The 115,343-nt window shown below is 48.5% G+C and carries 92 protein-coding genes and 2 pseudogenes (1 of these 94 running past the window's edge); 51 read left to right on the top strand and 43 right to left on the bottom strand.

From position 1 onward, the window contains the following. Window positions 1-453: the 3' portion of an adenosine deaminase gene (locus tag ACO0KV_RS04995; protein WP_423040510.1), read on the top strand. 576 nt of this gene lie to the left of the window's left edge; the window shows 453 of its 1,029 coding nt (coding positions 577-1,029); the start codon falls outside the window, past its left edge; its stop codon occupies window positions 451-453. Here the strand turns inward: ACO0KV_RS04995 and ACO0KV_RS04990 are convergent. Then, window positions 439-567: a hypothetical protein gene (locus ACO0KV_RS04990; protein ID WP_423040508.1), complete on the bottom strand. Its 129-nt coding sequence runs from the start codon at window positions 565-567 to the stop codon at window positions 439-441. The two genes, ACO0KV_RS04995 and ACO0KV_RS04990, sit on opposite strands and share 15 nt — an antisense overlap. 127 nt (window positions 568-694) lie before the next feature. On the opposite strand from ACO0KV_RS04990, the gene ACO0KV_RS04985 reads away from it, so the two are divergent. Together ACO0KV_RS04985 and ACO0KV_RS04980 are read left to right on the top strand one after the other, a co-directional pair. Continuing rightward, window positions 695-1,072 (top strand): hypothetical protein, encoded by a 378-nt coding sequence (locus ACO0KV_RS04985; protein ID WP_423040506.1) that lies wholly within the window; start codon window positions 695-697, stop codon window positions 1,070-1,072. 42 nt (window positions 1,073-1,114) lie between these two features. Next, window positions 1,115-1,645 carry a DUF6985 domain-containing protein gene (locus ACO0KV_RS04980; protein ID WP_423040504.1) on the top strand — a complete coding sequence of 177 codons (531 nt, stop codon included), beginning with the start codon at window positions 1,115-1,117 and terminating at the stop codon, window positions 1,643-1,645. A 60-nt stretch (window positions 1,646-1,705) separates the two neighbouring features. Here ACO0KV_RS04980 and ACO0KV_RS04975 read toward each other — a convergent pair whose 3' ends face one another. The 4 genes from ACO0KV_RS04975 to ACO0KV_RS04960 form a co-directional block, all read right to left on the bottom strand. Then, window positions 1,706-2,791, bottom strand: a complete 1,086-nt coding sequence (locus ACO0KV_RS04975) for a porin (RefSeq protein ID WP_423040502.1) — start codon at window positions 2,789-2,791, stop codon at window positions 1,706-1,708. A gap of 155 nt (window positions 2,792-2,946) precedes the next feature. Beyond that, a complete protein-coding gene (uraD, locus tag ACO0KV_RS04970) occupies window positions 2,947-3,465 on the bottom strand; it encodes a 2-oxo-4-hydroxy-4-carboxy-5-ureidoimidazoline decarboxylase (protein WP_423040500.1) in 519 nt (172 codons plus the stop codon). After that, on the bottom strand, window positions 3,462-4,427 hold the full coding sequence (gene puuE / locus ACO0KV_RS04965; RefSeq protein WP_423040498.1) for an allantoinase PuuE: 966 nt from the start codon (window positions 4,425-4,427) through the stop codon (window positions 3,462-3,464). Before puuE ends, uraD begins: the two co-directional genes overlap by 4 nt. Before the next feature lie 65 nt (window positions 4,428-4,492). Then, entirely contained in the window at window positions 4,493-5,209 is a 717-nt protein-coding gene (locus ACO0KV_RS04960) for a GntR family transcriptional regulator (protein WP_423040532.1), read from the bottom strand. Window positions 5,210-5,470: 261 nt separating this feature from the next. On the opposite strand from ACO0KV_RS04960, the gene uraH reads away from it, so the two are divergent. From uraH to ACO0KV_RS04930, 6 genes are all read left to right on the top strand, one after another. Further along, window positions 5,471-5,824, top strand: a complete 354-nt coding sequence (gene uraH / locus ACO0KV_RS04955; protein ID WP_423040496.1) for a hydroxyisourate hydrolase — start codon at window positions 5,471-5,473, stop codon at window positions 5,822-5,824. 8 nt (window positions 5,825-5,832) lie between these two features. Further along, window positions 5,833-7,035: a urate hydroxylase PuuD gene (locus ACO0KV_RS04950; RefSeq protein WP_423040494.1), complete on the top strand. Its 1,203-nt coding sequence runs from the start codon at window positions 5,833-5,835 to the stop codon at window positions 7,033-7,035. 42 nt (window positions 7,036-7,077) lie between these two features. After that, window positions 7,078-8,088: an allantoicase gene (gene alc, locus ACO0KV_RS04945; RefSeq protein WP_423040492.1), complete on the top strand. Its 1,011-nt coding sequence runs from the start codon at window positions 7,078-7,080 to the stop codon at window positions 8,086-8,088. 22 nt (window positions 8,089-8,110) lie between these two features. After that, window positions 8,111-8,605 carry an ureidoglycolate lyase gene (locus ACO0KV_RS04940; RefSeq protein ID WP_423040490.1) on the top strand — a complete coding sequence of 165 codons (495 nt, stop codon included), beginning with the start codon at window positions 8,111-8,113 and terminating at the stop codon, window positions 8,603-8,605. Between the two features lie 786 nt (window positions 8,606-9,391). Next, entirely contained in the window at window positions 9,392-10,600 is a 1,209-nt protein-coding gene (locus tag ACO0KV_RS04935) for a M20 aminoacylase family protein (RefSeq protein WP_423040488.1), read from the top strand. Window positions 10,601-10,656: 56 nt separating this feature from the next. After that, window positions 10,657-11,241 (top strand): ATP-dependent Clp protease proteolytic subunit, encoded by a 585-nt coding sequence (locus ACO0KV_RS04930; RefSeq protein WP_423040486.1) that lies wholly within the window; start codon window positions 10,657-10,659, stop codon window positions 11,239-11,241. A 132-nt stretch (window positions 11,242-11,373) separates the two neighbouring features. On the opposite strand, the gene ACO0KV_RS04925 is transcribed toward ACO0KV_RS04930, so the two are convergent. The 4 genes from ACO0KV_RS04925 to ACO0KV_RS04910 form a co-directional block, all read right to left on the bottom strand. Next, window positions 11,374-13,113: a DUF2959 family protein gene (locus ACO0KV_RS04925; protein ID WP_423040484.1), complete on the bottom strand. Its 1,740-nt coding sequence runs from the start codon at window positions 13,111-13,113 to the stop codon at window positions 11,374-11,376. A gap of 79 nt (window positions 13,114-13,192) precedes the next feature. After that, on the bottom strand, window positions 13,193-14,797 hold the full coding sequence (locus ACO0KV_RS04920; RefSeq protein WP_423040482.1) for a methyl-accepting chemotaxis protein: 1,605 nt from the start codon (window positions 14,795-14,797) through the stop codon (window positions 13,193-13,195). Between the two features lie 311 nt (window positions 14,798-15,108). Continuing rightward, window positions 15,109-16,548 carry a metallophosphoesterase family protein gene (locus tag ACO0KV_RS04915; protein ID WP_423040480.1) on the bottom strand — a complete coding sequence of 480 codons (1,440 nt, stop codon included), beginning with the start codon at window positions 16,546-16,548 and terminating at the stop codon, window positions 15,109-15,111. Window positions 16,549-16,647: 99 nt separating this feature from the next. Further along, window positions 16,648-17,793, bottom strand: coding sequence for a serine hydrolase domain-containing protein (locus tag ACO0KV_RS04910; RefSeq protein WP_423040478.1), 1,146 nt, complete (start codon window positions 17,791-17,793; stop codon window positions 16,648-16,650). 162 nt (window positions 17,794-17,955) lie between these two features. Here ACO0KV_RS04910 and ACO0KV_RS04905 point away from each other — a divergent pair, with 162 nt between their 5' ends. The 5 genes from ACO0KV_RS04905 (at window position 17,956) to ACO0KV_RS04885 (ending at window position 24,270) form a co-directional block, all read left to right on the top strand. Then, window positions 17,956-19,224, top strand: a complete 1,269-nt coding sequence (locus tag ACO0KV_RS04905; protein WP_423040476.1) for a glycerate kinase type-2 family protein — start codon at window positions 17,956-17,958, stop codon at window positions 19,222-19,224. 266 nt (window positions 19,225-19,490) lie between these two features. Then, window positions 19,491-21,047: an ABC transporter ATP-binding protein gene (locus tag ACO0KV_RS04900; RefSeq protein WP_423040474.1), complete on the top strand. Its 1,557-nt coding sequence runs from the start codon at window positions 19,491-19,493 to the stop codon at window positions 21,045-21,047. Further along, window positions 21,013-22,107, top strand: coding sequence for an ABC transporter permease (locus ACO0KV_RS04895; RefSeq protein WP_423040472.1), 1,095 nt, complete (start codon window positions 21,013-21,015; stop codon window positions 22,105-22,107). The genes ACO0KV_RS04900 and ACO0KV_RS04895 overlap by 35 nt, the downstream gene beginning before the upstream one ends. A gap of 5 nt (window positions 22,108-22,112) precedes the next feature. Further along, complete coding sequence (locus ACO0KV_RS04890; RefSeq protein WP_423040470.1) at window positions 22,113-23,024, top strand: ABC transporter permease; 912 nt, start codon at window positions 22,113-22,115, stop codon at window positions 23,022-23,024. A 118-nt stretch (window positions 23,025-23,142) separates the two neighbouring features. Beyond that, window positions 23,143-24,270: a BMP family ABC transporter substrate-binding protein gene (locus tag ACO0KV_RS04885; RefSeq protein ID WP_423040468.1), complete on the top strand. Its 1,128-nt coding sequence runs from the start codon at window positions 23,143-23,145 to the stop codon at window positions 24,268-24,270. A 76-nt stretch (window positions 24,271-24,346) separates the two neighbouring features. Here the strand turns inward: ACO0KV_RS04885 and ACO0KV_RS04880 are convergent, their stop codons facing one another. The 3 genes from ACO0KV_RS04880 to ACO0KV_RS04870 form a co-directional block, all read right to left on the bottom strand. Next, the gene (locus ACO0KV_RS04880; RefSeq protein WP_423040466.1) at window positions 24,347-25,273 is read right to left on the bottom strand and encodes a LysR family transcriptional regulator; all 927 of its coding nucleotides are present in this window, start codon (window positions 25,271-25,273) and stop codon (window positions 24,347-24,349) included. Then, entirely contained in the window at window positions 25,270-26,061 is a 792-nt protein-coding gene (locus ACO0KV_RS04875; RefSeq protein WP_423040464.1) for a class II glutamine amidotransferase, read from the bottom strand. The genes ACO0KV_RS04880 and ACO0KV_RS04875 overlap by 4 nt, the downstream gene beginning before the upstream one ends. A 188-nt stretch (window positions 26,062-26,249) precedes the next feature. Beyond that, window positions 26,250-26,948 (bottom strand): ArsR/SmtB family transcription factor, encoded by a 699-nt coding sequence (locus ACO0KV_RS04870; protein WP_186912409.1) that lies wholly within the window; start codon window positions 26,946-26,948, stop codon window positions 26,250-26,252. Window positions 26,949-27,024: 76 nt separating this feature from the next. Between ACO0KV_RS04870 and ACO0KV_RS04865 the strand changes: the two genes are divergently transcribed. The 4 genes from ACO0KV_RS04865 (at window position 27,025) to ACO0KV_RS04850 (ending at window position 29,885) form a co-directional block, all read left to right on the top strand. Beyond that, on the top strand, window positions 27,025-28,185 hold the full coding sequence (locus ACO0KV_RS04865) for a cytochrome P450 (RefSeq protein WP_423040462.1): 1,161 nt from the start codon (window positions 27,025-27,027) through the stop codon (window positions 28,183-28,185). Beyond that, window positions 28,185-28,544 carry an antibiotic biosynthesis monooxygenase family protein gene (locus ACO0KV_RS04860; protein WP_423040460.1) on the top strand — a complete coding sequence of 120 codons (360 nt, stop codon included), beginning with the start codon at window positions 28,185-28,187 and terminating at the stop codon, window positions 28,542-28,544. Before ACO0KV_RS04865 ends, ACO0KV_RS04860 begins: the two co-directional genes overlap by 1 nt. A gap of 313 nt (window positions 28,545-28,857) precedes the next feature. Next, entirely contained in the window at window positions 28,858-29,160 is a 303-nt protein-coding gene (locus ACO0KV_RS04855) for a hypothetical protein (protein WP_423040458.1), read from the top strand. Between the two features lie 14 nt (window positions 29,161-29,174). Further along, the gene (locus tag ACO0KV_RS04850; RefSeq protein ID WP_423040456.1) at window positions 29,175-29,885 is read left to right on the top strand and encodes a hypothetical protein; all 711 of its coding nucleotides are present in this window, start codon (window positions 29,175-29,177) and stop codon (window positions 29,883-29,885) included. A 553-nt stretch (window positions 29,886-30,438) separates the two neighbouring features. On the opposite strand, the gene mnmE is transcribed toward ACO0KV_RS04850, so the two are convergent. From mnmE to rpmH, 5 genes are all read right to left on the bottom strand, one after another. After that, complete coding sequence (gene mnmE / locus ACO0KV_RS04845; protein ID WP_423040454.1) at window positions 30,439-31,845, bottom strand: tRNA uridine-5-carboxymethylaminomethyl(34) synthesis GTPase MnmE; 1,407 nt, start codon at window positions 31,843-31,845, stop codon at window positions 30,439-30,441. A gap of 190 nt (window positions 31,846-32,035) precedes the next feature. Next, entirely contained in the window at window positions 32,036-33,796 is a 1,761-nt protein-coding gene (gene yidC, locus ACO0KV_RS04840; protein ID WP_423040452.1) for a membrane protein insertase YidC, read from the bottom strand. Window positions 33,797-33,815: 19 nt separating this feature from the next. Continuing rightward, window positions 33,816-34,115, bottom strand: coding sequence for a membrane protein insertion efficiency factor YidD (gene yidD, locus ACO0KV_RS04835; RefSeq protein ID WP_423040450.1), 300 nt, complete (start codon window positions 34,113-34,115; stop codon window positions 33,816-33,818). A gap of 1 nt (window position 34,116) precedes the next feature. Beyond that, window positions 34,117-34,527 (bottom strand): ribonuclease P protein component, encoded by a 411-nt coding sequence (rnpA, locus tag ACO0KV_RS04830; protein WP_423040448.1) that lies wholly within the window; start codon window positions 34,525-34,527, stop codon window positions 34,117-34,119. A 40-nt stretch (window positions 34,528-34,567) separates the two neighbouring features. Beyond that, entirely contained in the window at window positions 34,568-34,702 is a 135-nt protein-coding gene (rpmH, locus tag ACO0KV_RS04825) for a 50S ribosomal protein L34 (protein ID WP_061535510.1), read from the bottom strand. Window positions 34,703-35,340: 638 nt separating this feature from the next. Between rpmH and dnaA the strand changes: the two genes are divergently transcribed. The 5 genes from dnaA (at window position 35,341) to ACO0KV_RS04800 (ending at window position 41,560) form a co-directional block, all read left to right on the top strand. After that, window positions 35,341-36,723, top strand: a complete 1,383-nt coding sequence (dnaA, locus tag ACO0KV_RS04820) for a chromosomal replication initiator protein DnaA (RefSeq protein ID WP_423040446.1) — start codon at window positions 35,341-35,343, stop codon at window positions 36,721-36,723. Window positions 36,724-36,921: 198 nt separating this feature from the next. Next, window positions 36,922-38,028: a DNA polymerase III subunit beta gene (gene dnaN / locus ACO0KV_RS04815; RefSeq protein WP_423040444.1), complete on the top strand. Its 1,107-nt coding sequence runs from the start codon at window positions 36,922-36,924 to the stop codon at window positions 38,026-38,028. Between the two features lie 226 nt (window positions 38,029-38,254). Beyond that, window positions 38,255-40,759, top strand: a complete 2,505-nt coding sequence (gene gyrB, locus ACO0KV_RS04810) for a DNA topoisomerase (ATP-hydrolyzing) subunit B (RefSeq protein ID WP_423040442.1) — start codon at window positions 38,255-38,257, stop codon at window positions 40,757-40,759. Between the two features lie 76 nt (window positions 40,760-40,835). Beyond that, the gene (locus ACO0KV_RS04805) at window positions 40,836-41,255 is read left to right on the top strand and encodes a nucleotidyltransferase substrate binding protein (protein WP_423040440.1); all 420 of its coding nucleotides are present in this window, start codon (window positions 40,836-40,838) and stop codon (window positions 41,253-41,255) included. After that, window positions 41,252-41,560 (top strand): nucleotidyltransferase family protein, encoded by a 309-nt coding sequence (locus ACO0KV_RS04800; RefSeq protein WP_423040438.1) that lies wholly within the window; start codon window positions 41,252-41,254, stop codon window positions 41,558-41,560. Before ACO0KV_RS04805 ends, ACO0KV_RS04800 begins: the two co-directional genes overlap by 4 nt. Window positions 41,561-41,609: 49 nt before the next feature. Here ACO0KV_RS04800 and ACO0KV_RS04795 read toward each other — a convergent pair whose 3' ends face one another. From ACO0KV_RS04795 to ACO0KV_RS04785, 3 genes are all read right to left on the bottom strand, one after another. Then, window positions 41,610-41,927 carry a hypothetical protein gene (locus ACO0KV_RS04795; protein WP_423040436.1) on the bottom strand — a complete coding sequence of 106 codons (318 nt, stop codon included), beginning with the start codon at window positions 41,925-41,927 and terminating at the stop codon, window positions 41,610-41,612. A 24-nt stretch (window positions 41,928-41,951) separates the two neighbouring features. After that, window positions 41,952-42,749, bottom strand: a complete 798-nt coding sequence (locus tag ACO0KV_RS04790; protein ID WP_423040434.1) for an HNH endonuclease — start codon at window positions 42,747-42,749, stop codon at window positions 41,952-41,954. A 673-nt stretch (window positions 42,750-43,422) separates the two neighbouring features. After that, the gene (locus ACO0KV_RS04785) at window positions 43,423-45,396 is read right to left on the bottom strand and encodes a methyl-accepting chemotaxis protein (RefSeq protein ID WP_423040432.1); all 1,974 of its coding nucleotides are present in this window, start codon (window positions 45,394-45,396) and stop codon (window positions 43,423-43,425) included. A 228-nt stretch (window positions 45,397-45,624) separates the two neighbouring features. Between ACO0KV_RS04785 and ACO0KV_RS04780 the strand changes: the two genes are divergently transcribed. Further along, on the top strand, window positions 45,625-46,092 hold the full coding sequence (locus tag ACO0KV_RS04780) for a hypothetical protein (protein WP_423040430.1): 468 nt from the start codon (window positions 45,625-45,627) through the stop codon (window positions 46,090-46,092). A gap of 21 nt (window positions 46,093-46,113) precedes the next feature. On the opposite strand, the gene ACO0KV_RS04775 is transcribed toward ACO0KV_RS04780, so the two are convergent. Further along, a complete protein-coding gene (locus tag ACO0KV_RS04775) occupies window positions 46,114-46,998 on the bottom strand; it encodes a helix-turn-helix domain-containing protein (protein ID WP_423040428.1) in 885 nt (294 codons plus the stop codon). Between the two features lie 145 nt (window positions 46,999-47,143). Between ACO0KV_RS04775 and ACO0KV_RS04770 the strand changes: the two genes are divergently transcribed. From ACO0KV_RS04770 to ACO0KV_RS04745, 6 genes are all read left to right on the top strand, one after another. After that, window positions 47,144-48,340, top strand: coding sequence for an alkane 1-monooxygenase (locus ACO0KV_RS04770; protein WP_423040426.1), 1,197 nt, complete (start codon window positions 47,144-47,146; stop codon window positions 48,338-48,340). Window positions 48,341-48,356: 16 nt separating this feature from the next. Then, window positions 48,357-48,578, top strand: a complete 222-nt coding sequence (locus ACO0KV_RS04765) for a rubredoxin (protein WP_423040424.1) — start codon at window positions 48,357-48,359, stop codon at window positions 48,576-48,578. Next, window positions 48,575-48,766 carry a rubredoxin gene (locus ACO0KV_RS04760; RefSeq protein ID WP_423040422.1) on the top strand — a complete coding sequence of 64 codons (192 nt, stop codon included), beginning with the start codon at window positions 48,575-48,577 and terminating at the stop codon, window positions 48,764-48,766. The genes ACO0KV_RS04765 and ACO0KV_RS04760 overlap by 4 nt, the downstream gene beginning before the upstream one ends. A gap of 143 nt (window positions 48,767-48,909) precedes the next feature. Then, window positions 48,910-49,698, top strand: coding sequence for a tRNA-uridine aminocarboxypropyltransferase (locus ACO0KV_RS04755; protein WP_423040420.1), 789 nt, complete (start codon window positions 48,910-48,912; stop codon window positions 49,696-49,698). 187 nt (window positions 49,699-49,885) lie between these two features. Then, the gene (locus tag ACO0KV_RS04750; protein WP_423040418.1) at window positions 49,886-50,497 is read left to right on the top strand and encodes a hypothetical protein; all 612 of its coding nucleotides are present in this window, start codon (window positions 49,886-49,888) and stop codon (window positions 50,495-50,497) included. 365 nt (window positions 50,498-50,862) lie between these two features. Continuing rightward, window positions 50,863-51,489, top strand: coding sequence for a M23 family metallopeptidase (locus ACO0KV_RS04745; protein ID WP_423040416.1), 627 nt, complete (start codon window positions 50,863-50,865; stop codon window positions 51,487-51,489). Window positions 51,490-51,598: 109 nt separating this feature from the next. On the opposite strand, the gene ACO0KV_RS04740 is transcribed toward ACO0KV_RS04745, so the two are convergent. The 3 genes from ACO0KV_RS04740 to ACO0KV_RS04730 form a co-directional block, all read right to left on the bottom strand. After that, window positions 51,599-52,006, bottom strand: coding sequence for a hypothetical protein (locus ACO0KV_RS04740; protein ID WP_423040414.1), 408 nt, complete (start codon window positions 52,004-52,006; stop codon window positions 51,599-51,601). 70 nt (window positions 52,007-52,076) lie between these two features. Then, window positions 52,077-52,496 carry a hypothetical protein gene (locus ACO0KV_RS04735; protein WP_423040412.1) on the bottom strand — a complete coding sequence of 140 codons (420 nt, stop codon included), beginning with the start codon at window positions 52,494-52,496 and terminating at the stop codon, window positions 52,077-52,079. 71 nt (window positions 52,497-52,567) lie between these two features. Next, a complete protein-coding gene (locus ACO0KV_RS04730; protein ID WP_423040410.1) occupies window positions 52,568-52,867 on the bottom strand; it encodes a hypothetical protein in 300 nt (99 codons plus the stop codon). A gap of 308 nt (window positions 52,868-53,175) precedes the next feature. On the opposite strand from ACO0KV_RS04730, the gene ACO0KV_RS04725 reads away from it, so the two are divergent. Together ACO0KV_RS04725 and ACO0KV_RS04720 are read left to right on the top strand one after the other, a co-directional pair. Further along, window positions 53,176-53,568 carry an MAPEG family protein gene (locus ACO0KV_RS04725; protein ID WP_423040408.1) on the top strand — a complete coding sequence of 131 codons (393 nt, stop codon included), beginning with the start codon at window positions 53,176-53,178 and terminating at the stop codon, window positions 53,566-53,568. A gap of 47 nt (window positions 53,569-53,615) precedes the next feature. Then, on the top strand, window positions 53,616-53,867 hold the full coding sequence (locus ACO0KV_RS04720; protein WP_423040406.1) for a hypothetical protein: 252 nt from the start codon (window positions 53,616-53,618) through the stop codon (window positions 53,865-53,867). A 16-nt stretch (window positions 53,868-53,883) separates the two neighbouring features. Here the strand turns inward: ACO0KV_RS04720 and ACO0KV_RS04715 are convergent, their stop codons facing one another. Next, complete coding sequence (locus ACO0KV_RS04715; RefSeq protein WP_423040404.1) at window positions 53,884-54,474, bottom strand: GNAT family N-acetyltransferase; 591 nt, start codon at window positions 54,472-54,474, stop codon at window positions 53,884-53,886. Between the two features lie 200 nt (window positions 54,475-54,674). Between ACO0KV_RS04715 and ACO0KV_RS04710 the strand changes: the two genes are divergently transcribed. The 3 genes from ACO0KV_RS04710 (at window position 54,675) to ACO0KV_RS04700 (ending at window position 59,849) form a co-directional block, all read left to right on the top strand. Continuing rightward, a complete protein-coding gene (locus tag ACO0KV_RS04710; RefSeq protein ID WP_423040402.1) occupies window positions 54,675-55,229 on the top strand; it encodes a low molecular weight protein-tyrosine-phosphatase in 555 nt (184 codons plus the stop codon). A 196-nt stretch (window positions 55,230-55,425) separates the two neighbouring features. Then, complete coding sequence (locus tag ACO0KV_RS04705; protein WP_423040400.1) at window positions 55,426-56,601, top strand: efflux RND transporter periplasmic adaptor subunit; 1,176 nt, start codon at window positions 55,426-55,428, stop codon at window positions 56,599-56,601. 2 nt (window positions 56,602-56,603) lie between these two features. Then, on the top strand, window positions 56,604-59,849 hold the full coding sequence (locus ACO0KV_RS04700; protein ID WP_423040398.1) for an efflux RND transporter permease subunit: 3,246 nt from the start codon (window positions 56,604-56,606) through the stop codon (window positions 59,847-59,849). A 104-nt stretch (window positions 59,850-59,953) separates the two neighbouring features. Here the strand turns inward: ACO0KV_RS04700 and ACO0KV_RS04695 are convergent, their stop codons facing one another. Both ACO0KV_RS04695 and ACO0KV_RS04690 read right to left on the bottom strand, forming a co-directional pair. Next, a complete protein-coding gene (locus ACO0KV_RS04695; protein ID WP_423040396.1) occupies window positions 59,954-60,955 on the bottom strand; it encodes an LLM class flavin-dependent oxidoreductase in 1,002 nt (333 codons plus the stop codon). A 165-nt stretch (window positions 60,956-61,120) separates the two neighbouring features. Further along, the gene (locus tag ACO0KV_RS04690; protein WP_423040394.1) at window positions 61,121-63,205 is read right to left on the bottom strand and encodes a M13 family metallopeptidase; all 2,085 of its coding nucleotides are present in this window, start codon (window positions 63,203-63,205) and stop codon (window positions 61,121-61,123) included. 528 nt (window positions 63,206-63,733) lie between these two features. Here ACO0KV_RS04690 and ACO0KV_RS04685 point away from each other — a divergent pair. The 4 genes from ACO0KV_RS04685 to ACO0KV_RS04670 all read left to right on the top strand — a co-directional run bounded on the left by ACO0KV_RS04685 (window position 63,734) and on the right by ACO0KV_RS04670 (window position 66,540). After that, complete coding sequence (locus ACO0KV_RS04685) at window positions 63,734-63,952, top strand: hypothetical protein (protein WP_423040392.1); 219 nt, start codon at window positions 63,734-63,736, stop codon at window positions 63,950-63,952. After that, on the top strand, window positions 63,949-65,460 hold the full coding sequence (locus tag ACO0KV_RS04680; protein WP_423040390.1) for a methyl-accepting chemotaxis protein: 1,512 nt from the start codon (window positions 63,949-63,951) through the stop codon (window positions 65,458-65,460). The genes ACO0KV_RS04685 and ACO0KV_RS04680 overlap by 4 nt, the downstream gene beginning before the upstream one ends. A 114-nt stretch (window positions 65,461-65,574) precedes the next feature. Beyond that, on the top strand, window positions 65,575-65,847 hold the full coding sequence (locus ACO0KV_RS04675) for a hypothetical protein (RefSeq protein WP_423040388.1): 273 nt from the start codon (window positions 65,575-65,577) through the stop codon (window positions 65,845-65,847). A 204-nt stretch (window positions 65,848-66,051) separates the two neighbouring features. After that, a complete protein-coding gene (locus tag ACO0KV_RS04670) occupies window positions 66,052-66,540 on the top strand; it encodes an arsinothricin resistance N-acetyltransferase ArsN1 family B (protein ID WP_423040386.1) in 489 nt (162 codons plus the stop codon). 138 nt (window positions 66,541-66,678) lie between these two features. On the opposite strand, the gene ACO0KV_RS04665 is transcribed toward ACO0KV_RS04670, so the two are convergent. After that, window positions 66,679-71,436: an NAD-glutamate dehydrogenase gene (locus tag ACO0KV_RS04665; protein WP_423040384.1), complete on the bottom strand. Its 4,758-nt coding sequence runs from the start codon at window positions 71,434-71,436 to the stop codon at window positions 66,679-66,681. A 437-nt stretch (window positions 71,437-71,873) separates the two neighbouring features. On the opposite strand from ACO0KV_RS04665, the gene ACO0KV_RS04660 reads away from it, so the two are divergent. From ACO0KV_RS04660 to ACO0KV_RS04650, 3 genes are read left to right on the top strand one after another with little or no spacing between them, the layout of a single operon-like run. Beyond that, on the top strand, window positions 71,874-74,720 hold the full coding sequence (locus tag ACO0KV_RS04660) for a type VI secretion system Vgr family protein (RefSeq protein WP_423040382.1): 2,847 nt from the start codon (window positions 71,874-71,876) through the stop codon (window positions 74,718-74,720). Next, entirely contained in the window at window positions 74,710-75,708 is a 999-nt protein-coding gene (locus ACO0KV_RS04655) for a DUF2515 family protein (protein WP_423040380.1), read from the top strand. The genes ACO0KV_RS04660 and ACO0KV_RS04655 overlap by 11 nt, the downstream gene beginning before the upstream one ends. 14 nt (window positions 75,709-75,722) lie before the next feature. Beyond that, window positions 75,723-76,820 (top strand): hypothetical protein, encoded by a 1,098-nt coding sequence (locus tag ACO0KV_RS04650; RefSeq protein ID WP_423040378.1) that lies wholly within the window; start codon window positions 75,723-75,725, stop codon window positions 76,818-76,820. Between the two features lie 303 nt (window positions 76,821-77,123). Here the strand turns inward: ACO0KV_RS04650 and ACO0KV_RS04645 are convergent, their stop codons facing one another. Continuing rightward, on the bottom strand, window positions 77,124-77,627 hold the full coding sequence (locus ACO0KV_RS04645; RefSeq protein ID WP_423040376.1) for a hypothetical protein: 504 nt from the start codon (window positions 77,625-77,627) through the stop codon (window positions 77,124-77,126). A gap of 343 nt (window positions 77,628-77,970) precedes the next feature. Here ACO0KV_RS04645 and ACO0KV_RS04640 point away from each other — a divergent pair, with 343 nt between their 5' ends. After that, window positions 77,971-78,885, top strand: a complete 915-nt coding sequence (locus ACO0KV_RS04640) for a foldase protein PrsA (RefSeq protein ID WP_423040374.1) — start codon at window positions 77,971-77,973, stop codon at window positions 78,883-78,885. 299 nt (window positions 78,886-79,184) lie between these two features. Then, window positions 79,185-81,362, top strand: coding sequence for a C1 family peptidase (locus tag ACO0KV_RS04635; RefSeq protein ID WP_423040372.1), 2,178 nt, complete (start codon window positions 79,185-79,187; stop codon window positions 81,360-81,362). Between the two features lie 98 nt (window positions 81,363-81,460). Here the strand turns inward: ACO0KV_RS04635 and ACO0KV_RS04630 are convergent, their stop codons facing one another. The 3 genes from ACO0KV_RS04630 to ACO0KV_RS04620 form a co-directional block, all read right to left on the bottom strand. Further along, window positions 81,461-83,830, bottom strand: coding sequence for a DEAD/DEAH box helicase (locus ACO0KV_RS04630; RefSeq protein ID WP_423040370.1), 2,370 nt, complete (start codon window positions 83,828-83,830; stop codon window positions 81,461-81,463). Between the two features lie 290 nt (window positions 83,831-84,120). Continuing rightward, window positions 84,121-84,888, bottom strand: a complete 768-nt coding sequence (locus ACO0KV_RS04625) for a substrate-binding periplasmic protein (RefSeq protein WP_423040368.1) — start codon at window positions 84,886-84,888, stop codon at window positions 84,121-84,123. A 103-nt stretch (window positions 84,889-84,991) separates the two neighbouring features. After that, on the bottom strand, window positions 84,992-85,939 hold the full coding sequence (locus ACO0KV_RS04620; RefSeq protein WP_423040366.1) for a 1-aminocyclopropane-1-carboxylate deaminase/D-cysteine desulfhydrase: 948 nt from the start codon (window positions 85,937-85,939) through the stop codon (window positions 84,992-84,994). An 81-nt stretch (window positions 85,940-86,020) separates the two neighbouring features. Between ACO0KV_RS04620 and ACO0KV_RS04615 the strand changes: the two genes are divergently transcribed. Beyond that, entirely contained in the window at window positions 86,021-86,695 is a 675-nt protein-coding gene (locus ACO0KV_RS04615; protein ID WP_423040364.1) for a GGDEF domain-containing protein, read from the top strand. An 88-nt stretch (window positions 86,696-86,783) separates the two neighbouring features. On the opposite strand, the gene ACO0KV_RS04610 is transcribed toward ACO0KV_RS04615, so the two are convergent. The 3 genes from ACO0KV_RS04610 to ACO0KV_RS04600 form a co-directional block, all read right to left on the bottom strand. Further along, window positions 86,784-87,650: a DMT family transporter gene (locus ACO0KV_RS04610; RefSeq protein ID WP_423040362.1), complete on the bottom strand. Its 867-nt coding sequence runs from the start codon at window positions 87,648-87,650 to the stop codon at window positions 86,784-86,786. Window positions 87,651-87,783: 133 nt separating this feature from the next. Further along, complete coding sequence (locus ACO0KV_RS04605; protein WP_423040360.1) at window positions 87,784-88,221, bottom strand: ANTAR domain-containing response regulator; 438 nt, start codon at window positions 88,219-88,221, stop codon at window positions 87,784-87,786. Window positions 88,222-88,354: 133 nt separating this feature from the next. After that, the gene (locus tag ACO0KV_RS04600) at window positions 88,355-90,859 is read right to left on the bottom strand and encodes a prolyl oligopeptidase family serine peptidase (RefSeq protein WP_423040358.1); all 2,505 of its coding nucleotides are present in this window, start codon (window positions 90,857-90,859) and stop codon (window positions 88,355-88,357) included. A 674-nt stretch (window positions 90,860-91,533) separates the two neighbouring features. Between ACO0KV_RS04600 and ACO0KV_RS04595 the strand changes: the two genes are divergently transcribed. Next, window positions 91,534-93,063, top strand: coding sequence for a peptide MFS transporter (locus ACO0KV_RS04595; protein ID WP_423040356.1), 1,530 nt, complete (start codon window positions 91,534-91,536; stop codon window positions 93,061-93,063). 130 nt (window positions 93,064-93,193) lie between these two features. On the opposite strand, the gene ACO0KV_RS04590 is transcribed toward ACO0KV_RS04595, so the two are convergent. From ACO0KV_RS04590 to ACO0KV_RS04575, 4 genes and pseudogenes are all read right to left on the bottom strand, one after another. Continuing rightward, complete coding sequence (locus ACO0KV_RS04590; RefSeq protein WP_423040354.1) at window positions 93,194-94,372, bottom strand: acetyl-CoA C-acetyltransferase; 1,179 nt, start codon at window positions 94,370-94,372, stop codon at window positions 93,194-93,196. Between the two features lie 218 nt (window positions 94,373-94,590). Then, on the bottom strand, window positions 94,591-95,151 hold the full coding sequence (locus ACO0KV_RS04585; RefSeq protein WP_423040352.1) for a phasin family protein: 561 nt from the start codon (window positions 95,149-95,151) through the stop codon (window positions 94,591-94,593). 208 nt (window positions 95,152-95,359) lie between these two features. Next, window positions 95,360-95,866, bottom strand: a pseudogene (locus ACO0KV_RS04580) (methylated-DNA--[protein]-cysteine S-methyltransferase). 28 nt (window positions 95,867-95,894) lie between these two features. Next, window positions 95,895-97,379, bottom strand: a complete 1,485-nt coding sequence (locus tag ACO0KV_RS04575) for an AlkA N-terminal domain-containing protein (RefSeq protein WP_423040350.1) — start codon at window positions 97,377-97,379, stop codon at window positions 95,895-95,897. 330 nt (window positions 97,380-97,709) lie between these two features. Between ACO0KV_RS04575 and ACO0KV_RS04570 the strand changes: the two genes are divergently transcribed. Beyond that, complete coding sequence (locus tag ACO0KV_RS04570) at window positions 97,710-99,872, top strand: M3 family metallopeptidase (protein ID WP_423040348.1); 2,163 nt, start codon at window positions 97,710-97,712, stop codon at window positions 99,870-99,872. A gap of 43 nt (window positions 99,873-99,915) precedes the next feature. Further along, window positions 99,916-100,476 carry a hypothetical protein gene (locus ACO0KV_RS04565; RefSeq protein WP_423040346.1) on the top strand — a complete coding sequence of 187 codons (561 nt, stop codon included), beginning with the start codon at window positions 99,916-99,918 and terminating at the stop codon, window positions 100,474-100,476. Here ACO0KV_RS04565 and ACO0KV_RS04560 read toward each other — a convergent pair. Next, window positions 100,432-102,204 (bottom strand): methyl-accepting chemotaxis protein, encoded by a 1,773-nt coding sequence (locus tag ACO0KV_RS04560; protein WP_423040344.1) that lies wholly within the window; start codon window positions 102,202-102,204, stop codon window positions 100,432-100,434. The genes ACO0KV_RS04565 and ACO0KV_RS04560 overlap by 45 nt on opposite strands. A 616-nt stretch (window positions 102,205-102,820) precedes the next feature. Between ACO0KV_RS04560 and xdhA the strand changes: the two genes are divergently transcribed. From xdhA to guaD, 3 genes are read left to right on the top strand one after another with little or no spacing between them, the layout of a single operon-like run. Next, the gene (xdhA, locus tag ACO0KV_RS04555; protein WP_423040342.1) at window positions 102,821-104,311 is read left to right on the top strand and encodes a xanthine dehydrogenase small subunit; all 1,491 of its coding nucleotides are present in this window, start codon (window positions 102,821-102,823) and stop codon (window positions 104,309-104,311) included. Continuing rightward, window positions 104,308-106,653, top strand: a complete 2,346-nt coding sequence (gene xdhB, locus ACO0KV_RS04550; protein WP_423040340.1) for a xanthine dehydrogenase molybdopterin binding subunit — start codon at window positions 104,308-104,310, stop codon at window positions 106,651-106,653. The genes xdhA and xdhB overlap by 4 nt, the downstream gene beginning before the upstream one ends. Window positions 106,654-106,657: 4 nt before the next feature. Then, window positions 106,658-107,953, top strand: coding sequence for a guanine deaminase (guaD, locus tag ACO0KV_RS04545; RefSeq protein WP_423040338.1), 1,296 nt, complete (start codon window positions 106,658-106,660; stop codon window positions 107,951-107,953). A 187-nt stretch (window positions 107,954-108,140) separates the two neighbouring features. On the opposite strand, the gene ACO0KV_RS04540 is transcribed toward guaD, so the two are convergent. The 3 genes and pseudogenes from ACO0KV_RS04540 to ACO0KV_RS04530 form a co-directional block, all read right to left on the bottom strand. Then, a complete protein-coding gene (locus tag ACO0KV_RS04540) occupies window positions 108,141-110,987 on the bottom strand; it encodes a TonB-dependent receptor (RefSeq protein WP_423040336.1) in 2,847 nt (948 codons plus the stop codon). Window positions 110,988-111,953: 966 nt separating this feature from the next. Further along, complete coding sequence (locus tag ACO0KV_RS04535; RefSeq protein ID WP_423040334.1) at window positions 111,954-114,659, bottom strand: TonB-dependent receptor; 2,706 nt, start codon at window positions 114,657-114,659, stop codon at window positions 111,954-111,956. 575 nt (window positions 114,660-115,234) lie between these two features. Beyond that, window positions 115,235-115,343: pseudogene (locus ACO0KV_RS04530) on the bottom strand (IS5/IS1182 family transposase); the annotation flags it as partial.

Raw genomic sequence — 115,343 nt, 5'->3', positions numbered from 1 at the left:
CAAGCAATGGGTTTCCATCTGGTGGCGCACGCAGGCGAAGAAGGACCGCCCGCCTACATCCACGGCGCACTCGACGTCTTACAAGTCGAGCGAATAGATCACGGTGTCCGCGCCGAAGAAGACGCAGCCTTGATGGAGCGTTTACAGCAAACACGCATGCCGCTGACTGTCTGCCCCTTATCGAATCTGAAGTTATGTGTCGTTAAAGATTTACGCGAACACAACATCGCTCGCATGTTACGCGACGGTCTCTGCGTCACCATTAATTCGGATGATCCGGCGTATTTTGGTGGCTACATGAACACCAATTTCATCGCCACAGCCGATGCATTGGACCTGAGTAAAGAAGAACTGGTACAACTCGCACGCAACAGCTTTGAAGCAGCATTTGTATCCGACGAGCAAAAGCAAGTCTGGTTCGATGAACTCGATCTCTATCTAAAAAACACCTGAGTAGTTGTGTGGCAGCTTTAGCATCGGTTTTGCTGTTTCCAATGCGTTGTTCGCTTGAGACAACGCATTGGCAGGTTGCACCCGCCCTACGACTTTACCGAGCAATAAGCTCATACAGAAACCAAAAATCCCCCTCAAAAAAATTGATAAAATACAACGCATTTCGCGTAGTAACAGATTCCACCCCGCGAACCCAAAGCCTCACCAAAGGCAACTCAACTTCATTAAAAAAAGGTTACTTGTGCCTCGAACCCGGATTATCCTTGCCGCCGTGACAGCAGTTGTGTATGTTGCTGCTGTGGTCGGCAACTCCCTGCTCAATCTTGCAGGTAACGCAAACCACCTGAGTATCAACATCAATTTCAACCAACCTACTCTCTGGCTGATCGCCCTCCTTGGTCTGCTGATCGCCTTTGGCCTGTTGGGCAGGTATGCGTGGGCGTGGTGGCTGGGAATGGCAGTGTGCGTGTTTCAGTTATATCGTCTGGTCAACCGTATGGTCAGCCACTATAGTTTGTCGCATTTGCCAGGCTTGCACGTCTTTTTGTTGTTTGGCTTATTGGTCATTTTTCTGCTGTTACTGATCTCACCCAAAGCAATGGCTTCGTGTCATCGCTAGCGATCCATCATTTATTCATTTCACTTATTTATTAGGACTGCTATGCACATCGCTCCGCTCGGACCACTTACAGAAGAGACAGAAAACGACTGGCTGATCAGCGCACCGGTTGCGATCCCGGCACTGAACGGTCATCAGTGTGAGTTTTTGATCGAAGGCTACCCTGACGACCCTCGTCAACAGGAGTTCAGTGACGCCATCACACATTTTCTGGAACTCGATCACGAAATTTTGCTTGGCGTTGAAGATGAGATTTTTGCTTATTACAAGGACTGTGTACAGTTCGCCAAAAGCGAAGGCAATGAACTAATTTCCATAGAGGCCGCGGATCAGGTCTGGAAGCATATCCAGTTTGGTGATGAGGTTCTGGTGTGCCGCCGTCAGAGTGGCGATCAGGGTGTGTATGTGTTACTGGAATGCGATTGCGACTGGAATGAACTGGAAGGTCTGCAAATCGTATTTAAAAATGGCCAGACTATTAACAAGCTCGGCCCGTTTGATGACTTTCTGAGCAATGCCGATGTCTACGGTGTTCCGGAACTGGAACGCGTCATTTACCAAAGCCGCGGCTAACTCTTAGTAAGCAAAATAAAATCCCCATCAGGCTCGATGGCAAACTGATGGGGATGTCAATCAGAACTTGTGACGGATACCAACAGCGACGCTGCTTGCACGATCGGCAGTGTTGATTTTGTCGCTCATCGCAACAGCATACACGTCAGTACGTTTGGACAAATCATAGTCGTAACCAGCGGAGAATGTGTCACGGCTCAGATCTGCACCAACTAGGCTGCCTGAACGTTTTGTATCCGCAAACGCCAACAACACGTTACCACCAGCCGCTGGCACTTTCGCGCCCAAGCTGTAGGTTTTGTCTGTCATTGCGGCACCAGTGCTGCTATCGTTTTTGCTGGATGAATACGTCGCAAACAACTTAGCAACGCTCAGATCATAGCTACCACCAACAAAGTAAGATTTTTGGTAGTTGATGGAAGCGTAGTTAATTGGTGTGCTGGTTGCATCAACGATCGCGCCTGGTGTTGGGTTCGCTACTTGTACCTGATGGTAGTAAGCAGTCAATGCCAGAGGACCATTGAAGTACAGCACGTTAGCGCCAACGTTATTGACACCAGTTTTACCAGCTTGCTCACCTGCTTGATAGTGGATGTTCGCTGTCAGGCCATTGAAGCTTGGTGTCGTATAGATGATTTCGTTGCTCCAGCCAGAGTCAGCAGCAGAAGAATTTACCCATGTACGTGCACCGAAATTACCGTTTGGTACCCAAGTATGCAAGACCAATGGTGAGAAGTTGAACGAATCGCCAAACGGATTAAAAATCACGACTGGCAAGAAGTTAGGGGACAAATTACGGCCCAGAGATACTTTACCGAAATCACCAGACAAGCCAACGTTGGCATCGCGGGAGAACAGCGTGTCGCCAAAAAAACGGCCAGACTGACCATTGTCTGCTTGCAAAAAGCTTGTCAAAGCGAAATCGACTTTCAAGCCGTTGCCGATGTCTTCAACGCCTTTAAAACCCAGCCATGACGTCGTCATACCACCACTATTGACGGAAAGTTTGCTGCCTGTGTCGCCACTGTATTTGATGGAACCAGCGGACACATCAACCAAACCTTGAACAGAGACGGTAGACTGCGCCAGCGCGCTCCCTGCCGCCAGCGTTGCCGCGACTGCGACGACCAGACTATTGAATTTCATTTTCATCATTCTTCCTTTATCTAGGTGGTAAAAAAATTCTGTCGCAGCAGCGCGCAACGCGCTTGGCAAATCTGGTTTTCTCTCTGGAATGGCGAAATTTATTCTGAGTCAGCATCGTTCCGGAAGCCAGACTAGGATCAGACCCAGGCTCAGCCTCAGGAGTTGATTAAGTCAGCAAGTCGAAAGCCGCCAATCCGTACAATTTGTTCTATGCATTCCTGCATTTCAGTGATGCGGTCTGCATGGAGCCGCTGCGTGAAGTGCCGGATAATACTTTGTCTGTTATGTCCTCGTACAGCAATGATGAAAGGAAAGCCAAATTTCTTATTATATTGATCATTTAAACGTTGTAATTCCGCGAATTCTTCGGGACTACACTGATTCAATCCCGCACCACGTTGTTCACGCGTTGACTCTGCTGTTAACTCTCCTCGGACTGCTGCTTTACCTGCCAGTTCCGGATGGGCGCGAATGAGCGTTACGCGTGCTTCTTCATCCGCCTCACGCACGGCTCGTGCCATCGCCGAATGCAAGTCATGGATACTCAAAAACGGCCGTTGTCCGACAACTGCCTGCGCCACCCATGGAGAATGCTCAAAAATACCGCCCAACACCTCGACAAACTCTGCTTCCGGCACAAGGTTTAATGTCGCTAACCGGTAGGTCATACTCATACTAATTCTCCTGTCTTTTTCACAGCAGAATACGGATGTGTTGCCATCCAGTGCTGCGCAATATCGATACGACGACAGATCCAGACCTTGTCATGCGATTGCACGTAATCCAGAAAGCGCTGCAAAGCTCTGAAACGGCCTGGTCTTCCTAGCAAACGGCAATGCATCCCTACCGATAACATCTTGGGGGCATTGTCGCCGTCAGGATCACCCTCGGCATACAGCACATCAAAACTATCTTTTAAATACGTAAAAAACTGCTCACCCGTATTGAAACCCTGTGGGGTAGCAAAACGCATATCATTACTATCCAAGGTGTACGGCACTACCAGATGTGGTTTCACCTCACCTGATTGCGTACTGACCTCGGTCCAGAATGGCAAATCATCGCCATAATAATCGGCGTCATACGCAAAGCCCCCATGCTCTACCACCAGTCGGCGCGTATTCGGTGAATCACGTCCGGTGTACCAGCCTAAGGGCGCACTCCCCGTCAGCTCACGCATGATCTGTACGGCTTGTTGCATATGCTCGCGCTCGATTGCCTGATCCAGATTCTGGTAATGAATCCAGCGCAGGCCGTGGCAAGCGATCTCATGACCAAGTTCTGAAAACGCCTTTGTCAGTTCAGGATGACGCTGCAAGGCCATCGCGACACCAAAAATCGTTAATGGTAAGTCGCGCTTTTCAAATTCACGCAAAATCCGCCACACCCCAGCGCGGGAGCCGTATTCATAAATCGATTCCATCGACATATGCCGCGCTTCATACGCTGCAGCGCCAACGATTTCGGATAAAAACTGCTCCGATGCTTTGTCGCCATGCAGAACACAGTTTTCACCGCCCTCTTCATAGTTCAATACAAATTGCACGGCAATCCGTGCCTGCTGTGGCCATTGTGCGTGTGGCACGTGGTGGCCATATCCAATCAGATCGCGCGGATAAGCTGAGATGATTGTCATTCGTCTTTATTCTCCATCAATGTCAGAACGTCGTTGCTGATACCGTCGGCATAAGCCGCTACCGATCAGCCACGTTGTCCGAGTACCGCTTTTAAATCAAAACTTTTTCCAACATTTTTTGGGGTACGACAAGCGCATTGATGCAAATGTTGTGCCATTTCATGCAGCGCCGATTTTTTATCGCGGCGCTCTAATGCTTCCAGTACTTTGAAGTGTTCATCAAACGAGCAAGGACGTGTACCTGGCACCTCGTTACTGGAGATCATTAAGGTCGTGCGAGACACTAACCGGCGCAGCATCTCGACCAATAAATCATTACCGCTCATTCTTGCCAACTCGATATGAAAATCTGCCGAAAGCCGGATCCATTGTGCACGGTCACCTTGCTGATACGCGTCACGTTCGCGCTCAACCATCTGACGCAGTCCAGCCAAGCCATCAACATCGGCTTGCACTAGCACTTTTTCTAATGCCAGCTCTTCGAGGTTCTGGCGCAGCTCAAACATATCCCGCGCCTCTTTTTCACCCGGGCTGGCAATAAATGCACCACGATTGGGCTCCAAGTCGACTAATCCATCGGCGCATAATTGATTTAACACCTTGCGTACCCCGTGGCGCGCCATGCTGTATATCTGGCTCAAAGATTGCTCAGTTAATTTTGTCCGTGCAGGCAAACGATGGTCCATGATGGCATCGTAGATGTCGCGGTACATGCGCTGTTCTTTTTCAGCGTTGTCGGCGGTGTCGAGGTCGTTAGAGTTGCTGCTATTCACAATGGTAATTGTCGATTTATTCACTGTTGTACTGCGAGGTAAGCACGTCAGGATAACGGAGTGACGCGTTTAATTTATCTCGTATTTAATCATAATTGTCGACAATATATAAATAGTAAGTGACTAAAATTTAAATTTCTGTTGCGAAAATAGTCTTAAAACTCTTTTTTAACAATGAGTTATAGAATTTTTGTTTGACACGCTGTTTTTAAACGACTTAAGATTGTCGACAATATTGCTTAATTATTTAAACAAAAACAGAGGAGTAGTATGGGACGTCTGACGACGCATGTACTCGACACAGCCCACGGCAAACCAGGGCAAGGGATACAGGTACGTCTGTACCGTACGGATGGCGGCCAACGGCAATTGGTCTGTGAACGCCTGACCAATGCAGATGGTCGCTGTGATCAGCCTTTATTGGAGGGAGACGCCTTCACTAGCGGCATTTATGAATTAGATTTTGATGTGGGCAGCTATTTTCAGGCACTCGGCATCCGTCTGACTGAACCTGCGTTTCTGAATATCGTCACTTTACGGTTTGGCGTCGCGGATGCCACCCAACATTATCACGTGCCCTTGGTCACAACGCCTTGGAGCTACTCAACCTATCGCGGTAGTTAGGAAGATTCATGGAAGCGTATTTATTCGATTGGGCCAATCTATTATTACGTTGGCTGCACGTGATTGTGGCGATTGCGTGGATAGGCTCGTCATTTTATTTTGTCTGGCTCGACAACCATTTAACGCCACCTACCGATGAACAACTGCGCCAGCAAGGAGTTGGCGGAGAATTATGGGCGGTACATGGCGGTGGATTTTATAATCCGCAAAAATATCTCGGAGCACCGCCGCGGTTACCAGAACATTTGCATTGGTTTTATTGGGAATCCTATAGTACCTGGTTGTCAGGCTTTAGCTTGTTCACCTTAGTCTATCTGTTCAATGCCCGCACTTACCTGATCGATCCCTCCGTTGCATCGTTGACGCCGACAATTGCCGTGGCAGCTGCTTTAGGTTTTCTGGCCCTGGGCTGGGTTGTCTATGACTTGATGTGTCGTTTGTTCGGCAAGAATGAACGATTGCTCTCTGCGTTGATTATCGGTTATGTGATTGCCGCTGCGTGGGGTGCTTGTCATTTATTCTCTGGACGCGCTGCATTTCTGATCATCGGCGCCATGATCGCCACGATCATGAGTGCAAACGTGTTTTTCTGGATCATTCCGGGACAACGCAAAGTGGTCGCCGCAATGAAAGCAGGACAACCAGTTGATCCTGTACATGGACAACGTGGCAAACAGCGTAGCGTACACAACACCTACTTCACGTTACCAGTCTTGTTTGCGATGCTCTCTAACCATTACAGTATGACCTACAGCGCCAGCAACAATTGGGTCGTCCTGGTGTTAATGATGGTCGCTGGCGTGCTAGTCAGACAGTTTTTTATTCTGCGCCATAAAGGGAAGACACAGCCTATTTACCCAGTACTGGCGCTTACCATTCTGGCTGGCGTGGCGGCATGGATTGCCCCGAAACCTGTCGCTACATCAGCGACGACGGGTACCATCAACCAGTTCGCTGAGGTACAGCACATTGTGCAAGCACGCTGTATCCAATGCCATTCATCGCATCCCAGCTTGATCGATAGCCCAGCGAAAGGATTGATGTTTGATCAGCCCGGCATGATTGAAGCAAAATCGCAGCTGATTTATCAGCAAGTGGTACAACAAAAAATGATGCCCTTGGGCAATCTGACGAATATCACAGACGAAGAACGCGCAGTCATTGCGCACTGGGTAGAAAGCGGTGCAGCACCAGCTCCCGTTCAACCGTAAATCTGTCAAAAAATATACCGACTCCTCTATTGAAAGCAGCTCATGGCAACGATTACTCTCGACCCCAATGCACCTGAATTTACCCGTCGCTACCCTAACCTTGCTGACCCGCGTTTAGGTGCAACAACCATGGCTTGCAGCGATGATTTTTTTGCTGAAATGGCGCGGATGCTCAATCCGGAACCAGCCGTATTTATTCCCGGAAAATACGATACCAACGGTAAATGGATGGATGGCTGGGAGTCCCGTCGCAAGCGCGTCAATGGCTATGACTGGTGCACACTCAAACTCGCGCGTGCTGGCGTGTTGAAAGGCGTTGATATTGATACCAGCCATTTCACAGGGAATTACCCACCTGCCGCATCACTAGAAGGCGCCTTTATCGCCAACGGTGAACCAGATGCGAACACGGTCTGGCAGGAAGTGCTGCCATCGGTCAATTTGCAGGGTAACAGCCATCATTATCATGAGATCACGCATCCTGGCGCGTTCACGCACTTACGCCTAAACATCTATCCAGACGGTGGCGTGGCACGTTTTCGGGCGTACGCGCAACCAGAAAACGACTGGGCCGCAGCAGACCGCACCAGCTTGTACGATTTAATTGCCATGGAAAACGGTGGCTATGTTGTTGCCACGAACAACCAACACTTCGGTCTGGCGTCCAACCTGCTTATGCCAGGTCGCGGCGTGAATATGGGCGATGGTTGGGAAACCCGTCGTCGACGCGAACCAGGAAACGATTGGTGCATTATCGCGCTGGCTCATCCTGGCATCGTCGAAAAAATTGAAGTCGATACCTGCCACTTTAAGGGCAACTTCCCAGACAGCTGCTCCATTCAAGCGGCTTCCATGGCAGGTGGCACTGACACCTCTCTGATCACGCAATCGATGTTCTGGCCAGTGTTGCTGCCGCAGCAAAAACTGCAAATGGATCATCAGCATTATTATCAGCAAGAAATCCAATCACTCGGCGCGATCACACATATCCGAGTGAACATCTTCCCTGACGGCGGTGTATCGCGTTTGCGTTTGCACAGCAGACTGGTATAAATTCATCCCCAGAAAGCGCATCATGCCTACCCTGACTATCCAACCCCTGACCCGAGAAGCCTTCGCCCCTTTTGGTGAAGTCATCATGCTTGAAGGCGCGCGTCGTTACTCCATCAATCAGGGAACGACCGAGCGCTTTCATGCATTGGCAACCGCCGATACTCACGCTCAGGATGGCAAAACTATCCTCAGCCTGTTTCGCGGGCAACCACGACACTTGCCATTGGCCATCACGGTCATGGAACGGCATCCGTTGGGCAGTCAGGCGTTTGTTCCCATCACCACCAACGCTGAAAATGACTATCTGGTCGTCGTCGCCCCACCCGGAGAGTTTGATCCGAGATTGATGCAAGCCTTTATTTGCAAGGGTTTCCAAGGAATCAATTACGCCCGAGGCGTCTGGCACCATCCGCTAATTGCGTTGCATCAGGTGAGTGATTTTGTTGTTATGGACAGAATGGGCGAAGGATTCAATTGCGACGAAGTAACGCTCGATGGAAGCTGGGTCGTTGGCTAGCAGGGAAACGGCGGGAAGTAAAAGGATGTACAGATAAAAAAATAGCCCGCTTGAGGCGGGCTTAAATCCAAACCCTTAGGAGGTATTGGAGGAGACAGGTGTAACTATATCGCAGCGCAACAAATACACCAACCACTATTTTTGCATATCAATCATTCACAAAACGAATATCTAATTTGCACATTCATTTCCACGCAGAAATGTTTGCATCACATGATCAAGTGCGCCATCGACATCAAATTCACGATCCCATTCTGCACATAAACTTAAAAAATTAATCAGACACCCTGATGAGTATTGGGGCTGGGACATTTTTTGTCATTTGACTGACTTGCATATTTTTTATTAACAGAAACAAAATAACAGGTCTGTGGATAATCAGCATGTCACGCGATCGCCGTAGGCAAAAAAAAACCCGCTACCTAACGGCTGCGGGTTAAATCCAAACCTTAGGAGGTGTTGGAGGAGACAGGTGTAACTATAGTGCAGCGCAACATAGCTGTCTGCTTTATTATTCGTATACCGCTCATCACCGCCATGTATAACTGTATTTTAGGCAAAATTTACGCTCGGCTCATGTTCTAGTCATCATCATTGGACAAAGCCTGACGAGGCACTACACAGTAAGACACAGAATCTGGTATCGTTCTTGATATGGTTCTTATTGACACTTCCATCGCACAAGCTGGTGATGTACCGTGATGGCTAACAAAATAAAATGTTGTGCAATGTTGTCGCGATTTCTAAAAAATTGGCTATTTACAACAGCACAATGCGGAGACTGCAATGCAACTGATTGACCCTATTATCGAATTTCAACATGAAATTCAACAAATTCGCCGTGATATTCACGCACATCCAGAACTTTGTTATGAAGAACACCGCACATCGGAAGTCGTTGCCAATAAACTGCAAGAATGGGGCATCACTGTCGTCAAAGGACTGGGTGTTACAGGCGTAGTGGGCATCATCAAAAATGGCACCAGCGAGCGAGCCATCGGCTTACGCGCCGATATGGATGCGTTACCGATGCAAGAGATTAACAGCTTTGCCCATACCTCCCGTCATGCCGGAAAAATGCATGCTTGTGGCCATGATGGTCATACTGCGATGCTTCTCGGTGCGGCGCACTATTTATCCCAGCATAAAATTTTCGATGGCACCGTCTACGTCATTTTTCAACCGGCTGAAGAAGGTGGTGGTGGCGCGAGAGCCATGATCAAGGATGGCTTATTTGAAAAATATCCCATGGAAGCTGTGTTTGGAATGCACAACTGGCCCGGCGCCGCCGTCGGCAGCTTTGGTGTCACACCGGGCCCGATGATGGCCTCATCAAATGAGTTTTATGTCACCGTCAAAGGCAAAGGTGCCCATGCCGCTCAACCGCATAAAGGCATTGACCCTGTGATGGCAGCGATTCAGATTGCACAAAGCTGGCAAACCATTGTCAGTCGTAACGCCAGCCCGTTGGAATCGGCCGTGTTATCCGTCACACAAATTCATGCTGGCAGCGCCACCAACGTCATTCCTGACGAGGCCCAGTTAATCGGTACCGTACGCACTTTCAGTACAGGGATGCTTGACATGATAGAGCAGCGCATGCGCAAGATCGCAGAGCACACGGCAGCAGCCTTTGATGCCGAGGTCGATTTTACGTTTAAACGCAACTATCCGCCGCTGATTAACCACGCCAAAGAAACCGCATTTGCAACGGAAGTCATGCGCTCTGTCGTGGGCGCGGACAAGGTCGATGCACAAGTTGAACCAACCATGGGCGCTGAAGATTTTGCGTTTATGCTGCAAGAAAAACCGGGGTGCTATGTCTTTATTGGTAACGGTGACGGCGAACATCGCGACATCGGTCATGGCCTTGGTCCCTGTAACCTGCATAACCCCAGCTATGACTTTAACGACGATTTGTTACCCATCGGCGCCACCTATTGGGTGCGGCTGGCAGAAACTTACTTGAAAAAAGCCGATACGGTAGCCATCTAAAGTGCACAGTACCTCGATTCTTTAACCACAACAACTTCATACAAAAAGCAAACTCTATGGCCGACGAAAAAGACAACGACAACATCGACGCAGCGCGTAGCCCTTTCTTGGAAGAGAAGGCATTCAAATCCCGCACGGTATTGGTGTTTGGCACGATCAACGACAAACTCGCGGCTGACGTCAGCAAGCGCCTAATCGCACTGGCTGCCGAATCCAAGGACCCTATCACTATCTTGGTATCGTCCCCTGGCGGCCATGTCGAGTCTGGCGATGTGATCCATGACATGATCAAATTCATCGATATTCCAGTCAATATGGTCGGCACTGGTTGGGTTGGTAGTGCCGCTGTGAGCGTTTTCTTGTCCGTTCCAAAAGAACGACGTGTTTGCTTGCCAAATACCCGCTTCCTGATCCATCAACCTAGCGGTGGCTGCGGCGGTCAAGCGACCGATATCGCGATTCAAGCACGTGAAATCGTCAAAGTGCGTGAACGCATCTCCGCCCTGATCGCACGTGAATCTGGCCAGACCCTCGAACGTGTCACGAATGATATCGATCGTGACTATTGGATGAGCGCCGAAGAAGCCAAAGAATATGGTCTGATCTCGCACACCATCGTCAAACAAAGCGAATTAAGCTGATTACACTGCCATCGTCGCCTATTGTTTGACATGAGAACACGCAGTACGCATGTCGCAGTGACAAAAAAGCAGCGGAAGAACACCTTCTCCCGCTGCTTTTTTTATGCTCACCAATAACGACGTGAGATCAAATCAAAACTCTTCCCAGTCGTCAGCAGTATTTGCTGTTGAAGCTCCATGACCTGCTTTTGAAGACTTGCTTTTTGAGGCTGGTTTCGGTAATGCTTTAGTCACCGATTGAGTACTCTTTGCTACAGTACCGGTCTTCGCGGCAGGCTTGACGAGAGGTCTTGACGGCGCTTGACGACTTTCAGTACTATGCGCTGCGTCAAGTTTAAACACACTCACTACTTCCGATAAATTTTGTGCCTGCTCCTGCAGGGATGTCGCAGCGGCCGCGGCTTGTTCCACCAACGCGGCGTTTTGCTGCGTGAGCGTGTCCATTTCTGTCACGGCATCGTTAATTTGTGAGATACCTGCACTTTGTTGCAGGCCTGCCGCGGTGATTTCGCTGATAATGTCGCTGACGCGTTTAACGCTCTCTACTACTTCACTCATCGTGCTACCCGCCTGATCGACCAAGCGCGAACCTTCAGATACTTTACTCACTGAGTCATTGATCAGCTCTTTGATTTCTTTCGCTGCACCAGCGGAACGCTGCGCTAGGTTACGCACTTCAGAGGCAACAACAGCAAAACCACGCCCCTGCTCACCCGCACGCGCCGCTTCCACCGCTGCATTCAAGGCCAGAATATTGGTTTGAAACGCGATGCCGTCAATGACGGCAATAATATCTACAATTTTTTTCGAGGATTCATTAATAGAACCCATCGTCGAGACCACTTGTGAAACAACATGCCCCCCGCGTTGCGCTACTTCTGACGCTGAATGTGATAACTGATTCGCCTGACGGGCATTATCTGCATTGTGTTGAATCGTTGAGGTAATTTCTTCCATCGACGATGCAGTTTCTTCCAGTGAACTCGCCTGATTTTCGGTACGATTCGATAAGTCCATATTGCCCTTGGCAATGTCTGCTGACGCATAGGTAATTTCGTCTGTCCCTTTACGCACCTGAGTCACGACCTTCATCAGACTATCGTTCATCTCTTTAAGCGCCTGCAATAGCATTCCTGTTTCATCATTGCTATCAACGTCAATATGAATGGTTAAGTCGCCCGCGGCCACCGTTTGTGCCACCTTGACTGCGTACTGCAACGGACGGGAGACAATCCCTGCAATCCAGAACGCAAGCATGAAACCGATGACAAGACTCACGACGATTAAAATCAAAATCAAATTACGTGAATGTTCGTAGATAACGATACCCGATTGATATGCTTTTATTCCGCCATCGGAATTAACAGTGACGAGCTTATCGACGAGTTCTCGCATATTGGTATTGAGCTTAGAGGATTCCCCGCGCATCAACGCAATCGCTTCCGCAGAGTTATTGGCCTTTTTTAACGCGATCATTTTGTCAGTAATTTGCAGATACGCGGTTTCAGCCTGGACATATTCCTCGTATAGTTTTCGCTCTTCGGGTTCGGAAATTAACGCTGAATATGCTGTCTTACTTTCTTTTAGGCCGGTCACAGCCTCTTTCACGCGATTTTCATATTTAGTAATTTCTTCTGGAGTTTCCGCGAATACCAGCTGTGCCTCTTGGGAGCGGATTCGCGAGAGCCTTTCCTTCACTCCCATCGCCGCTTTCACACTCGGCATCCAATTGGTGCCGAGTTCCGTCGCAGAATGATTGACGCTGGCTAATACATAGATCGAAAAAATACCAATGAACGCTGTCAATACCAAGAGTAGAACGAAGCCGACTAATAACTTAGCAGAAATTTTGAGGTTTTTAAAAAACATCATTTTTAACTCCATCATTGGTAGTGAGGTAATGAAAGTAACAGCAATTGAGACATAAAACGGATGCTGCTCAGGACCTGCGTCACTCCGCAAGACGAAGCTGAGGGGTAACTAGGTAGTGCGATTCATGCAATTTGTGATCAAGCTTAAAGATACTCACTACATGACTTAAATGGGCCGCTTGTTCTTGCAACGACGTTGCTGCTGCGGCGGCTTCCTCTACCAGCGCTGCATTTTTTTGCGTAATCTCGTCGATATGAATAATGGCATCATTGACTTGGTCTATCCCAGCATTTTGCTCCGTCGACGCCGAGGTAATGTCACTGATCACATCATTCACACGCTGTACACTCGTGACGACTTCGGTCATTGTTCTACCAGCCTCAGCGACCAGTTGCGTTCCCTCAGTGACCTGCATGACTGAATGATCAATCAGCACTTTAATTTCTTTCGCGGCACCTGCCGATCGTTGTGCCAGGTTTCGGACTTCAGACGCGACGACCGCAAAACCCCGTCCTTGTTCACCGGCTCGCGCCGCTTCAACCGCTGCATTTAACGCGAGAATATTCGTCTGGAAAGCGATGCCATCGATCACGGAAATAATATCGACAATCTTCTTAGACGACGCATTAATCGAGTTCATTGTATCAACCACGCGCGAGACAACATCCCCGCCTTTGAGCGCAATGGTGCTAGCGGACTGTGCTAACTGATTCGCCTGGCGAGCATTATCACTATTATGTTTTACAGTTGACGTCAGCTCTTCCATCGACGACGCTGTTTCCTCAAGTGACCCAGCCTGACTTTCAGTACGTACAGATAAGTCCATATTACCGCTAGCAATCTGCGTCGATGCAGTAGCAATCTCATCTGTCCCTTGTCGTACTTGGCGGACTACCGATAATAAATTGCCGTTCATTTCTTTTAGCGCTTGTAGCAATTGTCCTGTTTCGTCTTTCGTATCAACACGGATATCGACACTTAAGTCACCCCCAGCAACGGTTTTGGCAATACGTACTGCCGCTTGTAATGGCCTAGAGATCACCCGCGCAATCCATAATGCCAGAATCAATCCTAGGCTGACACTGACGAGCCAAAGCAATAGGATCAATACTCTGGACGATTTATAAATGTCGCTACTAGTTTGAAACGACGCCTTTCCCCCTTCGACATTGGCCTTAACGATCTCATCAGTAACCTCAAGAATCTGGCGGTTTAACTTGGACGAAGCACCACGTAGTGTCGCAATTGCGGCCTCTTTATCGCCGGCACGCGCTTGTTCACGCATTTTTTTTGATTCTGCCAAATACTGTTCCCGCAAGGTCTGGTAATTGGCAAAATATTTTTTTTCACCATCAGTTGAGATGAGTTTCAAATATTCCTGTTCATACCGCTTTAGCTCGAGAACGTAGTCATCAAACCGTTTTACGTAGTTGTCGATATTGGCAGAGTCGCCAGTGGATAACACGATTTGCATTTCTTGTGTCCGTAGACGAGACATGCGTTCTTTGATGTGCAAAGCAGCATTCACGCTCGGCATCCAGTTCGCCCCGAGGTCGACGGTGGTCTGATTAACGTGAGAGAGCTGATAGACGGAGAAAAAACCGAGGACGGTGGTCAATACCAATAAAACGATAAAGCCAAATAGGAGTTTTGATGCAATTCGTAGGTCGTAAAACAATTTCATGACATGCCCCAGAGAGATCCAGATATCAAAAAATGCTACAGGAACCGAACATCATGCGTAACTATACAACCTAATTACCGCTTTCATATGGCACACATCAGAAATGGGCAACAATTTAATTATTTCCAAAATGAAAATACTCCTCTGTGGGAAACACCATTTTCTACCATTCAGCTTTCAGCGTCAAATCGCCATTTATTGGTACGATTAACGCGGTATTTATGCGAAATTAACGTTGAAAACAAAAAACAGAGCACAAAGGGCTCTGTTTTTTTAAATAACACCAATACTAGCGAGTCCTGTCGATCACATCAGCTCCCAACGGTATGACATTGCGTACTTTTCTCTTGCATCTGGCATTCGGTAATCAGTTGTCCATGTTTGTTCCATGCCCGCACATTCCAGTAGTTCTGTTCACGTTCGAGCGTCATAAAACCAACATCGTTTGAATTACTAAAATACGCCAACTGTGCCGCCGGATACGGTGTCAAACTAGGGTCAACGGGTGTTTTCAGTGGGGTGTCGAGCGACGACCCACCGTTTCCCGAGACAAACTGTGTTGGGTAATCGTTCGAGAACGTCAACGCCTCAAACAAATGGACGTGCCCAGAGATCGCTACCTGAATCTTTGGCGAGAACAACCGCGCTGGATTCATCTCTTTCATGACGTCCTGCAATGCGACATTACCAGGCTTGACGTCCAATCCACCGCTCACTTTTTTCTCTACCGACACGCCCAGAATCGGGTGATGGTTAGTAAACAGATTAAAGTCGACCTGTGTTGCTAATTGATTCACCATCGTCATTTGGTCGACATAGATCTGCCGCGCAGGATCTTGCTTAGACAGGACTTTGTTAGGTACTTTTGACGAGTCAAAGACAATAAACTGTGCTGACTGACCTCCCACTGTCCCCAAAGGCACGGCATACGGCGCACTGTAGTCGCCAGTCATATCATTCTGATCAAGATTGCAATCACGCCCTGACTGTAAAGGACGGGGATCTAAAAAGCGCCACCAGCCCTGTCCGGCGCGGGTACAACTTTCATGATTGCCCCTGACCATTACCCATGGTGCCGCGTTTAATAATGCCTGAGCAGGGCTAAAAAAATCTGCTTGCCACGTATCCCAGCCATAGCCCCATGGGCTGCCAGCACATTCAGGGTGTCCGTCTGGGCAGGGATTTTCACGGTATTGATAATCGCCAACGTGTAAAACGAGGTCTGGTTTAAATGTCGCAGCAGTATCAATCATCGAACGAAATGCCCATTTTTCACCATCGTTACAGGGCTGAAAATAGTTGTCCGATGCCTTTAATCGACAGCCACTGTCACCAACCACAACAATCTTTTGCACCGTAGCTTTAGGTAAAGGTAACGCATGTCCCGCGATGCTTGCAGCGCTTGTTGATTTCGCCAGTGTGGCTTCGCACGTTAAGACGGGAAATGCCGAAGGCTTAGACGCTTCTGATTTGCTGGCTGTTTTTCGTTGTGCGACGGTGGCCGCCACTGCACGTACAGTCATCGTCTGCGCCACGCCATCTTGCACTAACGCTGGGCAAACGGTACCGGTCGTAATCGCCCGAGCGGTCGCCTGCCCTTGATCTCCCATGACAACCCATGACGCCTGCAATCCATTCGTACTGATGTCTTGACTGACCGCGGGCATTTTTTGCGGCGAGAGGTTGCTGCAGGCAGCAAGCGCCAGCACGCAGGTCATGATGCCTGCGCGACGTATCCGACATAAATTCAATTTAATTCTCCTGACATGACAATGAAGTCGAGGCTGCCATGGTATGCGACAAAAATGGCAGCAATATGAAACCGCGCTTAAAACTGCCGTATGATAACGTTAGCTAATCCCAACAGCCCGATACGCGGCACGTTTGAAATCAAATGAAAACGGATGCCAGAAGCTCATGAGTCTCTGCGTCATGAGCACACCAGCGATATTGTGGCGCGGCGAAATCCACCAATGCGTTCCAGCAATACCACCCCATTCAAATTCCCCCGTTGAACCAGGCGGATCGATGGATGATGGGGCCAGTGTGACAGCACCACCGTAACCAAATCCTTTTCCTGGCACATCACCAATGCCTGGAAAGCTGATGCCGGTTCCTTGCGGCAAGTGATTTTGCATCATCAGATGCTGGGTTTCTGGTTTCAATAATGAATCACCACCAACCATCAGGCTGCGCATTAAGGCGAGCATGTCGTGCATACTCGACACAAGCCCACCACCGCCCGACAAACGTGGGACGGGGGTCACAAACGCCCCCGGATAAGGTGATTTCTCTAAACGGCGTAAGCCACGTTTGAGAATATTATCAGGATCAGCGCCGCCATAATAAGCAGTCAGGCGATCGAGCTTGTCTTCCGGCACAAAGAAACTGGTATCGTCCATACCAAGAGGATTGAGAATACGTAAGCGAATAAATTGCTCAAAATTTCTACCACTCACGACTTCCACTACGCGAGACAGCACATCGGTCGCAATCGAATATTGCCATGCCGTCCCCGGATGAAAACTCAGCGGTAAGGGTTCTAACACCGTGATCATTTCTTCCAGCGTCTGGAACGCATTCAACACCCTGCGCTCGTTATAGGCTTTGTACATCATGCTGCCATGATCCAGCAGACCATAGCTGAGACCCGATGTATGGTTAAGCAATTGTCGGAGGGTAATCGAAGAGCGCGCTGGTTCAGTATCATCCAGACTCGTCGCATTGACTTTCAACACACGGCGGTGACCAAGTTGCGGCAGATAGTGTTCAACGGCATCGTCGAGGGCCAGCTTACCGTCATCCATCAACATCAGAATCGCGAGCGAAGTAATGAGTTTGGTATTGGAAAATATCCGGAATACATGATCATCGCGTAACAGAATATTGTTTTCTTTATCAGCCCATCCAACACAATGCTGATGAACCACGTCCTGTCCGACCAAGATTGCTGTTGATACGCCCGCCAAAACCTCGCGGTCAACGTATTTTTGCATTGATGAATTTACTTCACTGAAATCGTAAGTCATATCGTTTATGATCGTTTTAAAATGTAAATTGCTCCACGACGCGATGCAGTCGTGATCCTTCCACGGGAGCAGTATTGCGTCAGCCTTGTTATCACCATCTTACAACCACCATCTTACTACTGTGCCACTATGACCATCTCAAGCCCGCGTGATTTTTTGCTTTCGTTGTACCAGACAGCCGTTGATGCGGTGAGTGCTGACAAGTGTCTCCCGGCTTTTTTACCAACACCACCGACCAATGGGCGAACGATTGTGATTGGCGCTGGTAAAGCAGCGGCCGCCATGGCGCGTACCGTCGAACAACATTGGCAAGGAGAACTGTCAGGGCTGGTCGTCACCCGTTACGGACATGGCGCACCGTGCGACAACATCGAAGTCATCGAGGCTGCTCATCCTGTGCCAGATGCGGCTGGGCAACTAGCAGCGCAGCGTATCTTGCACATGGTACAAGGTTTAAGCGCCGATGATCTAGTGTTATGCCTGATTTCTGGCGGTGGCTCTGCCTTGCTTGCCTTGCCAGCGGAAGGCATCACGCTGGAACAAAAACAAGCCATCAACAAAGCGCTGCTCAAGAGTGGCGCAGCCATTGATGAAATGAATTGCGTCCGCAAACATTTATCTGCAATCAAAGGTGGACGCCTCGGCCTTGCCTGCGCACCAGCACGCGTCGTCACTTTGCTGATTTCTGATGTACCTGGTGATGATGCCAATATCATCGCCAGCGGTCCAACCCTGCCAGATGACAGTACCTGCGCTGATGCTTTAGCTATTTTGCAAAAATATGCGATTGCAGTGCCACCGAATGTGATCGACCATTTACAAAGTGGCCGTGGAGAAACTCCCGATTCAAGCGATCCGCGCTTTGCCCGTCATACGCATCACATTATCGCCACCGCCCAACATGCGCTGGATGCGGCCGCTTATGCCGCAGGGGTCGCTGGCATCAAGGCACATATCTTGTCGGATGGTATTGAAGGTGAAGCAAAAGATATTGGTGTAATGCATGCAGCGATTGCTCGACAAATCGCCCAAAAAGGACAACCATTCCAACGACCGTGCGTGATGTTATCGGGTGGTGAAACGACCGTGACCGTGCGCGGAAAAGGCCGCGGCGGACGTAATGCTGAATTTTTACTCAGCCTGACCATTGCATTGGATGGACAGCCTGGTATCTATGCGCTGGCCTGCGATACGGATGGCATTGATGGCTCAGAAGATAATGCTGGTGCCATTTGTGAACCCGACTCACTCCAACGCGCAGCAGAAAATCATTTATATCCAAAACTGATGTTGGAAAACAACGATGGCTACGGTTTTTTCTCAAACTTGGACAATTTGATTGTCAGCGGACCAACTCGCACCAACGTGAATGATTTCAGAGCAATTTTGATTTTGTGAATCTACCCCAGAGGGATTTATAATGCTGCCCGAATACTCAACATGCATATTTCATGATGATGTCGGCGCTGCAATCTCCCTAACCTGAGTTGTGGTCGCTGTTTTTGTGCTGGTCATCTTGCCAGGGATTGTTCACATATTTTTTAGAAACTCAAAAAAGTCTATGTCAACACACCCTAAGGGATCAGGTTTTTTCTGCTGCCCTCAGGCTTATTTTAAGCGTTCATGCTGCATTGAGCGCTTATATTCATGTTGGAAAGGTACACGTGACTTCTACTGCTTCACCGATATTGCCCAGATTAGCGCTTGCTGATATTTGTAAAAGCTACCCGTCGGTAGTGGCAAACGACCATATTAATCTCAGCGTCGCTCCTGGTGAAATCCATGCGGTGTTGGGTGAAAATGGCGCCGGCAAATCCACGTTAATGAAAATCATCTTTGGCGCGGTCAAGCCAGATGCTGGTCACGTCTATTGGAATGGTCAGGAGATCAGTATTGCTAACCCACAAGATGCGCGTAAGCTTGGCATCTCTATGGTGTTTCAACATTTTTCTCTGTTTGACACCCTCACCGTAGCTGAAAATATTGCGCTAGGTCTAGATGCCAACGTGGATATGACTGAACTGGCCGAGCAAATTCGCCAAACGGGTGCCAATTACGGCTTAGAGCTAGAACCGCATCGCCATGTGCATACGTTGTCCGTAGGTGAACGACAGCGGGTTGAAATCGTCCGCGCGCTTCTTACCCATCCACAATTATTGATTCTTGATGAACCAACATCGGTTCTGACTCCCCAGGCAGTACAAAAACTTTTTGTCACCTTACGCAAAATTGCCGCTGAAGGATGTAGCATTTTATACATCAGCCACAAGCTCGATGAAATCCGCGAATTGTGCCATTCAGCGACCGTCATGCGGATGGGTAAAGTGACCGGCCATTGCGATCCAGCGCAAGAAACGGCGGCCAGCCTATCACGTCTGATGATTGGTGACACAATTCCACAACACACACCAGACAAGCAGACGCAACCTGGCGCATCACGCTTACGCATAAAAAAACTCTCTCTGCCGAAAGCCCATGCTTTCGCCACCGCATTAGAAAATATCAATCTAGAATTGTTTGCCGGTGAAATCGTGGGTATCGCTGGCGTCTCAGGCAATGGACAACAAGAATTATTAGCTGCCCTATCTGGTGAAGACCGCCGTCCTGAAGCACAGATGATCACTTTAAAAGGTCAGCCAGTAGGCAATCGTGGCCCGAACGCCCGACGCGACTTGGGTCAGAGTCTGGTGCCGGAAGAACGCCTGGGGCGTGGTGCGGTGCCAGAACTCAGTCTGACTGACAACATGCTGCTGTCTGAGCAAAAAGCGCCGTTTGTGCGTCATGGCATGATAAATTTTAAACACACGATTCAGGCAGCGAGCGAGATCATCAGCCGTTTCCGCGTCAAAGCATCAGGACCAGCAGCACTGGCACGCAGCCTATCTGGCGGGAATTTGCAAAAATTCATTGTCGGACGCGAGATCATGCGTGAGCCAGACGTGTTCATCGTGGCGCAACCAACTTGGGGGGTGGACGTCGGTGCGGCAGCGCAAATTCATGCGGAGATCCACAAGTTGAAACAAGCGGGATGCGCGGTGCTGGTGATTTCTGAAGAGCTCGATGAATTATTTGAATTATGTGATCGCATGCATGTGATCGCCAAAGGCCGTTTGTCGCCATCGATCGCGACCGAACTGGCCAGCAGAGAACAGATAGGATTGTGGATGAGTGGTTTATGGAACGTCAATGCAAGCAACCAGGTCGAGGTTGTGCATGTTTAAACTTGAATTACGTCCGGCATCGTCCCGCACCATGGCGTATTTATCGCCGGCATTAGCATTACTACTGACGATTTTCTTTGGTGGCCTGGTGTTTCTGGCGCTGGGAAAAAATCCGTTGGTTGGCCTAGAAGTCTTTTTGATCGAGCCGATACGAAGTGCGTCTGCCGTTGCCGAACTGCTCATGAAAACCACGCCCCTCGTCCTTTGCGCACTCGGTTTATCTATTTGTTACCGCGCCAATGTCTGGAACATCGGTGCGGAAGGTCAACTGATCGCCGGTGGGTTGGCAGCGGGTTCTACGATCTTATTTTTTGATAATGGCGCTTCCACGTTGTCTCCAGGCGTTGTATTGGTACTGGCAACACTGGCTGGTGTGATTGGTGGCAGCGTATGGGCATCCATCACCGCTTTGTTAAAAGATAGATTTCACGCCAATGAGATTCTGGTGTCGCTGATGCTGACCTATATCGCCCAGTTGTTGCTGATGTATGCGGTCAATGGTCCGTTGAAAGATCCGAACGGCATGAATTTTCCGCAATCAAAAATGTTCTCGAACGAGTATTTGCTGCCGCATTTGATGACGGGTAGCCGCTTGCATATTGGTTTTGTGGTCATGCTCGTTGCCAGTCTGATCATGGCCGTGTTTGTGTACCGGAGTTTTGCTGGATACCGTTTAACCGTTGGTGGCCTTGCACCACTGGCTGCGCGCTATGCGGGATTCTCTAGCCGCAAGGCCTTGTGGACGTCATTGCTGATTTCCGGTGGTTTTGCTGGCATGGCGGGGGCATTCGAAGTGGCGGGGCCGATCGGTCAGGTATTGCCATCGATTTCGCCAGGCTATGGGTTTGCTGCGATTATCGTCGCCTTTATCGGCCGCCTCAACCCGATCGGCAGTATTTTTGGTGGTCTGGTGTTATCGCTGTTTTACCTCGGTGGCGAACTGGCGCAATCCCGTCTAGGCTTACCGTCCGCCATCACTGGCCTGTTTCAAGGTATGTTGCTGTTCCTGCTGCTGGCTTGCGACACGCTGATTAATTACCGCCTCCGTTGGAAGAAATAAGTATCATGGAAAATTTTGCAGCTCTTATCGCCGCCTCCATCAATTCTGGTACACCATTACTGATCGCCGCCCTCGGTCTGTTGATCAATGAGCGCGCAGGCGTGCTCAATCTTGGTGCGGAAGGCATGATGTTAGTCGCCGCGATCGTCGGTTTCGCCGTTGCCCATCAGACGAATGTGCCAGCGCTTGGCTTTCTGGCTGGTGCGGTAGCAGGGATGCTGATGGCAAGTCTATTCGCATGGCTGGCATTAGTCTTAGCAACAAATCAGGTTGCCACGGGTCTCGCGCTATCGATTTTTGGTACTGGATTATCCGCCTTCATCGGGCAATCTTTTGTCGGGCAATCATTAGTGCCTGGCAGCCACGGCATTCCTGGTCTAGTCGACATTCCTTTTTTAGGCAAAGCTATTTTTGGTCAACACTGGGTGGTCTATTTCAGTCTGACATTATGCGCTGGAATCGTCTGGTTTCTGTATCGTACCCGCGCTGGTCTAGTTTTGCGTGCCATTGGTGAGTCGCCGGAATCAGCCCATGCATTGGGTTATCCTGTACGTAAAATCCGTTATCTTGCGCTGCTCTTCAGCGGCGCTTGCTGCGGTATTGCTGGTGCCTACTTATCCATTGTCTATACGCCCATGTGGGTTGAAGGTTTGGTGGCGGGGCGTGGCTGGATTGCGCTGGCTCTGACGACCTTCGCTACTTGGCGTCCGGCACGGGTCTTGCTGGGTGCATTGTTGTTTGGGAGTGTGACGATATTGCAATTCTATTTCCAGTCGATCGGCATTGCGATTCCATCTCAAATTTTGTCGATGCTGCCTTATGTGGCGACCATTGTTGTCTTGGTGCTCATTTCGCGCAATCCAGACTGGATACGACTCAATATGCCAGCGTCACTAGGTAAGCCGTTCCGCCCGTGAGCGATCAGGCAAACGCATTGTTTGTTGTCAACATCTGCTTCACTAGCTTCAGATCTGACAGATTCAACGTAAGTTAAGTTTAAAAAACCATTTTTTTGTTCACCGAAGGAAACTGATAATGAAAATTTCCCGTAGAAAAACCCTGGTAGCAGCCATCTCCCTGGCAGTCCTCGGTCTGGCCGCATGTGGTAAAAAAGAAGAAGCCAAACCAGAAGTTGCCGCAGCACCTGCAAGTACTGCCGAGCCATTAAAGGTAGGCTTTATTTATGTCGGTCCTGTCGGTGATGCAGGCTGGACGTTTGCGCACGATGCTGCACGCAAACAAGTCGAAGCAAAGTTTGGTGATAAAGTAAAAACAACCTTTGTTGAAAACGTCCCAGAAAGCGCTGCCGATGCAGAACGTGTGATCCGTGACTTAGCAAGTCAAGGCAATAAGATCATCTTCGGTACTACTTTCGGTTATATGGAAGCCATTCTGAAAGTGGCTAAAGATTTTCCAGATGTAAAATTTGAACATGCTACCGGCTACAAAACAGCGGACAACGTCGCGCAATATGACGTCCGTACCTACGAAGGTGCTTACCTCGCAGGTGTGGCGGCTGGCAAACTGAGCAAATCTGGCAAACTAGGTATCGTTGCTTCCGTACCTATTCCAGAAGTACTGCGTAACATCAACTCCTTTGAACTCGGTGCACGCAGCGTTAATCCAAAGGCAACGACCAAAGTCGTCTGGGTAAACAAATGGTTTGATCCCGGCAAGGAACGTGAGGCAGCAACGACGCTGGTTGGTCAGGGCGTTGATGTGCTGATGCAAAATACCGACTCAGCAGCGGTCGTACAAACTGCGGAAGAAAAAAATGTACTGGCTTTCGGCTGGGATAGCGACATGACCAAATTTGGTCCAAAAGCACACGTCGCCGCATCAACGATTGACTGGAGTGGCTACTACATCCAACGCGTGACTGATGTCATGGAAGGTAAATGGAAATCCGGCTTCACCTGGTGGGGTCTGAAAGAAAACATGATTGATCTGAAGTACTTCAATGCGAACGTATCAGATGATGTCAAAAAACTCATCGCTGAACGTCGTCAAGGTGTCATCGACGGTACGGCACCAATCTGGAAAGGTCCTTTGAAAGACAATACAGGTAAAGAAGTATTGGGCAAAGATGTCGTCGCTGATGACAAATTCTTGCATGAAATCAAATTCTACGTTGAAGGCGTAGAGGGCAAAGTACCAGGCTAATTGTCGTCAGTTGCCATCAAAAAACCTCGCGCTTCTCTCACGAAGTCGCGAGGTTTTTTTTGAGTTGGAACCTTTTTTAGGCAAGTACTTCGCCAGCAGCCTCGGCAACAATTCTACGTAACCACTGAACTTCTGCCGCCGCATGGACGCGCTCATGCCACAGCATAAAAAAGCGCATTTTGGGCATTGTCATTGGCATCGGTAAAATTTCAATTGGCCAGTCTTTCGCACACTGCACAGCAAAACTACGGCTCGTGGTAAACACGAGATCCGTTTTCGACAGCACGTAGGGCACCATCCCAAGGTATGGTATTGTCATCTGAATTTTACGCTTGAGTCCCTGTTCTGCCAGCGTGCCGTCGATAATGCTGCGATGGCCCATCATGTAGGGCGTTGGCGCTAGGTGAGACATCTCAAGATAATATTTCAACGACAAACCCTTACCAACCACCGGATGTTTGCGGTTCACCATACAGACGACTTCGTCTTCAAACAATTGTGCAATATGCAAATGGTTAGGCAAATCAGGCCAATTGCCAATCACGCAATCGAGCTCACCCGTTTCGAGAGCGGCTGCATAATCAAACCCCGCATTTAATGCATGGATCACTAACCCTGCATTGGGTGCCAGCTCACGTACTTTTTCCATCACCATCGGAATGAGCAACACACTGAGGTAATCAGGGGCACCCAGATGAAAAACGCGTTGCGTGGTAGCTGGGACAAAAGCTGGTGCTGGACTAGCGATGCTTTCCATGACGCTCAAGCCCTGACTGGCTAGCAACAGGAGTTCCTGACCACGCGCAGTAGCCGTCATCCCGTTCTTACCACGAACCAAAATGGCATCGCCGGTAATATCGCGTAAGCGTTTGAGCATATTACTGATTGCCGGTTGCGACTGCCCTAACTTCATGGCAGTACGCGTCACGCTGCGCTCAGTCAGCAACGTATGCAATACACGTAATAAATTGGTATCGAGCTGGTCAATCTGACGTGTACTCATGGCGCCTCCGTACAGGCGTCAAATGTCACCACATCGCCATCGACAAAGACCATCAACTGCCTTGGAGCGAACTGCGTCCAGATTTCATTATTCGTCAGCGGTTCGGTCACAATCACCGCCACTTTATCATTCGGTGTTGTCACCGTCGAAAAGTCGACGGTGACCTGCTCATCCGATAAATTCGCGACCGGAAAAGGATGCTGCCTGACGATGTAATGCAATTTTGTTGAACAATGCGCAAATAACGCCTCACCATTCGACAACATCATATTGAAAGTACCAAATGCGGCAATCTCAGCTGTAATGTTGCGCATAAATTCAGCAAGTTCAGACATCGCTGGCAGCGTCTCGCCAAATCGACCACGCATCTGTTGCAATAAATAACAAAAGGCCAACTCACTATCCGTGGTGCCAACCGGTAAAAAACTACCGTTTAATGCCGGCGCAAAATTTTTCAGATCACCATTGTGAGCAAATACCCAGTAACGCCCCCAGCATTCACGCACAAACGGATGACAGTTTTCCAACATCACCTCACCTTGTGTGGCTTTACGGATATGGGCAATGACGTTTTTCGATTTAATCGGATAACGTTTGATCAGATCGGCAACAGGTGAACTGACCGCTGGCTGATGATCAACAAATAAGCGTACGCCACTGCCTTCAAAAAAGGCAATGCCCCAGCCATCTTTATGCTCGTCAGTGAGACCGCCGCGCGTAGAAAATCCCGTAAAACTGAACACGATGTCCGTCGGGATATTGCAATTCATTCCAAGTAATTGACACATGATGCAAAACGTAAAAATAAGTGCCCATACCTTAACATAGGCAGCTACGATTTTGATATTTACCATGCGGAAAAAACAGCGAAAACAGAGTACAGTCGGGCAGGTACAACCCGCCATTTTCAGCCGCACAAAGATCCGCGCGGGCTGCACCCGACCTACTTGATGGCGTTCTCAAGGGCATTCGACCGTCAAATAACAATCGCAAAATGCCTTTGAAACTGCTTTTTCCCCTCCCGCGTCAGACTCAGGGCACGACTATCGAGATCACGTTCCAGCCATTTATGCTTCAGACTCAACGCGAGTAAGGCAGCACCTAAAGCGCCACCCAAATGCGGACGCCGTTCGCTCCAGTCCAGACAAGTACATGCAAAGCGGCGGCGCGACTGGCGCGTCAGATCAACATCAATGCCCAAGTTAGTCAGTGCCTGCTCACCAGCCTGGCTTAATTCATAAACGCTGTTATCTTGCTGGTCGCCGACCAGCCAGGTTTGTTGTACGCAAGAATCATGTAATTTCACCGCCAGCTCTCCCGCCATATGATCGTAACAAGTACGCGCATGGCGTAAGCGCGGCGGAGTTGAGGGTTTAAAACGTGGCTGCGGTGCACCGGCGATCGCCAGCAAAGATTCAAGCGCCGTGGCAACTTCGCTGCTACCAAGCTGGTAGTAACGATGTTTACCCTGAGCAATCACTTGTACCAATTGCTGCTCTTTGAGTTTTGCCAGATGCACGCTCGCGGTTGACGTACCTATCTCAGCGATTGCGGCCAACTCTGTGCCAGTGCGCGCATGCCCATCCATCAAGCTGCATAACATGCGCGCTCGCGCTGGTTCTGCAATGGCGGCGGCCAGTCGGGCTAAACGGGTGTCGGCAAAATCTGCATCCATAGTTTGATAGACAACGAAGTGTGATTGATCATTTGTCCGTATTCTGCACCTGAAAAAGAATTATGCCAAAGGAAAAATGATGAACACCATGGACTTACTTAGTGCGGCTTACCATCCAACTGCAAATGAATTTTATAGTCACTTACTAAAACAACCAGGTCTGTCCTACGACAAGCAGCATCAACTCTGGATTGCCGCGCGAGCACAAGACATAGAGGAAATTTTAGCCTCACCCGATTGCGCCGTGCGTCCTATCGGTGAGGCAGTGCCATTGGCGCTACAAGGAACTAGCGCTGGCGAGGTTTTTTCTTTGTTAATTCGGATGAATGAAGGCGATGCCCATCATTGTGGGAAAATGGTTATGCAGCAGTGTCTGAGGGTATTTGAATCGATTCAGCTACATCAAACGAGCAAACTTGCGTCAGAGTTAAATTTTGAAGAGGCAAATGCACTCAATCATTTTGCTCAACGCTTACCTCTGTACACCGTTGCAAGCCTGCTCGGTTTTGAACCAAAGACATTGCCTTTAATCACTGATGCGATCAGTCAATTTGTGCTCTGCCTGTCACCACTGAGCGGCACGACAGAGATTGAAAGCGCAAGTAGAGCTGCACAAACTTTACTCACTGAATTCCATATGTTGGTACAGACACAAACTGTAAAACCGAACAGCCTTATTGCGCAAATACAAACGAGGGCAAAAGAGCTAGGATGGAATAATGCTAATGCCATTCTCTGCAATCTGATTGGCTTGTTATCCCAAACCTATGAAGCAAGTAGCGGATTGATCAGCAACGCGCTGACTTGCTTAATTCAATATCCTGATCTGCGCGAGCAATTATCGCAACAGCCCAAAATAATTCCCGCTTTTGTCACTGAGGCATGCCGCTTGCATTCCCCTGTTCAAAATACACGCCGCTTTGTCATCTCGGATACCGTCGTTGCGGGCATCCATCTGCGTGCTGGAGAAAGAATCTTGTTATTACTAGCCGCGGCGAATATTGATCCGGCAATCCATGTACAGCCACTTGAATTTGATATTGCGCGAGCAAATCATCGCCTTTACAGCTTTGGTTCTGGTCGTCATGCCTGCCCGGGAACGGCGATCGCATTGGCGATTTCACATAGCGCGATTGAAGTTTTATTGGCTCAACACATTGCATGGGAGCAGTTGAACTGGCGCTACCGGCGCTCGTTGAATGGCCGCCTGCCGGAATTTTTTACCAAGGAAAATTAATGATTGCCGTCATTTTTGAAGTGCAAATGGAAGAGCTGCATCGTCCCGATTATCTACGTATCGCCGCCAGTCTGGCTGACGAATTGCGTACCATCGATGGCTTTATCTCGATTGAACGTTTTCAAAGTTTGCAGTCCACCGACAAGTTATTATCTTTATCGTTCTGGCGCGATGAAGATGCGGTGAAAGTCTGGCGAAATACAGAACACCACAGAGCCGCACAAAGTGCCGGACGCGATTCAATATTCTCACAATACCGGCTACGTATTGCCAGCGTAGATAGAGACTACGGTATGTATGACAGAAAGCAAGCACCTGATGATAGTCAGTTTTTTCATGGTCATAGAGAGGAGTCGTGAAGGAATAAATTTTAGTACTGTAGACTGGCTACAACCCGTTCCGCCCCAGCCTTCTGTTCATTTGAAAACTTCTTTTTATCTTATACAACACTCACAGAGTGCCTGACATCACGAGATTAGGATGGGTGATTTTAGCAACAAAAAAAAACTTTAGAAATCGCGGTTTATGTTGAAAATCAGTGCCTTCCAAATTACGATTCTCAAATTCAAATAGTTGCCAATTTGAAAAATTATAAAACGATTGATCTTAGTTAAACAGAGATATTGTTTCTTCCGGGTACTAAAAGAATAAACAATAAAGGATATGTTATCGATGAATAAACATAAAATTGCCGTCGTGTTTTATACTTTAATGAGTACGAGTTTTGCGTACGCCGATCAAGGTGATGAAATATGCTTTCCACTTTATAAAGCAACGGGAGCAATCCCGGGAACATCAGAATGCCAATCGCTTGCCAATACCGCAAGAGTGGGAATGGGGACATTTTTTTGCACCTCTGAGCCAGACAGAATTGAAAGATACTGTCTGCCAAAATGTTCAGTTCCCCCCTTGGCTCCGGTCACAGCGGCAGCGGATGCATATGAGAATGGCCACTTCACCGTGGTGGATTGGTAACTTATCAATATAAAGTGACAAATCTCGGATCAAAACCAATTAATGCCGTGACGATAGGCTGGAATCCAGATGCACCAGCGGTAGAACTGAGTGAACCACCCACCTCCCTGTCTAAGTCTTTTTGGCTTTCGCCCGACAAGACAAGTTCTCCCGTCGGTTGGGGCGCGGCAGTTCGGTATTCCGACGAAAGTCCGAAGTTCTCAATTGAGTGGATTGAGGGTAATAAAGAACTTCAAATTCATCCAAGAGCTGGAAATGTAACGGGTACGCCTACTCCAACAAAGCAAGCAAATTTATTACCTCCGGGTAAAATTTGGGATACATTTTCAATTACCTTAGAAAAAGATGACCCCGGATATGTCAAGGGTCATGCAACCGTTTCTATTGGTGACGGCATAGTTACTGTTCCTATAAAAAAAGGCGACACCACTCCTCCATCTGTCTCGGCGTCCATTTTACAAGTCACACATCCTGATCCGACAACCAGCATACTCAGCTTTTCTGTTAGTGCGACTGATAACTATGATGTAGCACCGACGATTATTTTAGAATCAGTTAAATCAGACAAGCAGTTGCCCCAGGGTGACGTTAAAGCTCAAGTTGGCTCTGATGTGCGAACTGTGGTGTTGAAAAATGTTAGCGGACGTAAGTATTACGTTACTTTTTCTGCTACCGACGCATCCGGAAACAAAGGAAGAAAAACGCTGACCTTTGTCTGTCCGTAATGTTCAAAATATGATGCGGCCCAAACATACGCAAGCGAGGTTTTGCGGAGCGTTGTTCTTGGTTGCGCATTGCGTAGGGCGGGTGCAACCCGCCCTGATACGATTAAGTCTCCGCACCCAAGGCAATATCGCTTTTGATTTTCTCCGCTTAACTAAAGCAATTCAAAGCAATTCGTGCTTCACGGAAAACGGATCAGAAAGTGTCGTTGTCTGAGCGCAGCGAGTTTCGACACTTTCCCATTTTACGTTACACACGAATTTTGCCGACACGCAGTGACGGCACCCGCAGGGCAAAGTCTCAGCGTCGCCTTTCTTTTGCTTACTTCGCTTTGGCGAAGCAAAGAAAAGTAAGTGGCTGCCGGGCCACACCCGGCTTGGCTCTACGAAGAGCGATCGTTTTACACATTAAAAAGGGTTCAAAATTAACGCAAAAAGGAGTGGCATCAGGATTGACTTGGATAACAGCGCGTAGGATACGTGCAACCCGCCATTTTCAGCCGCCCAAAGATAGGCGCAGATTGTACCCGCTCCACACAATACGATTTGCCGCGCTTTATTTCCCAATACAAAACCGCGAGAAAATCACACCCAGCAAGTCGTCCGAAGAAAACTCACCGGTGATGCTATTGAGTCTGTCTTGGGTCAGGCGTAATTCTTCCGCAAACAGATCCAGCGACTGATCGTTTTGCGCGGCGTATTCTGCGGCGGTTTGCAGATGTTCGTGCGCGTGTTTGAGGGCAATCAGATGACGCTCACGCGCGAGGTAAAGCGACTCACCGGTTTGTTCCCAGCCTGCGATGCGCAATAATTCCTGGCGCAGCAAATCAATACCAACATGATCTTGTGCAGACAGATAGATATGCGTTGCATCTGCCATCTGATCGACACTTGCGTGGTGACCAGAGATGTCGATTTTGTTCCAGACACGAATAACAGGAACCCCTCCCGGAAAGCGCGCAACGATCGCCTCATCGGCGCGCGTCGGGCCACGGCTAGCATCGAGCAGGTGCAGAATCACATCGGCTTTTTCCACTTCGGCCCAGGTTCGCTCGATACCAATGCGTTCTACCGTATCGATCACATTGACGATGCCACCCGGTTCCACATCGTCGTGCTCGTGACGGATGCCAGCAGTGTCGATGATGTTGAGTGGAATACCTTCAATATGAATTGTCTCAGTGACTTTATCGCGGGTGGTCCCAGCGATCGGCGTGACAATTGCGACGTCATCACCTGCTAGTGCATTAAGCAAAGACGATTTACCGACGTTCGGCTGACCAGCCAAGACGACGTTCAAACCAGCCCGTAACAACGCGCCTTGCGAGGCTTGCTCAAATACCTTTTGCAGCGCGGTTTGGATCACCGTCAACTGCCCGCGTGCGTTGGATTTTTCCAGGAAGTCGATTTCTTCTTCAGGAAAATCTAACGTCGCCTCAACTAGCATTCGCAGATTCACGACCTTATCGACCAGATCATGAATAACTCTGGAGAAAGCACCAGATAACGATTGCGACGCCGATTTTGCCGCAGCTTCGGTAGAGGCTTCGATCAGATCAGACACCGCTTCGGCCTGTGCAAGGTCGAGCTTATCGTTCAAAAATGCCCGTTGCGTAAATTCACCTGGTTCAGCCAAACGCAAACCTGCGTCTTTGCCGGCTTCAAGGCAGCGGCTTAAGAGCATTTGCATGACCACTGGACCACCGTGCCCTTGTAACTCCAGCACGTCTTCACCGGTATACGAATGCGGCGCCTTAAAGTAAATCGCAATGCCCTGATCAATCATTGTCCCATCTTGTTGAGTAAATGGGAGATAGCTGGCATGGCGTGGCTTGAACTGCATGTCACCAAATAACGCGACAATCACAGACGCAAGATTTTTACCGGAAATGCGGACGACACCGATACCTCCGCGTCCGGGGGCGGTGGCAATCGCTGCGATGGGGATAGGGTCGTAGATCATGTTGAAATTTTAACTTTGCTTGCACGATCAACGTGCGGATATCTAGGCGTGCTTGTGACAAAAATACGACAAAACAACTTCGTCGTGGCACTCTTTATGTATAAAAAAAGCCCGCACGCTGCGGGCTTAGGCTCGAGCTTAGGCTCGGGCGTTGTCTTTTCGGGAGCATCGCTGCTCCCGAATTTCAAGCTTAAGCCTTTACTTTGTGCTCTGGCGGGATCAATTTGTTATTGATCACCCATTGCTGGCCAATCGACAGAATGTTGTTCACTACCCAGTAGAGTACCAGACCGGATGGGAAGAAGAAGAACATCACTGAGAATGCCAATGGCATAAACATCATCATCTTGGCTTGCATTGGATCTGCAGGCGCAGGATTCAATTTAGTCGTAATGAACATCGAAATCGCGTAAATTACAGGCAAAATGAACAGTGGATCTGGCGAAGTCAAATCAGTGATCCAACCCATCCATGGTGCACCACGCATTTCAACGCTGGCTTGCAATACCCAGTACAAGGACAAGAACACCGGCATCTGAATCAGGATAGGGAAGCAGCCACCGAGTGGATTGATCTTCTCGGTTTTGTATAACTCCATCATCGCTTGATTCATTTTTTGCGGATCGTTTTTGTAACGTTCACGTACCGCTTGCATCTTCGGTGTCACGACCTTCATTTTTGCCATACTGCGATAACCAGCAGCAGACAATGGGAACAATGCCAGTTTGATCGAAATCGTGAAGACAACAATCGTCCAACCCCAGTTACCGATCAGACCATGGATAAAGCTCATCAGACCAAACAATGGTTTAGCAATGATCGCCAGAATGCCGTAGTCTTTGACCAATTCGAGACCTGGAGCGATTTTTTCCAAAACAGCGGTCGATTGTGGACCTGTGTACAGCTTGGCATCAGCATCTTTACTTGCACCAGGAGCAATGCTACCTAACTGCAATACAGTGCTGACTGCATAAATGTTGTCACGCACTTTTTCGGTACGGAATTCGCGCATCCCTTTGTCTTGCGGAACAAATGCAGACACAAAGAAATGTTGAATAACAGCGACCCATCCATTGTCTGCCGACTTAGCGTGGGCGTTGTTGCTACTACCTGGTTGCTCTTCTTCAGCTTTGCGGATTTTTTCAAATTCCAGCTTCTGGAAGTGTTCCGATTCTGTATACACCGCTGGTGCGTAGAATTCGGATGGGCCAGTAAACATCGAACCGCCTTCAGGTTTCGTGCCGTCATGAATCAGTTGCAGGTACAACGCTGGTGTAATCGCTGCGCCAGTGTTGTTCGTCACTGTATGTTTAACGTCAATGGCGTAATCACCTTTTTTGAAGGTGAAGGTTTTTGTCAGTTTGACGCCGCCTTGTTCAGAAACCAGCACCAACTGCACGCTATCGCTACCGTCTAAACTACGCTTACCAGGTTGCGCTACGAAAGTAGACTTATGATTTGGATAAGCAGCATTGGCTAAACCAGTTTGCGCGAGGTAGGTACGTGCATTGCTTTCATCAAACAGTACGACATTTTTATCGCTTTGCTGTTTTGCGCGTAAGCCGACTGCTTCTAAGAATGGCTCGTAGAAATGCTCTGGCTTAGGATGATCTTTGTATTGCAGCAATTCCAGACGCTTAACTTCACCGCCCAGGGTATCAATATCTGCTTTGATCACGTCAGTGGTGATCGTAATGCGCTCAGTCTTGACCGCAACGGCCGCCGCATCGCCGTTCACAGACGTAGTTACTGCACCGTTGGCAGTGCCCGCTGCAGGGACTACCGCATTCGTTGCCGTCGTCGCTGTCGTTGACTTGGCATCTTTTACTTGTTGCGTTGCCGCAGCAGGAAAAAACATAGACGACTTGCCGTTATGGCGCATCCAGTTGTCCCACAGAAGCAAGAGCGACATGGAAAAAATAACCCACAGGACGGTACGTTTGATATCCATTTTATCCATTTGGTATATGTCAGGAAAAGTGTGAGGAATGACCAGTGCTGCCAGGTTGATCATGGCAGCATGAGTCGGATGTGGGGGCAATCATGTGTTTTTCACTAGCGGGCGGGACATGATCCACGCCGCCAGGATGCCAAGGATGACATTTACACAAGCGCTTGCCTGCTAAATAACTTCCCTTGGTCGCACCATGCAATGCAATCGCCTGTGCCGCATACTCAGAGCAGCTGGGATAAAAACGACAATTCTGCCCCAGCATAGGACTAATTGCGTACTTATAAAAGCGTAGCAACAGGAGCAGTAATGTTTTCATGTCAGCCCACTTTTTTACAGGCAGGTGCAGCAAACAGGCGCAGAATCTCCGCCCGCAGCTCGCGTTTGAGCTGGGCAGTGGTAGCTGGACCGTCTTTGCTGTTGACGGGTCGCGACAGGCGCACGATGCAATCGACGTTTTGTAAAGCAGCACATCGGAAGATCTCGCGCGTTACACGCTTGATCGTATTGCGGGTCACTGCACGCGGCGCAAAGCGCTTGGCAGCAACCACACCTAAACGGGCATGCGCCAATTCATTCGCTCTGGTGTAGAGCACGAAATGGGGCGTTTTTTGCACGGGGCGCAAACGAAAAACGGATGAAAACTCATCCGTTTTAATGATGCGTCGGGCACGCGCAAAATCTGCACCGCCTGCATCGGCCTGAACTGGGTCAGCTAAAAGATTGATCATGCGATGTCAGCGAAAGCTGCCGCAGACCAAAAATTTAAAATCAAGCTGCCAGGCGTTTACGGCCTTTAGCACGGCGTGCATTCAGTACAGCGCGGCCACCGCGGGTTGCCATACGTGCGCGGAAACCGTGAGTGCGCTTGCGGCGAACGACGGAAGGTTGGTAAGTACGTTTCATGTTGGTCTCGCTATTTGAGCAATAAAAAAAATCGGAATTACGGGTAAAGGCTTGCGTTGTTTACGTCAGGCTTTTCACCTTTACTGCCCCAAAACCGCTGCTCATGGCTTGCTGCATTAATGTACTGCATCTATGCTGAATTAGTAAAAACCCAACATAAACAATGCACCATCCAATAAAAGAGGGTAGGGAACCCTGAATTAGACACCATTTTTACCTTACGTGTCAATCACTTAGCGTAAAAATTAATCAAAAGCCGTTTACCGCCTCTGACGCAGTGCAAGGAATAAATTTAATCTAAGGCTGTGGATAACTCGCTCAGTCGCGGTTAAAATAGAGGATTAGCGCGGCACCGGTTTATGCCTTAATGGCAACTTTCAAAAAACTGAATGAAAAGAACAAATTGTTTATTTGACCATTTCATTCTTAAAATTCGAAAGTATCGGGGTTGATGAAAAAGTGTTCCGGCATGACATAGCAAGCAAGGCTGTAGAAAAACGCGTGCTTGTTATTTATTTTTTACTTCGCACTTGGTATGAGTGCTTGAAGTACATGAGAGTTTGCCGAAGCTGTTTTACATACACCCTGAAAGATTAATTCGGCACCGCGCATTTGCATTTAATAATTTAAAGTCATACATGGAAAATTTCTGGCAAGCCTGTTCGTCCCAACTTGAGCAAGAGCTTCCACCGCAACAATACAGTGCATGGATTAAATCGCTCGTACCGCTCTCCTTCGAAGAAGGCAAGCTGAGTATCGCTGCGCCCAATCGTTTTAAACTTGACTGGGTGAAAGCACAGTTTGCCAACCGTATCTCTGAGCTGGCGAATCAGTATTGGGATGAAGACGTTGAAGTCGTCTTCGTGCTCGATCCGCGCGGTGGCAAGAAACCTGCAGCGGCGCCGATGCCTTCGCGTCAAGGTGTAGATGGTGAGCCTGTGAGTAACGCTCAAGAATCGCAGCCAGAAGCTGCCGCGCCAGAAGCTTCTCCACGTCGCGACCTGAGCCGCATCAACGTCGAATTAACCTTTGATAGTTTCGTGACCGGTAAGGCCAACCAATTGGCGCGTGCCGCCGCGATTCAGGTCGCCAACAATCCTGGCGTTTCATATAACCCACTGTTCCTGTACGGCGGTGTTGGTCTGGGTAAGACACACTTGATTCACGCGATCGGCAATCAGATTCTGGTTGACAATCCTAACGCCAAAATCCGCTACATCCACGCTGAGCAATATGTGCGTGACGTGGTGACAGCGTATCAGCGCAAAGGCTTTGATGAATTCAAGCGTTATTACCATTCGCTCGATCTGTTGCTGATCGATGATATTCAATTCTTTGGTGGCAAGAGCCGCACGCAAGAAGAATTCTTCTATGCGTTTGAAGCACTGATTGCAGCCAAGAAACAAATCATCATCACCAGTGATACGTATCCAAAAGAAATCACGGGTATGGATGACCGTTTGATCTCGCGTTTTGACTCGGGTCTGACGGTGGCGATTGAACCACCAGAATTAGAAATGCGTGTCGCCATTCTGCTCAAAAAAGCGCACTCCGAAGGCGTGCATTTTTCAGATGACGTTGCGTTCTTTGTGGCCAAGCATCTGCGCTCTAACGTGCGTGAGCTCGAAGGCGCGTTGCGCAAGATTCTGGCGTACTCTCGCTTCCATGGTAAAGAGATCACCATTGATGTCGTCAAAGAAGCGCTCAAAGATTTGTTGTCGGTCCAAAACCGCCAGATTTCTGTTGAAAACATCCAGAAGACGGTCGCTGACTTTTTCAATATCAAAGTTGCCGATATGTATTCTAAAAAGCGTCCGGCAAATATTGCCAGACCACGTCAGATTGCTATGTATCTGGCAAAAGAACTAACGCAAAAAAGTTTGCCAGAAATTGGCGAATTATTTGGCGGTCGCGATCACACCACGGTGTTGCATGCCGTTCGCAAAATCACCGCTGATCGCAGCAAAAATCCAGAATGCAACCATGAGTTGCATGTGCTGGAGCAGACCCTGAAAGGCTAAGAAGGCGAAGCAGGCCGAGAGGGTTAAGAAGGACAAAGAAGTAGCAAGCTAAATAATAAGTAAGTGCAGAGCAAGTGCAAAGTAAGTCCAAGACGTCCGGGCATGAAACATGCATTCCATGCCGGACAGAAAGCGGCAGTTCAACAGCAGTATTTATGCAGTATCAATCATAACAACCACGATTAGCGAGGATTTCAAATGCAATTGGTAAAAACCCACCGGGACACACTGCTCCGGCCTTTGCAAATTGTGAGTGGTATTGTCGAGCGTCGGCACACATTGCCGATTTTGGCCAATATCCTCATTCGCAAAGACGGTGAACAAGTGTCCTTCTTATCGACGGACATCGAAGTACAGATCACGACCAAAGCAGAAATCGGTTCTGGTGGCGAGGTTGTCGCTACCACCGTCGCAGCACGCAAATTGCTCGATATTTTGCGCGCCTTGCCTGACGATCAGGACGTCGTGCTCAAGCTCGATAACAAACGCATGAGCGTTCAATCCGGCAAGTCACGCTTCTCTTTGCAAACCTTAGCAGCAGAAGAGTTTCCGACGGTTGCACAAGCAGAACATTTCAATGCCAGCGTCAATTTGCCGCAAAAAACATTGAAGCATCTGTTCAACATGGTGCATTTCTCCATGGCGCAACAAGACATCCGTTATTACCTCAACGGCTTGCTGTTGGTAGTGGATGGTAAAAACGTGATTGCCGTCGCCACAGACGGCCATCGTCTGGCGTTTTGCCAAGTCGAAGTGGAACAAGAGTTCCCACGTCACGAAGTCATCATTCCGCGCAAAACAATCATCGAATTACAGCGCTTGCTGGAAGACAAAGAAGACCCAGTACAAATCGACATCGCCAACAATCAGGTCAAACTGACATTTGCCGATATCGAACTGGTGTCCAAACTGGTTGAAGGCAAGTTCCCAGACTTTAACCGCGTGATTCCTAAAGGCTACAAAAACAGCTTTACGTTGGGTCGCGAACAGTTATTGCGCTCCTTGCAACGTGCCGCGATCATGACCTCGGACAAATTCAAAGGTGTCCGTTGCGTGATTACACCAGGCAGCATGCAAATCTTGTCGACCAATGCCGATCAAGAAGAAGCGATGGAAGAAATCGAGATCGATTACGGTGGCGATAGCGTCGATATCGGCTTCAACGTCAGCTACTTGTTGGACGTATTGAACAACCTGAAATGCGATCAAGTTTGCGTTTCTCTGGGCGACTCCAATTCTTCGGCATTGATCACCGTTCCAGAAAACACTGACTTCAAATACGTCGTCATGCCAATGAGAATTTAAGCCTGACACACCCCTCTACCGCAAGCGGAAGAGGGGCAGGGGTGAGGGGCGTTGATCTCAGGTAGCGACAGCCAACTGCACAAAATGCAGCATGTTGTCCCTTCTGATCTTTGATGTCTTTTCCGCAGAGGACAAACTCTGCCACCCCACCCTTCCCTCTTCATCCATGTGATCAGGGAAGGGATTGAATACCCATGAACACGCAGTAAACACAAAGAAGGTAGCCATGTCCGATCAAAACCAAGAGAACCAACCAGTTTCAGCCGCCAGTTCCAATCAATACGGTGCATCCTCCATCCAGATTCTGGAAGGTCTGGAAGCCGTGCGTAAGCGCCCCGGCATGTACATTGGCGACACATCGGACGGCACTGGCTTACATCATCTGGTCTTTGAGGTTCTGGATAACTCCATCGATGAATCCTTAGCTGGTCACTGTACCGAAATTAACGTTGCGATTCATACCGACAATTCTATTTCGATTACCGATAACGGTCGTGGTATTCCTACCGGCATCAAATGGGACGACAAGCACGAACCTAAGCGTAGTGCGGCTGAGATCGTCATGACCGAATTGCACGCCGGCGGTAAGTTCGATCAGAACTCCTACAAAGTCTCCGGTGGTTTGCACGGCGTTGGTGTTTCTTGCGTGAATGGCTTATCCAAATTACTTAAGCTGACCATTCGTCGCGACGGCAAAGTTCACACCATGGAATTTGTGCGTGGCGTACCGCAAAACCGTGAACTCGAAACCGTCGACGGCATCGTTACATCACCAATCAAAGTTGTTGGTGACACTGACAAACGCGGTACTGAAGTCCATTTCTGGGCTGATGAAGAAATCTTCACCCACGTTGAATTCCATTACGAAATTCTGGCAAAACGTATCCGCGAACTGTCCTTCTTAAACAATGGCGTGCGCATCAAACTCAACGACCACCGCACTGGTAAAGAAGAGTTGTTTGCGTTTGAAGGCGGCACCCGTGGTTTTGTCGAATATATCAACAAAGCCAAGAGCGTCTTGCATCCAACGATTTTCCAGGCAACAGGCGAACGCGTTTCGGATCAAGGTACCAACATCACTGTCGACGTTTCTATGCAATGGAACGATGCCTACAATGAACAAGTGCTGTGCTTTACCAATAATATTCCACAGCGCGACGGCGGTACCCACTTAACTGGCTTGCGCGCTGCGATGACCCGCGTCATCAACAAATATATCGAAGAACACGAATACGCTAAAAAAGCCAAAGTTGAAGTCACTGGCGACGATATGCGCGAAGGCTTAACCTGCGTCTTGTCCGTCAAAGTACCTGAACCAAAATTCAGCTCACAAACCAAAGACAAACTCGTTTCTTCCGAAGTGCGTGGTCCGGTCGAAGAAATCGTTGCCAAAACATTGACTGATTTCTTAGCTGAAAAACCAAACGACGCCAAAATCATTTGCGGCAAAATCGTTGAAGCCTCCCGCGCCCGCGAAGCCGCACGTAAAGCCCGTGAACTGACCCGTCGTAAAGGCGTGATGGATGGTTTAGGCTTGTCGTCCAAGCTCGCTGATTGCCAAGAAAAAGATCCCGCCCTGTGCGAACTGTACATCGTCGAGGGTGACTCCGCGGGCGGTTCTGCCAAACAAGGTCGTGACCGTAAGTTCCAGGCGATTTTGCCACTGCGCGGTAAAGTGCTCAACGTCGAAAAAGCACGCTTTGAAAAAATGCTCTCCAGCGAACAGATCACCACGTTGATCGCCACGCTGGGTACAAGCATCGGCCCAGATGAATTCAACGCCGACAAACTGCGCTACCACCGCATCATCATCATGACCGATGCGGACGTCGACGGTGCCCACATCCGTACGCTGCTCTTAACGCTGTTCTACCGTCAAATGCCACAACTGGTCGAACGCGGTCACATCTACATCGCCCAGCCACCGCTGTACAAAGTCAAAGCCGGCCGCGATGAACGTTACCTTAAAGATGACGCCGAAGAAGCGACTTACATGATGACCGTCGCCCTGACCGGCGCATCCCTGATCCCAAGCACAGGCGCTGACCCGATCACTGGCGAAGCACTGGCAGAACTGGTACGTCAGTACAACCTCGCTAACGCCATCATGATGCGCTTAACCCGCGTCATCGACCGCGCAGCACTCACAGCGATCATGACCGGCGTGACCCTGAAAATGGACACCGCAGAAAACGCCGAGCAGTCCGCCATCAACATGACCAAAGCCATCAACGATCCTGCCGTCAAAGCAGTGGTACGGTCAGATGAATTGTCCGGCGCCTTCAGCCTGCGCATAGAACGCATGCACCACGGCAACATCAAGGTCACCAGCATCGATGCAGACTTCGTTGAAGCCACCGACTACAAAGTCCTGGAAAGCGCCGCAGCAACGTTTAAAGGCCTCTTAGGCGAAGGCGCCTTCATGCGCCGCGGCGAAGGCGAACGCGCAAAAGAAATCGCCGTACAAGACTTCCACCACGCCATGCTGTGGCTGCGCGACGAAGCCGAACGCGGCGTCAGCAAGCAACGCTACAAAGGTCTGGGCGAAATGAACCCAAGCCAACTGTGGGAAACCACCATGGACCCAACCGTCCGCCGCCTCTTGAAAGTCCAGATCGAAGACGCGATTGCAGCGGATCAAATCTTCACGACACTGATGGGCGACGACGTAGAACCACGCCGCGCGTTTATTGAGTCCAATGCATTGCGGGCGGGGAATATTGACGTTTAATATCAATTAACGGCACAATGAAAAGGCCTTCCGTTTCCGGTAGGCCTTTTTTATCGACAGTAATCAGGGAGCCGACATGGCAATTCAACTCGATCTGAGCTCTTTAGAAAATGCGCTGCAGCGACTTGTCGAAGCCTTGCAGGCGTATAAGGCGGACAATGGCAACTCCCTCTACCGCGACGCCAGCATTCAGCGCTTTGAATTCTGCTATGAGCTGTCACACAAAATGCTCAAACGCTATTTAGAACTCGCAGCGGCTAATCCCGCTGAAATCGACGAACTACCTTTTGCGGACTTGATCAGAACTGGTAGCGAACAAGGTTTGCTGCGCAGCGGCTGGGATCGTTGGAAAGATTACCGCAAGGCGCGGAGTATCACCAGCCACACTTACGACGAGAGCAAAGCAATCGAAGTCATGCAAATCGTGCCAGATTTTCTCTCAGAAGGACAAGCCTTACTACAGGAACTGAAAAAACGCGGCACACCCAAAACATGAACCAACAACCGGACATTGATGTAACGGCAGAGCAATGGGCGATTATCGCAGCGATATTGCAACGCCATGTTCCCAACGACACGGTGTGGGCATTTGGCTCACGCGCAAAACACACAGCCAAGCCCTACTCTGATCTTGATCTGGCGATCAAAAGCAAGGCAGGTTTATCTTTAAGCCTCATCGCAGCACTTGAGCATGATTTTTCGGAATCAGATTTGCCATTTAAAGTGGATATTGCGGATTGGGCGACGATGAGTGAGGATTTTCGTCAGCTAATAGACGACGATAAAGTGAAGGTCTGGTAATCTTTGTCACGAGAGCGACATGAACAGCGAACTATTTTTGGTGCGACATTTACATTATTTTTTTCACCTCTAGTTGTTCAATAAAATCGCTTATCGACTGCAAGTCGTCTCCAATGTTGTTGTCAACGAGATGCTCCAATCGATCAAATTCATGCCAATCGTGATCAAGTTCGTCGTCGTAATCTTCAAAGAATAACTCTGGTAAACCAACCGCAAAAGCATCAAAAAATAAGTAGTCTAAAAGATTGGATTTTATTTTTTCTGTCAGGTTTTCTAAACTGAAGCCATGTGGATTTTCAAAATAAGCTTCACCAAAATTTTTGAAATTCCCTGCATCACGATACATGTATAAAAATCTTACTTTCACGTTAGCACCTAAGAAAATCAATATTTAGTTCGATAAAAATATATGCTCGTTATGCCAAGAAATAAATTCGTTTGAAGGTATAAATTTTTCAGGCAAAGAAATTTTTTTTCCGTGTAAATCTAATAGCCATTCCGAGGTAAATTTATTCTTCTCTAATTTTCTAGCAGAAGAGGAAACCTTGACTTCATAGTCGTGTGTGATTGTGATAAGCCCTTGATCGAACGCTTTATCGTGAAGGGCAGAAAGACACAAACCATTACGAGGATTGAGGCGATTATCTTTATCAGATTTCCAAGGTACGATGTGACTAGCGACCAATAAACTTGGATGCGATAAGCCAGTAATGCAGCACCGTCCAGAATATGCACTTAATACGGAGCGGCGAAAGAAATTTTGACCTACACGAATTTTTGTCTGCGCTACTTTTGTTTCGGCAGAGTAATCCAATTCATCTTCGACAATTCCTAATTCTGTAGTGATGGCACTTTCGAACAATGGCTGACTTGCCTCAACTAAGTTATCAACCATAGTCTGACTTTGAATCGCGAAAGAATTCCAATCATTTTGCATTTCGTCCCACATTGCGCGATCCAATTTTGACGATCCCTTAAGCCCTACCCTACCCGTGTCGGTAATAAGTGGATCAAGGCTTGCAATGTTGACTAATTTCATTGCTAGGGCTGATGGCGTACGATCTATCAGCGCTGCTAGACGAATAATGTCGGGATTACGGCTATGAAATTTTCCGAAAGGTAGCTGGCAATACAAATTAAATGCAACCAATAGCTGCTCTCTCGTCCATGAGCTTGATTTTACGGTCATCAAATTTTCCGTTTAGTTTTCTTTATTGCATCATAACCGAATTGGTTTGTTTGTATCAAAAACAACGAACGAACATAGACAAACTAATTTCCTCGGATATCCCAGTGCGTTATTCGCAGCGACAATCTCACCCGAGTCTAGGTGACCAAAGGTTCTCTTTGTTGTTTATTTGAAAGCAAGATATATATTTAATATGAAACGATAAGAAATTTAAATTCTTATAAGAAAATGTTATTTTTAAATTTCTTTTTGAAAACAGTGGAGATCATCGATGTCTGAATCAACATGTTACACATGCAACGGTCGTGGCCGAGTTGCTTGCCACGCTTGTACGAATGGGAAAAAAGCGTGCTCTGCTTGCAATCAGCGAGGGGTAGTTGGGTACGGGGACAATCAATCAACATGCACTTCATGCGGTGGCAGTGGTAGTGATAACTGCTACTTATGCAACACAACAGGTGAGACAACTTGCAACTCCTGTCATGGATCTGTCCGATAACACGTTACCTCATCTCGCATCTCAACCGATTAGTGAGTAACGAGGGGTTTTTGCGCGCCTCAGGTGATTAGAAAGAGATGCGCTAAGACGACCAGAACCACATCCTAATTGGTGTCCCAAAACAACGATGTGGTTCTTTTTTCGATAGAGCGGATTATTGTGTTCTACAGCGATTTATCTCAACTTAAACGCACTAACCAATCTCACCAGATGGTCCACTTGTTCGCGCATGGTTTCGGTGGCGGCGGTGGCTTGCTCTACCAGGGCGGAGTTTTGTTGGGTCATGTCGTCCATTTGTGAGACGGCCTGGTTAATCTGTTCGATGCCGTCGCTTTGTTCCTGGCTAGCGTGGGAGATTTCGGCGGTGATCTGCGTGATTTGGTCGACGGAACGTAACATGTCTTCCATGGTTTTACCAGTTTGTTCTGCTAACAGGTTGCCGGATTCGACCTTGGCGACCGAGTCTTTAATCAACACGGCGATTTCTTTGGCGGCGCTGGCGGAGCGTTGGGCGAGGTTGCGGACTTCGCTGGCGACGACGGCAAAGCCGCGGCCTTGTTCGTCGGCGCGGGCGGCTTCGACGGCGGCGTTCAGCGCTAGGATATTGGTCTGGAAGGCGATACCATCGATCACACCAATGATGTCAACGATTTTTCTGGAGCTCTCTTTGATCGATGACATGGTGCCGATGACCTCGCTGACGACCTTGCCACCTCTGGAGGCGACTTCGGCAGCGGCGAGGACCAATTCGTTTGCATGTTTTGCACCTTCTGAATTTTGCTTAACGGTGCCGGTGATCTCGTGCATGGAGGCCGCTGTTTGCTCAAGAGAGCTGGCTTGCGATTCGGTCCTGGCTGACAAGTCGACATTCCCGTCAGCGAGTTCTTGTGATGAATACGCGATCATGCTGGCACTTTGCTGGACTTCGTTAATCAGCGAACGTAGTCCCTGACCGATGCCGTTAATGGCGTGCATGAGTTGGCCGATCTCGTCAACGCGGGTGACTTTCACTGAGGTTGTCAGATCACCATTCGCCATTTTGTTGGCTGCCATAATCACTTGTTGCAGCGGCGTACTTAAACGAATGCGCATGACTTTAAACATGAACACACCCAACATGAACACGATCACTAGACTGATGATTTGGTAACCCTTGTTAGTACGATGAGATTGCGCCGCATATTCGTCTGAATACATGCCTCCAGCAACGACCCAGTTCCAACCCTTAATCGGATAGAATGCGACGACTTTTTCTCTCACATCCGTTTCACCGAGTTCGCTGTTGACCCACGGATAGCGAATCACGCCTTGCTGACGTTGGAGTATTTCTTTGATAAATTCGTGACCGTTATCGTCCTTGGAATCAAGGATGTTTTTTCCTTCTTTGGTCGGATGCAGGAATAGATTGCCGTAGGTTTTACCTTCTCGCGCATCAAGGGCGTAAAAATAGCCTGACTTGCCGAGTTTGATAGAACGGATTTTATCTTTGACCTCATTGATCGCTACCGTAAAGTCTTTGCCGACAAACAGCGCGCCGACCACTTTACCGCGGGTATCAACGATAGGATCGTACTGGGTCATATACTGTTTGTTGAACAGCTCGATCAGACCAACGTAGCCCTTGCCTTCCATTAAGGTTTTGAATGCGGGGCTGGCGTGGTTGAGTGGCGTACCGATAGCGCGCTCGCCCTTATCGTTTTTAAGCGATGTTGATATGCGGATAAAATCATCACCATTCTTAACAAAAATCGTCGCCACCGCGCCGATTTCACTGGTCAGGCGGTCGGTATAGGAGAGCTCGCCATTGAGGTCCTTGCCGCCAGATGTGAGTACAGGCGTGTTTGCACCTGCGACGTCGATGGTGCGCGAAGCATCAAGCTCAAACCCTTCTTTAAAATTTCCCTTGAATACTTTGAGGGCGTCGTTGGCCTGATTGCGTAGATCGGCATCAAAGATATTGAGCATATCGACAACAAATTGCGTTCTTTCCGTGACATCGGTGACGGCTTGCGCTTCTGCCTGTTGCTTCAGGTTATAGTTAACCACGGAAGTGAAGGTAAATAAAATAAGACTAAAAACAGTTGAAACTATGAGTGTCAGTTTTGATCCAACTGTCCATTCGGTATATTTTTTAAATTTTATTGTCATGCCATTGGTCTCGTGTTGTCTTTATTGGCTTACAGCAGATGCAGCAAACGCAGGTGATAGTATCAAAAAAAATATCGATCTTTGTTTCTAAAAATAAATACACATTATTAGTCGATAAGATGCTATGGCGTGTGATGCAAGAATTTAATACCAAATCAACTGTCTTGCTCCGTCGTGATGACGACTGCCTAGTACCCTAAATTAACAACGTTGCGAGGAAGTTTTATCATGAAAATAGTGGTGCTGAAATTGAGACGTATGGTTCCAGTATGTCGCACTTTCCTTTATGTGTTTTTAGGCACGGTACTCTTGTATGAAAATGTGGCTGCTCAAACACCCCCTGTGACAGAACAGGCACCACCATTGCTGGCACAGCCGCTCAATCCGGAATCGCGTCAAGTGGTAAAAGAGATCAGTAAGGAACTCAATGGGGTAGATAACAAACCAGCGATTCTGACCAATTCCAGCTCTACGACCCATGATGAATTTGAAAAAAGTCTGCAAGAATCAGAAAATCGTAAAAGAATATTTGGTGTTGCTGAGGTCGGCGTAAGCACTGGTAGCATTCCTGCGCAGCGCGGATTGAAAGGGGCCACGGTCACCTGTACTGACGCGGCCGTTGCAGTGACCGACCAAATCAGCAAATCAACGCAAATAAGTGTGGCCGCAGAAGTCGATAAATGCAGAATCAAATAAGCACATGATCGTCACCGTATTTCATACCGAAAACTGTGACGACTTCGCTTTCTGTTTCATTTTTGCTGGTGTTACACCATATGCCGTTTTAAATGCGGACGTTAAATGACTTTGGCTACTGAAACCACAATCTTGTGCGATCCGCTCTATCGACAGATCAGTTCTGGTCAACAACTCACTGGCACGTTGCAGGCGCAGTTGCAAAATATATCGGTGCGGGGCGGTGCCCATGGCCTCTATAAACAAACGTCGGAAATGAGCCGTGCTGACACCAACGCGGCGAGCTAAGTCTTCAATAGGGAGTTCTCCTGACAGATTGTTTTGTATCCAGCCAAGCACGAGCTCCAAGCGCCCTATTTGTAAGGTATCTGGTCGCATCCCTCTGCGGGTCATGCCTTCGATCGTGCGACAACTTTGCTCTACCATCAGTGTGCTCAGACGTGTCATATACTCCCCATCAGCACCCAGCCCTTTAGCAAGTTCCTCTACAACCTGGCGGGCCAGCGCGTTCACTAGCGGATCATTAAACAGACAAAGGGTGTTCGTGTTGCTGATCAGATTATGTAATCGCAACACATCGCCGCGCAGCGGCTCTAAAAAATAAAAGACAGCCACATCAATAGCGCCACCAAATATCCACTGCGATGGGCAATTTGCTGGCATCGCACCAGAAAAACTTGGAATCGACTCAGAAACCATATCCGCCTGATGCGCCTCATGTACGCGTCCACCACCGAGATGGGACAGTAACACCATGGCTGGCAATGCAGGAAACTGCCGCTGTGTCATGCGAAACAGATACCGTTCGGCACGTAGCGTCATGTTGGTATCAACGCGATTGCCAATATCACCACTCACGATGGGTTTCACGCCAAGCAGCTTGCTGACTTCGTCCCATACTTTCATGCTGGGGTCTCCCGTGTTGACCGCTAATGATCGTTTTTTGATAAAAACAGGCTCAGTTTATCGTACTTTGACGATGCCAGAAGGCAGAGAATGTGGGGGCTGGTAAACAAACATCATGCGATTGAAAATAATAACGGAGACAAGCATGACAACGACCGTGCATCACAATTGGGTTACTGCGCTGGAGCAGAAATGGCTCAACAATAAACGCTATTGGTATCTCACTTCGTTACTCTTACCCACCTTACCTTTGCTGTCTGCCTTTTTAGCGGTGCATTTTGAACAAGGGGCGTGGTTATGGCTAGTGGTACCGGTGGGCTATGTTCTTGTTCCGCTGCTCGATAGCATCGTTGGCAAAGATCACGCCAATCCATCGGATGAGCAGGTTGATCAGCTCAAAAATGACCGCTATTTTGCCCACGTGTTGTATGGAGCAACCGCGATGCATTGGGCAGCAATGGTCGGTATGGCGTATGTGGTCTCGCATTGGCACTGGTCATGGGTAGCAATGCTCGGTGCTGGATTGAGTGCCGGATTAATTAACGGTGTCGGTCTTGCGATCGGGCATGAGCTGGGTCACAAAGCGACCGACCAAGAGCAAACACTTGCCGGAAAGCTGGTGTTGGCATGCTGTGGCTACGGGCATTTTATTGTCGAACACAATAAAGGGCATCACAAAGACGTGGCGACGCCAGAAGATCCGGCATCTGCACGCTTTGGCGAGTCGTTGTATCGTTTTGCGTGCCGCGAATTGCCGGGGGCCTTGGTGCGTGCGTGGCATCTGGAAACACAGCGTTTGCAGAGACAAGATAAACGCTGGTGGTCACCGCAGAATGAGATTTTGCAACAATGGAGCTTCACGCTATTGGCGTATGGCCTGATGCTGTATTTTTGGGGCATCGTCTTAGTGCCATTTTTATTCTTGGCGGCTGGTTTTGGCTGGTGGCAACTGACCTTAGCAAACTACGTTGAGCACTACGGTCTTTTGCGCCAGAAAGACACTACTGGACGTTATCAGCGCTGCGAACCAAAGCATTCGTGGAATAGTAATTTCAAGCTATCGAACCTATTACTGGTACATCTGCAACGGCATTCCGATCACCACGCCCATCCGACCAGGCCTTATCAGGTATTGCGTGACTATCACGATGTACCGCAATTACCGCAAGGTTATTTTGGGATGTTTTTGGTTGCGATGATTCCACCGCTCTGGTTTGCCATCATGAATCATCGGGTCGTGGCATGGGCGCAGGGAGACATGGCGCTCGTCAATCTGGATCCGGCACAACGAGAAACGCTCATGCAGCGCTATCACCAGCCCACTCAATCTGCCAACCAATAGCCGCAAGGAGATACGCATGACCTGCTATCAATGCCCTGATTGTGGTTACCTCTACGACGAACAGGTAGGCTGTGAACATGAAGGCTATGTGCCGGGGACAACCTGGCAAGCAATTCCGGAGGATTTTCCGTGCCCGCAGTGTTTTGTAAGAGAAAAACCAGATTTTATCGTCCAAAACACTGCCGAAAGTGACAAAAGCAACAAAAACGATAACGCGACGACAAGGAACACCGTATGAGCGCAAACATCGCGACACCCGCGTTCCGCCAATACTGCTGCGTCACTTGCGGCATGATGTACGATGAAGCATTCGGTTTGCCTGAGGAAGGATTTCCGCCGGGGACACGGTGGGAAGCTATTCCGGACGACTGGACCTGCCCTGATTGCTCCGCGCCTAAAAGTGACTTTGTGCTGATGGACGAGTAAAGGAACAACGGATAAGGGTTTGGGTGAAAAGTTGATCAGCAAACGGGCTTGATCATCGGCGGCCTCAGGAATTTCAGGCGTTTTTGTGACGCTTGCACTAAAATGCATGCCTCTTTAGCACACAGCGTCGCAAAGCTGCCATCATGACCACTGCTCTCTCCCCTTTTCCACCCCATGCCGTCTCCCGATTACGCGCGGCACGTTTGCTGCGGAGTACGCGACCATTTCTGGCGCGGGGCGGCCCACATGGTGAACGTTGTAGTGGATGCCGTCTGATTCTGAGTCACTGCTTATGCCATTTGCGTCCCATCGTACCTACCCGAGCTGGGGTGTGTCTGTTGATGGCAGAGCATGAAACACTCAAACCCAGCAACACCGGCTGGTTGATCGCCGATGTGGTGCCGGACACCATGGCATTTGGTTGGGCGCGTACCGAAACTGACCCCGCATTGTTGGCACTGCTGACGGATCCGCAATGGCAACCGTATGTGGTGTTTCCGGGTGAATTTGTGGCACCGGAGCGCGTTGTCAGCCAATTAATGAACGACTCTGGAGCAAACAACGCAGCACCAGAGTCCACAGGTCGACGCCCGCTCTTCATTTTGCTTGATGCCACTTGGTCAGAAGCGCGAAAAATTTTTAAAAAGAGTCCGTATTTGCTACCTTTTCCGGTGCTGAGTCTCGCTCCGGAACAATTATCACGCTATCGTCTGCGGCGCTCCAAACGGGACGATCATTTATGTACGGCAGAAGTCGCTGCCGTATGTCTTGGTATGGCGGGTGAAACACTGGCAGCGCAAACACTGGATGCCTATCTGGATGTCTTCAGTGACCATTATCTGCGCGCAAAACAACAAATTAAAGTCAGCTGGGATGATGAATTGCATCAGCGATTGGAAAACATCAGGGCAAGCAGTACCGTCAATCTGTAATTCATCTTGTCTGCCCGCTCGGGGAAGAAGGTACTCACACGCAACTGGACTCGCGCCTGCGCGGGAATACAGTGCCATATTGGTGTCTTTGAAGTAAAAGAATTCGTTCTAAACATGTTACGATTTCATGTCCGTCATGAGCACAGATCCGCTTCATCCCTTCACTACTTGACTACTTCCGTTGCGTATGAAAAAGCTTGTTTTACGACATTATCTCGTCGCATTCATCGGCGTTACCGCCTGTTATGCCACTCAGGCAAGCGATGACAGTTTTCCCGCGAAGGTATCGCGTCAGGAAAGACTGCAATTGGAGCAAACGGTATGCGGTGAAAAATTCGGATTAGCTATCGCGGAGATAGATGCACGCTCGCTGGAAGCCAATGGACGTGCTAACTTTGCCGAGGTGAAATGCCGACCCCACACACAATTAATGGGGCAGCCTCTGTACTATGTCGCCCTTTGTGGACGCGATGCAAATCAGTGGAGTTGTGGCGAGGCAGAATTAGAAACGATCCTGCCTTTATCTGTCCAACATTCAGACCGCAAATTACTAGTGCGGCCTGGATCAGTCGAACCACAACGGGCCATCACCACACTAAAAAAAATCAGCGGTTATGGCTATTTTCAAGGAATGAGCATCGACCATGCATTGCAATCGACATGCAATATGGGCATGGGGAACCGCCCTGATCTGATTGAAATTTCCTGCCATCGATGGTCGATCACGGTCTCATTCTGGTGTCCACAAACAAAGCAAGACCCAACCTGTCCGCGTGTGATTTACATGGCGGAACATTAACTTATCTATCGCTATGCCATTGATACTATTTATGCTGTTACGCCGATTACGTTCATTACACACAATACCACGTGCTCTATGTCTGCTGTTATCGCTCTCGTTGCTACCAGGTAGCGCTACAGCCGAAGCCAGTTTAATTAACGTCGAGACCATTAAAGATGGCGAGACCAACATCGTCATTGCCAATAATCTGAGTCAGATTCCGATAACGGTCACTGTCACGCTCACTAGTGCTACCAATATTGCCTCCAGCGTAAATTGGCCAATAATACGTCTGTTACGAGGGGGGGGAAACGACGGAATTAGTCAGGGTAACCCCGGACAACAAGCAACAACGGTATGCGTTTGCCTATCAATACGAATATATGATCGGTCAGCCCAATGCCCAGGCAACTCCCGGGGCAAAATACCTTGTTCCATTTGTGTTTGACAGGGCATTGCAAATTTCTCAGGCGTCAGACGGTCCCATTTTTTCTCATCATGATGTCGGCAGTAAAAATGCGATTGATATTCCTATGCCTATCGGCACACCGGTGATTGCAACGCGCAGTGGAACGGTGATTCAGAATATCAACCAGTTCAGCGACAATGGGCAGGCAACAACAGCGTTTTTGACGAAAGCAAACTCGATTAGCATTCTGCATGACGATGGCACATGGGCACAGTACTTGCACCTGAAACAGTTTTCATCACGGGTATCTGTTGGTCAGAAAGTTACTGCAGGCATGCCGATTGCCTTATCAGGAAATAGCGGATTTTCTTCGGAACCGCATTTACATTTCGTGCTACAGAAAAATGAGAACGGCACTATCGTATCGCTGCCGATTAAGTTTTGGACTACTGAAAACAGTGTCGTCATACCGCGTTATCGCAGTTGGCTAACACCAGGTCAGGCGATACCGGCAAAATCAAAAATGCAGCGTACTGTCAAAGATTGTTCTGTTGATGCAGTGATTGATGAAGCGACATTACATTGTATGCAGAAGCGATAAAAAGAAACGCCAGTCAATCACTCAACTGGCGTCACTTTTGTGAACTTGAATTTACTTTTTACTTTTTACTTCTTCCCTGACGCATCTTTAACAAGACGAGTGCAAGTAATTATTTAGAAGCGGCAGCTTTATCAGCTTGTGGCTTAGGTGCTATTTTTGTCGCTACCTTTGCATCTACGTTGGCCGCAGGTTTTGCTTCCATTTTCTCTTCCGTTTTTGCGGCTGCCATTTTTTTCGTGCCCATGTGATGTTTCATTCTGCTTTTTTCACCTGGCACAGTGGCCTTGGCTTGAGAAGCAGGTGCAGCTATTGCAGCGGTGGCAGGTGCTGACGGTGTAGCAGGAGCTACCGCCGTTGTTGCCGCCGTTGTTGCAGTCGTCGCGGCGGTCGTGGCTGCAGTTTTTGCTGAAGCAACTGTGGTTGCTACTTTTGCCTGTGCCATATCCACCGGAGATTGTGCGAAAGCTGTACCCATTGCAAAGGTGGTAGCGATGATAGCGGCGATGATCGTTTTCATGATAATTCCTGTTCTTTATTCGTTAAATGAGTGATGCTGTTACTTGCTTATGTACGTTAATTAACCAGTTTTATTTCTTTACTGCTGGTGTTGCAGCAGGTGTCGATGATGCAGATGCCGCTGTCATATTTGCTGCTTTAGCGTCAGACTTACCATCCACTTTTGCTTCAGTACCTGCCTCTTTTTTTACATGTTTTTTGTGTGCATGCTTTACTACAGGTGCTATTACTTTGGTATCTGCTTTGGTATCTGCTTTGGTATCTGCTTTGGTATCTGCTTTGGTAGCTGCTTTTGCATCTACTTTAGTTTCCGCTTTAGCTTCTGCTTTTACATCACTCTTTGCACTTGCAACTGGTGCGGCGACTGCTGTAGTTGCTGTAGTTGCCGCAGTCGTCACCGCCTTAACAGGAGTGCTTGCTGCTGGCGTCTGAGCGAAGGCTGTGCCCATTGCGAATGTTGTAGCGATGATAGCGGCGATGATCGTTTTCATGATAATTCCTATTCTTTATTCGTTAATGTGATGAAGTTATTTTTGCGTTTTTATACAACTGCTTCTTTACTTTATTTTTTAGGTGCTTCTGCTTTTGTCGTTACTACTTTCGCTTCGGTTTTTTGATCTGCATTTTTGTCATTTTTCGTTTCTTTTTCAGCGACTTTTTTTGCGTGTTTTTTATGCGCTACTTTTGCAACTGGTGAGGCAACTTTTGCATCTGCTTTGCTTGCCGTCGTCGCTGATGCTGGTGCAGTTACTGCTGCTGGAGTAACACTGGCTTTCGCTGGTGCGCTCGCTGCTGGTGTCTGGGCGAACGCTGTACCCATTGCGAACGTTGTAGCGATGATGGCGGCGATAATCGTTTTCATGATGAGTCCTGTTCTATATAAAGTGAAACTATGAGTGCTTAACTGTTTTGACTGCTTTTCTTACTTAGCGTAGTGTGTCTACGTATGCCAAGAACGCGGTCGGACGACAAGCTGTTGACAGCAATTTTTAAAAACTACTTAAATTGGTAGAGTCGTTCTAAACTCAATTTTTTTAACAATTGGGTGTCAACCAAAATGAAAAATCAATTCAGAACGCTGGTTAATCGTGCCAAAGGGCTGCTTTTACCTTAGTATGTCGAGGCAATTAAAATAATCCCTGATACAACTCAACACCTGAGGAGATAAGCATGACCATTGCCAATTGGTGCGTATTAACTGCCTGTTTATTACCAATCATCACAGTCGGTCTGGCGAAAGCGGGTTCAGCCACATCGGCAACTCGCGCCGAACGCTACGACAATAATAATCCCCGCGAATGGGCGACCCGCCTCACTGGCTGGCAGCAACGCGCATTGGCTGCGCAAAACAATGGTTGGGAAGCATTGCCACTCTTTATTGCTGCGGTTGTTCTGGCACAGCAGGCTCATGCTGATCAAGGACGGATTGATTTACTCGCGATGTCTTTTATTGGTATCCGTATTGCGTATGTCATCGTCTACCTGATGAATATAGGGCCGCTCCGTAGCCTGATTTGGGCCGCGGGTATCGGTACCAGTATTGCCATCCTGTTGATGGCATAAATATTAAGGACACGCTGTTTCAATCAACGATAGAGAAGACCATCACCATGAATGACCAGGAACTACAAGGGATGTTAATGAGCGTTTTACCAACGCCCACGTACCTCTTTGGAGCGATTCTGTTTGGGATCATTGGTTTTGTCGCGTATCGCTTCGGTAAAAAAACGGAACGAAACAAAACCAAATGGCTGGGTGTGGTGATGATGCTGTATCCCTATGTGACAGGCAGCGATACCCGGCTGCTATATGCCGTCGGGATTATCTTATGTGTAGCGATCTACTTCTATCGGCACGAATAGAGCAGGCTCATTGGAATTAGACGTGCAGCGTTTTTTCCATTTCCTCAAATTGCAGATCTTCAACTAGCAGTTTTTCTTTACCATTGTTTTTCGGAAACGGCTTAAACCTGCCAGTACGCACATAGCCACGGCGTTGGTAATATGCAATCAACTCTTCTCGCACACTGATCACCGTCATCCACATTTTATTGATGCCCCACTGCGCCTGAGCGTGTAACTCAGCGGCTTGCATAAATTGTTTCCCTATTCCGTGACCTTGCAGGAGAGGGTTGACGACGAACATACCCAGATAAGCAGCGTCGCCATCTTTCTGTAAATGCACGCAGCCAATGATTTGCTGCTGTTGTACGCATAAAAAAATCACCGAATCATCTGCTGAAATCAGTTCAAGTACTTCCTTGGTTTCAATACGCGGCCCATCGAGTAAACCCGCTTCTGTGGTCCACCCTTGTCGACTCGTATCACCACGGTAAGCGCTATTGACCAACTGCGTCAGGAATACAGCATCACTTGCCACCGCAGGGCGATAACTCAGTGACGATGATTGATCAACGTCGACATAACACGAAGAATGTTTAGCGTGCTGCTGAGGAGAAATAATTGTCATAGGTAATCCAAATTGGAAAAAATGAACCAGCATGGTGCACGTAGTCCGGCCGTACAAAGCGAGAAAGATGATAGTACGCTGCGATTTATAAATTGTTCACATTTGTCAGGGAGAAATCAGCATTTTTTTACAAAAAATCCGCGTACCATGTGGCTTCTTCTTATTGCATCACCCTGCTATTCTTCCCATCAATTACACTGATGACATCTCCCAAAGTGACTTCTATTCTGTTTGTATGTATGGGCAATATATGCCGCTCACCTACCGCTGAAGGCGTCTTTCAGGCGAAGATACACGCGCGCGGTTTAGCAGATAATGTGATCATTGATTCGGCTGGCATGTACCTCAATCATGTTGGCGAAGCACCCGATCCGCGGGCGCAGTCACATGCGTTAAAGCGCGGCTACGATCTGAGCAAGCAACGTGCTCGTCAGGTCAAAGCGAATGATTTTGAGAAATTTGATCTCATCCTGGCCATGGACAGACACAACCTTGCTTTGCTGGAAGCCGCCTGTCCAGAAGCGTACCGGCATAAACTAGGGTTGCTCATGGACTATGCCCAGCACACGAACGCGACCGAAATACCAGACCCTTACTACGAAGACGGCGACAGTTTTGATCTTGTGCTGGACTATATCGACGACGCCACTGATGGCCTGTTGACTAAATTGCAAGCCACTGATAACCGTCAGGAACACCCTTCCCGCGGTTTATTCCCACGCCCTGTATCGTCAGCGTCTAAAGATCTGAAGTAACGCCCTCAAAAAACTGGTCACCCAATCCTTAGCCATGGCACAGGTCGCATCGGTTCTGCAGTTCATCCTCAAATAAATACGTTTCATCCATCAATAAACGCAACTTAAGTCTTTGACACTTGTCTTAGATGCCACAGTGCGGAATACTGCACCATCCCTGAAGTCCCGATTATTTCTATAGCGTAAGAGACCCGCCATGTTACGTAAAACATTGATAGCCATCGCCATTGCCTCGACCTTGGCTGCTTGTAACAATAATAAAGAACCAGAAAAGACGGCAGCTTCCAGCACCACGAGTGCTGCGGAAAAAAATAGTGCTGATAAAAAAGAAAAAGCAATCAAGTTATTGATCGCGCCCGAAGACACTATCAAAATTGGGGTAAACGCCATGGTTTCTGGCCCCGTCGTCACGGGCTCGATCCAACCAGAACGCAAAGCCGACCTGAGATCAGAAGTTCAGGCCATCGTTTTGCAGGTATTAAAGGAGAATGGTGACGTCGTCAAACGCGGCGACATTCTCGTCCGACTCGATGAAACTGCGATCCGCGACAACCTCAATTCTGCTGAAGACAACGTGCGCAGCGTGACGCTGTCACTCGAGCAAGCAGACCGCGCCCAACAACGCTTGAAAACCCTGCGCGCCTCCGGAATGGCCTCTCTGCAGGCGTTAGACGATGCTGAAGTCAAAGTCGATGCGGCACGGAGTGAATTATCAGCGTCCAAAGCCCGTGCGACAACGGCCCGCCAGCAATTGCAACGCACGGTAGTGCGAGCACCATTCGATGGCGTCGTCAGCGAGCGCAAAGTATCTGCCGGTGATACGGCGTCCCTAGGCAAAGAATTAGTCAAAGTCATTGACCCAAGCAGCATGCGTTTTATCGGCAATGTGTCTGCAGACAGAATTTCTCAAGTGAAAGTTGGGCAGGCGGTAGTTTTTCGTGTCAACGGTTACGCTAATCAAGATTTCCACGGCAAAGTGACACGCGTTGATCCAGCAGCAAATGATGTGACACGACAAGTCGAGGTACTAGTCAGCTTTGCCGATAGCAATCAACCCAAAGTGGCTGGCCTCTATGCAGAAGGCAATATCGAATCGACGACCGTCGATGCACTGACACTGCCAGAAGGCGCGATCGTGAAAGCTGGCGATAAATCTTACGCATGGCAAATCGTTGGCAAAAACCTGAAAAAAGTCGACTTGGTCCTTGGGAAACGCGATCAACGTACGGGCAATGTTGAAATCCGTCATGGTCTGGCGTCAGGCGACCTGGTCATGCGTAGCCCAAGTTCAAACTTAAAAGACGAGCAGGAAGTAGAAATGGCAGCCACGAAAGTCGCGGCCTCTTCTACTAACCGTACTGAAGGAAACTAATTATGTTTTTATCCGATTTCAGTATTAAACGGCCTATCGCGACGATTGTCATGATCATCGCGCTCATGGCGATGGGCTTGCTGGCGTTGAGTAAATTACGGGTGAACCAAAATCCGGATGTGTCAGTACCCGGCCTATCGGTCATTATCACTTATCCGGGTGCCTCTCCCGATACCGTAGAACGCGATGTCATCAATCGACTGGAAAAATCCTTAATGAGCGTCCAAGGTGTCACGGAGCTCAATGCGTCAGCCAATGAAGGTGTCGCTCGATTCGATATCATGTTCAACTTCAAGAAGAACATGATTGAAGCATCAGATGAAGTGCGTAATGTCATTTCCAGCGTACGCTATAAGATGCCGACGGAGATGCGCGAACCCGTGATTCAGCGCTGGGATCCTTCTGCGCAACCGATTCTGAATATGGCGCTCTCCTCAAGTAAGCTGACCCATGCTGAAATCTCACGGCTGGCAGAAGACACACTGGCCGACAAATTACGGGGTGTTCCTGGTGTCTCGACCGTGATTGTTAATGGCTCATTGAAACGCGAGTTGTCGGTGTTGGTGCGGGCAGAAAAACTGCGTGAATATAACGTCTCCATCAGTGACGTCGTCAACGCCTTGCGCAATCAAAACAGCAATGCACCAGTGGGTAAACTCAGAGGTGATCTGGAAGAAGAGAGCATCCGTTTGGTTGGTCGTATCGAATCCCCGGAAGAGTTCCAACAGATTGTAGTCAAGCGCAATGGCAACCAGATCGTCAGACTCGCGCAAGTAGCGACAATTGACGATAGTTTTGCTGACATCAACGGTTTATCAATCCGAAGCGGCAAACCAAACGTCGGTATTCAGGTCACCCAATCGCGCGATGCAAGTACGGTATCTGTGGCAAAAGAAGTGCATAAGCTCGTCGATGAGATTAATAAAGATTTTGACAAAAATCACCCGGGTACAAAACTTGAGGTCACCCGGGATGGGGGTAAAGAAGCACAAAATAGTCTCAATAATGTCGTCGACTCTCTAGTGCTCGGTGCCTGCCTGACCATTTTTGTGGTGTATGCATTTCTGAATTCCTGGCGTTCTACGTTGATTACCGCACTCAGTCTGCCGACCTCTGTCATCGCAGCCTTTATTGCAGTCTGGTTGTGCGGCTTCACGCTGAACTTCATGACACTACTCGGCTTGTCGCTGGCAATTGGCGTGTTGATTGATGACGCGATTGTGGTGCGGGAGAATATTGTCCGTCACATGCAAATGGGTTCCGACCGTCGCAAAGCAGCACTAGAAGGTACGGCTGAAATCGGGATGGCCGTGGCAGCCACCACCTTCTCCATCATTGCGGTATTTATTCCAGTGGCGTTCATGCCAGGCATGCCAGGTGAATGGTTCCGTCCGTTTGCGTTGACAGTCACTTGTTCCGTGCTGGTCAGTCTTGGTATCTCATTTACGCTCGATCCTATGTTATCGGCATATTGGGGTGATCCGGTAGACCATCACCACGCACCAAAAACAGGTATCAGTAAAGTATTGGCGCGTTTTAATGACTGGTTTGATCATCAAGCAGACCGTTATGGCCGCGTGATTGCCTGGGCCTTGCATCATCGTCGCTGGATGGGGGCGATTGCCGTCATCAGTTTGGTCACTGCATTGGGCTTACAGGCAAAGTGGGGGGGCACCAGCTTCTTGCCACCAACCGATTCTGGCAACCTGATGATCGAAGTCCGCACCCCTGCTTCTTCTTCGCTGGAATATGCGAAGCTGAAAATGGAACGCGCTGCTGAGATTGCCCGTAGCATCAAAGAAGTCAAAGAAACCAATAGCAATATCAACCCAGCCGGTGGCCGTATTTATGTGGATATCGGCAAACGCACTGAACGTAAGCGCGGCGCTAAAGAAATTGCCGTCGAGTTACGCGACAAAATTAAGTCGTTGGTGGGTGCTGAATACGTCGTGTTAGACGATCTGAACAACGGCGCACAAAAGCCAGTACAGATTGAATTTACTGGCCCTGACTCGCGCAAATTGCTAGAAATTACCGCTGCCTTTATGGAAAAACTCCATAACGTACCAGGCGCCGTTGATATTGGTCTGTCGCAACAAGATCCGAAAAAAGAACTGAAGATTGAACTCAATCGTGGTTTAGCTAATTCGATGGGGATTTCTTCTAACGATGCAGCACAAGCCTTACGTGTCGCCTTTGCTGGTATCGAAGTCGGTGACTGGGTTGATCCAACAGGCGAGACACGCGACGTCGCAGTACGCTTACATCCGGACGACCGCGTGAGCAAAGAGAATATTGAACGCTTGCCAATCGCCATCAGTGGCACCAATCAAATGGTACCGCTGGATCAGATTGCGACGATCAGTATGGGTAAAGGCCCATCCGGTATCGAGCACAACAAAGGCAAGCGTACGATTACCGTCTCTGCCAACGTTCAGGGTCGTTCGAACGGCGAAGTGATTGCTGAAGCCAAAAAACTGGCGGAATCGTTTGATTATCCGCCCGGCTATGGTCTGGCGATTGCAGGATCGGGACAAGATCAGGAAGAAGTATTTGGGGCAATGGCGATTGCCTTGTTATCGGGTATCGGTCTGATGTACCTGATCCTGGTCATGCAGTTTGGCTCATTCACAGCACCTATCGGTGTGATGCTGTCCTTACCTTTGTCCCTAATCGGTGTGGTACTAGCATTATTAGTTACTGGCAGCACAATCAATCTGATGAGTCTGATCGGGGTGATTATGTTGATGGGTCTGGTGGCGAAAAATGCGATTCTGTTGCTCGATGCTGCCCGTAAAAATGAAGCTGAAGGCATGGAACGTGAGGATGCGTTGATGCAAGCAGGTCGCGTCCGTTTGCGCCCGATTTTGATGACGACCTTTGCACTGATCGCGGGGATGATGCCGGTCGCATTGGGTCTGGGTGAAGGTGGTGAATTCTACCGTCCATTAGCAATTGCGATTATTGGCGGTACGATCACTTCAACGTTGCTGACGTTGCTCGTCGTACCAACGTTCTATGACAGTATTGAAATTGCCCGTGAAAACATGATGCAGAAAATACGCGACCGTATCATCCGCTATAACGCGGTCGTTGGCTTTGCCATGACGATGCTCGAAGTGGTGTGCACCTTGCTGATGCTGCGCTTTATCTACCGCTCTATGTTGCAGTTGGTGGCGTTGGTCACAGGTCGTGGGCGAAAAGCACAGAAAGTGAATCTCAATGCAGCTAATTCAGAAGTAATTTAATCGTCACAAGCCCTCCCGCCGGAGAGACCTACCCAACCACGCTCTCTGGCATTTGATACCCGCAAATGAAAATTTGCGGGTTTTTTTTCGGAACGCGGACCGATTCAGATCAGTTGGCTAGGTCGTGGCTGAAAGACATTCATCGCGATCTGATACGATTGCAAACGCGCATCGTGATCAAAAATATTGGAAGCAATCATTAATTCGTCAGCACCGGTTTTGGCAATAAACGCGTGTAGCTGCTCGGCCACCGTTTCAGGTGCACCGATCGCCGAACAGGCAAGAATCTGATTTAACATGAAGCGTTCGCCTTCACTGATCTGCTGTAAAAAGTTCTTGATCGGTGGCGGGATTTTTGCGGGTCTGCCACTACGCAAATTAATGAAGGCTTGCTGTGCTGAACTCGCCAAAAAAAACGCACGCTCGTCCGTCTCGGCAGCAAAAACATTAAACCCCAGCATGACATACGGTTTGTCCAAATACGCTGAAGGACGGAATGTATTGCGATAAATCTCAATTGCCTGCATCAGCTCTTGTGGTGCAAAATGCGATGCAAACGCATACGGCAAGCCAAATGCCGCGGCTAACTGCGCACCATATAAACTAGAACCCAGAATCCAGACAGGCACATGCAATCCGGTACCAGGAACAGCACGGACTGGCGATTGTGGTTCGTCAGAAAAATAATCCAAAAGCTCCTGCACATCACGCGGAAATTCATCGGCATCCGAATGTAGATTGCGGCGCAACGCGCGCGCCGTGCGCTGGTCAGAGCCAGGTGCACGTCCCAGACCTAAATCAATCCGTCCCGGAAAAAGTGATTCTAGGGTACCAAATTGCTCGGCTATCACTAACGGGGAATGATTTGGCAACATTATGCCTCCAGAACCTACACGAATGGTCTTCGTACCGCCAGCGACATGCCCGACCAATACGGATGTCGCGGCGCTGGCGATGCCCGGCATGCCGTGATGCTCCGCGAGCCAGAAACGATGGTAGCCGAGGGCTTCAGCATGTTGTGCCAACTGTAATGAATTTTTAAACGATTGGGCAGCGGTGCTTCCTTGCGGGATTGGGGCAAGGTCAAGAATAGAAAGTCGTGTCATGGTGCAATCACCTCCGGTGAAGAATGCCGGCCCTCCAAAAAAATAAAGCCGGACAAGATAGCCCCTATTATGAGCTATCTTGTCCGGCGATGTTTTTTGTGACCAAATAACAGGAGTAGGTTGAGTTTCAATCGCCCGCAAAGGCCGAGAATAGAGAGAATAGATTTACCAGATCTTGACGCGGTTTTTTAAGTCCAGATACAGCGCATCACCAGGTTTGACATCGAACGCCTTGTACCACGCGTCCAGATTGCGCACAGTTTGTACACGATATGACGATGGGGCATGCTCGTTGGTAATGATGACGGTACGCAAGACTTCATCGCGCATTTTGCTACGGAAAGACTTCGCAAACGCCATGAAAAATTCCTTGTCGGTATCGACAGTTGGCGCTTGGCCTTTTTGCTTCATCGCTGCATGATAGGCATCAAACGCCGCCATCAGGCCGACCAGATCCGCAATATTTTCACCCAAGGTTTGCTGACCTTTGATTGCGAGATCAGGGAATGGGCGGTACTGATTAAACTGTGCCACGAGCGCCTTTGCAGAGGCGTTGAAGCGTAGCATGTCGGCTTTGGTCCACCAGTTACGTAATTCCCCTTTGGCATCAAACATCGCCCCCGTGTTATCGAAACTATGACTGATTTCATGCCCGATTGTGGCACCAAGCGCGCCGTAGTTTGTGGCATCACTGGCATTGAGATCAAAGTTTGGCGATTGCAAATAAGCTGCTGGAAAGTCGATGGCGTTTTGCATCGGCATGTTAACGGCATTGACTAATTGTGGATTCATGCACCATTCAGTTTCATCGACAGACTGGCCAAATTTAGCCAATGCGCGGTGATATTCAACCAGGCTGGAGCGCTCGGCATTGCCATAAGCATCATCCGCTTTCACTTCCAGGGCCGAGTAATCACGCCATTTCTCGGGATAGCCAACACCAACATAGGTATTTTTAATTTTCAGTAACGCCTCTTGCTTGGTGCTTGCTGCCAGCCAAGTATTGCGCTCAATCCGATCGCTCATGGCCGCCAGCAAATTAGTCACCATAGAACGGATTCTGTCTTTCGCTTCGGATGAAAAATTATCTGCAACGTAGAGCTTACCGATCTCTTCACCGAGTGCATCATTGGTTGCACCAATCGCATACTTCGCGCGTGGCTCAGGAACAGACGTGCCTGCTAAAGCGCTATAAAATTTGAACTTCTCGTTGAAAAATACCGTCGGCAGCACGTCTGCGCGCTGATTAATCACATGGAAGCGTAAATAGTTTTTCCAGATCTCCAGCGGCGTCGAAGCAACCAGACTTGCCGATGCTTTGAGTGCTGTTGGATGCCAAATCAAGAATGCAGTTTGCTGATCCAGACCGGCGGCCGCGAAATACGTTTGCCAATCAAGACCGGGGGCTTTTTTATTAAAATCGGCTGTGCGCCACGTATGATCTGCCTTTAACACGTCGGATGTATCTGCACGTGACGCGTGGCCCTTCGCAATGTTTATTTCAAGTTCGACAATCCGTTTTGCTTCACGATGAGCATCGGCCGCATTGACGACATGGGCCAGCGTTAATACAGTCGCGACGTATTGCTGATACTGACCGCGTAGCTTCACCATATCGGGGCTTTTAGACAGATAGTATTCACGGTCTGGCAAACCGAGACCGCCCTGCATCAGATACCCCTGATAGGTGGTATGGTCATGGAATCCTTGCGCGACCCATAATCCGAATAAATTCTCTGTAAATACCTTTGTGGCATTAATCGGATCGACATCGGCACGTAAATTCTGTCCCAGATAACGGGCTAGTGCTGCTTTGTCACTCATCGCACTAATGGCATCCAATCGGGGTTGTAACGGCGTCAATCCGCGCTCGTTAATCACGTCCGTATTTAAGAATGCCTGATAAAAATCAGCAATTTTCTTTGCTGGTGTACCAGCTTCTGCCTGTAACGCCTTTTCGATCACGCGCGCAACGGCATCATCAGATTCTTCTACCAGCATCTCATCGAGACCAACGCTCGACTTACTTTCAGGAATAATCGCTTTTTTTTCCCATGCACCATTAGCGTACTTGTTAAAGTCCTGGCCCGGCTTCACAGCAAGATCGATACCGCTTCCTTTCACTGCCGCGATCTCTTCCGGCGTGAGATTGCCTGCAAACGCAAGCGGTGTTGTCAGCGGCAATGCCAACATCATCTGCAGGCACAAACGGGCCACTGGTTTTAATTTCGCGTATTTCAATTTATTCATAGTCAACGTCCAGTTTTTTAATGATGACAAGATATCAATTGATCTGGTTTTTCTCCGTCTCAGAACGACATCGTGAGCGATATATTTATCGCCATTGTATCAATTCCCCTGAACAACGTATTGAACTGGCAGGATAGTCGCTTGACTTTGCATCGTTGATACGTCCTTGATGCGTCTTTAATACGTCGTTGATTTCAACATCAAGCATCGTAGGAAATGTGATGAAAACTTTTCATCACAACGCCATTCGCGACGCAAGTTTTTGCGTCTGTTCACAGGTAAAAAAAGCTGATAATACGAATATAAAAATAGTTCCATCAGCTATTCGCAGAATTTTATTCGGACAAACATATTGATCATGATTTTTTAATCATAAATACAGCGACCATCTTCACAATCATACAAAACTGTTGTGAAAAGCACTCTGTTCTTATCAGAGGCAGGGTTGGGCCTTGCGTCGTGTCAATGTTCGGTTATTTTGGTTCTGTACTATCAAATAATTAAAAAGATTTTATAACAGGGGATCACATGTCTATTTCTGAAAAACTACAACAATTGAGTATTTCCCGGCGGCTGCAATTGCTCATTGCCAACGCAGTCATTGGCATACTCTTACTTACTGGATTGTTTCTAGCATCAGAAAAAAACATGATTCTGGAAGAGCGCCAGGCCAACGTACAACAAACCGTCGAAACCGCCGAAAAATCATTGCACATTACTATGACCTTGCCAGTCAACATCAAATGAGCGAAGCGGATGCTAAACGGGCAGCAATGGAGACGGTAAAAGCCTTACGCTATGGGGACAATGGCTATTTCTGGATCAATGACATGCAACCCGTCATGTTGATGCATCCAATTAAGCCAGAATTGGATGGAAAAAATCTGGCTGACTTTAAAGACCCCAATGGCACGCTGTTGTATATGGAAATGCTCGATGTCGTCAAAACAAAAGGCGCGGGCTTCGTATTTTATGCCTGGACTAAACCTAGCAGTACTGCACCAGTGCCTAAAGTCTCGTATGCCAAAGGCTTCGCTCCGTGGGGATGGATCATTGCGTCAGGTGTTTATATTGATAGTGTTGATGCCGCCTTCCATTCACGCATGCTGACCGCCTCTGCTTACACTTTGGTGCTGACGGCCATGTTGATTGTCGTCTCCATCCTGATTGCGCGCAGCCTGATCGTTCAACTTGGTGGTGAACTTGGCTATGCATCTGCGGTGACCAGAGAAATCGCTGCTGGCAAATTAACCAGCAAGATCGATATCAAAGACAATGACGATACCAGCCTATTAGCATCGATCAAATTAATGCGCGACGAAATCGCCGCACTAATTAAGCAAATTAAAACAGGCGCAGAGACTATCAGCGATGCCTCTAAAGAGATAGCATCGGGCAATTTAGATCTCTCTGCGCGGACTGAAAGTCAGGCTGGCTCACTCGAAGAAACAGCATCGACCATGGAAGAGCTCACAAGCACTGTTCGTCAAAATGCAGATAATGCCAAACAGGCACGACAACTCGCCAGCTCCGCCTCTGAGGTCGCTGTCAAAGGTAGCAGCGTGGTAGCAGAAGTAGTAGCAACGATGGAAGTCATTAACGCCTCATCGCAAAAGATTGTCGATATCATTTCCGTCATCGATGGTATCGCCTTTCAAACCAATATTCTCGCCTTGAATGCTGCCGTTGAAGCAGCACGCGCAGGTGAGCAAGGGCGAGGCTTTGCAGTAGTCGCTTCCGAAGTCAGAAATCTGGCACAGCGTTCGGCACTGGCAGCAAAAGAAATCAAAACCCTGATCAATGATTCTGTTGAAAACGTCGGCCACGGAACGCTTCTGGTAGACGCCGCCGGTAAAACGATGGAAGATATTTTAGCGAGCGTCAAAAAAGTGAACGACGTTATCTCTGAAATTACTGCGGCAACGGGCGAGCAAAGCACGGGCATTGAGCAGGTCAATCGGGCGATCATTGAAATGGACAACGCTACACAACAAAATGCTGCGTTAGTAGAACAAGCCGCTGCTGCGGCCGCTGCCATGGAAGAGCAGGCGCGTCATTTAATGGCTGCGGTGAGTATCTTTGACCTTGGCGAGGGAACCACGTTACAACAGCGCCCTTCCTCGGCTCCCGCCGCCGTCAAGCCTACACCACGGCCAGCACCGCGCCAGACAACAGCCCGACGTCCGGCACAACAGATCAGCCATCGCCCCACCAATAATAAAGACGCGAATGGCGACCAATGGGAAGAATTTTGAGCCTCGTGATTGTGTAGTAAAATAACAATGCCTCTGCTGTCAGAGGCATTTAAAATACTGATGAAATCAAACGAAAAAACTGACTGATCTTTACAACGGATGATCAAAGCGTCTATGACAGTTTTCGAAAAACTCTTCAATAATCCTGATGGCGGATCGCGCATACAGTCACCGATTGTGTTGGCGACGTTAGGCGTCATCATCCTCATTGCGTCGTTCTATAACATCGCCACTGACTCGATCAAACTGAGAAAATCAGGTACTGCCGCAATCATCCATTTTTCAGAGCATCCGGTTATATTTGTATGGGCAATCCTCTTTTCATTTATCCTCGCCGGACTCCTCTTGTTCGAAGCGTACAAACGGTATCAGAGAAATAGCGATTAATGCAGTTTGTTGCTCGGCGGTTCACTGCATTGCATAGTCTGCAAGACTAAACCGGAACGAGGCTTGTGGCATACAATCTTAATTCGACGATTCACGCACCCAAATTAACAACCACCAACCAGCAAAAGTGACGAAAGGAACACCTCAGCAATTTGAGGTAGGATGGTGAATTCATATCTCATTTTTTTAATAAGAGACTCATCGATGCTTCGCCTTGCAACAAGACACGACGCTGACGCTATTTGTGCCATTTACAATCTGTACGTCAGAGACACGACCATCAGCTTTGAAGAATCCGCTGTCAGTAGTGAGGAAATGGCTGAGCGTATCAATAAAGTAGTCAGTAGCAATCTGCCTTGGTTTGTTATAGACAATGAAGGAGAGATTGCAGGCTACGCGTATGCAACACCGTGGCGTGTACGCCATGCCTATCGCTACTCCGTTGAAACCTCTGTTTACCTGAATCAAAAATACGTAGGAAAGGGATTGGGCACTCTCCTCTACCACCATCTGTTTGATGCACTACGACAGCGCGGAATCCATAGCGTGATCGCCGGTATTGCCCAACCGAATCCAGCCAGCGTTACGTTACATGAAAAGCTCGGCATGAAAAAAGTGGCGCACTTTAAAGAAGTTGGTTTTAAATTTGATCGTTGGATAGATGTCGGCTATTGGGAATTACAACTTGCGTGAAGTCGTGCCACCCATGATGATAACGATGACACCGACGGTTCATTCAAGCGTTAAAAAAACCAACGCAAATAAAAATCCCTGTTCATCGACATGAACAGGGATTTTTAACTTCTGCTTCAGAGTAAAAACCTAGCAGCTTTATGCCAGATGACGCAACTCACGCAATGCAACGGACACCGGTGCGAGGTCAGCGCTTTGCGCGCTGATCAGCGTCAGCAGACCGGTGAGACGGTCAATCGCCGCGGCATTGCGAGCGCGCCAGTCGGTCAGTGCTTCCTGACGTGATAATAGACCGCGCGTAATCTGACTTGCGATCGAGTACACGTCGTCACGGGCACTGCCACGTGCCTGTGTTTGCCACAACGTGTCGGTTGGTAAGCGATTGATCTGTGTGCGCCAGCCGCTCAGGCCTAGTTGATCATCAACACCAAAGTAAGCGCGTGCCACTTGTTCCAGTGTTGCATCCGAACTCCCGGCCAGATCAACCAAATCAAGTGCTGGGAAGATGTATTCCAGCGCACTCAAATCCTGCGCCAGCGTTGCTTCCACGCCCGCTTTGACCAGCACATCGGCTTCACGTTGCCATGCGGCGCGAGCGTTAGCTGGTAACCAGTCATTGAGCTGGCCACGCAACTCACGCGCTGCAGGTTGATAACGATGTATCAGCGTTGGCATGTCGGTGCTTTGTGAACGCAGACGCAAGATCCAGCGCGATGCACGTTGGGTGATCGCAATCAATTTCGATAACAAATCGAGTTGCAGGGTAGACGCCACTTTGTAATCGAGAATATCAATTTGATCCCACAAGGCTTCCAGATCAAAAATCTCACGCGCCAGAGTGAACGCCCGAATCACATCAGCCGCATTGGCGCCAGCTTCAGACGCGATGAAATTCACGAACGTGGCACCGACACGATTGACGACCGTGTTGGTAATGTAGGTAGCGATGATTTCACGCTTCAATGGGTGCTGCGCAATCGCATCAGAAAAACGCTCAGACAAGACTTGCGGGAAGTACGCCTTGAGTGCGCGGCTAAAGAAAGGATCATCCGGCAGGTTACTTGCCACCAGATCATCAAACACCGACATCTTGGCATACGCCAGTACGACCGCGCCTTCTGGTGCCGTTAAGCCTTGTTTGCGGGCTTTGCGGTGCAGAATTTCATCATCGCTTGGCAGGTATTCAATGGCGCGATTCAAGCGACCTTGTTTCTCTAATGACTGCATCAGACGTTGCTGACCATCGAGTACGTATAAGGGGCGATGTGCAGCAATATCTAGTGCCTGCGACTGATAGTAGTTATCGGTCAGGACCAAATGCCCCACTTCATCGGTCATCGACGCTAACAAGTCATTACGTTGTTTAAGTGTCAGATCGCCTGCCTCCACAATCGCACCAACGAGAATCTTGATGTTAACTTCGTGATCGGAGCAATCCACACCAGCAGAATTATCAATCGCATCGGTGTAGATACGACCACCTTTTTGTGCGAATTCAATCCGGCCGTTTTGGGTACAACCCAGATTGCCGCCTTCGGCCAAGACTTTGCAACGCAGATCGTTACCATTAACGCGGAACGCATCACCGGCTTTATCACCGACTTGGGCATGAGTTTCAAAGGTCGCTTTGACGTACGTACCGATACCACCGTTATAGAGCAAATCAACCGGTGCTTGCAGAATGACTCGCAGCAATTCAACGGGTGTTAATTCTTCCGCTTCAATGCCCAACACAGCACGTGCTTCTGGACTGAGCTTGATCGATTTAGCACCACGTGGATAAACACCACCACCCGCTGAGATCAGCGATTTATCGTAATCATCCCAGCTTGAGCGCGGCAGATTAAACAAGCGCTGACGTTCGGCAAACGAGAGAGCAACATCCGGTGAAGGATCAATAAAAATATGGCGGTGATCAAAGGCGGCAACCAGTTTGATATGTTCAGACAAGAGCATACCGTTACCGAACACGTCACCCGACATGTCACCGATACCCGCCACCGTGAACGCTGTGTCTTGCGTGTTCACACCCAGCGAACGGAAATGACGTTTAACCGACTCCCAAGCACCGCGCGCAGTGATGCCCATTTTTTTATGGTCATAGCCAACAGAACCACCGGACGCGAAGGCATCCCCCAGCCAGAAGCCATAATCAGCAGACACGCCATTGGCGATATCTGAGAAGGTTGCTGTGCCTTTGTCCGCAGCAACGACCAGATACGGATCATCGACGTCATGACGAATCACTTTTGTCGGCGGAACAACCGTACCTTTAACGATGTTGTCCGTAATGTCGAGTAAACCCGACAAGAAGATTTTGTAGCAAGCAACACCCTCAGCCTGATACGCTTCGCGGTCACTCATCGGTGGTGCATTTTTAAGCACAAAACCACCTTTAGAACCGACCGGAACAATCACCGTATTTTTGACTTGCTGCGCTTTGACCAGTCCTAAAATCTCTGTACGGAAATCTTCACGACGATCAGACCAGCGTAAGCCACCACGTGCAACTTTACCGCCACGTAAATGCACGCCTTCTACACGTGGAGAATAGACCCAGATTTCAAACAGCGGTTTAGGTTCTGGCACGCCTGGTACTTCACGCGGATTGAGTTTAAAACTCATATACGGTTTAAAGCTGCCATCGGCGGTGGTTTGCCATAAATTGGTACGCAGCGTTGCCATAATCGTGGCGAAGAACTGGCGCAAGATTCGATCTTCATCGAGGCTAGCGACATTGGCTAACTCTGCTTCGAGTTGCTCTTTGATGTGTTGTTGAGCGACGTCACGGTCACCCGCAAAATCAGGCTTAAAGCGGGCGCCAAACAACTCAGCAATCAACTGCGTGATCGCGGCATTTTTGTTTAAAGCTGATTCAATATACGTCTGGCTGTAAGCGAAACCCAATTGTTTGAAATAACGTGAGCAGGCACGCAATACCGCAATAGAACGCGCATCCAGCGCTGTATTAAGCACTAGACGATTGAGGTCGTCGCTTTCGACGTCACCTTTCCAGGCGTACGAGAATAGTGTTTCAAAACGGGCTTTGACCGCGGACAGATCGGTGTCTGGCGGCAATTGCAAGCCCAGATCATGAATCCATAAGTTGTCGCTGCCATTGACGATCTGGTACGGATGTTCATCCAGTACGCGCGCACCCATGTGCTCCAGCACAGGCAAGGAATCTGACAACGCTACTTTGGTGGTGTTGTAGATCTTAAAACGCAGCATGCCATGGTCAGCATCGAGCGGACGGTACAGTTTAACGACCATCGCCTGCAATGGATTCAGGCTGGCGAGCATCTCCGCATCTTCGGCACCAACCAACGCTGAAAAATCTTCGCGATACGCAGTCGGGAATGCAGAAGAAAAACGATTTGCTAACGCTAAACCATTCCCTTCACCGTGGGTACGTAGTAATTCAGATGTGCAATCGTCTTCCCAGCGTTGGGCGAGCTTAGCGATACGGCCTTCTAACGCACCCAGATTCACATTGACTGGCGCACGATTTTTTGCTCGTACCTGATAATGAATCCGTGCCAATGGACTATCGGTCAGCATTGGCGTGAACTCAATGGATTCACCATCTAAGGCAAACATCAGCTCATTGCCAATTTTGACGCGTAGTTCGGTGTTGTAACGATCACGTGGCACGAAAATTTGTGCCGATGTAAAACGGCCAAACGGATCACGACGCAGGAACAAACGCGTGCGCTGACGTTCTTGCAAACGCAGAATACCAATGGCGTGTTCGGTCAGTGTCGGCGTATCAATCTGGAACAGCTCATCACGTGGATAATCATCCAGAATCGCCTGCAGTGCTTTGGCGGCATGACTCTGTGGAACGACACCTGACGCGGCCATTACCGACGCCACACGCTGACGGACCTGTGGAATTTCATCGACCGGCGCTGAATAAGCCGACGACGTGTACAGCCCCATAAAACGGGATTCGCCAATCACGTTACCTGCATCGTCATAGCGCTTGATCGCGACATAATCGAGCCATGCAGGACGGTGTACTGTCGAACGGGTCATGGCTTTTGTCACCAGCACCGTTTCATTGGACGCCATGATCGCCAACACTTCTGGTGGCAAATACGCGAGGGAAGTCTGCACCTTGCCACGTAAAATACCTAGTCCGGATTCCGGAATCGCCACCAGACTATATTTGTCGCCATCGCGCTTCAGATCGTAATCGCGGGCACCCAAGAACGTAAAGTGGCGATCTTCCAGCCAGCGCAAGAAGGCCACGCCTTCATTGCCAGTTTGGTCTGGAGCATGTTTTTCGCAAGCGCTGCATACCGCATGAACACGGTCGAGCATCGCCTGCCAGTCAACCACTGCACTGAGCACGTCGGCCAACACTTGTTTTAATTCTTCTGCTAACGCTTGTTGTTCTGCAAGGCTGACAATCCGATCACATTCGACCATGATCAGCGATTCGACTGGATCATTTCTGCCAGCCACTTTGGCCGCGGCAACCGTGCTAACCGATTCAATGCCATCTTTCGCATTACGGGTCACGCTCATCAATGGATGCACAATCCAGTGCGCCGTGCGTCCTGTGCGGTTAATCGCCATCGTGACCGAATCAACCAAGAACGGCATGTTGTCATTGACGATTTGTACTATCGTGTGTTCGCTGACAAACCCGTCTTCAGCCAACGTCGGATTAAAAACCCGAATTTTAGGCGTGTGCGCCGCTCTGGGCGCATCAAGTAAGCGCCAGTGCGCATTCGCCTGCGCAAATAACGTCGCCGGACCACGCGCAGTGATTTCGTCAGGATCGGTGTTTTCAAAATAGGCTGCAATAAAGGGACCTTGTCGGTCAGCAGCTGGGCCAGGGTGGGCTTGCGCATAAGCGAGCAGCTCTGCGAAATGCGAAGTGGTCATACGTTCTCCTATGGGTGGGAAGACACGAAAAAAGCGAAGCAAGATCATTGCGGCAATGGTGAGCAGTATCCATCATTATCGGTTGGCAGACAAACCTGTGTGCAAATTTGTTACAGGCTTCCTAAATATATTGACGCATAACAATCATTTAATTGACAGGATTGATCTGCGTGCCACAACAAACACATAAGTTAGCTCAATTCTAATTATTATAAATAAAACAATATCAATTAGCTAAATTGTCTTCTTTCACGGTAACGGAAATAGCGATTTGCCTTGGGTGCATCAACAATGTCAACTTGTAATAGATGCTTCTTTAAGTAAAGAATCACCTAAAAAAATTTATCTTTAGTTACGATTTTAGCTGCTTCCATTTCATCATCGGCATCACCAACCATTTATTCTCATTCAATCAAGATAGATCAAGGAATCACATCGTGAACGGCCTATTCACCCACCCGCGTGCCTTAAGTGTCAGCGGTCCTGCCTTGTCTGATATCAGCAAGCCTTTGACACCTTTGCGCTTAGTCGGCACCGATGGTATCAACCAGCTATTCGACTATCGTCTGACGCTGCAAACATCGGATCGTGCTGGTACTGGCGTTGGCGTTGGTGCTGATCTTGACCTCGATAGCGTCATCGGCAAAGAAGTCACTTGCACGATCGAACTTGAAGGCATGGGCTCTTTTATCCCTGGTCTCCCCGGTGGTAGTGCTGGTCACATCGGTGCGGGTACACTAGAAATCTCCGCCCTCGTCACCGCTGCACGCTTCATCGGTGTTGATAGCCGCCATGCGATTTACGAATTCACTCTACGTCCTTGGTTGCATCTCGCCACACTGACCAGCGATTGCAAAGTCTTTCAGAATCAAACACCCGTAGAAACGATGTTAACGGTACTGAACGATTATGCATTTGTCGTCGACAAGCGTCTCATTGATACTTACCCCCTACGAGATTATTGCGTTCAGTACAACGAAACCGATTTTGCGTTTGTCTCTCGTTTAATGCAAGAGTGGGGCATCAACTACCACTTCGAGCATAGTAACGGCGTACATCGGTTAATCCTCTCCGATTTCAATGGCGCATTCCGCACCGCTAGTGACGCCTACGCGACGATTCCCTATTACCCGCTCGGACATAAAATCGACCGCGATTACATTCACGCTTTTAGCCCAGAGAACAGCCTCACCTCGGGCAGTGTTGCCAGCCGTGACTATGACTACACCCGATGCCGCTCAAGCCTCGAAGCTAACAGTAGTGACCCTCGCAAAACCGGACAAAACAACCAAGAACTCTATAGTTGGCACGATGCCCAGAGCGGTAATCGTTATAGCCAACCGAATGCCGGAGCGAATCCGCAGGCCAACAAAACCGACGAGCAAGGGCGATTCTTAACCCGACTGCGCATCGAAGAACGACGTCAGCATGGACAACGTACCAATGCCAGTGCGTATCTGCGCGGTGTCGTGTCTGGCGTATCCTTCACCTTGACCGACTATCCTCAAGGTGTGGCCAATAGAGAATATGTCGTCATCCGTACCCATTTCTTCATAGAGAACGTCAGCGAAGATACGCAACGCACTCCGTCCGCAAAACTTAATCTCGCGGCACTGCCTAGTTTAGTGAATGCCTTATCTCCCAGCCAGATAGAACACGGCTTATGGCAAGTCCAAACCGATTTCACCGTACAACCTAGCAACGAAATCGTACGCCCAGAACACACACAAATCAAACCCCGCTGCTACGGCCCCGAAGTCGCCACCGTGACTGGCCCTCATCGTGATACCGCCGCCAGCAATATCTATACAGATCAATACGGTCGTATCAAAGTCCAGTTCCCATGGGATCGCTATGGCGAAGTCAATCACAACAGCAGTTGCTGGGTCCGCGTCGCTTTACCGTGGGCGGGTAATCAACTGGGGCAACAAGCTATTCCCCGCATCGGACAAGAAGTGTTAGTCGACTTCATCGGCGGTGACCCTGACAGACCGATTTGCAGCGGCAGCGTCCACAACCAATTCAACATGCCACCATGGCAGTTGCCGAGCCAGCAAGCCTTAATGGGCATACGCAGCAGAGAACTCACTGACCAAGGCGGTGGTAACAGCGCTACAGGGCGCAGCAATCATCTCATTCTCGACGATACCCATGACCAAATCCAGGCGCAACTCAAGAGTGATCACGACCACAGTCAACTCAGCTTGGGCTTCATCACCCGTATTGAAAGCAAGCAAGGTCGTCAAGAACCACGCGGTCAAGGGTTTGAGCTCAGAACGGATGGACGTGGTGCGATTCGTACCAAAGACGGTCTACTCATCACGACCGAAGCCAGAGACAAGGCACAAGACCACATCACGAGCTTAGAAGAAACCGCACAGCGCCTGCAACAAGCGCATAGCCAGCACAGCACCTTAGCTGAGGCCGCACAACAGGCAGGAGCGCAAGAACAAAGTGACCAGTCGGACGTCGCCAAAGAAATCAAGCAACAAAACAGTGACATTGCTGGTGACACCATTACTCATGTCAACACCAACACCAACGCAGACAACGGTCAATTCCCAGAATTAGCCAAACCGCATATCGTTATCGCAAGTCCGGCAGGCATCGCGACGACCACGCCCGGCAACACCCAACACCACAGCGGTCAACATCACGCCATTACCGCTGAAGAACACATCAGCTTATCGAGCGGCAAGAGCCTCCTTGCCAGCGCACGTAAAGCGATTCGGCTATTTGCCTATAAAGCGGGGATGAAATTGATTGCCGCGAATGGCGATATCGACATGAAAGCACTGCAAAAAAATATCAATGTGCTGGCTAAATTAACTATTAACTGTAACGCCGAAACGATACAAATCAGCGCAGAAAAACAAGTCGTCATCAATGGTGGCGGCAGCTATACAAGATGGAACGCACAGGGTATTGAGAATGGCACCAACGGTGCATGGTGCGCTCACGCGGCGACCCATAGTTTTCAGGATGGAAAAAATATGGGAATAGATATTCAAGGATTGCCTCATGTCGATGAATACGATGAGAAATTTGCCTTTCATTTGCCTTGTGGCACACCAATTGTGGGACAAAGTTATCACGCCAAATCTTCCATCGGTGAGCACGCAAGTAAGACAACATCAGACGGCGCGACACCAAGCATTTATACCTCATCACCGCAGCCATTACAGGTCGCCGCCGTGTGGCATGCGTTTAACTCACCTGTGCCGATGACGAAACCAGGATCGAGCAATACAAGTAACAACAAGGGAGATAACAATGCCGGTTAATACAACCCAAGGGATGACCAATAACACGCCCAACAGTTGCGTAAAGATAGATTGCGATTGTCAGCACGTATGGTCCTTAGCACAAGAATTTGTCTTTAAACGTTTATCAGCTAAGTCGCCTGTGCTCAACAAAACCAACATGTTGCTGTATCAATATAACGTTCGTGCCCGACGCATCAGTGCCACCTACGCGAGGTTTTATTTAGAGACCGAAGAGCACGGTAATCCGGCTAAAAAAGGACGCTACTACTGGGCAGCATTAGCAGCATTCGCCAGTAAGACAGTGGCTTGTTCGATTGAAGATCCACGAGTCAAAACAATCGGCACCGTTTTACAAGGATTAGGTAAAGGAAATATGTGGTTGTTTTATGAGATCGCCCCATGGCATTGGGCGTATAGCCTTTCTTCTAAAAGTTTCGACATGTGCAAGGCCACACGTAGCGGAGATAATTTTGTGCCGCCTATTTTGGACTCCATCAAAGCCATGCCATGGGCAAAGGAGGCGCTACAAAAAATGAATAATTTTAAGTGGAATGAATTGCTTGAAGACGGTTTTGATAAGGTACGAGAAATCGAACAAATGGCATTGCGTAATCCTCAACGCCCTTCGGCGCAATTGAAACATCTTTTGAGTATTGCCAAGCATGAGCAAGGTAAGATTTTACAGCCGCTGATCTACGACGATGAAGATTTTAAATGGTGGATACAGACACAACGTTCAACATGGGTGAATTGGGCATCACCTGCGCTCAAGCTGGTGTTTGCGTCGTCGTGTGATACCGATGATCCAGAATTGGAATCGGTGGCGCCTGACGATACTGTGCTAGAGAATTTCAAAAGCCGAATGAAATGGATTGAACAGGCTGCTCAATTATTTCATAAGCTAATGCAAAGGCAATCGCCGCATATGGAAAGTCAATTGAAGACGATGGCGTCATGGGTTGATCAGGCAGATGACCACGTAGTGACTCCCACAATGCCGCTCTAATCCCACTTATTTTTATGCAATACATACTTAAAAAAATATTTCTCGGTTTATTGCTGGTGGCGACGATTTACGGCTGCACAAAGCAATATGAACACCTTACCAATGAATCAAAGAAGGAGAGGGCAAGCATGGTACAAAAAATATCCATTCGTTTAGGTGAATCTGGCGACGATTTTGTTCAGCGAATCGGGAAAAAAGCGGTTCGGGTAAATAAGCAACCAGCAGGAATGAATTTTTATGATATCGATTGGACTATCTACAACCCAGGTCCTGGTCAGATCACCTTCGAGCACGGCATGCATACTTTCGCCATCACTAATGCACTTGGTGCAATGGGATCGACTTTTGAGCCAGATAATCACAAGTGGGGCATATTTAGTTTTGATCTGAGTTTTGGACTTACTGCGCCAGAACTCATACCCCATGATGAAGCACGTCAAAAATTCATTGCTTTCCTAAAAATGCTGCAAGAGAAAGGCTGGCGGCAATTCTATTACCGGGACGCTGCACGAATTATGGGGCGCAGCTCGCTACATAATATCAACATAGATGTACGTTATATACCGACATTTGAGGAGTGGATGGCGTTAGAAGATGGCGCAGGTTGGAATTTAGAAGCCGATGGGGTCTATATGCGAATAGTCATGTATAGAGATGACAATCGCTTAAATCCACTTCAACCCGGTGCGTATTTTATGACCATGGAATTACACAGCGAAGAAGACGAGGTGCGTAGTCATTTTCTCGAAGAAGAACGTGATAACTGGAAGGCGTTGTGGTCGGAACGTATAAAAGAAGCACATGAATCGCGCACTAAAGAAGAAGCCGAAGCACGCGCCAAAGGCTACCAGATCGACACCAACTACCAAGACCCGCCAATCAAAGCCCTCATCAAACCAGAGCTGAAGGTCAAGGTTGGTGATATCTGCCCCAAAGATGGCATCTGGGAAGCCAGCAGAATCGACAGCATGGCAGAAACATTAGCGACCTATCACGGTCGTTGGAGACAGTTTACACAGGGGCAAACCGTCACCGGCTTTGGTCAAGGCTTACCGGGATTTGACGAAGATAATAAGCTCCTTACGTGGACATGGCGTCAGCCTTTGCCGTAACTAGTGACGCACCAGGTACAGTTGTCTTGAAGAAGTTTATCTCGGCATAGTAGGCTATCACGACAGCGATATGATGACTAATGGCGTCCATCAGGCAGCTAAATTACGCAAGCGGGGAAGGGAGGAAGGGGATTAGTGTGAAGGACAATCGCTAATGACAAATGCTTGTTTTTTGATTATTTCCAACTCTTCTTTCCGGATGCAAGAAAAGCATTCACATTTGGTAGCTCATTCTGGGCAGGTTCCAGATACCAAATCAATCACCAATTGCGCCACGCCAATTGGGTCCACCCTACCGGCCCGTCATTTATCGTGTAAAGAACACGCCTGTACCTTCGCCCCAAAAAAGTTCGCATTCAATTGAAAAGCCTGCAAGAGTCTTTGCCGCCCCGCCTCATCCTCTGGCAACGCAAATACAACTTTCAAAAACTTCGGACTATGCGCCGCTCGGCTGCTACCAATGTCATTGGCTAGCAAATCCTGCTCCAGTAAGGTCATGACCGAAGGAATCACGTTGCTCTGGCTTGCCCGCATTTCTTCCAACACTTCAGCTTCGGTGATATTGACTGGATCGTGTGCACCTTGGAATTTTTTGACCCCACCGATATTGACAGCGATGCCACCGGTAATTTCAAACTCAGTCGCCGATAATCGTTCATAGTGGAATGCCTCCCAGCCTAGGACCCCGCGTTTACGCTGGGCAACCACGGCCATCGCTGCTGCAGCGGTGCCGCCGCCGTTAATCATGCCGACTGGCAGTATCTCAGCAAGACTGGCGGGAACAAGGTCGTGAATAGGGTCGGTCATGATCAATTCTCTTTTCAAACGGATATTCCATTGTAAGCCGAGCCGGACTGATGGATGACGCGATCAGCAAGGAAACACATCAAATGGAACTAATTCTAGTTTATAAGGCCTAAACTAAGACGAAGTAAAAATTATTTGATTTGCAATTAATGACCGTTCTATGACGTAACTGAGTTCTTTGTCGGCAAAATTTGCCTTAGAACGTAACGAAAAGTGAATATCTAGCAAGAACCCCACAATCACAGGTAGAATTCAGCGTCACATAATTTGGCAGCATGTCGCGACAAAAGACATGCGATGATATTTATTCGCTGCACTGCAGTTCAACTTTAAGGAAATATTCATGTCGATCAAATCCCGCGTAGTTTTGGGTAGTGCTATTGCGTTGTTTGCGCTGAGCGCTTGTAATGATAAAGATAAGGCAGCTCCTGCCTCTGCTGCAGCGACTGCTGATAGCAAAGAAGCAGTTGCAGCGACTGTGAACGGCACGCCGATTCTCAAGAAACAACTGGATCAGATCATGCAGCAGCAAGCTGGTCAAGGGATGCCTGACAATCCAGAAACGCGCAAAATGGTGATCGATAATCTGGCAATGCAAATTATCGTCGCCCAAGAAGCTGAGAAAAAAGGTCTGGACAAGGCTGCAGACGTCAAAGAACAGCTGGAAATGGCACGTTTGTCGATCATGGCAAATTCATTTGTCAAAGACTATATGAAAACAGCGGCCGTCACAGACGAAGCCCTGAAAGCTGAATACGACAAGTTTAAAGCGTCTCAAGGTGGCAACGAATACAAAGCACGTCATATTCTGGTTGCAACGGAAGCCGAAGCCAAAGATATCATCGCGAAGATCACTAAAGATCCAAAAGCGTTCGATGGCCTGGCAAAATCCAAATCCAAAGACCCTGGCTCTAAAGACAAAGGTGGCGATCTGGGCTGGTTCAACCCGCACAATATGGTGCCGGAATTTGGTAACGCTGTAGCAAAACTGGAAAAAGGTAAATTCACTGCCGAGCCAGTTAAATCACAATTTGGCTACCACGTCATTATGCTCGACGACACACGTCCATTAGCTGTCCCGCCGATCGAAGAAGTCAAAGCCGGTATGACACAACAATTGCAACAACAAAATCTGAAAAAATTGCTGGATGACATGAAAGCAAAAGCTAAGATTGACATCACTGCGGCGCCAGCTTCTGCACCAGCAGCACCAGTTGCACCTGCTGCACCAGTCGCAGATACAGCAGCATCCAAATAATTGGTTGTGCTGATCTTAGGCTGACATTGAGTCGAAGTGGCTCATCACCGAGAGGTGGTGGGCCATTTTTTTTGGCATTTCCTTTTTTAGATCAGCGCCAGACACAGACCTTCGTCACGTCCCCAAACGGCCGTCTCAAGACCCATATCAAAACTGGACCCGTGCGCTGTGCAGAAATACCTATCCCACTACGTGCAAACTAAGATTTTGCCCGCCGTATTATGTAGAAAATGCAATAATATCACTGACTATATTGCGTCCTCATTTGCGTCACTTTTCTCCACAAACCAGGATTATGCATGGCAACTAGTAATTTCGCGTGGAACGGCAGCAACCTTACCTTCGATGTACGCCCTGACCGTCAGGATATCCGGGATCGTCAGTTCACCCCAGTAATACGGCACCTTCCGCCTACTTTTCCAGCACCTGACTGGGTCGCCACACGCTGGCAAGCCTATGTTGACGCGGGGCTGATTCTGAATCAAGGTTCAGCCGGTGCATGCACGGGTTTCGGCTTATCTGCGGTGATCAACTATTTGCACTGGTGTGAAAATCCAGATCATGTTGAAGTCAGCCCACGTATGGTGTATCACCTCGCTAAGTTTTATGACGAATGGCAAGGGGATGATTACGTAGGATCGAGCTGTCGTGGTGCGCTCAAAGGATGGAACAAACATGGTGTCTGCCGTCGGGAACTATGGCCTTTTACAGTACACGCGAACAACAACGCGGTATCCTGGGAGGCACCGCTACCTGGATGGGAACAAGATGCGCAGACGAGACCGCTCGGCATCTATTACCGCGTCGACAGTGGTAGCATCTGCGATATGCAGGCAGCACTTGCCGAAACAGGCGCACTGTATGTGTCAGCGAATGTGCACAGTGGTTGGTACCTATCCACGTATCACGCCCCCAAAAAACAGACCACGTTAAGCGCTCTGGATCAGATACCCGTCATACCAGTGCAAGCACAGGGGATCGGTGGACACGCTTTTGCCTTGATCGGTTATACCGCACAAGGTTTTGTGGTGCAGAACTCGTGGGGAACTGACTGGGGCTGTCAGGGCTTGGCGATACTCAGCTATGAAGACTGGCAAGCGAGTGGGACGGATGCTTGGGCGATTTCACTTGGGGTACCGACTAGCGGCACCAGTACCTATAGCAGCAGCAACTCGTTCACGCCTGCGCCAGTCGGTGCGGGATTCCTGAGTCAGTTAGCGCCACCGATGGCGAGCAAACGCGGGACGAAGACACCACCACCACGCCAGCAGGCCCATACACATACCCATAAAGTACACAATTTGTCACCGCTCAGTCTAGATCAGGCTTACGGTCTGAGTTTGGTGATGGATAATAATGGTGCGCTGATTCAGCGACTGGTGGCCTTCAAAAATGCCGCTACCAGCGCCGAAGAGATCGTCTACCGTGCGCCACTGGCAGCTCATCTGCAACAAGGTGCTAAGTCGACGCTAAAACTGACGCTATTTGCGCTCAGCGGTCTCGCCGATGAAGATACAACCATCGCCCACATCGCCAGTCTCGCGCCCTATTTTCTTGCCAATGGTAGTTATCCGATTTTTCTGACCTGGAACAGCGGACTCGGTGACACACTGAACCAGTTATTATCCAGCCAATTTTCTGCACCTGATCCTGGCACCAATGCAGCGCAAGATATGAGCATAGAGAGCTATGCGGCAACCCATGGCGGCAAAGCGGAATGGTCGCTACTCAAACAAAATGCGGCGCAATCCGTACTTAACGATAACCCACCACGTGGCTTACATACGTTGGTAAAGCACCTGCAAAAACTGGCAACAACGATCGGTCACGATCATCTGGAACTCCATCTAGTTGGGCATTCTGCCGGTGCACAACTGCTGGGTAATCTGTTGCCTTACTTGAAAAAATTCACGATCAAAACCTGTACGCTATTAGCGCCAGCATGTAGCATCCATTTTGCGAATGCGACGTTTTTACCTGCGCTGGAATCGGGGCAAATTGGACGCTCCCACTTTCATTTGCATGTCTTGTCGGACGAATTAGAGTGTGCTGATCATGTGGCTCACGTGTATAGCAAGTCCTTGCTGTATCTGCTGTCACGCAGTGTTGAAGTCCGACACAAAACGCCGATGCTGGGGATGGCAACGTGTCTTGATGCTGACTATATCGCGGGTCCAGGAAATGACCATGCGCAATGGAATCCTGCGTCTATTTCTGCCCTCAACAAATGGCATGGCGTGTATTGGGGGGGGAAAGGTCCTAAAGGCTTTGCCAATAAGGGAGTGGGGCTGACTCAAAAACAAACATCGACGCTTCACATCCAAAACCAACGTTACGTACAAAGTGGCCATGAACCATTGCGCACAGGACATACGACGTTTGATTATGACGAAAAAACAATCACAGCAACGCTATTACGTATTGCTGGGATGGGTCCAGGTAAAGCCTTGCCTTTTCCAGTTGGTGAGCTGAACTGAGCATCTTTCAACGATAGGCGTTTCGGTATAAAAAACCGCCATGAAGGCGGTTTTTTATACTGTGGATTCACGACAGCGAACCATTCGATACAGCAACATTATTTGGATGGCTTACGACGGGTTGTACCGCTGTCTTTATCGAACTTTGAAGGACGTCCGTTCGAGAATTTACCGGCTGGTTTGCTATCAGAACGCATACCTGGCTTGCCTGATGCTTTCTCTAACACGCGACGATCACCGCCTGATTTTTTCTGACCGGCAGGAAAATCATGTGCTACGCCACCACTCGTTGGTTCGCCGACAGGACTCATCTTGATCTGCTTACCAGCAACCCACACACCTTTGAGTTGCGTCAGCAATTCTGGTGGCATACCGACTGGCAAATCTAACGTACTATGGTTATCAAAAATATCGATGCGACCGATGTACTTTGCTTCCATACCCGCTTCGTTGGCAATTGCACCGACGATGTTGGCTGGTGTGACGGTATCGGCTTTACCGACTTCGATGCGGTAAGTTTGCATTGGCACGCTGACCTTTGCTTTGCCAGCTTTGTCTTTCTTTGGCTTTGCGGCACGATCTTCGCTGTCAAATTCAACTGGGGCGCTGAAAGCACGATCCACCACTTGATTCATGCGGCTGCCTGGTGCTGCATCGGCGATACGTGGCGCACGTTCAGGGCGGGCTTCAGAACGCGGTTCAGAGCGCGGGGAGCGTGCAGGTGCTGCACCGCTGCCTGCTTTTTCAGCACTGATACGCAAGGACTGACCAGCAACACGGACAGACTTGAGATGATCCAGCATGTCAGATGGTAAATCGTCCGGCAAATCCAGAATCGTATAATCGTCGTAGATATCAATACGGCCGATAAATTTAGACTCGATGTTCGCTTCGTTGGCGATGGCGCCAACGATATTGCCTGGTTTAACACCATGTTCATGACCGACAGCGATACGGTAGGTTTGCATGCCTGGTTCGGCTGTGCGCGGGCTATGTTCACGACGTGCGCCACGGTCTTCGCGCTCAAAACGATCACCACGACCTGGGCGGTCACCACGGTCGCCGCGATCGCCACGATCATTGCGATCATTCCGTGCTGGACGTTCATCACGCCAGCTATCGTCAGACTTCACTTCACGACGGTTTTTGTCCAGTAACAATGGTTCATCGCCGCGAGCCATTTTGGCCAAGGCCGCTGCGATTTCGATTGCAGGAATATTGTGTTCGCGTTCGTAATCTTCGATCAGTGACGTGTACTCGTCCAAACCACCTTCTGCCAACGCAGTCGAAATCTGATCCTTGAAGCGCGCAATACGGACGTTGTTCACCGTCTGAATCGTTGGCAATTCCAGTGGTGACACTGGTTGGCGGGTCGCCCGTTCAATCGCTTTTAAGAGATTTTTTTCACGTGGAGTGATGAACAAGATTGCTTCGCCGCTACGTCCAGCACGGCCAGTACGGCCAATACGGTGCGTGTAGCTTTCTGGATCATAGGGTACGTCATAGTTGATAACGTGGCTGATACGTTCCACGTCTAGACCACGTGCAGCAACGTCGGTCGCGACCAGAATGTCGATCTTGCCATCTTTTAATTGCTGAATGGTGCGTTCACGCTGTTGCTGATTGATGTCGCCATTAATCGCTGCGACCGAGAAGCCTCTCGCATCGAGTTTGGCTGCCAATTCTTCGGTACCGAGTTTGGTACGGGCAAAAATAATCATGCCGTCGAACGTTTCAGCTTCCAGTATACGCGTTAAGGCATCCAACTTATGCATGCCGGACACCAGCCAGTAACGTTGGCGGATATTGTCAGCGGTGCCGGTTTTGGCGGCAATGGTCACTTCTGCGGGATTGTGCAGATAGGTCTGGGCAATACGCTTGATCGCTGATGGCATCGTTGCAGAGAACAGCGCGGTCTGACGACCTTCTGGTGTTTCTTGCAAAATGCGCTCTACGTCATCAATAAAGCCCATGCGCAACATTTCGTCGGCTTCATCCAGTACCAAGGTTTTGATTTTGGACAGATCCAGAGAACCTTTATCCAAATGGTCAATAACGCGACCAGGGGTACCAACGACCACATGCACGCCACGGCGTAATGCGGATAATTGTGGACCGTAGCTCTGTCCACCGTAAATCGGCAAGACATGAAAACCAGGAATATGACGAGCATAGGTCTGGAATGCTTCGGCAACCTGAATCGCCAGTTCGCGAGTCGGTGCTAAGACCAAGGCTTGCGGGCTGGTCTGATTGATGTCCACGCGGGACAGAATCGGCAAAGCAAATGACGCTGTTTTACCGGTACCGGTTTGCGCTTGCCCCAGCACATCGCGGTTATCCAGCAAAATCGGGATGGTTGCGGCTTGAATTGGGGAAGGTGTTTCGTAACCGACGTCTTGCAAGGCGCGCAATAAAGGCGCACTCAGTTGCAGATCGGAAAAGGTGATAGAGGGTGTAGATTCTGACATGGCGATGCTCGCTCGTTCGCTCGTATCGCAGGATGCGACAAGATTTGGGGCGTAGTTTACTCTGTTGTCATACAGTCAGGGAGAAACTACACCATTGTTTGCACAAAAAACAGGCAATCCTGCCCGAAAAATCGAATTTTTAACAAAAATGTTTATTTTAGAGCTATCTTTTTCTCATTTATTGTGAAAAAAATAGTTTAGACCATTGATCCGTTATCACCTGACACCCAGATCCCGAGACAACATACAGAGGCCATCCCTACCCTCTTCTGCGTCTTGGTCAGCGTCGTTTATTTTTCTGATAAACCGTAACGACGCAACATAGCGTCTTGCTCGCCAGTTGATTGAATATGCCTGATGGCGTGATTAATTTGGGCAATTTTCCAAGCCGATTTCCGCGATAGCGCGCATTGGGTGTTGGTCATTGAAAATGCCGTTTTCGACAACGCGAACAGATCCCGTTGCTCAGGAAAATTCTTGAAGTAGCCTTCTATTTCAGCTTCCGAACTGATCAGTCCATCTGCACCACCCAAGGCAACTAAGCGGAACATGCTTGGCACATCCGTCAGCTCAATGCGCTTAATTTTTCCTGCCGCGAGCTCTTTTGACATCGAGGGGTAAAAATAGCCGAGACGCACAGCGATTTTTTTTCCGATTAATTGCTGCGGAAAATGATTGAACTGGGGTTTGTCACGTGCGACGACAACACGCTCGGTTTGCGGCAAATTGGAGATGGTCCACATAAACTGATCGCGGTGTTCGGTCCACTGCGGACTGAAATAACACACCATGTCCGCCTCTCCGATGGTCAGTGCCTGTTCAACCCGACGCCGTGAATACACGGTATAGACAGGCGTTGCACCGATTTCGCGGGCGATCGCATCCTGAAAATCTTTTAGCAACCCACCAACCAGACGATCATGCTGATCCAGTACATTCAGCGGATAAGTGACCGTGTCAAATAAGGCCAGCCTGATCTCATGTTGCGCATTAGCCTGACTGGGAACAATCACGCAACCGGCAACCAAAAAAGCGATCATACGCAGAAACGCGACCATCGAATAAATTCCTTGCTTCAATCTGTTGTGTCCTTACTTAATATTCTTACTTATTATTCTTATTTCTATCTCATGCATCACTGGTTAACGCATCATTCTGTCGTTAAGACACAATGGTGGCGGGAAAGCCACGTTTTCCTTGTAACCCCCCGGTATGAACCGCAACGACTCGGGTCTGCGCCGGAAAATAATTTTCCAGGCATAGACGATGCAATGCAAATAACATTTTTCCGGTATACACAGGCTCCAGAGCAATACCAGTCTGGTGCTGGAACATATCACAGAATGCTATCAATTCAGTACTGATTTTGGCATAACCGCCATGATGAAAATTGGTCAGCAGGTGGTAATTCTGATGTGCAGGATATCCCGCTTTTTGCAACAAACACCTGATATCTTCGTTTAAATAGTCGCCATTTTTGATCGCGGCAACGCCTAGGACCTGACTATGTCCTTGCGTTCCCGCGACGATGCCAGCCAGTGTCGCGCCTGTGCCACAAGCAAGCATAAATACATCTGGAAGCGTATCGATTTGATCACGGACCTCTGCTACCAGTTCAGCAACCCCATGTAAGGCGGCAGGCGAGCTCCCCCCTTCCGGTAGCCAGACGTGCTGTTCACTGACATCGCACATACAGCGACGCCAATGCTGGCCATCATCCCGCAGTGCACGGTAAGTTTCCCGGTTGACGTAAATGATTTGCATCCCCAGCGCACGACAATCATCGAGCATCGCGCTGTCCATGCCTTCTGCCGCACGGATCAATGCCGTCGCCGGATAACCAGCAATTGCCGCCGCATGCGCTAGCGCATGAATATGGTTCGACCATAGTCCGCCCATGCTGACCAAATGTGGCCGCTGTCCCGCTAACGCGAGTAAAGGGTATTTGAGTTTACGGAATTTATTTCCAGATACCTGCGGATGCAGCAAATCATCGCGTTTTATCCAGAGCTCGATGCCGGGAAATAAAATACTGTTAATTCGCTGACATGGAGAAACAGAAACAGAAAACACGATGCAATGATGAGAGCGGAAATGGTAAAGTAACATTGTACGCGTGCAGTAACTAACAAGCGAATGTCATCTTGTGCTTTGCCACAACCAGTAGCATTTTTTAGCCCGGAGAGGGACATGCCAGCAGATTTAGATCAATCGCTCATCAGTGCCAGACAACAATTGTCGGAATTGATTAGACAAATCAAAGAAACCGGACATCAAGATAATCTGCTGCCGACGCTAGAGACAGTGTTGAACAAGCTCGAAGGCATGTCCCAACACGACCATCTGACCGGAGCGCTCAACCGCCGCACCTTGTTGACAACGCTAGAGGCTGAATTAGCGCGTTCTTACCGTACTGGGCATACGTTTTCATTTGCCGTGATCAGTGTCGATGGTCTCGAAGCCATCTTAGAAAAATATGGACAGGCGGTAGCAAAAGACATCCTCAAAATAGTGAGCAGAGAAGCGCTCGATATGCTGCGGATCATCGATTCTTTTGGTCGCGTCGCAGCAAACGAGTTTGCCATCTTGATGCCAACCACTTGGCTTGACCAAAGTCTCAAGGCAATTGCCCGTCTCAAAAACCGGCTTACCGAATTGGACTGGAACCACGTCGCCCCGGACTTGGTGATTACGTTTTCTACCGGACTGACAACGAATGCGATCAAAGATACTGCCGAGGTCATGCTACAGCGGGCAAGTACTGCCTTGCAGGCTGCCAGAAATAAAGGCACCGACACGATTTCACAGGTCGAACCGCCTTTACCCAACTACGACCCGAATGCCCCAGAGAATCAACCGCGCTGATCCCCTCATTAACCCTCACTTAAACTAATCAAAAAGCGGGCTAACCAAATGATGCCCCGTCATGGTCGATACCAGCTTTATGAATGATTTACTGTTTTTTGGGTGAATAAGCAACTAGCCAGGTCGCCATCACAACCGCGGCGCAACCAATCATGGTGTTGAAGGTGATGACCTCATGCAAAAAGATATATCCCCACAATAAGGCAAATAAGGGAATCAGAAAGGTCACGGTTAGAGCCTTTGTCGGCCCAATGTCATGAATTAAACGGAAGTACAATAAGTAAGCAACCGCGCTGCATAACAAGGCCAATGCTGCCGCTGCCAGCATGACCGTGGAGGTCACCGTTCCGGGAATCGGCGAAAACGGTAGAGAAGGCAGCAAAAAAATCGCCCCGCCGACTTGGGAAGCGGTCGCCATCAACACCGGATTGACATTAACAGAAAGTTTTTTGGTGTACACACCAGCAAGCGCATAGCAAATCGTTGCCGCAGAACACGAAAGCAGCGCCAGCAACAACTCCGTGCTCCACTCAACGGGGCCTAAGCGGACGAGTAATCCAACACCCACGACCCCAGCCAACATACCTGCCATTTTACGCAGCGTGAACTGTTCGCCCAGAAAAATGGCTGCCATGACCGCTCCCCACAAAGGACTGGTCGCATTCATGATGGCCGAATAGCCAGCAGGAATGTGCATTGCGGCATAGGCATAAAATACAGCGGGGAGTGCGGTGCTGATTGCACCAAGAATTAAAAAAGATGTCCAATGTTGCCGGAAAAGTATTGGCTGCTGGCTGACTAACATCCATCCGACCAGTGCCAGCCCAGCAAGGCCGACGCGAATTTCTGCGGTCCATAAGGCACCGAGCTGCGGGGCAATTATCCGCATGAATAAGAAAGAGGCGCCCCAGATCGACGCCAACCCAAATAACCTCAGAAAATCACTACTTCGCATGCCGACTCCAGCCTATCCAAAGAGCGACAGCTTAACAAAGACTTAAGAATGACGCTCGCCACTTTCGGACAGGAATAAGCGACGACACCAGGAACACTAGGACAAGAGCACCATCAACGCCAGACAAATAGGGTCAATCACTACGAACAACACTGGCGACACTATCGCCAGTCGTGGGTTGGGACTCAGACGGACGTTGTTGTTTGGCGATACGCAAAATGGTATTACGAATCGCGCTCAAAACGGCGACGGAATTAAACGGTTTCACAATAAAACCATGCACACCACGCTGCTGCGCTGCCTGCAAGGTAGGCGCATCAATTTTAGCCGAGACCAGAAAAAACAAAGCCTTAGGCAGGTCTTTGCGTAATTGATCGATAATGGTCAGTCCAGCCTCGTTGAGTTCGCCAATGTCGATACAGATAATTTGCGGCTTGAGCTTAATGATGCGCGCCAGACTAGCAGGTGCCAAATTGGCATCACCAACTACTTCGTGACCACCGTTGTTTAAAACGGATGTCAACAGATTGCGGGCTACCGCGTTTGTGTCCAGAATGACGGCTCTAAGCATAGGTGTACCATTAAAAGGGCTGTCGCTCAATAGTAATGCAAAATGGAAAACATGAATAGAAAAAGGACCTCAAACCATACATCATTGGCTTGAAATCCTCAGTCTGGCACCATGATTGACGTCTAATAGCGCATTACCTGCTGCTGTCTTCTCGGCCGCCGACATCTGGCTTCGCATTTTTGACGTACATATCCAACCACCTGTCCTGCTCCCACAGCATCTGCATAATTGACTCTCTGGCGCGATAACCGTGACTTTCGTTCGGCAACATGACGAGACGAGAAATCCCTCCGAGGCCTTGCAGTGCCTGATACATCCGTTCACTCTGCAATGGAAAAGTACCCGTATTGTTGTCCTGCTCACCATGTATCAATAACAACGGATCTTTAATCTGATTGGCAAAGTTGAATGGGGACATGTCCTGATACACTTTTTCTGCCTGCCAGTAATTCCGGTCTTCAGACTGAAAGCCAAATGGTGTCAGGGTGCGGTTATACGCACCAGAACGGGCGATGCCAGCGCGGAATAAACGGGTATGGGCCAACAAATTGGCGGTCATGAAAGCACCATAACTATGACCTCCAATCGCAATACGGTTACGGTCGGCAACACCAAGACGCACGACCTCGTCGACCGCTGCTTCGGCGTCCATTTTTAATTGTTCAACATACGTATCATTCGGTTCTTTTTTGCCTTCACCAATAATTGGCATACTCAGCCCATCCAACACGGTATAACCACGCGCTAACATCACCATCGGACTCGTGTACGCAATACGGTTATATTTGTATGCCGATCCTGTCACCTGTCCTGCCGCATCCGCTGTTTTATACTCACGCGGATACGCCCACATCAACATAGGACGGGATCCATCGCGCCTAGGGTCATAACCAGGCGGCAAATACAAGGTGGCGTTCAACTCGACGCCATCTGAGCGGGTGTAACGAAGCTGCTGTTTGCGGATGCCCTTTAATTGCGGCAAAGGATGAGCGAAATTGGTTAAAGCGCGGACCGGCTCATTGTTAGCAAGATCACGGACAAGGTAATTTGGACGCTCTTCACTCGATTCGCGACTGGTGACGATGGTGGTCGCCTTATCATTCAAAATGCCGACAACTTGTTCATAGTACGGTGCCTGCGAGCGGAATAAGCGAACGCTTTGCTTGGTTGTGACATCATATCTGTCTAAAAATGGTCGCTCACCTTCTGGACTGGCCCCCAGACCCGCGAGATAAATTGCCTTTTCATCTGGTGATAACTTTAAGGCAGTTAAACCAAATTGGTTCAGTTCAACCACGGGGTTCCCCTGATTGGCATACTGATCTTCTGTTTTACGGCTAAATAACAACTCTGGCTTGCTCTCAACGGCACCCGGACGGAGTCGCCATGTGCGGGTATCGCGAGTTTTCCACCAGCTCTCGGTAACTAAGGCCAAGCCATGATTTGCCCACTGAACGCTGGAAAAGCGCCACGCGAGCTCCATGAGTTTTTGTGGTGGCGCATCAAATGGTGCCGCTTGCTGCATCATTAAGTCATGCACTCGGACATGCATCTCCGGATCGCCGCCGGCCTGTGCCTCGAGCCAGTAAAGCGTGGCTGGCTTATCGGTGCGCCAGGCAAAATCACGTGGGCCGGTCTGTACTGCATCAGATCCGGTTGGCAAGCGCTCACGCATTGGGCGTTCGGCAACGGTTTTGAGTTTCTTACCTTGCCTATCCCATAACTCAATCAGTTGCGCAAAGCGGTCAATGGGCAAGAACGTTGAATAGGGACGGCGGATTTGTGTCGTTAAAATCAATTTACCGTCAGGCGAAGGCAATGCTTTGGTCAGGGTCATGACTGGACCGACGCGATGCAATTCGCCTTTCGTTGTCACAAATCCGAGCTGAGATTGCAACTCCCAATCGAGGATTGCCGCATCCGTCGGGGTTTTCAGCATATCGGGATATGTGCGGTTTTGCGTGATTTTACCGCCCTTGGTTTCTAAGGTATGCGGGCCAGCAGGTAATATTGGTACGTTGGGAACGGGCTTTTGATGTAAAGGTAATAAGTGCACCAATAACTGATCTGATCCGGCACTCCATTCAAAGCCAGCGCTGGTGACTGCATTTAATTTATCTGCCATCAAGCGGCGCGCATGTGCTTTTTTGACATCCAGCAACCACAACTCGACACCCGTGTCTGTCCATTGACTGAACGCCACCCATTGCTCGTCAGGCGACCAGAGGGTCTCAGCAATCCGTGGAGTGGCTGGCATACCATCAACAATACGGGTTGTTCCTGTTGCAATGTCAATGACACTTAATCCATTGCCAAAATCAAATTGACTCGCAGCATGCGTCCGTGGGTTGATGCGTAAACCGGCAAGTTTTAATTCTGGCTGCGCGACCTCCGCAATCCCAGGCAAACCCGGCATCGTCTCCAATAATGCCGTTTTACGTTGCGGCCCCAGCTTAAACAAGGGACCACGTGGTGCATCGACGATGGCCTGCAACTCAGGCGGTGGCATTTTATATGCCCCGTCGTTTGGATCAACGAACTTATTTGCATTGACAGCAGCGAAGGAAATCAACGGCGAAAACAGCGGAGAACCGAGGAGCAATAACAAAGGAGCAAGACGGCGGACGTTGGCTGGCATAGTCGGATAGAAGGAAATGATTCGTTGCGCTTAATGCCTCATTTTTTCCGAGAAAAACACGACGACGTTGTCGTCCATGGCTCCGCATAGAGAACGTGAGGCAAATGAACGCTCGGCATTTTTGAGCGATAAAAAAAGAGCAGTTTAGCGCGGCGTTCTTGTTTGTCCAGCGATACTTTTGCTTGCGGCAACACACTCAATAAAGTTGCTGCACTGCACACATACTTCTTACTATCACCCTGCCTAGTCCGAGATAAGCCATTATTATTTTGAATGCAACAACCGGCGGCGTTCTGATTCCTACCAAGTCAGCTCTAACATCGTTGTAAAACGAACACATCGTTGTCATTCTTAACTAGCGTAACTTAAAAAATATGACGGACAAGCAAGCACCTTTCAGGTGCAACCACACTGATCGTCAGTGTTCCGGCACATACGGTACGAGCAAAAAAGAAGAAAAACATATAAAAATTTAATTAAATAGCTCCCATTCTGAGTAATGCGGGCTGGAACACTTTTTGCTGCAACGCAGCATATGTCTTTCTATATGAGTTTTTCATCGTGGTAAGCTAGCCACCAAATTGACGTAATTAGTAGCAATTTCGCGTCGATATTGAAAATTAGTTGGCCATCACAGTCTTGATTCATTTAAAACCAAAACAACGGAGCACAGTTTGAACAAAATTCAACCATCCGGGGCGCACACCATCCTCGGGCACCCAAATAGCTTATTTGTCCTGTTTTTCACAGAAATGTGGGAACGATTTTCCTACTACGGCATGCGCGCCTTGCTGGTATTGTTCCTCGTCACGGAAACAACCAAAGGTGGCTGGGGCTGGACACGCGCGGAGGCAACTTCGCTGTATGGCTGGTACACTGGCCTAGTCTACCTGACACCGATTCTCGGTGGCTACATTGCTGACCGCTTCTTGGGAAGTCGTCGCTCCGTTGTTCTTGGTGGCTTCGTAATTGCCGCCGGACATGCTTCATTATTATTTGATACGCCGACCATGTTTTATGTCGGTTTGTCATTGGTGGTTGCAGGTACTGGTTTGTTCAAACCAAATATCTCTGCCATCGTGGGTCAGCTCTATAACAAAGACAACGAACATGCACGCGACTCTGGTTACACTTTGTTTTACATGGGCGTGAACTCTGGCGCATTCTTCGGTATTCTGTTGTGCGGCTATATCGGTGAGAAGATTTCCTGGTCGTATGGTTTTGCCTTAGCTGGCGGCTTTATGTTGCTGGGCGCGATTCAGTTTTACCTGGGTCAGGGTATTTTTGGTGAGATTGGCTTGTCTAAGTCCCAGCAAAAAACGGAAGTGGTTGCCGAAGTGGAGCCAGAACCGCATATCGTCAAAGACCGTCTCAAAGCGATCTGCGTGTTTTCTTTCTTTACGATTTTCTTCTGGTTTGCGTTTGAGCAAGCCGGTGGTTCGATGACGATTTTTGCCGCAGATTACACTGATCGCGCACTGGTTGGCACGAGCGGTATGGTATTTAAAATTGTGAATAGTCTGATGACGATTATTCCAACGGCGATCCTGAGCTGGTTGCTGTTGAAGCTGTTTTTGAGTACTGCCAAGAATTATCTGATCTCTAACTTATTACTCATCATCTGTATCGGTATCATCTGGGCGCTGGTGGTCTGGATGCTGGGTCGTGAATTTGGTATGTCCCAATCTGATGTACCAGCAACGTGGTTTGGCGTATTGAACTCATTCTTCCTGGTGATTCTGGCACCGATGTTTTCTAAGATGTGGGATAAATACTGGTCACCAAGCGGTCCGGTTAAATTCGGTACAGGTTTGGTATTACTGGGTCTGGGTTTTGCGGCATTGTCTTATGGTGCGGCAAGTATTCCAGCCGGTGCAAAAACCGCTTCCGTCAGCATGATTTATCTGATTGCTGCGTATTTCTTCCATACCATGGGCGAACTGTGCTTGTCGCCTGTTGGCTTGTCGTACATCAGTAAGCTGGCACCACAACGTTTGCTGGGTTTGATGTTTGGTGTCTGGTTCCTCAATACCTCGATCGCTAATAAATTAGCTGGTCTGAGCGGCAGTTACATTGACAAGATTTCAGAAACGTATTCCCTGTCGACGTTCTTCCTGATTTTCACGATCATTCCAATCGCAGCGGGTATCGTGTTAATGCTGTTGAATAAATGGATGGCGAAGAAAATGCACGGTATTCATTAATACCTCCCTCAAGCTAGTCCGGCAACGCCGGCTGGCAGGATAAAAAATCCCCGGCTGCAACGACCTGCAGCCGGGGATTTTTTATTTTTATGCTGAAATAATCAGCAGTTGCGTAGCGTGCCCGCCACGCTTATGGACGCTCAATGGCCAATGCCACACCCATACCGCCACCAATACACAAACTCGCCAGACCTTTTTTAGCGTCACGACGGATCATTTCATGGATCAGACTCACCAAAATACGGCAGCCTGATGCGCCAATCGGGTGACCAATCGCAATCGCACCACCGTTGACGTTGATCTTGCTCGTGTCCCAGCCCATTTCTTTGTTGACACCAATGGCTTGCGCTGCAAACGCTTCATTGATTTCCATCAGATCCAGATCTTCATGTGTCCAGCCTGCTTTTTTGAGACACAATTGTGCTGCAGGGACGGGGCCCATGCCCATGATGCTTGGATCAATACCTGCCGACGAATAAGCCTTGATACGTGCCAATACTGGCAAACCTAATTCTTCTGCTTTTTTAGCAGACATCATGATGACCGCTGCTGCGCCATCGTTCAGACCGGATGCATTGCCCGCGGTGACCGTGCCGTTTTTGTCAAAGGCTGGGCGCAATGCCGATAAGGAATCCAATGTGACACCATGTTTGATGAATTCATCGGTATCAAAAACGACAGTACCTTTTTTGCTGACGATTTCAACGGGAATAATTTCGTCTTTAAATTTGCCGGCTTTTTGTGCAGCTTCTGCTTTGTTTTGGGAAGCAAGTGCAAACAGATCTTGTTCTTCGCGGGAAACACTGTGTTTCTTAGCGACGTTTTCAGCGGTAATACCCATGTGGTATTGGTTATAAACGTCCCACAGACCATCGACAATCATCGTATCGACCAACTTGGCATCGCCCATACGGAAACCGTCACGCGAATTATTCAATACGTGTGGAGAGGCACTCATGTTTTCCTGACCACCGGCGATGATCACATCGGCATCACCTGCTTTAATCGCCTGTGCTGCAAGATGCGTTGCTTTAAGCCCGCTACCGCAGACTTTGTTGATCGTCATCGCTGGCACCATGTCTGGCAAACCTGCTTTGATCACGGCCTGACGTGCTGCATTCTGACCGACACCTGCCGTTAGTACTTGTCCGAGCAATACCTCGTTGACCTGGTCACCACTTAAGCCAATTTTGGCCAATAAACCTTTAATAACGATAGCACCTAATTCTGAAGCCGGAATTTTTGCTAAGGAACCACCAAATTTACCTACGGCAGTACGACCAGCAGCTACGATTACAACGTCTTGCATATTGATTCTCCAGTTTTCCAAAAAGTGAATTGCTCTACAACAATATTATTGCTCTGGGGCGGGGGGCACGAACACGTTCATAGATTACACCACCTGCGTGACGAATGTGACTGACTTTGCGCAAATTTCATGCATAAAAAAAGCTCCCCTGGGAGGCGGGAGCTTTTCGGTGAGACAAACCTAGGTTCATGCAGGTAGTCGCATTTATGTCTTAAAACTTATTTCTTTTTTGCAGTCGCTTTTTCAGCAGCTTGTGTGAACTGTGTTGTTGCTTTGCTCAGGTTTTCTTCCAAAGTTTGTACTGCTTGCTTTGTTGTTTTAGACAGTTGTTCGTAACCTGCGTTGATGTTACCAACGACTGTTTTCAGAGCAACAACAGCTTGTTCGGAACCAGCTGGAGCATTTTTTGTTACTTCGTCGATCAAACCGATCACTTTGTTATTTGTTTCTGCGATATGTGCTTCAACTGCTTTAGTGAATTCTTGCTGAGTCGCTGTAGTGATGCTTGCCAAGTGACGGCCATATGCCAATGCTTTTTCTGCGCTTGGCTGAGCTTGTGCTGCTGTCAATGAGAAAAATTCTTGTGGATCTTTCGCTGCCAGCAATTGCTTAGCAGTTGCAGTACCTTCTTCAAAAGAAGCTTTAGCTGCATTCACGTTCAGAGCAAACAATTGCTCCAGACCTTCAAATGCTTTTTTGTTCAATGCTGTCAAAGAAGCGAATTGCGCTTCCAAGTTAGTTTTTGTAGCAGCGATAAATTGTTCTGGTGATGTAGTCATGACATTCTCCGGTGGTGGTGAGGATTAAGTAATCGGCAGCGCCAACCACGAATTCTTGATATGGTGCACCGCAACAACTCCGATTTTACACGTCAGATTTTAAACGTCAAGTACTTTTTGTGCGTTGCAACAAAATGAGCTAAATGATATTTTTTATCAAAATAATAAAACTCAATGTTCATGCGGGTTTCCAAGGGGTTACAACAAATTACGATGAAAACGACGAGCGAAAAAGCTGATGTTTTTCTGCCTCAAACTTGAGCAACGCCTGCTTATTTTTTAAGCCGCCAGCATACCCTGTCAATTCACCATTGGCGGCGATGACTCTGTGACATGGAATAATGATCGACAAGGGATTGCGCCCATTGGCAGCGCCAACGGCACGCACCGCTTTCGAATTAGCAAGACGCCGCGCGAGCTCGCCGTAGCTCCAGGTTTCACCAAAAGGAATCGTCTGCAGCGCGCGTCATACCTGCTGCTGAAACAGTGTACCTGCGGATAAATCCAAAGGTAAATCAAATGTCGTGCGGGTGCCGTCAAAGAACTCATTCAATTGCTGCGTAACGATCTCAAAGATGGGTAGATCAGGCGCGCGCGCCCATCCTCCAACACCGTTGAAATGTCGATGTTCTTCAAAATACACGCCTGCTAGCCCATGCTGACTGGCGGCGAGGGTCAGAGGTCCCAGAGGGCTATTGATTTCAGTAAATTGCATATCTTGTCTTTCTTAACAATACGACGCCTCAGTTAAGCGCCTGCCATAACAATAGCGCGGCGTAAGCGCGCCACGGCGACCACTGTTCTGCGCGAGCTAGTAATTGCTGTTCGCTCAACCGCGCTGCCGTTGGGTCGGTCAACTGCGCCGCCGCCTTTTGCAGACCTAAATCACCGGCAGGAAACGCATCCGGAAAACGCAATGCCCGCATCGCGATGTATTGCGCGGTCCACTCGCCGATACCAGCAATACTTTTCATTTGCCTGATCGCCTCGTCAAGGCTACTGTCAGCCGCTTTTTTAAATCCACCGCTGATGGCAAAGTGAGCCACATTCTGTAGCGTAGCGGCACGCTTGCCTGGAATACCAATCCCTGCTAGCTGGTCAATAGACAATTGAGTAATCACTTCCGGTGTCGGAAAGTGGTGTGTGACGGTGGCAAAAGGGGTTGGCGCCACATTACCAAAGCGATGCACTAAGCGACCGGAGACCGTCGTTGCGCCAGCCACACTGACTTGCTGCCCTAACACCGCGCGAATGGCGAGTTCAAAGCTATCAAAAGCACCCGGTACCCGCAAACCTGGGGTTGCCTGTATCTGCCTCGCTAGCATGGCATCTTCGTGCAAATGGCTGTGGATCATCAACGGATGTGCTTCCAGATCAAATTGCTGGCGGATTTTTGCTAATAGTGGCATTAAGACCGGCGTTAATTCTGGAGCAACTTGGAGCCCTAATTGATGTTTAGCTGCACAATGACTCACTTTCAACCAGCCTGATTTACCGTCCATGACGACGCTACGGACATACGCCAGTCCTGCTTTCTCTTCGATCACCGCTTCTAATCCTGGCATTGCACGACCACGCAAATAGCGCATGAGTGCATCCCATTCGTAAGGCGGACGATATGCCAGTCTTAACATCAAGCTTTCATCGCCCGTTGGTGCAGCACGACGGACTTCCCCTGGCGTCATCTGATATCGTTCTGAAAACAACGCATTAAAACGTCGCACACTACCAAAACCTGCGGCGAACGCAATATCAGCCATCGTCAGGACAGTTTCTTGCAATAATTTTTTGGCGAACAATAAACGTTGGGTTTGGGCCATTTCGATTGGACTAACACCAAACTCCTGCATCAAAACACGGCGCATCTGCCGTGAAGAAAGACCCACTTGGTCGGCTAACTCTTCGATACTCGATTCATTCAATGCACCGTTGGCAATTTTTTTCCAAATGGCATGCGCTAAATTCTGCTGGATTGCATAAGGGGCGAGTTCAGGACGACACCGCAGACAAGGCCGGAAACCTGCGGCTTCGGCGGCCGCTGCCGAGCTAAAAAAGGTACACGAACTCTCGCGGGGTGTCTTTACGCCACAAATCGGACGGCAATAAATGCCCGTTGTTTTTACCCCAGTAAAAAATACGCCATCAAACCGGCTATCTCTAGCGGCAAGCGCACGATAAAACTGGGGCGATACCAGTAAGCCATTTGTGGGGGTTGGGGCGGAACTCATAGCAATGCGTTTATTGGTGAAATGAATTAGGTGATGACGGTACGAACTCAACGAGAACGCAGACCACTTTATACGCCGTCTGCCTATTTTGAGCTAGCCGTTTTCGGACAGACAAATCAGATCAGACATCACCGCTAAACGTCGGACGCCAGCCTTGGCTGGCGTGATGTTGTTGTGGGGTGAGCGTAAGTTTGGGTTGTAGCCCGAAGTGCAATCACATTAATTAAAGAAGAAAAGATACGAGTCAAAGATAAAAATAATTTAGGGAATTTTCTTTCATAAAAATGGTCTACTATGACTCTTCTCCTCTCAATCAATATATTAATTTCCATGAACAAATCCCTGCTCATGCTACTCTGTTCCACGCTGGCAATTCAATCCAGCGTTGCCGCAGATGCCACATCGCCTTCCACGCAAACCGTTTCAAAGATAAAAACACCAGGTATTGGCGCCCTCAAAACGAATCCTCTGTTGGTAAAAAGCACTTTACAGTTCGAGTACCCTGCTTTTGACAAAATTCACAACGAGGATTACGCACCGGCATTCGCCGCGGCAATGCGTGAGCATGATGCGGAGATCAAAGCGATTGCGACAAATCCCGCCAAGCCAAGTTTCGACAACACCCTCGTGGCGCTGGAACGTAGCGGACAAACGCTCAAGCGCGTCGCGATGATTTTCTTTAACCAAATCGGTACCAACACGAATCCAGTACTAGAAGCATTATCTGGCGATCTGGCACCAAAATTATCAGCTCATCAGGACGCCATGTTCCTGAATACGACATTATTTCAGCGTATCAACACACTGGTAAAGCAAAAAGCCAGTCTGCATCTGGACGCAGAATCAGAACGTTTGTTAGAGCGCTATGACACAGACTTTGTGCGCGCTGGCGCCAAGCTGTCGAATGCCGATAAAGAAAAACTGAAATCCCTGAACGCACGACTGGCGACCATGGAGAACAAGTTTAATCAACACGTCCTGAAAGATACGAATGCCTCCGCGTTGGTCGTCAACACCAAGGAAGAATTAGCAGGTCTATCTGCTGCAGAAATTGAGACGGCAGCAGCGACTGCCAAGGCCAAAGGTCTCAATGGCAAATACATGATTCCGTTGATGAACACCACCGGTCAGCCTTTACTGGCCACATTGGAAAATCGTACAACACGTCAACGTTTATACGAAGCCTCGGTCAATCGTGGTAGCCATGGTGGCGATGGGGATAACCGTGAAGTTGTCTTGACTCTGGCACGTCTGCGTGCAGAACGTGCCGAACTGTTGGGCTATGCGAATTTTGCGGCTTATAGTTTGGAAGATGAAACAGCGAAAACACCAGCTGCTGTCAATAAAATGCTGGGTGAGCTTGCTCCAGCGGGTGTAGCGAACGCAAAAAAAGAAGGTGTTGAATTACAAAAGCTCATCGACGATGAACATGGTAATTTCCAACTGGCAGCATGGGACTGGGCGTTTTATAGCGAACGCCTGCACCAGCAGAAATATGCGTTTGATGACAATCAGCTGCGTCCTTATTTCGAGTTAAACAACGTGCTGCAAAATGGTGTCTTCTTTGCTGCAAACCAGCTCTACGGTATCAGCTTTAAAGAACGCAAAGACCTACCAGTCTATGAGCCAACGGTACGTGTATTCGAAGTCTTTGATACCGATGGCAAACCACTCGCGTTATTCATCGCCGATATGTATGCACGCGACAATAAACGTGGCGGTGCATGGATGAATAACTACGTTGATCAGTCTGGTTTATTTGCGTCCAAACCAGTGATTGCGAACCACCTCAATATTCCTAAGCCGCCGACGGGTGAACCAACCTTGCTGACACCAGACGAGGTGAAAACAGCGTTCCATGAATTTGGCCACGCGTTGCACGGTATGTTCTCTCAGGTACGCTACCCGCGCTTTTCAGGTACCAACGTGCCACGCGACTTTGTTGAATACCCTTCACAGGTCAATGAGATGTGGGCGGTCTGGCCTGAAGTATTGAAAAACTACGCTAAGCATTACAAGACTGGCGAAGCGATTCCACAGGAATTGGTCGACAAAATTGTTGCCAGCCGCAAATTCAATCAAGGCTTTACAATGACAGAATATCTGTCGGCAAGTTTGCTGGATCAACGCTGGCATCAATTGAGCAGTAAGCAAATCCCGACTGATACGATGGCATTTGAAGCCGCTGCACTCAAGGAAGCCGGTGTTGACTTTGCTCCTGTGCCGCCACGTTACCGCACACCTTATTTCTCGCACAGTTTTGGTGGCGGCTATTCTGCTGGATACTATGCCTATCTGTGGAGTGAAGTATTGGACGCAGACACGGTTGAGTGGTTCAAAGAAAACGGTGGTTTGAGCCGTAAAAATGGGGACTGGTTCCGTCAACAGTTATTGTCGCGCGGTGGCAGCATCGATCCTATGCAATCGTTCCATCATTTCCGCGGTCGCGATCCGGAAATCGACCCATTACTGGTTCGCCGAGGCTTGAAATAAACTCGTGGCGTTCTGCACATGATCTAAGTAACGATCATGTGTATTGAAGCGCCAGCGCATGCTGGCGTTTTTTGAACATAAGCCATTATCAACAAAAAAAGGGAAGCGCAATCTGATTGCACTTCCCTTTTTATCATTCAATGATTCACCATTCTCTTATTCAAGTTTCCAGACAAAATCAACTTTTGCCCAAGATTGTTCTGGCTTACCGTCTTTCGTACCGACTTTAAATTTGCACAGGCTCAAGGCTGTCAACGCTGCTTTATCCAAACTTTTGGAGCCACTGGATTTTTCAACTTTAGATTCAACAACCTTACCATCTGTACTTACTAAAAATCCCATAGAAACAGTGCCTGTCTCTTCGTTCATCAGTGCTGCTTTTGGATACTTGGGTGAATCGCATGACTTGTTATCCATCACTGGCGCTGTTTCAGCAGCCATCGCGGAGGAAGCTGCAACAAAGAGCAGCGAGCACAGGAGTGTAGAAAGCGGAGATTTCATGATCATAGTTCTTTTCGTTTCTGGTCAATATATAAATAACGGTCTTATTTATTCTGTATTAAAACTCTTCCCAACCATCATCCGCCGCTTGCGTTCTGTTTGATGTGGACGATGGATTTGACGCGTTGGCGGACTTTGGTGCAGGACGGGGTACTGAGCGAGCAGCAGGTAAAGATTTTGGTCTTGCTGCTTTTGGCTTGTTCACTCTCAAGGCTGGTTCAGCGCGCTTAGGAACAGGCGCCGTTGCTGCCATGCGATGCGTGAGCAGGTTATCGTTACCACCTAATTTAAACACACTGACCACTCTCGCTAACTCTGCTGCTTGGTCTTGCAAACTCTGCGCAGCTGCCGCGGCTTCTTCTACTAAGGCCGCATTTTGCTGTGTAACGCCATCCATTTCAATGATGGCGTGGTTGACTTCTTCGATGCCAACACTCTGTTCCTGACTGGCAGCTGTGATTTCAGCAATGATATCGGTGACATGTTTGACGCTACTGACAACCTGATCGATAGTCACACCCGCTTGTCCCACTAGTTTCGTGCCAATTTCGACTTTTTCAACCGAGGTATCGATCAAGGTTTTGATCTCTTTCGCAGCAGCAGCACTACGTTGTGCCAAATTACGCACTTCGGCCGCCACCACCGCAAAACCACGACCTTGTTCACCAGCACGTGCTGCTTCTACCGCTGCGTTCAAAGCCAAAATATTGGTTTGAAAGGCAATGCCATCAATCACACTGATGATGTCGACAATCTTCTTGGACGACTCATTGATCGACCCCATGGTATCAACCACCTGCGCGACAACAACACCACCCTGGCGAGCCACTTCTGACGCCGATGCGGCCAGTTGATTGGCTTCACGGGCATTATCCGCATTTTGTTTAACAGTGGTAGTCAGTTCACGCATCGAGGAAGTTGTTTTTTCGAGTGAACTTGCCTGTTGCTCAGTACGTGAGGATAAATCGAGGTTACCCATCGCAATTTCGCTCGAGGCAGTCGCAATCGTATCCGTACCAGAACGGACCTGTGCAACAATGTTAACCAGACTGTCGCGCATGTTTTTCATTTCGAAAATCAGGCTACTTTGATCACCTGCTTCAACGTCGATAGGGGCAGTTAATTCACCCGCAGCAATCTGACCTGCGATTTGTGCCGCATAATTTGGTTCACCACCGAGTTGTTTGAGCAAACTGCGGCTAATATACACCGCAGCGACGATACCACCTGCTAATGCCAACGCACCAAGGATGAGCATCAGCGTGGTCGCTGCTTTAAACGCGGAATTCGCATCGGCAGCAACCTGAGAATTAACTTTGTCTTCTAATGTGACTAATTCATCGAGCGAATCTAACCAGCTTTGCTGAATTGGTCGGACTTTTTTGATCAGAGCAATCGTCGCCATTTCTGGATTATTTGCCAGACCTAATTCTTGGGCTTTGGCGGGCAGTGCTGCTGCTGCAGTCTCACGCTCTTTGAGCTTATTTAATAGTTCTTTCTTTTCTGCGCTCGGACCACCGTCAGTCTCGGAGAGTTTCAAAAGTTTGTCATTTGCTTCTGCATATTTTTTTGATTGATCGGCAATTTTTGCCAGATCTTTTTCCATATCTGCTGCATCGTTGAGCAACGTCAGATTACGCAACGAAACCATACGGTCATACACAGTTGCTCGCATGTCTAATGCCAAGCGCGTTTCCACGTTGCTAACATTAACAATGTTTTCTAAGCGTCCCTGAATCTGCGCCATTCTGGAAATACCAACAATGGCGACGGCAACAAGGAATGCCAATACCAGAGCGAAACCCAACCCCAGACGTTTACTTACGGTCATATTTGAGAAATTCATTGCGTAACTACTCTGAAAAAATGGTTAAAACAAACAAAATCCCGGTTTGCGCTGATTTCTGAGACGACCCCGGGTAAATATGTACCGCTTGCTATTCTTTTTATATCTACTTTCTCTACTTCCGGTCTTGTTCTGTGTTCTGTTTCGTTCCTTACGTCGGTTTTTAGCCGATTTTGATCAAAACCGGCATTACGATGTAAATTAATTTTCGTAATGTAAGGTAGAAATATACTTTAATTTTGCCCAATGGAAATGTCTTTTTTATGCTATTTCTTGGCGGAAGGTTTTTAAATTTAATATGTCCATGCCATGACGGTTTCAATTTAGATTCAACTTTTCATCTGCACAAACTTTAATCAAACTAATTATGAATCGCGATATGAAAGATGCTCTGAATTTTCTTTGCTTCTAAGGTGAAAAAGGCTACGAATGTGGTGATAGATTTTGAAATTGCTATCGGTTTACTCGTTGAGGGCACCTAGATTGATATACAGCATCATCATTTGCATATAGCGTTTCCGTTATGGAATGCTAACCTTAGAAATAAATAGTATTGAAGTTTTTTGCGTGCAATTTCACAACACTTCCCTTCGGAGTTCTCATGTCCGGCACGATTCGTTATTTCTTTCAACAGCAAACCCATTCCGTCGACCATATCCCACCGACTCGGACGCTGCTACAGCATCTGCGTGAAGACCTCCATTGCACAGGAACAAAAGAAGGATGTGCCGAGGGTGATTGTGGCGCTTGTACCGTTGTCATTGGCGAAGTCAAAGATGGTCAGGTGGAGATGAAATCCGTTAATGCCTGCCTGCAATTGATGCCAACGCTGGATGGCAAAGCGATTTTTACGGTAGAAGATTTAACTAAGGATCAACATTTACATCCAGTGCAGCAAGCGTTGGTTGCTTGCCATGGTTCTCAATGTGGGTTTTGTACGCCGGGTTTTGTCATGTCGTTATGGGATTTGTATCTCGACCGCGAGCCACCTTGTGCGCCACTAGAACGCAAACAAATTGATATTGCGCTGTCAGGCAATCTGTGTCGTTGTACTGGCTATCGTCCTATCATCGACGCGGCACACAAGATGGAGCAACTACCACGCGTGCAGTTTGATAAAAAATTATTACTTGAGATGTTAGTCAAGCTGGAGCGAACCCAAGCGCTGGACTATACTTACAACGGCCAGCATTTCTATGCGCCACATTCAATGGCAGAATTAATCGCTTTGCGTTCGGCGCATCCACAAGCCTGCTTGCTGGCGGGCGGCACGGACATCGGCATCTGGGTCACTAAACAATTTCGTGATCTGGGACATATTGTTTATCTCGGCAACGTCACGGAACTACACCGCATACAGCAACATGACGACATGCTTGATATCGGCGCAGCGGTCAGCCTTGACGACGCTTACCGACGCATCTGCCAAGTCTACCCAGACGAGCTCAATGAATTGTGGCAGCGTTTTGCCTCCTTGCCTATCCGTCACGCTGGCACCTTAGGCGGCAATGTTGCGAATGGCTCCCCCATTGGCGATTCAATGCCATGGTTGATCGCGCTTGGTAGCCGCATCGTTTTGCATGGTACGGAGGGTGAACGTGAATTGCCCCTAGAAGATTTTTATCTCGGTTACCAGAAAAAAGATCTGCGTGCAGACGAAATCGTCAGCGCGGTCCGCATTCCTTTGCCGAAAGCCAACAGAATTTTCCGCACGTATAAATTAGCAAAACGGTTTGATCAGGATATCTCCGCCGTCTGCGCTGCCTTTTGTGCTGACCTCACTGATGGTCGCCTGAGTCAGGTAAGAATTGCCTTTGGCGGTATGGCAGCCACTCCCAAGCGTGCACCTCACGCTGAGAACGCGTTGACGCATCAATTATGGGACGAAGCAGCACTCAACAACGCCATCACCGCTTTAGCGCAGGATTACGCCCCCCTCTCGGATATGCGTGCCTCCGCCAGCTACCGATTACAAGTCGCACAAAACCTCTTACGCCGGTTCTGGCTAGAGACGCGTCCTGACGCACCGTTATCACAACACCACGTCAATGCATTTGCAGCAGCCAGCGCAACCTCCGTGGAGGCGACATGAAATCAACGCTAACCACAAGCAATACTTCAGCGCATTGGGCAGAAGTCGGCAAATCGCACCCGCATGAATCGGCGGTTTTACACGTTTCAGGAACCGCAAATTACACCGACGATATGCCTGAGTTGATCGGTACGCTGCACGCCGCACTGGGTTTGTCGGCACAGGCACACGCAAAGATCGTAAGCATCAATCTTGATGCCGTTCGCGCTGCCGCTGGTGTCGTCGCGATATATACCGCGCAGGATTTCCCTGGTACCAATCAATGTGGTCCGATTATCAAGGATGATCCGATTCTGGCGGACAGTGTCGTTGAGTATGTCGGCCAGCCATTGTTTGTGGTGGTCGCACAAAGCCATGAGCACGCGCGTCGTGCCGCGCGATTGGCAATAGTGGACTATGAATCATTACCTGCCATCCTGCATCCACGTGCAGCAAAAGAAGCACAATCGTTTGTGTTGCCACCGATGTCCCTATCACGTGGTAACGCGCAAGAAGCAATCGCCGCCGCACCACTTCACATCAAAGGCAGCTGGCAAGTCGGCGGACAAGAGCAGTTTTATCTGGAGGGTCAGATCGCCTATGCGATTCCAAAAGAATCAAACGGCGTGTCCGTACTTTGCTCGACACAACATCCAAGCGAAATGCAGCATATCGTGGCCCATGCATTAGCGATTCCTTCGCATAATGTGCAGGTTGAATGTCGTCGTATGGGTGGTGGATTTGGTGGTAAAGAATCACAATCTGGCTTATGGGCGGCGGCGGCGGCGTTGTGCGCGTTTCGCCTGAAACGGCCAGTGAAATTACGGGCTGACCGTGATGATGACATGATGGTAACGGGTAAGCGCCATGAGTTTCACTACGATTACGAAGTCGCCTACAACGATCAGGGTCTGATTCTTGGTGCCAGATTCGAGATGGTGTCACGCGCTGGTTTTTCGGCGGATTTATCGGGGCCAGTTGCCACCCGCGCGGTCTGTCATGTCGACAACACCTACTACTTATCGGACGTCGATATCCGCGCGATGTGCGGCAAAACGAATACACAATCCAATACGGCTTTCCGTGGTTTCGGCGGACCACAAGGTGCCATCTTAATTGAGTACGTCATTGATGAAATAGCGCGTCTTTTAGTGAAAGATGCGCTCGATATACGCAAACTCAATTTTTACGGACGAAATGACGAAGAAGGACGTAACGTCACCCATTATGGCCAAAAAGTCGTCGATAACATCATCCATGAGCTAGTGGCGGAATTAGAGGATAGTAGCGACTACCGACGCCGTCGTGCTGAGATCACTGCATTCAATACCAACAGTCCTATCCTCAAAAAAGGACTGGCACTGACGCCGCATAAATTTGGGATTGCCTTTAACGTCACCCATCTGAACCAAGCGGGTGCCTTGGTACATGTGTATCTGGATGGTTCGGTGTTAGTCAACCATGGCGGCACCGAAATGGGACAAGGTCTTAATACCAAAGTGGCACAGGTTGTGGCACATGAACTGGGCGTGCCACTTGCACAGATACGCGTCACCGCCACAGATACCGCCAAAATTGCCAACACCTCTGCAACCGCTGCATCGACTGGTGCGGATTTGAACGGAAAGGCAGCACAAGATGCAGCACGGCAGATTCGTGAGCGTCTGGCTGAATTTGCAGCAACAACGTTCGGTGGTGATGCGCAAACAGTCCATTTTTATGACGGCCAGGTAGTGTGGGGCGACCACCGTTTGACCTTTGAAGAACTCGTCAACAAAGCATACTTCGCGCGGGTGCAATTATGGTCGGATGGTTTCTATGCGACACCGCATTTGACATGGAACAGTAAAACCATGACAGGCAGCCCATTTTCTTATTACGCTTATGGTGCGGCGGTCTCTGAAGTGATCGTTGATACGCTGACTGGGGAATGGAAACTGATCCGCGCAGACGCCTTGTATGACGCGGGGAACTCGCTCAATCCAGCGATCGATATCGGTCAAGTTGAAGGCGCGTTTATTCAGGGTATGGGATGGTTGACGACAGAAGAACTGGTCTGGAACGCCAAGGGTAAGCTTACCACCCATGCGCCGTCCACGTATAAAATCCCAGCCATTTCCGATTGCCCAGAAGATTTCCGGGTCCGCTTATTTAAAAATACGAATGTAGCCAACAGTATCCATCACTCAAAAGCAGTCGGTGAACCGCCGTTACTGTTACCCTTTTCGGTATTTTTTGCGATCCGCGACGCGATTGCCAGTGTCGGTGACGGTAAAGTCAGTCCACCGTTGACCGCACCCGCGACTGGTGAGGCGATTTTAAGGGCCGTCACCGCTGTACAACAACATTCTCAACATCAGTAAATTCATGACTATCACCTTTGCTCTGCGCGCCAGCCTTTTACATTTTACGGATGATCCTGCACGTCACGACGGTGCGATGCATTGGCACGACGATGGTTTGCTATTACTCGATGGCGACAAAGTCGCTGCAGCAGGCGATTACGACACGTTAAAGCACCTGATACCGGCCGAGTTAGCGGTTGAACACCATCCCGGTAAAATCATTATGCCGGGCTTTATCGACACCCATATCCATTATCCGCAAACGGATATGATTGCCTCTCCGGCACCCGGTTTGCTGCCATGGCTTGAGCAATATACGTTTCCGACCGAACGACAGTTTCAGGATCCAGCCCACGCAAACAATGTGGCATCGTTCTTCCTGGATGAGCTGCTGCGTTCTGGCACAACGACCGCGATGGTGTATTGCACCGTCCATCCAGAATCCGTCGAGGCATTTTTCAGTCAGAGCGAACAACGCAATTTACGCATGGTCGCGGGCAAGGTGCTGATGGACAGACATTGTCCGGACTTCTTGCAAGACACTGCCGAAACTGGCGCACGCGATAGCGAAGCGCTGATCAACAAATGGCATCAGCGTGGTCGCCAGTTGTATGCCCTCACCCCACGCTTTGCGCCCACCTCGACGCCGGAGCAATTACACCTCACAGGCGAGTTAGCAAAAGCCTATCCGGACACGTTTATCCAGACACACGTTGCAGAAAACAAAGATGAATGTACATGGGCCAGATCGTTGTTTCCCGAAGCGCGTAGTTACCTCGACATTTATGACCGCGTCGGTCTGATGCGTCCCCGTGCGATGTACGCGCATTGCATCTGGCTCGATGATACCGATCGTCAACGCATGGCAGAAACGCAATCGGCGGTCGCTTTATGTCCGACATCTAATTTATTTTTGGGTAGCGGATTGTTTGATTTTGATAAAGCAGAAGCGGCTCATGTACCGCTCTCGATGGCGACGGATGTGGGTGGCGGCACCTCGTTTTCGATGCTGCAAACCATGAATGAAACCTACAAAGTAGCGCGTATGGGAGGCCGCTATCTGCCAGCTTCCAGTATGTTTTACACCGCGACTCTGGGTGCCGCACGGGCGATGCAATTAGAAAACACGATAGGTAATTTTAAAGCAGGTAACGAGGCTGACTTTATCCTCGTTGATCCACAAGCGACACCACTATTAGCGCGCCGTAGTAGTCATGTAAATTCAGTAGAAGAGCAGTTATTCGTACTAGCAATGCTGGGCGATGATCGCTGTATCGCAGCGACGTATGCGGCGGGTAAGTTAGTTGCTGCCAAATAAGCGAATAGTTTTTTATCGGCTGTAGAAAAATTAACGATGCGATTTTTGTCGTTTTTCTATTTTCCGACTTGTTTATCTTCTAACATTCTTTGACGCTAACATATAAAAAGAACCCAACGATGATATTTCTATCATCATTGGGTTCTTTTATTTTTTACTTTTTTACAACGTATTTTCTAACTATTTATCAGAAAAATTTGTAACGAGCACGTGCGTAGAAAACACGACCTAATGGGTTAGTGAACGAAGCATCATAGCCAGTTTGGAAATTAGCTTCAGTACGTGATACTGGAGGGTCTGTATTAAAGATGTTCTTGATACCAAGAGTAACATCCATATTTTTCAGACCTTTCCATCCCAGAGTTGCATCAAACGTGTTGTAAGCCGCAACTTTTCTGTCTGCTGGGTAGTTAGTATTTCCTACTGAGGCTTGATTAACAAAATCATGGTAACCAGCTGTGTAGTTATCTGTTACGGAAGCTGACCATACGCCACGGTTAAACGATACCGTGATCATATGACGCCAACGTGGTGCTGGTCCAAAGTCTTTGTACGCTCCGAGATCACTTACTGATTCCGAACCTTGATACTGATAACCGTGTTTTGTGAACAAGCTACCATCAAAATTGGCTGTGAACTGACCAATCGATTCAATCTTTTGTTTATAGTTCAGGTTCAAATCGATACCAGAGGCAAAGAAACTACCTGCATTAACCAAAGGCAAATTGATATAAGCCAGTGGGAAATTAGGGTTTGTGCTGCCTTTGATTGCACCAGTTTGCTTACCGTCGTCAGACCAGCCATTTGGATACAGTGCTGGGTCATAACGATAGAAATTAGCTGCGTAAGCAGAAGGATTACCCATAACAGAGTTTTCGGACAATTGTTGAATTGCGTTATCAATTGTCACACTCCAGTAGTCAATCGATCCACTGAAATTGGCTGTTGGCTGAAACACCAGACCCAAGCTATATTGCTTAGATTTTTCTGGTTGCAAATTAGCGTTACCAGATGTAGCTGTTGGCAACTGAACATTACACTCATCTTGCAATGCACCAACTGTACCATTTATCGGATTACCACCTGGGCAACGGACTGGATCACTAAAGTTACTGTTAGTGTTATTTCCAGAAGTAAATGGACGTAAGTTTTCATACAAAGTAGGAGCACGGAAACCTGTACCATACGATGCACGAGCTAACAAAGTTTGTGAAGGTTTATATGTAAGACCAATTTTCGGACTAACTTTGCTAAACGACGTTCCAAAACCATTTTTGTAGGAGTCATAACGTGCAGCAAGACTTGCTTCTAAGTCTTTATAAACTGGAATAGACGCTTCTGTGAACAAACCTGTTACTTTGCGATCACCAGTTACACTAGGAATTGGACCAGCACCACCGACTTGATCACCACTGGCCAGTACTGGAGCAGAGTATTGGTCAAGGTTTTCTACACGATAATTCGCACCGATCGCCAGTCCAACTGGACCGTAGGTGTTTTGCATAATTTCTTTAGAGAAACGTATGTCGAATTCTTTAGCAACCGATGAACCCTTATTCTCTAATTCACCAGTCAATTGAGCGCTATTCAACAAAGCAAGACTTGTCGCATCCTGTGCACCAAAAACGTTGATCGCACCAGATTTTACTAACGGTGTCAGTTTAGCGTATGAAAACTGGCCATTACCAAAAGCAATGTTTACCTCATTTTTGGAATAGGAAAGGGCTGTGTCGTAATCCCATCCAGCGATTTCGCCGCGGGAACCGATCAGAACGCGTTCACTCTTCGTTGTCGTAATGTCTTGGCGACCACCACCAGCGACCGTACGCCATGTTCCTGACATATTACCTGTTGGTGTCACAACAACGTTATTTGCCAATACGGATCCACCTGGCAACACTGTGCCGTTTGGCAATGTGTAAGTACTTCCAGCTGGAACTGTGTAACCTGCAGGAATCGTGAAAGATGTCGGATAGAAACGACCACCAGCAGGATATGTCATGTTGACAGTATATGGTGCTGGAGAGTACGTTGCTGTGGTCTTATCTTCAGTATGCGTTACTTCAGAATACAACTCATGCTGATCATTCAGTTTGAATACACCACGTGCGACCACGTTATCATGTGTTTGCTGTGGAATCAGATCAATAAACTTCACATAGTCGGTACCGCACTTTTGTGAGTTGATGATAACCAATGCAAATGCAGGATTATTACAACCAACATAACGATACGGGTTAACGCCGACGTACTTGTTACCTAAAGTATCTGTAAAGTTAAAGTTAGGTACACCGTCACGAGGTGACGCTTTGTTGATACCGATATCAGGACGTACTGCCGTAGATGCAAATGCACGGTCACGCGCTTTGAGTACGTCGTCGCCTTCGTGATTTGCGCTCAACAGAATGTTAAAGCCCTGTTTGCCCAAGTCGCCGTAGCCGCCTGTTACATTGAAACTACGTGTATCACCGCCACCTTGGTCAACTTTTGTGCCGTAAAAGGAGGCTTCTAAACCTTGGTAGTTTTTCTTCAGAATAAAGTTGATAACACCAGCAACAGCGTCAGCACCGTACACCGCAGAAGCGCCATCACGCAATACTTCGATACGTTCGATCGCGGACAACGGAATACTGTTCAAATCAACTGGATTGCTACCGATGGCGAAGTTTGCGAGGCGACGGCCATTCAACAATACCAGCGTGTACTTTGATCCCAAACCACGCAAGTTCGCTGTTGATGGAGCACCTGTCGCACCGACGTTATTTGCAACAACGCCACCGCCAAAGTTACCTGGGATCATATTCACCAGATCTTGCGCAGTCGTCGCGCCAGTGCGCTCGATATCTTCGCGCTTCATCACTGTCACAGGGAGAACGCCTTCACTCTCCACACGTTTAATCGATGATCCGGTAATTTCAACTCTTTGCGTGTCAGCTGCAACTTCTTGCGCGATTGCTGTCTGAGCTAGTGCACTGACTGCTACACCACTAACGAACATCAGGCGTACTGATTTCGCTAATATTTTCTCAACCATAAAAACTCCTCCTTAAATTTTTTAAACTTACGTGTCTACGCAGTTAACTCTCGTATCGAATTTCGATTTATTTCGACTTATTAAATACTAAGAATTTATACAAACATTTCCTCAGACATTTTTGTATCTCATTTTTAGTGACATCAATTAATGTGACCAAATTATGAAAAAATATTTATGGTGTATGGAAACATTTTGAACATTTATGTGTCAAGTAAGTCTTTTTCGTTTACTCAAAAAAACCACAGTCGCCCTATGTTCGCAATGCAACTTTCTGGTTCATCACCATTCGCGCCTATTGCACTAAGAACGATCATATTTAGCTTAATCAAACGAACAATTACCTACTTTGATGTGCATTTTTTTTACATTCCGAATTATCTTCACGAAAACCAACCAATCAAACATACTTCGAGTGATTTTCTAGGAAATTGATAGAAATTATTTTGGTATAAAAAAGTATCTTAAATGGAATATATTGCACCACATCAGTGCGATCATCATCAAAACTTGCTTGTAATTCATCTCTTTTAAAAAGAATGTCGATTTCTGCTTTGAGCATTTATCTCTTGTGGATGTATCTATAACGCAACACATCTCCATCAAAAAAGACACGACGTCAGTCACGTGGTTAGTCGGGGATCGAGGTTTTCGTCAGCGAGGCACAGCAATTATTGGTATTGAGCTGGAGAGCCGCGTTTTTTTGCAGTTTTTAGCTAGCAAGTACGTCCGTTGATTTTTTAGATGAACACACTAGAACGGCGTTGAAAGTTGCATATCGAGGCGTAGATTCTCATTAGAATCGTGATTCAATACAGAGAATGGTACGTGGTACGTACCATTCTCTACAACAAACTAAGTGCGGCGATATTGACGAGGATGTTTGCTGATCAGTGACATCCTTTTCAAACCCGCGGCTAAGCAGTTATCCTGTGGATAAGCACTCAACCTCGTTACACGTCACATTCAGAACTGATAAGTCGCGCGCAAGTTATATGCTCTGCCAACCGCACTGGAGAAGACTGGGTTGTAACCAGCTTGCCAATTTTGGACTTGGTTAGAGAACGGTGGATTTGTATTGAGCAAGTTGTCGATACCGAACACCACACGCATACCTTTGAATGGCTTGTAGCTCACATGAGCATTCCAGATGGAATAAGCACCAACATCAATGTTATTACCCGCAGCGTCGGTCGTAAAGTCCTGATATTTGGACATATAGTGGTTACTCAGGCCGGCACCCCAGAGACCTTGCGTCCAATCGATCGACAGCAGATCTTGGAAGCGGATCACAGGCTGGTTACCCTGATTAAATTGCCCAACCAGACTCAATTGAGGGCCGGTCGAAAACTCTTGCAAGTTATACGTCAGCACATAAGTCCCTTCCACACTGAAGCGGAATTTACCATAGCTGGTGTTGAGGACATAACTTGCACTCAGATCAATGCCAGACGTACTAATACCACCGGTGTTTTGGTTGGTTTGAATCACATATCCGCAAGTCGCAGCCGAAGGCGTCGGACATTGGATGTTCGCTGCAGGTGCCGGCGTCAAGCTACCGGCGCTGTTTAACTTATAGTTGCTCGCGTAGGTCACGGGGTCGTTGTAAATGACGGTATCAGGCAATATCTGAATCTCGTTTTGGACCATAATTTTGTAATAGTCGAGCGTGATATCCAGATTTTTGATTGGTTCAATGATAAAACCGAGACCAAAGTTTTTCGAAGTCTCTGGTTTCAATTTAGCATTGCCGCCCGTCAGCGCCATCCCTTGTGAGTTACAAATGGTATTGGTAAAAATCGGATTAGTCGTTCCAGCTGGGCAGCCTGGACCCGTCATATTACCGGCAGCGGCACCGAGCGTGTTTGGTGAATATTCTTCGACCAGCGTTGGTGCGCGAAAACCAGTCGATGCTGATCCACGGATTTTCAGGATATCAGTAGGCTGATAGGCGAACGACAGTTTGGCGTTATTGGTGGAGCCGAAATCACTAAACTGATCAAAACGTTCTGAGACGGTAAAGTCCAGTTTTTTGCTGACAGGAACGTTGACCTCGGCAAACAAAGACTTGGAATTGCGGCTACCGACGACCGTTGTTGGCGGGTAGTACGTTGCCGTGTAGAGGTCCGTCGCCAATTGGGTTGGGGTTTCGCTGATTTTCTCGCTACGGAAATCGAAACCAACCGCAAACTGCACTTGACGACCTGCGTTAAACACATCACCCAGCGAGTGACTGGCGTGACCATTGAAACTGCTGAGTGTCAAGGTTCCGGACGATAGATCGCCATTCGTGTAAGCACTATTAATCAACGCCTGGCCCGCAGCAGATTGCGGTCCGAACGGATTAATCAAATCGCTGAGCGTGTTATTTGTCGAAATCTTCGCGTAATTAGCATAGCCGCCATACACTTGTTGCACGCCTTTATTTTGGCTCCAGTCAAACGATGTCGAGTAATCCCAGCCAGCGTTAGCTCCTGCAAAAGTGAGCAAGAAGCGCTGTTCAGTGTTGGTAACGCCCTGATAACGATTGTTGTTCAGATCAGTCCAGTAAGCCGTAATTGGATCGGTCAAGTTTGGTGTCGCCGTCGTACAAGAAACGCAAGTAGAATTACCCGCCGTTGGGAAATAAGCGTTGGTCGGGTTAACATTGAAACTGTAACTCTGTGGACCACCCCATGTGGTTAACTCAAAACGGCTATAAAAATATTGTGCTGTCAGGGTGTTGTTGCCAGCGAGGGCTTTGGTAAATTGCAGTAATCCAGATGTCGATGTGGACTTTGGAATCAGGTCAACCGCTGAAGAATACAAAAATTGGCAGCTACCATTTAAAGCGATGACATTCTTGTTGTTACCACAGCTAGGATAGCCGACTTGCCACAAGCTACCGTTAGTATCAGTGTAGGAACCTGGCGCCGTCCCGTACACACCGTTGACGTTTGCCAAACCTAACGCAGGGTTGTAGCCGGTACTGGCAAAAGAACGCTGCGAAGCCTTCAGTTCTTTCTGTTCTGAATGATTCAGGGTCGCCATAAAGTTATAACCGTCTTCAGACAGATTTCCTTTACCCCATGCTAGGTCGAACGTGCCAGACTTACCTCCTGCACTCTGAGGTAAAGAAGCGCCAACGTTGATTTCACCACCGACGAGATCTTTTTTGGTAATGAAGTTGATTACACCTGCAATCGCGTCAGAGCCATAGAGGGCGGACGCACCCTCACGCAGCACCTCAATGTGATCGATGGCTGAAAACGGAATCGTATTCAAATCGACACCTGCGCCACTGGCGACGTTGTTTGCCAGACGCTGACCATCGAGTAACACCAATGTTTTCGTTGCGCCGAGGCCGCGTAAGCTTGCCTCTGAAACACCGCCACTGAAACTGCCGACCGCGACCGCCGTCGTGACTGTGGAGTTATTCGATGTAACCAATGCCAATGCCTGTTCAACGCTCGTCACGCCCATATCTTTGAGGGTTTCGGACTTAATGATCGTAACGGCTTCGGCGGTTTCTGCATCAACACGCTTCATCATCGAACCAGTCACCACAACCTGCTGCAAGGGTGCGTCTGCGGCGGGTGCTTGCTGTGCATAGGCAGTTTGCGTCATTGCACTGACTGCGATACCACCAACAAACATGAGTCGTATTGAACGGGCTACTATTTTTTCAACCATGACACTTTCTCCAAAGATGTTAATGTTTTTGGCAAACGATGTTGTCAGCCATAAATTCAATTATTTTTATATTTTTATTACGTCGTTGATGTCCAAACAGTGGCGTTGAATTGCGTAATCAACTACTTTCGTTGACAGGCCAAAACCTCGTCGTAATGCATCAAAACATTTTGACGATCTGGCTGTCAACGTGACCAAATTGGATGAACGTGTGCAAAAGAGACACTTTTAGAATTTAGTAACAGTAATGTTTCAAGATATCTTTACGCAGGCAGCCAGCTCCTGCATTTAATTGAATTTCAGTGCGTCGCACAAAAAAAGGGCGGCAATTTAATAAAATTTGCACTTAACTCATATCAGCAAATTAAAACGATCAGAATTACTCGAATTAATTGTTTTTATCGTTTTTTGAATAACTATAATTATCAAAATTACGATAGTTCCAGAAAGAAGAATGCACGCCATCACCAACATAGTGCGGGGCGATTCTTATACTATTTATTACAAATCTTTTGATATAAATCGTTACTTTTTTATCGTCTTTAGAAAGCGAATTTATTAGGGCGTGTTGACATTTATTTTAACCAAAGCATCGAAGCTGCAATTGCCACAAATGAAGCAAATCGTTCAGCGAGTTTGTCGTATCGCGTTGCAACCCGCCTAAATTGTTTGATGTGAGCAAAG

This window comes from Undibacterium sp. RuRC25W (assembly GCF_049339825.1).
GTDB lineage: Bacteria > Pseudomonadota > Gammaproteobacteria > Burkholderiales > Burkholderiaceae_D > Undibacterium.
The sequence above is the reverse complement of the archived record's forward strand: the minus strand, read 5'-3'. Positions and strand labels throughout refer to the sequence as shown.

What these genes read in the sequence shown, in the direction of transcription:
- ACO0KV_RS04920 (WP_423040482.1), bottom strand. Translation starts at nt 14,797, where the DNA reads ATGAAATTGTTTTACGACCTACGAATTGCATCAAAACTCCTATTTGGC.
- ACO0KV_RS04935 (WP_423040488.1), top strand. Translation starts at nt 9,392, where the DNA reads ATGCAACTGATTGACCCTATTATCGAATTTCAACATGAAATTCAACAA.
- ACO0KV_RS04765 (WP_423040424.1), top strand. Translation starts at nt 48,357, where the DNA reads ATGACCTGCTATCAATGCCCTGATTGTGGTTACCTCTACGACGAACAG.
- ACO0KV_RS04805 (WP_423040440.1), top strand. Translation starts at nt 40,836, where the DNA reads ATGGCAATTCAACTCGATCTGAGCTCTTTAGAAAATGCGCTGCAGCGA.
- ACO0KV_RS04635 (WP_423040372.1), top strand. Translation starts at nt 79,185, where the DNA reads ATGGCAACTAGTAATTTCGCGTGGAACGGCAGCAACCTTACCTTCGAT.
- xdhB (WP_423040340.1), top strand. Translation starts at nt 104,308, where the DNA reads ATGAAATCAACGCTAACCACAAGCAATACTTCAGCGCATTGGGCAGAA.
- ACO0KV_RS04910 (WP_423040478.1), bottom strand. Translation starts at nt 17,793, where the DNA reads ATGCAAAAATACGTTGACCGCGAGGTTTTGGCGGGCGTATCAACAGCA.
- ACO0KV_RS04905 (WP_423040476.1), top strand. Translation starts at nt 17,956, where the DNA reads ATGACCATCTCAAGCCCGCGTGATTTTTTGCTTTCGTTGTACCAGACA.
- ACO0KV_RS04560 (WP_423040344.1), bottom strand. Translation starts at nt 102,204, where the DNA reads ATGACCGTAAGTAAACGTCTGGGGTTGGGTTTCGCTCTGGTATTGGCA.
- ACO0KV_RS04710 (WP_423040402.1), top strand. Translation starts at nt 54,675, where the DNA reads ATGACATCTCCCAAAGTGACTTCTATTCTGTTTGTATGTATGGGCAAT.
- ACO0KV_RS04875 (WP_423040464.1), bottom strand. Translation starts at nt 26,061, where the DNA reads ATGTGTCAATTACTTGGAATGAATTGCAATATCCCGACGGACATCGTG.
- ACO0KV_RS04685 (WP_423040392.1), top strand. Translation starts at nt 63,734, where the DNA reads ATGTCTATTTCTGAAAAACTACAACAATTGAGTATTTCCCGGCGGCTG.
- guaD (WP_423040338.1), top strand. Translation starts at nt 106,658, where the DNA reads ATGACTATCACCTTTGCTCTGCGCGCCAGCCTTTTACATTTTACGGAT.
- ACO0KV_RS04540 (WP_423040336.1), bottom strand. Translation starts at nt 110,987, where the DNA reads ATGGTTGAGAAAATATTAGCGAAATCAGTACGCCTGATGTTCGTTAGT.
- ACO0KV_RS04890 (WP_423040470.1), top strand. Translation starts at nt 22,113, where the DNA reads ATGGAAAATTTTGCAGCTCTTATCGCCGCCTCCATCAATTCTGGTACA.
- ACO0KV_RS04990 (WP_423040508.1), bottom strand. Translation starts at nt 567, where the DNA reads ATGAGCTTATTGCTCGGTAAAGTCGTAGGGCGGGTGCAACCTGCCAAT.
- uraD (WP_423040500.1), bottom strand. Translation starts at nt 3,465, where the DNA reads ATGAGTATGACCTACCGGTTAGCGACATTAAACCTTGTGCCGGAAGCA.
- ACO0KV_RS04675 (WP_423040388.1), top strand. Translation starts at nt 65,575, where the DNA reads ATGACAGTTTTCGAAAAACTCTTCAATAATCCTGATGGCGGATCGCGC.
- ACO0KV_RS04735 (WP_423040412.1), bottom strand. Translation starts at nt 52,496, where the DNA reads ATGAAAACGATCATCGCCGCTATCATCGCTACAACATTCGCAATGGGC.
- puuE (WP_423040498.1), bottom strand. Translation starts at nt 4,427, where the DNA reads ATGACAATCATCTCAGCTTATCCGCGCGATCTGATTGGATATGGCCAC.
- ACO0KV_RS04770 (WP_423040426.1), top strand. Translation starts at nt 47,144, where the DNA reads ATGACAACGACCGTGCATCACAATTGGGTTACTGCGCTGGAGCAGAAA.
- ACO0KV_RS04950 (WP_423040494.1), top strand. Translation starts at nt 5,833, where the DNA reads ATGGAAGCGTATTTATTCGATTGGGCCAATCTATTATTACGTTGGCTG.
- ACO0KV_RS04535 (WP_423040334.1), bottom strand. Translation starts at nt 114,659, where the DNA reads ATGGTTGAAAAAATAGTAGCCCGTTCAATACGACTCATGTTTGTTGGT.
- ACO0KV_RS04760 (WP_423040422.1), top strand. Translation starts at nt 48,575, where the DNA reads ATGAGCGCAAACATCGCGACACCCGCGTTCCGCCAATACTGCTGCGTC.
- ACO0KV_RS04740 (WP_423040414.1), bottom strand. Translation starts at nt 52,006, where the DNA reads ATGAAAACGATCATCGCCGCTATCATCGCTACCACCTTTGCAATGGGT.
- ACO0KV_RS04730 (WP_423040410.1), bottom strand. Translation starts at nt 52,867, where the DNA reads ATGAAAACGATTATCGCCGCCATCATCGCTACAACGTTCGCAATGGGT.
- ACO0KV_RS04570 (WP_423040348.1), top strand. Translation starts at nt 97,710, where the DNA reads ATGAACAAATCCCTGCTCATGCTACTCTGTTCCACGCTGGCAATTCAA.
- ACO0KV_RS04880 (WP_423040466.1), bottom strand. Translation starts at nt 25,273, where the DNA reads ATGAGTACACGTCAGATTGACCAGCTCGATACCAATTTATTACGTGTA.
- ACO0KV_RS04630 (WP_423040370.1), bottom strand. Translation starts at nt 83,830, where the DNA reads ATGTCAGAATCTACACCCTCTATCACCTTTTCCGATCTGCAACTGAGT.
- uraH (WP_423040496.1), top strand. Translation starts at nt 5,471, where the DNA reads ATGGGACGTCTGACGACGCATGTACTCGACACAGCCCACGGCAAACCA.
- ACO0KV_RS04590 (WP_423040354.1), bottom strand. Translation starts at nt 94,372, where the DNA reads ATGCAAGACGTTGTAATCGTAGCTGCTGGTCGTACTGCCGTAGGTAAA.
- ACO0KV_RS04680 (WP_423040390.1), top strand. Translation starts at nt 63,949, where the DNA reads ATGAGCGAAGCGGATGCTAAACGGGCAGCAATGGAGACGGTAAAAGCC.
- ACO0KV_RS04695 (WP_423040396.1), bottom strand. Translation starts at nt 60,955, where the DNA reads ATGACACGACTTTCTATTCTTGACCTTGCCCCAATCCCGCAAGGAAGC.
- ACO0KV_RS04930 (WP_423040486.1), top strand. Translation starts at nt 10,657, where the DNA reads ATGGCCGACGAAAAAGACAACGACAACATCGACGCAGCGCGTAGCCCT.
- yidD (WP_423040450.1), bottom strand. Translation starts at nt 34,115, where the DNA reads ATGAAAACATTACTGCTCCTGTTGCTACGCTTTTATAAGTACGCAATT.
- ACO0KV_RS04615 (WP_423040364.1), top strand. Translation starts at nt 86,021, where the DNA reads ATGCCAGCAGATTTAGATCAATCGCTCATCAGTGCCAGACAACAATTG.
- ACO0KV_RS04860 (WP_423040460.1), top strand. Translation starts at nt 28,185, where the DNA reads ATGATTGCCGTCATTTTTGAAGTGCAAATGGAAGAGCTGCATCGTCCC.
- ACO0KV_RS04895 (WP_423040472.1), top strand. Translation starts at nt 21,013, where the DNA reads ATGCAAGCAACCAGGTCGAGGTTGTGCATGTTTAAACTTGAATTACGT.
- rpmH (WP_061535510.1), bottom strand. Translation starts at nt 34,702, where the DNA reads ATGAAACGTACTTACCAACCTTCCGTCGTTCGCCGCAAGCGCACTCAC.
- ACO0KV_RS04865 (WP_423040462.1), top strand. Translation starts at nt 27,025, where the DNA reads ATGATGAACACCATGGACTTACTTAGTGCGGCTTACCATCCAACTGCA.
- ACO0KV_RS04790 (WP_423040434.1), bottom strand. Translation starts at nt 42,749, where the DNA reads ATGACCGTAAAATCAAGCTCATGGACGAGAGAGCAGCTATTGGTTGCA.
- xdhA (WP_423040342.1), top strand. Translation starts at nt 102,821, where the DNA reads ATGTCCGGCACGATTCGTTATTTCTTTCAACAGCAAACCCATTCCGTC.
- ACO0KV_RS04800 (WP_423040438.1), top strand. Translation starts at nt 41,252, where the DNA reads ATGAACCAACAACCGGACATTGATGTAACGGCAGAGCAATGGGCGATT.
- ACO0KV_RS04980 (WP_423040504.1), top strand. Translation starts at nt 1,115, where the DNA reads ATGCACATCGCTCCGCTCGGACCACTTACAGAAGAGACAGAAAACGAC.
- ACO0KV_RS04755 (WP_423040420.1), top strand. Translation starts at nt 48,910, where the DNA reads ATGACCACTGCTCTCTCCCCTTTTCCACCCCATGCCGTCTCCCGATTA.
- ACO0KV_RS04620 (WP_423040366.1), bottom strand. Translation starts at nt 85,939, where the DNA reads ATGTTACTTTACCATTTCCGCTCTCATCATTGCATCGTGTTTTCTGTT.
- ACO0KV_RS04665 (WP_423040384.1), bottom strand. Translation starts at nt 71,436, where the DNA reads ATGACCACTTCGCATTTCGCAGAGCTGCTCGCTTATGCGCAAGCCCAC.
- ACO0KV_RS04885 (WP_423040468.1), top strand. Translation starts at nt 23,143, where the DNA reads ATGAAAATTTCCCGTAGAAAAACCCTGGTAGCAGCCATCTCCCTGGCA.
- ACO0KV_RS04705 (WP_423040400.1), top strand. Translation starts at nt 55,426, where the DNA reads ATGTTACGTAAAACATTGATAGCCATCGCCATTGCCTCGACCTTGGCT.
- ACO0KV_RS04690 (WP_423040394.1), bottom strand. Translation starts at nt 63,205, where the DNA reads ATGAATAAATTGAAATACGCGAAATTAAAACCAGTGGCCCGTTTGTGC.
- ACO0KV_RS04605 (WP_423040360.1), bottom strand. Translation starts at nt 88,221, where the DNA reads ATGCTTAGAGCCGTCATTCTGGACACAAACGCGGTAGCCCGCAATCTG.
- ACO0KV_RS04855 (WP_423040458.1), top strand. Translation starts at nt 28,858, where the DNA reads ATGAATAAACATAAAATTGCCGTCGTGTTTTATACTTTAATGAGTACG.
- ACO0KV_RS04600 (WP_423040358.1), bottom strand. Translation starts at nt 90,859, where the DNA reads ATGCCAGCCAACGTCCGCCGTCTTGCTCCTTTGTTATTGCTCCTCGGT.
- ACO0KV_RS04575 (WP_423040350.1), bottom strand. Translation starts at nt 97,379, where the DNA reads ATGAGTTCCGCCCCAACCCCCACAAATGGCTTACTGGTATCGCCCCAG.
- ACO0KV_RS04625 (WP_423040368.1), bottom strand. Translation starts at nt 84,888, where the DNA reads ATGGTCGCGTTTCTGCGTATGATCGCTTTTTTGGTTGCCGGTTGCGTG.
- ACO0KV_RS04585 (WP_423040352.1), bottom strand. Translation starts at nt 95,151, where the DNA reads ATGACTACATCACCAGAACAATTTATCGCTGCTACAAAAACTAACTTG.
- ACO0KV_RS04975 (WP_423040502.1), bottom strand. Translation starts at nt 2,791, where the DNA reads ATGAAATTCAATAGTCTGGTCGTCGCAGTCGCGGCAACGCTGGCGGCA.
- ACO0KV_RS04700 (WP_423040398.1), top strand. Translation starts at nt 56,604, where the DNA reads ATGTTTTTATCCGATTTCAGTATTAAACGGCCTATCGCGACGATTGTC.
- ACO0KV_RS04650 (WP_423040378.1), top strand. Translation starts at nt 75,723, where the DNA reads ATGCAATACATACTTAAAAAAATATTTCTCGGTTTATTGCTGGTGGCG.
- ACO0KV_RS04715 (WP_423040404.1), bottom strand. Translation starts at nt 54,474, where the DNA reads ATGACAATTATTTCTCCTCAGCAGCACGCTAAACATTCTTCGTGTTAT.
- ACO0KV_RS04670 (WP_423040386.1), top strand. Translation starts at nt 66,052, where the DNA reads ATGCTTCGCCTTGCAACAAGACACGACGCTGACGCTATTTGTGCCATT.
- ACO0KV_RS04725 (WP_423040408.1), top strand. Translation starts at nt 53,176, where the DNA reads ATGACCATTGCCAATTGGTGCGTATTAACTGCCTGTTTATTACCAATC.
- ACO0KV_RS04640 (WP_423040374.1), top strand. Translation starts at nt 77,971, where the DNA reads ATGTCGATCAAATCCCGCGTAGTTTTGGGTAGTGCTATTGCGTTGTTT.
- ACO0KV_RS04645 (WP_423040376.1), bottom strand. Translation starts at nt 77,627, where the DNA reads ATGACCGACCCTATTCACGACCTTGTTCCCGCCAGTCTTGCTGAGATA.
- mnmE (WP_423040454.1), bottom strand. Translation starts at nt 31,845, where the DNA reads ATGATCTACGACCCTATCCCCATCGCAGCGATTGCCACCGCCCCCGGA.
- ACO0KV_RS04720 (WP_423040406.1), top strand. Translation starts at nt 53,616, where the DNA reads ATGAATGACCAGGAACTACAAGGGATGTTAATGAGCGTTTTACCAACG.
- ACO0KV_RS04655 (WP_423040380.1), top strand. Translation starts at nt 74,710, where the DNA reads ATGCCGGTTAATACAACCCAAGGGATGACCAATAACACGCCCAACAGT.
- dnaN (WP_423040444.1), top strand. Translation starts at nt 36,922, where the DNA reads ATGCAATTGGTAAAAACCCACCGGGACACACTGCTCCGGCCTTTGCAA.
- gyrB (WP_423040442.1), top strand. Translation starts at nt 38,255, where the DNA reads ATGTCCGATCAAAACCAAGAGAACCAACCAGTTTCAGCCGCCAGTTCC.
- ACO0KV_RS04775 (WP_423040428.1), bottom strand. Translation starts at nt 46,998, where the DNA reads ATGAAAGTATGGGACGAAGTCAGCAAGCTGCTTGGCGTGAAACCCATC.
- ACO0KV_RS04610 (WP_423040362.1), bottom strand. Translation starts at nt 87,650, where the DNA reads ATGCGAAGTAGTGATTTTCTGAGGTTATTTGGGTTGGCGTCGATCTGG.
- ACO0KV_RS04870 (WP_186912409.1), bottom strand. Translation starts at nt 26,948, where the DNA reads ATGGATGCAGATTTTGCCGACACCCGTTTAGCCCGACTGGCCGCCGCC.
- ACO0KV_RS04750 (WP_423040418.1), top strand. Translation starts at nt 49,886, where the DNA reads ATGAAAAAGCTTGTTTTACGACATTATCTCGTCGCATTCATCGGCGTT.
- dnaA (WP_423040446.1), top strand. Translation starts at nt 35,341, where the DNA reads ATGGAAAATTTCTGGCAAGCCTGTTCGTCCCAACTTGAGCAAGAGCTT.
- ACO0KV_RS04745 (WP_423040416.1), top strand. Translation starts at nt 50,863, where the DNA reads ATGATCGGTCAGCCCAATGCCCAGGCAACTCCCGGGGCAAAATACCTT.
- alc (WP_423040492.1), top strand. Translation starts at nt 7,078, where the DNA reads ATGGCAACGATTACTCTCGACCCCAATGCACCTGAATTTACCCGTCGC.
- ACO0KV_RS04925 (WP_423040484.1), bottom strand. Translation starts at nt 13,113, where the DNA reads ATGATGTTTTTTAAAAACCTCAAAATTTCTGCTAAGTTATTAGTCGGC.
- yidC (WP_423040452.1), bottom strand. Translation starts at nt 33,796, where the DNA reads ATGGATATCAAACGTACCGTCCTGTGGGTTATTTTTTCCATGTCGCTC.
- ACO0KV_RS04940 (WP_423040490.1), top strand. Translation starts at nt 8,111, where the DNA reads ATGCCTACCCTGACTATCCAACCCCTGACCCGAGAAGCCTTCGCCCCT.
- ACO0KV_RS04785 (WP_423040432.1), bottom strand. Translation starts at nt 45,396, where the DNA reads ATGACAATAAAATTTAAAAAATATACCGAATGGACAGTTGGATCAAAA.
- rnpA (WP_423040448.1), bottom strand. Translation starts at nt 34,527, where the DNA reads ATGATCAATCTTTTAGCTGACCCAGTTCAGGCCGATGCAGGCGGTGCA.
- ACO0KV_RS04780 (WP_423040430.1), top strand. Translation starts at nt 45,625, where the DNA reads ATGAAAATAGTGGTGCTGAAATTGAGACGTATGGTTCCAGTATGTCGC.